The organism is Streptomyces paludis, from assembly GCF_003344965.1.
Taxonomy (GTDB): domain Bacteria; phylum Actinomycetota; class Actinomycetes; order Streptomycetales; family Streptomycetaceae; genus Streptomyces; species Streptomyces paludis.
On record NZ_CP031194.1, the window covers coordinates 1,201,907 to 1,313,878 of the forward strand.

Annotated in this window: 109 protein-coding genes, 2 pseudogenes and 2 riboswitches (2 of these 113 only partly in view); of the genes and pseudogenes, 44 read left to right on the forward strand and 67 right to left on the reverse strand. The window is 71.9% G+C overall.

Annotated elements, in window-relative coordinates:
* From DVK44_RS05200 to DVK44_RS05235, 8 genes are all read right to left on the reverse strand, one after another.
* A protein-coding gene (locus DVK44_RS05200; protein ID WP_228446997.1) for a DUF6286 domain-containing protein crosses the window boundary here: on the reverse strand, positions 1–218 show its start. It extends 448 nt beyond the left edge of the window; 218 of the gene's 666 nt are visible here — the first part of the coding sequence; it begins with the start codon at positions 216–218; its stop codon lies off the left edge, out of view.
* Entirely contained in the window at positions 215–562 is a 348-nt protein-coding gene (locus DVK44_RS05205; protein ID WP_114658548.1) for an Asp23/Gls24 family envelope stress response protein, read from the reverse strand. Before DVK44_RS05205 ends, DVK44_RS05200 begins: the two co-directional genes overlap by 4 nt.
* 6 nt (positions 563–568) lie before the next feature.
* Positions 569–760, reverse strand: coding sequence for a hypothetical protein (locus tag DVK44_RS05210; protein ID WP_114658549.1), 192 nt, complete (start codon positions 758–760; stop codon positions 569–571).
* Between the two features lie 43 nt (positions 761–803).
* Positions 804–1,277 (reverse strand): Asp23/Gls24 family envelope stress response protein, encoded by a 474-nt coding sequence (locus tag DVK44_RS05215; protein ID WP_114664915.1) that lies wholly within the window; start codon positions 1,275–1,277, stop codon positions 804–806.
* Positions 1,278–1,661: 384 nt separating this feature from the next.
* The gene (locus DVK44_RS05220; RefSeq protein WP_114658550.1) at positions 1,662–2,087 is read right to left on the reverse strand and encodes a ribonuclease domain-containing protein; all 426 of its coding nucleotides are present in this window, start codon (positions 2,085–2,087) and stop codon (positions 1,662–1,664) included.
* Between the two features lie 372 nt (positions 2,088–2,459).
* Entirely contained in the window at positions 2,460–3,245 is a 786-nt protein-coding gene (locus tag DVK44_RS05225; RefSeq protein ID WP_114658551.1) for an enoyl-CoA hydratase/isomerase family protein, read from the reverse strand.
* A gap of 134 nt (positions 3,246–3,379) precedes the next feature.
* Complete coding sequence (locus tag DVK44_RS05230; protein ID WP_007263382.1) at positions 3,380–3,601, reverse strand: helix-turn-helix domain-containing protein; 222 nt, start codon at positions 3,599–3,601, stop codon at positions 3,380–3,382.
* 376 nt (positions 3,602–3,977) lie between these two features.
* The gene (locus tag DVK44_RS05235) at positions 3,978–5,576 is read right to left on the reverse strand and encodes an ABC-F family ATP-binding cassette domain-containing protein (RefSeq protein WP_114658552.1); all 1,599 of its coding nucleotides are present in this window, start codon (positions 5,574–5,576) and stop codon (positions 3,978–3,980) included.
* Between the two features lie 240 nt (positions 5,577–5,816).
* Between DVK44_RS05235 and ypfJ the strand changes: the two genes are divergently transcribed.
* Positions 5,817–6,710 carry a KPN_02809 family neutral zinc metallopeptidase gene (ypfJ, locus tag DVK44_RS05240; protein ID WP_114658553.1) on the forward strand — a complete coding sequence of 298 codons (894 nt, stop codon included), beginning with the start codon at positions 5,817–5,819 and terminating at the stop codon, positions 6,708–6,710.
* 43 nt (positions 6,711–6,753) lie between these two features.
* Here ypfJ and DVK44_RS05245 read toward each other — a convergent pair whose 3' ends face one another.
* Positions 6,754–8,073, reverse strand: a complete 1,320-nt coding sequence (locus tag DVK44_RS05245; protein ID WP_114658554.1) for a hypothetical protein — start codon at positions 8,071–8,073, stop codon at positions 6,754–6,756.
* A 412-nt stretch (positions 8,074–8,485) separates the two neighbouring features.
* Positions 8,486–9,619, reverse strand: coding sequence for an alpha/beta hydrolase (locus DVK44_RS05250; protein WP_114658555.1), 1,134 nt, complete (start codon positions 9,617–9,619; stop codon positions 8,486–8,488).
* A 333-nt stretch (positions 9,620–9,952) separates the two neighbouring features.
* On the opposite strand from DVK44_RS05250, the gene DVK44_RS05255 reads away from it, so the two are divergent.
* The 7 genes from DVK44_RS05255 (at position 9,953) to DVK44_RS05285 (ending at position 18,483) form a co-directional block, all read left to right on the forward strand.
* Positions 9,953–11,197, forward strand: a complete 1,245-nt coding sequence (locus DVK44_RS05255) for an inorganic phosphate transporter (RefSeq protein ID WP_114658556.1) — start codon at positions 9,953–9,955, stop codon at positions 11,195–11,197.
* Complete coding sequence (locus DVK44_RS05260; RefSeq protein WP_114658557.1) at positions 11,194–11,433, forward strand: hypothetical protein; 240 nt, start codon at positions 11,194–11,196, stop codon at positions 11,431–11,433. Before DVK44_RS05255 ends, DVK44_RS05260 begins: the two co-directional genes overlap by 4 nt.
* A gap of 65 nt (positions 11,434–11,498) precedes the next feature.
* A riboswitch (cobalamin riboswitch) is annotated at positions 11,499–11,651 on the forward strand.
* A gap of 36 nt (positions 11,652–11,687) precedes the next feature.
* Positions 11,688–12,776: a cobalamin biosynthesis protein gene (locus DVK44_RS05265; RefSeq protein WP_114658558.1), complete on the forward strand. Its 1,089-nt coding sequence runs from the start codon at positions 11,688–11,690 to the stop codon at positions 12,774–12,776.
* Positions 12,773–14,305 (forward strand): cobyric acid synthase, encoded by a 1,533-nt coding sequence (locus DVK44_RS05270; protein WP_114658559.1) that lies wholly within the window; start codon positions 12,773–12,775, stop codon positions 14,303–14,305. The genes DVK44_RS05265 and DVK44_RS05270 overlap by 4 nt, the downstream gene beginning before the upstream one ends.
* A 28-nt stretch (positions 14,306–14,333) precedes the next feature.
* Positions 14,334–16,490 (forward strand): putative cobaltochelatase, encoded by a 2,157-nt coding sequence (locus DVK44_RS05275; RefSeq protein WP_114658560.1) that lies wholly within the window; start codon positions 14,334–14,336, stop codon positions 16,488–16,490.
* Positions 16,490–17,089, forward strand: a complete 600-nt coding sequence (gene cobO, locus DVK44_RS05280) for a cob(I)yrinic acid a,c-diamide adenosyltransferase (protein WP_114658561.1) — start codon at positions 16,490–16,492, stop codon at positions 17,087–17,089. The genes DVK44_RS05275 and cobO overlap by 1 nt, the downstream gene beginning before the upstream one ends.
* Entirely contained in the window at positions 17,083–18,483 is a 1,401-nt protein-coding gene (locus DVK44_RS05285) for a cobyrinate a,c-diamide synthase (protein WP_114658562.1), read from the forward strand. Before cobO ends, DVK44_RS05285 begins: the two co-directional genes overlap by 7 nt.
* Before the next feature lie 82 nt (positions 18,484–18,565).
* Here DVK44_RS05285 and DVK44_RS05290 read toward each other — a convergent pair whose 3' ends face one another.
* Positions 18,566–19,342, reverse strand: a complete 777-nt coding sequence (locus DVK44_RS05290; protein ID WP_114658563.1) for a ZIP family metal transporter — start codon at positions 19,340–19,342, stop codon at positions 18,566–18,568.
* Here DVK44_RS05290 and DVK44_RS37845 point away from each other — a divergent pair.
* From DVK44_RS37845 to cobC, 3 genes are read left to right on the forward strand one after another with little or no spacing between them, the layout of a single operon-like run.
* Positions 19,259–19,996 (forward strand): cobalamin biosynthesis protein, encoded by a 738-nt coding sequence (locus tag DVK44_RS37845; protein WP_114658564.1) that lies wholly within the window; start codon positions 19,259–19,261, stop codon positions 19,994–19,996. The two genes, DVK44_RS05290 and DVK44_RS37845, sit on opposite strands and share 84 nt — an antisense overlap.
* Positions 19,962–20,195 (forward strand): hypothetical protein, encoded by a 234-nt coding sequence (locus DVK44_RS05300; protein WP_114658565.1) that lies wholly within the window; start codon positions 19,962–19,964, stop codon positions 20,193–20,195. The genes DVK44_RS37845 and DVK44_RS05300 overlap by 35 nt, the downstream gene beginning before the upstream one ends.
* Complete coding sequence (gene cobC, locus DVK44_RS05305) at positions 20,179–21,240, forward strand: Rv2231c family pyridoxal phosphate-dependent protein CobC (protein ID WP_114658566.1); 1,062 nt, start codon at positions 20,179–20,181, stop codon at positions 21,238–21,240. Before DVK44_RS05300 ends, cobC begins: the two co-directional genes overlap by 17 nt.
* 88 nt (positions 21,241–21,328) lie before the next feature.
* Here cobC and DVK44_RS05310 read toward each other — a convergent pair whose 3' ends face one another.
* Positions 21,329–22,477 carry an SCO1860 family LAETG-anchored protein gene (locus DVK44_RS05310; protein WP_228446998.1) on the reverse strand — a complete coding sequence of 383 codons (1,149 nt, stop codon included), beginning with the start codon at positions 22,475–22,477 and terminating at the stop codon, positions 21,329–21,331.
* Between the two features lie 194 nt (positions 22,478–22,671).
* Positions 22,672–23,127 carry an NUDIX hydrolase gene (locus DVK44_RS05315; RefSeq protein ID WP_228446999.1) on the reverse strand — a complete coding sequence of 152 codons (456 nt, stop codon included), beginning with the start codon at positions 23,125–23,127 and terminating at the stop codon, positions 22,672–22,674.
* 190 nt (positions 23,128–23,317) lie between these two features.
* Here DVK44_RS05315 and hemC point away from each other — a divergent pair, with 190 nt between their 5' ends.
* The gene (gene hemC, locus DVK44_RS05320) at positions 23,318–24,250 is read left to right on the forward strand and encodes a hydroxymethylbilane synthase (RefSeq protein WP_114658567.1); all 933 of its coding nucleotides are present in this window, start codon (positions 23,318–23,320) and stop codon (positions 24,248–24,250) included.
* On the opposite strand, the gene DVK44_RS05325 is transcribed toward hemC, so the two are convergent.
* Together DVK44_RS05325 and DVK44_RS05330 are read right to left on the reverse strand one after the other, a co-directional pair.
* Complete coding sequence (locus DVK44_RS05325) at positions 24,237–24,932, reverse strand: hypothetical protein (protein WP_114658568.1); 696 nt, start codon at positions 24,930–24,932, stop codon at positions 24,237–24,239. The genes hemC and DVK44_RS05325 overlap by 14 nt on opposite strands.
* A 40-nt stretch (positions 24,933–24,972) precedes the next feature.
* Positions 24,973–26,070, reverse strand: a complete 1,098-nt coding sequence (locus DVK44_RS05330) for an amidohydrolase family protein (protein ID WP_114664919.1) — start codon at positions 26,068–26,070, stop codon at positions 24,973–24,975.
* Between the two features lie 103 nt (positions 26,071–26,173).
* Between DVK44_RS05330 and DVK44_RS05335 the strand changes: the two genes are divergently transcribed.
* Complete coding sequence (locus DVK44_RS05335; RefSeq protein WP_114658569.1) at positions 26,174–27,310, forward strand: pyridoxal-phosphate-dependent aminotransferase family protein; 1,137 nt, start codon at positions 26,174–26,176, stop codon at positions 27,308–27,310.
* Between the two features lie 56 nt (positions 27,311–27,366).
* On the opposite strand, the gene DVK44_RS05340 is transcribed toward DVK44_RS05335, so the two are convergent.
* Entirely contained in the window at positions 27,367–28,431 is a 1,065-nt protein-coding gene (locus DVK44_RS05340) for an alkene reductase (protein ID WP_114658570.1), read from the reverse strand.
* A 99-nt stretch (positions 28,432–28,530) separates the two neighbouring features.
* On the opposite strand from DVK44_RS05340, the gene DVK44_RS05345 reads away from it, so the two are divergent.
* Positions 28,531–29,046 carry a MarR family winged helix-turn-helix transcriptional regulator gene (locus tag DVK44_RS05345; RefSeq protein ID WP_114658571.1) on the forward strand — a complete coding sequence of 172 codons (516 nt, stop codon included), beginning with the start codon at positions 28,531–28,533 and terminating at the stop codon, positions 29,044–29,046.
* A gap of 10 nt (positions 29,047–29,056) precedes the next feature.
* On the opposite strand, the gene DVK44_RS05350 is transcribed toward DVK44_RS05345, so the two are convergent.
* The 8 genes from DVK44_RS05350 to DVK44_RS05385 form a co-directional block, all read right to left on the reverse strand.
* Positions 29,057–30,112 carry an aminotransferase class V-fold PLP-dependent enzyme gene (locus DVK44_RS05350; protein ID WP_114658572.1) on the reverse strand — a complete coding sequence of 352 codons (1,056 nt, stop codon included), beginning with the start codon at positions 30,110–30,112 and terminating at the stop codon, positions 29,057–29,059.
* A gap of 69 nt (positions 30,113–30,181) precedes the next feature.
* Positions 30,182–30,976 carry a DsbA family oxidoreductase gene (locus tag DVK44_RS05355; RefSeq protein ID WP_114658573.1) on the reverse strand — a complete coding sequence of 265 codons (795 nt, stop codon included), beginning with the start codon at positions 30,974–30,976 and terminating at the stop codon, positions 30,182–30,184.
* Between the two features lie 118 nt (positions 30,977–31,094).
* Positions 31,095–31,319 carry a hypothetical protein gene (locus tag DVK44_RS05360; protein WP_114658574.1) on the reverse strand — a complete coding sequence of 75 codons (225 nt, stop codon included), beginning with the start codon at positions 31,317–31,319 and terminating at the stop codon, positions 31,095–31,097.
* A 157-nt stretch (positions 31,320–31,476) separates the two neighbouring features.
* Positions 31,477–32,526, reverse strand: coding sequence for a FecCD family ABC transporter permease (locus DVK44_RS05365; protein WP_228447000.1), 1,050 nt, complete (start codon positions 32,524–32,526; stop codon positions 31,477–31,479).
* Between the two features lie 68 nt (positions 32,527–32,594).
* Positions 32,595–33,635, reverse strand: a complete 1,041-nt coding sequence (locus DVK44_RS05370) for a FecCD family ABC transporter permease (RefSeq protein ID WP_114658576.1) — start codon at positions 33,633–33,635, stop codon at positions 32,595–32,597.
* A 28-nt stretch (positions 33,636–33,663) separates the two neighbouring features.
* On the reverse strand, positions 33,664–34,719 hold the full coding sequence (locus DVK44_RS05375) for an iron-siderophore ABC transporter substrate-binding protein (protein WP_114658577.1): 1,056 nt from the start codon (positions 34,717–34,719) through the stop codon (positions 33,664–33,666).
* A gap of 211 nt (positions 34,720–34,930) precedes the next feature.
* Entirely contained in the window at positions 34,931–35,503 is a 573-nt protein-coding gene (locus tag DVK44_RS05380; protein ID WP_114664920.1) for a GNAT family N-acetyltransferase, read from the reverse strand.
* Positions 35,504–35,590: 87 nt separating this feature from the next.
* Entirely contained in the window at positions 35,591–37,123 is a 1,533-nt protein-coding gene (locus DVK44_RS05385; RefSeq protein ID WP_228447001.1) for an aldehyde dehydrogenase (NADP(+)), read from the reverse strand.
* A 193-nt stretch (positions 37,124–37,316) separates the two neighbouring features.
* Here DVK44_RS05385 and DVK44_RS05390 point away from each other — a divergent pair, with 193 nt between their 5' ends.
* The 8 genes from DVK44_RS05390 to DVK44_RS05425 all read left to right on the forward strand — a co-directional run bounded on the left by DVK44_RS05390 (position 37,317) and on the right by DVK44_RS05425 (position 48,402).
* Entirely contained in the window at positions 37,317–38,087 is a 771-nt protein-coding gene (locus tag DVK44_RS05390; protein ID WP_114658579.1) for an IclR family transcriptional regulator, read from the forward strand.
* A gap of 130 nt (positions 38,088–38,217) precedes the next feature.
* Positions 38,218–39,666: a penicillin-binding transpeptidase domain-containing protein gene (locus DVK44_RS05395; protein ID WP_114658580.1), complete on the forward strand. Its 1,449-nt coding sequence runs from the start codon at positions 38,218–38,220 to the stop codon at positions 39,664–39,666.
* A gap of 109 nt (positions 39,667–39,775) precedes the next feature.
* Positions 39,776–39,897: riboswitch (SAM riboswitch) on the forward strand.
* Between the two features lie 169 nt (positions 39,898–40,066).
* Entirely contained in the window at positions 40,067–41,212 is a 1,146-nt protein-coding gene (locus DVK44_RS05400) for an ABC transporter substrate-binding protein (RefSeq protein ID WP_114658581.1), read from the forward strand.
* 40 nt (positions 41,213–41,252) lie between these two features.
* The gene (locus DVK44_RS05405) at positions 41,253–42,416 is read left to right on the forward strand and encodes an ABC transporter ATP-binding protein (RefSeq protein ID WP_114658582.1); all 1,164 of its coding nucleotides are present in this window, start codon (positions 41,253–41,255) and stop codon (positions 42,414–42,416) included.
* On the forward strand, positions 42,413–43,327 hold the full coding sequence (locus DVK44_RS05410; RefSeq protein ID WP_114658583.1) for an ABC transporter permease: 915 nt from the start codon (positions 42,413–42,415) through the stop codon (positions 43,325–43,327). The genes DVK44_RS05405 and DVK44_RS05410 overlap by 4 nt, the downstream gene beginning before the upstream one ends.
* Complete coding sequence (locus DVK44_RS05415) at positions 43,320–44,216, forward strand: ABC transporter permease (RefSeq protein WP_114658584.1); 897 nt, start codon at positions 43,320–43,322, stop codon at positions 44,214–44,216. Before DVK44_RS05410 ends, DVK44_RS05415 begins: the two co-directional genes overlap by 8 nt.
* A gap of 2 nt (positions 44,217–44,218) precedes the next feature.
* A complete protein-coding gene (locus DVK44_RS05420) occupies positions 44,219–46,318 on the forward strand; it encodes a hydantoinase/oxoprolinase family protein (RefSeq protein WP_114658585.1) in 2,100 nt (699 codons plus the stop codon).
* A gap of 62 nt (positions 46,319–46,380) precedes the next feature.
* Positions 46,381–48,402 carry a hydantoinase B/oxoprolinase family protein gene (locus tag DVK44_RS05425; RefSeq protein WP_114658586.1) on the forward strand — a complete coding sequence of 674 codons (2,022 nt, stop codon included), beginning with the start codon at positions 46,381–46,383 and terminating at the stop codon, positions 48,400–48,402.
* A 160-nt stretch (positions 48,403–48,562) separates the two neighbouring features.
* On the opposite strand, the gene DVK44_RS05430 is transcribed toward DVK44_RS05425, so the two are convergent.
* Together DVK44_RS05430 and DVK44_RS05435 are read right to left on the reverse strand one after the other, a co-directional pair.
* Complete coding sequence (locus DVK44_RS05430; RefSeq protein ID WP_114658587.1) at positions 48,563–50,191, reverse strand: amidase; 1,629 nt, start codon at positions 50,189–50,191, stop codon at positions 48,563–48,565.
* On the reverse strand, positions 50,188–50,490 hold the full coding sequence (locus tag DVK44_RS05435; RefSeq protein ID WP_114658588.1) for a hypothetical protein: 303 nt from the start codon (positions 50,488–50,490) through the stop codon (positions 50,188–50,190). The genes DVK44_RS05430 and DVK44_RS05435 overlap by 4 nt, the downstream gene beginning before the upstream one ends.
* 178 nt (positions 50,491–50,668) lie before the next feature.
* Here DVK44_RS05435 and DVK44_RS05440 point away from each other — a divergent pair, with 178 nt between their 5' ends.
* Together DVK44_RS05440 and DVK44_RS05445 are read left to right on the forward strand one after the other, a co-directional pair.
* Positions 50,669–51,964: an MFS transporter gene (locus DVK44_RS05440; RefSeq protein WP_228447002.1), complete on the forward strand. Its 1,296-nt coding sequence runs from the start codon at positions 50,669–50,671 to the stop codon at positions 51,962–51,964.
* A complete protein-coding gene (locus DVK44_RS05445; RefSeq protein ID WP_114658590.1) occupies positions 51,961–52,362 on the forward strand; it encodes a (2Fe-2S) ferredoxin domain-containing protein in 402 nt (133 codons plus the stop codon). The genes DVK44_RS05440 and DVK44_RS05445 overlap by 4 nt, the downstream gene beginning before the upstream one ends.
* 18 nt (positions 52,363–52,380) lie before the next feature.
* Here DVK44_RS05445 and DVK44_RS05450 read toward each other — a convergent pair whose 3' ends face one another.
* Positions 52,381–53,634 carry a hypothetical protein gene (locus tag DVK44_RS05450; RefSeq protein ID WP_114658591.1) on the reverse strand — a complete coding sequence of 418 codons (1,254 nt, stop codon included), beginning with the start codon at positions 53,632–53,634 and terminating at the stop codon, positions 52,381–52,383.
* A 216-nt stretch (positions 53,635–53,850) separates the two neighbouring features.
* Between DVK44_RS05450 and DVK44_RS05455 the strand changes: the two genes are divergently transcribed.
* Both DVK44_RS05455 and DVK44_RS05460 read left to right on the forward strand, forming a co-directional pair.
* Positions 53,851–54,702, forward strand: a complete 852-nt coding sequence (locus DVK44_RS05455) for an NAD-dependent epimerase/dehydratase family protein (protein ID WP_114658592.1) — start codon at positions 53,851–53,853, stop codon at positions 54,700–54,702.
* Positions 54,703–54,805: 103 nt separating this feature from the next.
* The gene (locus DVK44_RS05460; protein WP_114658593.1) at positions 54,806–55,984 is read left to right on the forward strand and encodes a TerD family protein; all 1,179 of its coding nucleotides are present in this window, start codon (positions 54,806–54,808) and stop codon (positions 55,982–55,984) included.
* A gap of 147 nt (positions 55,985–56,131) precedes the next feature.
* Here the strand turns inward: DVK44_RS05460 and DVK44_RS05465 are convergent, their stop codons facing one another.
* From DVK44_RS05465 to DVK44_RS05480, 4 genes are all read right to left on the reverse strand, one after another.
* On the reverse strand, positions 56,132–56,359 hold the full coding sequence (locus DVK44_RS05465; RefSeq protein WP_114658594.1) for a hypothetical protein: 228 nt from the start codon (positions 56,357–56,359) through the stop codon (positions 56,132–56,134).
* A 245-nt stretch (positions 56,360–56,604) separates the two neighbouring features.
* On the reverse strand, positions 56,605–58,128 hold the full coding sequence (locus DVK44_RS05470) for a hypothetical protein (RefSeq protein ID WP_114658595.1): 1,524 nt from the start codon (positions 58,126–58,128) through the stop codon (positions 56,605–56,607).
* Between the two features lie 197 nt (positions 58,129–58,325).
* Positions 58,326–59,045: an antibiotic biosynthesis monooxygenase gene (locus DVK44_RS05475; RefSeq protein ID WP_114658596.1), complete on the reverse strand. Its 720-nt coding sequence runs from the start codon at positions 59,043–59,045 to the stop codon at positions 58,326–58,328.
* A gap of 129 nt (positions 59,046–59,174) precedes the next feature.
* Positions 59,175–59,762, reverse strand: a complete 588-nt coding sequence (locus tag DVK44_RS05480; protein WP_114658597.1) for an SMI1/KNR4 family protein — start codon at positions 59,760–59,762, stop codon at positions 59,175–59,177.
* A gap of 299 nt (positions 59,763–60,061) precedes the next feature.
* Between DVK44_RS05480 and dapA the strand changes: the two genes are divergently transcribed.
* On the forward strand, positions 60,062–60,994 hold the full coding sequence (dapA, locus tag DVK44_RS05485) for a 4-hydroxy-tetrahydrodipicolinate synthase (protein WP_114658598.1): 933 nt from the start codon (positions 60,062–60,064) through the stop codon (positions 60,992–60,994).
* A gap of 44 nt (positions 60,995–61,038) precedes the next feature.
* Here the strand turns inward: dapA and dapD are convergent, their stop codons facing one another.
* The 4 genes from dapD to DVK44_RS05505 form a co-directional block, all read right to left on the reverse strand.
* Positions 61,039–62,037 (reverse strand): 2,3,4,5-tetrahydropyridine-2,6-dicarboxylate N-succinyltransferase, encoded by a 999-nt coding sequence (gene dapD / locus DVK44_RS05490; protein ID WP_114658599.1) that lies wholly within the window; start codon positions 62,035–62,037, stop codon positions 61,039–61,041.
* 126 nt (positions 62,038–62,163) lie between these two features.
* Complete coding sequence (locus DVK44_RS05495) at positions 62,164–62,412, reverse strand: hypothetical protein (protein ID WP_228447003.1); 249 nt, start codon at positions 62,410–62,412, stop codon at positions 62,164–62,166.
* Between the two features lie 4 nt (positions 62,413–62,416).
* On the reverse strand, positions 62,417–62,962 hold the full coding sequence (locus tag DVK44_RS05500; RefSeq protein WP_114658601.1) for a TetR/AcrR family transcriptional regulator: 546 nt from the start codon (positions 62,960–62,962) through the stop codon (positions 62,417–62,419).
* Positions 62,963–63,044: 82 nt separating this feature from the next.
* Positions 63,045–63,365, reverse strand: coding sequence for a DMT family transporter (locus tag DVK44_RS05505; RefSeq protein ID WP_114664921.1), 321 nt, complete (start codon positions 63,363–63,365; stop codon positions 63,045–63,047).
* A gap of 111 nt (positions 63,366–63,476) precedes the next feature.
* Between DVK44_RS05505 and DVK44_RS05510 the strand changes: the two genes are divergently transcribed.
* Complete coding sequence (locus tag DVK44_RS05510; RefSeq protein WP_162793665.1) at positions 63,477–64,694, forward strand: hypothetical protein; 1,218 nt, start codon at positions 63,477–63,479, stop codon at positions 64,692–64,694.
* Positions 64,695–64,696: 2 nt separating this feature from the next.
* On the opposite strand, the pseudogene DVK44_RS37850 reads toward DVK44_RS05510, so the two are convergent.
* Positions 64,697–65,331 (reverse strand): annotated as a pseudogene (locus DVK44_RS37850) (helix-turn-helix domain-containing protein); the annotation flags it as partial.
* Positions 65,332–65,426: 95 nt separating this feature from the next.
* On the opposite strand from DVK44_RS37850, the pseudogene DVK44_RS37855 reads away from it, so the two are divergent.
* From DVK44_RS37855 to DVK44_RS36255, 3 genes and pseudogenes are all read left to right on the forward strand, one after another.
* A pseudogene (locus DVK44_RS37855) lies at positions 65,427–66,141 on the forward strand (zinc-binding dehydrogenase); the annotation flags it as partial.
* Between the two features lie 23 nt (positions 66,142–66,164).
* On the forward strand, positions 66,165–66,347 hold the full coding sequence (locus DVK44_RS36670) for a hypothetical protein (RefSeq protein ID WP_181957405.1): 183 nt from the start codon (positions 66,165–66,167) through the stop codon (positions 66,345–66,347).
* Complete coding sequence (locus DVK44_RS36255) at positions 66,344–66,517, forward strand: hypothetical protein (protein ID WP_162793667.1); 174 nt, start codon at positions 66,344–66,346, stop codon at positions 66,515–66,517. The genes DVK44_RS36670 and DVK44_RS36255 overlap by 4 nt, the downstream gene beginning before the upstream one ends.
* 63 nt (positions 66,518–66,580) lie before the next feature.
* Here the strand turns inward: DVK44_RS36255 and DVK44_RS05525 are convergent, their stop codons facing one another.
* Positions 66,581–67,462, reverse strand: coding sequence for an NAD(P)-dependent oxidoreductase (locus DVK44_RS05525; protein ID WP_114658603.1), 882 nt, complete (start codon positions 67,460–67,462; stop codon positions 66,581–66,583).
* Between the two features lie 105 nt (positions 67,463–67,567).
* Between DVK44_RS05525 and DVK44_RS05530 the strand changes: the two genes are divergently transcribed.
* On the forward strand, positions 67,568–67,960 hold the full coding sequence (locus tag DVK44_RS05530; protein WP_114658604.1) for a winged helix-turn-helix transcriptional regulator: 393 nt from the start codon (positions 67,568–67,570) through the stop codon (positions 67,958–67,960).
* Between the two features lie 8 nt (positions 67,961–67,968).
* Here the strand turns inward: DVK44_RS05530 and DVK44_RS05535 are convergent, their stop codons facing one another.
* On the reverse strand, positions 67,969–68,826 hold the full coding sequence (locus tag DVK44_RS05535; protein ID WP_114658605.1) for a helix-turn-helix transcriptional regulator: 858 nt from the start codon (positions 68,824–68,826) through the stop codon (positions 67,969–67,971).
* A gap of 188 nt (positions 68,827–69,014) precedes the next feature.
* Between DVK44_RS05535 and DVK44_RS05540 the strand changes: the two genes are divergently transcribed.
* Positions 69,015–69,752, forward strand: a complete 738-nt coding sequence (locus tag DVK44_RS05540; RefSeq protein WP_114658606.1) for an SDR family oxidoreductase — start codon at positions 69,015–69,017, stop codon at positions 69,750–69,752.
* Entirely contained in the window at positions 69,749–70,231 is a 483-nt protein-coding gene (locus DVK44_RS05545; RefSeq protein ID WP_228447005.1) for a nuclear transport factor 2 family protein, read from the forward strand. The genes DVK44_RS05540 and DVK44_RS05545 overlap by 4 nt, the downstream gene beginning before the upstream one ends.
* Positions 70,232–70,306: 75 nt before the next feature.
* Here DVK44_RS05545 and DVK44_RS05550 read toward each other — a convergent pair whose 3' ends face one another.
* From DVK44_RS05550 to DVK44_RS05590, 9 genes are all read right to left on the reverse strand, one after another.
* Complete coding sequence (locus DVK44_RS05550; RefSeq protein ID WP_162793669.1) at positions 70,307–71,251, reverse strand: hypothetical protein; 945 nt, start codon at positions 71,249–71,251, stop codon at positions 70,307–70,309.
* Positions 71,252–71,450: 199 nt separating this feature from the next.
* Complete coding sequence (locus tag DVK44_RS05555; RefSeq protein WP_114658608.1) at positions 71,451–71,789, reverse strand: metal-sulfur cluster assembly factor; 339 nt, start codon at positions 71,787–71,789, stop codon at positions 71,451–71,453.
* Positions 71,786–72,289, reverse strand: a complete 504-nt coding sequence (sufU, locus tag DVK44_RS05560) for a Fe-S cluster assembly sulfur transfer protein SufU (RefSeq protein WP_114658609.1) — start codon at positions 72,287–72,289, stop codon at positions 71,786–71,788. Before sufU ends, DVK44_RS05555 begins: the two co-directional genes overlap by 4 nt.
* 20 nt (positions 72,290–72,309) lie before the next feature.
* On the reverse strand, positions 72,310–73,581 hold the full coding sequence (locus DVK44_RS05565; protein WP_114658610.1) for a cysteine desulfurase: 1,272 nt from the start codon (positions 73,579–73,581) through the stop codon (positions 72,310–72,312).
* Entirely contained in the window at positions 73,578–74,342 is a 765-nt protein-coding gene (gene sufC / locus DVK44_RS05570) for a Fe-S cluster assembly ATPase SufC (protein ID WP_114658611.1), read from the reverse strand. Before sufC ends, DVK44_RS05565 begins: the two co-directional genes overlap by 4 nt.
* Positions 74,343–74,347: 5 nt before the next feature.
* Positions 74,348–74,665, reverse strand: coding sequence for a bifunctional 3-phenylpropionate/cinnamic acid dioxygenase ferredoxin subunit (locus tag DVK44_RS05575; RefSeq protein ID WP_114658612.1), 318 nt, complete (start codon positions 74,663–74,665; stop codon positions 74,348–74,350).
* Positions 74,665–75,843: a Fe-S cluster assembly protein SufD gene (gene sufD, locus DVK44_RS05580; protein WP_114658613.1), complete on the reverse strand. Its 1,179-nt coding sequence runs from the start codon at positions 75,841–75,843 to the stop codon at positions 74,665–74,667. Before sufD ends, DVK44_RS05575 begins: the two co-directional genes overlap by 1 nt.
* A 116-nt stretch (positions 75,844–75,959) precedes the next feature.
* Positions 75,960–77,381, reverse strand: a complete 1,422-nt coding sequence (gene sufB / locus DVK44_RS05585) for a Fe-S cluster assembly protein SufB (protein ID WP_114658614.1) — start codon at positions 77,379–77,381, stop codon at positions 75,960–75,962.
* Positions 77,378–78,148 (reverse strand): helix-turn-helix transcriptional regulator, encoded by a 771-nt coding sequence (locus tag DVK44_RS05590; RefSeq protein ID WP_114658615.1) that lies wholly within the window; start codon positions 78,146–78,148, stop codon positions 77,378–77,380. Before DVK44_RS05590 ends, sufB begins: the two co-directional genes overlap by 4 nt.
* Positions 78,149–78,359: 211 nt before the next feature.
* Here DVK44_RS05590 and DVK44_RS05595 point away from each other — a divergent pair, with 211 nt between their 5' ends.
* The 3 genes from DVK44_RS05595 (at position 78,360) to DVK44_RS05605 (ending at position 81,146) form a co-directional block, all read left to right on the forward strand.
* Entirely contained in the window at positions 78,360–79,310 is a 951-nt protein-coding gene (locus DVK44_RS05595) for an ABC transporter ATP-binding protein (RefSeq protein ID WP_114658616.1), read from the forward strand.
* A gap of 65 nt (positions 79,311–79,375) precedes the next feature.
* The gene (locus tag DVK44_RS05600; protein ID WP_162794252.1) at positions 79,376–80,092 is read left to right on the forward strand and encodes an ABC transporter permease; all 717 of its coding nucleotides are present in this window, start codon (positions 79,376–79,378) and stop codon (positions 80,090–80,092) included.
* 58 nt (positions 80,093–80,150) lie between these two features.
* The gene (locus DVK44_RS05605) at positions 80,151–81,146 is read left to right on the forward strand and encodes a COX15/CtaA family protein (protein ID WP_181957608.1); all 996 of its coding nucleotides are present in this window, start codon (positions 80,151–80,153) and stop codon (positions 81,144–81,146) included.
* 35 nt (positions 81,147–81,181) lie between these two features.
* Here the strand turns inward: DVK44_RS05605 and DVK44_RS05610 are convergent, their stop codons facing one another.
* From DVK44_RS05610 to DVK44_RS05620, 3 genes are all read right to left on the reverse strand, one after another.
* A complete protein-coding gene (locus DVK44_RS05610) occupies positions 81,182–82,336 on the reverse strand; it encodes an amidohydrolase (RefSeq protein WP_114658619.1) in 1,155 nt (384 codons plus the stop codon).
* 105 nt (positions 82,337–82,441) lie between these two features.
* Positions 82,442–82,849, reverse strand: a complete 408-nt coding sequence (locus DVK44_RS05615) for a hypothetical protein (protein ID WP_228447006.1) — start codon at positions 82,847–82,849, stop codon at positions 82,442–82,444.
* Between the two features lie 96 nt (positions 82,850–82,945).
* Positions 82,946–83,899 carry a heme o synthase gene (locus tag DVK44_RS05620; protein ID WP_162793671.1) on the reverse strand — a complete coding sequence of 318 codons (954 nt, stop codon included), beginning with the start codon at positions 83,897–83,899 and terminating at the stop codon, positions 82,946–82,948.
* A 317-nt stretch (positions 83,900–84,216) separates the two neighbouring features.
* Between DVK44_RS05620 and tkt the strand changes: the two genes are divergently transcribed.
* From tkt to pgl, 5 genes are read left to right on the forward strand one after another with little or no spacing between them, the layout of a single operon-like run.
* Positions 84,217–86,292: a transketolase gene (gene tkt, locus DVK44_RS05625; protein WP_114658621.1), complete on the forward strand. Its 2,076-nt coding sequence runs from the start codon at positions 84,217–84,219 to the stop codon at positions 86,290–86,292.
* Positions 86,293–86,326: 34 nt separating this feature from the next.
* On the forward strand, positions 86,327–87,445 hold the full coding sequence (tal, locus tag DVK44_RS05630; RefSeq protein WP_114658622.1) for a transaldolase: 1,119 nt from the start codon (positions 86,327–86,329) through the stop codon (positions 87,443–87,445).
* 4 nt (positions 87,446–87,449) lie between these two features.
* Positions 87,450–88,982 (forward strand): glucose-6-phosphate dehydrogenase, encoded by a 1,533-nt coding sequence (gene zwf, locus DVK44_RS05635; protein WP_114658623.1) that lies wholly within the window; start codon positions 87,450–87,452, stop codon positions 88,980–88,982.
* The gene (gene opcA / locus DVK44_RS05640) at positions 88,979–90,025 is read left to right on the forward strand and encodes a glucose-6-phosphate dehydrogenase assembly protein OpcA (RefSeq protein WP_114658624.1); all 1,047 of its coding nucleotides are present in this window, start codon (positions 88,979–88,981) and stop codon (positions 90,023–90,025) included. Before zwf ends, opcA begins: the two co-directional genes overlap by 4 nt.
* Positions 90,022–90,804: a 6-phosphogluconolactonase gene (pgl, locus tag DVK44_RS05645; protein WP_114658625.1), complete on the forward strand. Its 783-nt coding sequence runs from the start codon at positions 90,022–90,024 to the stop codon at positions 90,802–90,804. Before opcA ends, pgl begins: the two co-directional genes overlap by 4 nt.
* 72 nt (positions 90,805–90,876) lie before the next feature.
* Here pgl and DVK44_RS05650 read toward each other — a convergent pair whose 3' ends face one another.
* The 16 genes from DVK44_RS05650 to uvrA all read right to left on the reverse strand — a co-directional run bounded on the left by DVK44_RS05650 (position 90,877) and on the right by uvrA (position 110,003).
* Positions 90,877–91,719 carry a poly-gamma-glutamate hydrolase family protein gene (locus DVK44_RS05650; protein ID WP_114658626.1) on the reverse strand — a complete coding sequence of 281 codons (843 nt, stop codon included), beginning with the start codon at positions 91,717–91,719 and terminating at the stop codon, positions 90,877–90,879.
* Entirely contained in the window at positions 91,716–93,386 is a 1,671-nt protein-coding gene (locus DVK44_RS05655; protein ID WP_114658627.1) for a PH domain-containing protein, read from the reverse strand. The genes DVK44_RS05650 and DVK44_RS05655 overlap by 4 nt, the downstream gene beginning before the upstream one ends.
* On the reverse strand, positions 93,383–93,823 hold the full coding sequence (locus DVK44_RS05660) for a PH domain-containing protein (RefSeq protein WP_228447571.1): 441 nt from the start codon (positions 93,821–93,823) through the stop codon (positions 93,383–93,385). Before DVK44_RS05660 ends, DVK44_RS05655 begins: the two co-directional genes overlap by 4 nt.
* Positions 93,824–93,988: 165 nt before the next feature.
* On the reverse strand, positions 93,989–95,641 hold the full coding sequence (gene pgi, locus DVK44_RS05665; protein WP_114658628.1) for a glucose-6-phosphate isomerase: 1,653 nt from the start codon (positions 95,639–95,641) through the stop codon (positions 93,989–93,991).
* A 57-nt stretch (positions 95,642–95,698) separates the two neighbouring features.
* Positions 95,699–96,910 carry an MFS transporter gene (locus tag DVK44_RS05670; protein WP_114658629.1) on the reverse strand — a complete coding sequence of 404 codons (1,212 nt, stop codon included), beginning with the start codon at positions 96,908–96,910 and terminating at the stop codon, positions 95,699–95,701.
* A 144-nt stretch (positions 96,911–97,054) separates the two neighbouring features.
* The gene (locus DVK44_RS05675) at positions 97,055–97,390 is read right to left on the reverse strand and encodes an RNA polymerase-binding protein RbpA (RefSeq protein WP_114622478.1); all 336 of its coding nucleotides are present in this window, start codon (positions 97,388–97,390) and stop codon (positions 97,055–97,057) included.
* 174 nt (positions 97,391–97,564) lie between these two features.
* Positions 97,565–97,795 carry a preprotein translocase subunit SecG gene (secG, locus tag DVK44_RS05680; protein WP_181957609.1) on the reverse strand — a complete coding sequence of 77 codons (231 nt, stop codon included), beginning with the start codon at positions 97,793–97,795 and terminating at the stop codon, positions 97,565–97,567.
* Between the two features lie 133 nt (positions 97,796–97,928).
* Positions 97,929–98,723 (reverse strand): triose-phosphate isomerase, encoded by a 795-nt coding sequence (tpiA, locus tag DVK44_RS05685; protein WP_114658631.1) that lies wholly within the window; start codon positions 98,721–98,723, stop codon positions 97,929–97,931.
* 7 nt (positions 98,724–98,730) lie between these two features.
* Complete coding sequence (locus tag DVK44_RS05690) at positions 98,731–99,942, reverse strand: phosphoglycerate kinase (RefSeq protein ID WP_114658632.1); 1,212 nt, start codon at positions 99,940–99,942, stop codon at positions 98,731–98,733.
* 125 nt (positions 99,943–100,067) lie between these two features.
* Complete coding sequence (gene gap, locus DVK44_RS05695) at positions 100,068–101,072, reverse strand: type I glyceraldehyde-3-phosphate dehydrogenase (RefSeq protein WP_114658633.1); 1,005 nt, start codon at positions 101,070–101,072, stop codon at positions 100,068–100,070.
* 228 nt (positions 101,073–101,300) lie between these two features.
* Entirely contained in the window at positions 101,301–102,290 is a 990-nt protein-coding gene (whiA, locus tag DVK44_RS05700; RefSeq protein WP_030353658.1) for a DNA-binding protein WhiA, read from the reverse strand.
* On the reverse strand, positions 102,281–103,321 hold the full coding sequence (locus DVK44_RS05705) for a gluconeogenesis factor YvcK family protein (RefSeq protein WP_114658634.1): 1,041 nt from the start codon (positions 103,319–103,321) through the stop codon (positions 102,281–102,283). The genes whiA and DVK44_RS05705 overlap by 10 nt, the downstream gene beginning before the upstream one ends.
* A complete protein-coding gene (gene rapZ, locus DVK44_RS05710; protein ID WP_114658635.1) occupies positions 103,318–104,256 on the reverse strand; it encodes an RNase adapter RapZ in 939 nt (312 codons plus the stop codon). Before rapZ ends, DVK44_RS05705 begins: the two co-directional genes overlap by 4 nt.
* The gene (gene uvrC / locus DVK44_RS05715) at positions 104,249–106,282 is read right to left on the reverse strand and encodes an excinuclease ABC subunit UvrC (protein WP_114658636.1); all 2,034 of its coding nucleotides are present in this window, start codon (positions 106,280–106,282) and stop codon (positions 104,249–104,251) included. Before uvrC ends, rapZ begins: the two co-directional genes overlap by 8 nt.
* Before the next feature lie 105 nt (positions 106,283–106,387).
* Positions 106,388–106,840: a Rieske (2Fe-2S) protein gene (locus DVK44_RS05720; RefSeq protein WP_114658637.1), complete on the reverse strand. Its 453-nt coding sequence runs from the start codon at positions 106,838–106,840 to the stop codon at positions 106,388–106,390.
* 217 nt (positions 106,841–107,057) lie between these two features.
* Positions 107,058–110,003, reverse strand: coding sequence for an excinuclease ABC subunit UvrA (gene uvrA / locus DVK44_RS05725; protein WP_114664925.1), 2,946 nt, complete (start codon positions 110,001–110,003; stop codon positions 107,058–107,060).
* Between the two features lie 222 nt (positions 110,004–110,225).
* On the opposite strand from uvrA, the gene DVK44_RS05730 reads away from it, so the two are divergent.
* Together DVK44_RS05730 and DVK44_RS05735 are read left to right on the forward strand one after the other, a co-directional pair.
* Positions 110,226–110,912, forward strand: a complete 687-nt coding sequence (locus DVK44_RS05730; RefSeq protein WP_114658638.1) for a maleylpyruvate isomerase family mycothiol-dependent enzyme — start codon at positions 110,226–110,228, stop codon at positions 110,910–110,912.
* A 9-nt stretch (positions 110,913–110,921) separates the two neighbouring features.
* Entirely contained in the window at positions 110,922–111,575 is a 654-nt protein-coding gene (locus DVK44_RS05735) for an MBL fold metallo-hydrolase (protein WP_114658639.1), read from the forward strand.
* Between the two features lie 66 nt (positions 111,576–111,641).
* Here the strand turns inward: DVK44_RS05735 and DVK44_RS05740 are convergent, their stop codons facing one another.
* A protein-coding gene (locus tag DVK44_RS05740) for a TerC family protein (RefSeq protein WP_114658640.1) crosses the window boundary here: on the reverse strand, positions 111,642–111,972 show its 3' portion. It continues 668 nt past the right edge of the window; only the last 331 of its 999 coding nucleotides appear in the window; its start codon lies off the right edge, out of view — the gene reads right to left on this strand; its stop codon occupies positions 111,642–111,644.

A 111,972-nucleotide genomic window follows, 5' to 3' on the forward strand; every position in this document is an offset into this window, starting at 1 on the left:
GCGATGTCGTACAGCAGCAGCCCCGAGGCGCCCAGCACGATCAGCGAGACCACGGTGGCGGGGATCCGGCGGGCGGACCAGAAGCGGGTGGCGCGGGCGGCCGGGCCGTCGTCGTAGTCCGCGAGGGTCGGTACGGGCTCCCGCTCCGGAGCCTCCGCCGGATCCAGCGCGGCGGTGCCGCCCGCGCGCTCCCGCCCCTCGGGCACGGGTCCGCTCACCGGAGCCTCCCCCGCTCGGCGGTCCGCGACTGCGCGGAGTGCAGCCGTTCGACCCGTACGACCACCTCGGGCACTTCCATGTCCGCCAACGTCCTCACCCGGTGCACCACTTGACGGCGGACCGCACCGCACTGCGCTCCGATGTCCGACGGATAGTCCAGCTCGACGCCGACCTGTACGCGGGCGGTGCCGTGGTGCACCGTCACCGTCGCATGCGGCGGACGGCCGCCCTCCGGCACCCCGTCGAGCGCCTCCCGCGCGGCGCGCGCGGCGATCTTCGCGACGACCCGGTCGGCGATCGTCGTCGCCCCCCGGTCGGCCGCCGGCACCCCGTCACCGGCCATCCGCCGTCACCGCCGCCGGTCGTCGCGGTCGCGCGTACGGAAGAGATCGCCCGGCTCCAGATCGCCGTCCACGAACCTGCCCACCACGAACCCGACCACGCCCAGCGCGGCCACCAGCACAAAGGCTCCGAAGCCACCGAAGTATCCGGCGAAACCGAGCGCCATCCCGGCCAACAGGCCGACCACCGCCATACTCATGCTGTGCTCCTCTTCGGCTGAACGGCACGGTCACGCAAGGCCGTTACTGAAGCCGGGAATCCGGCTCGTCGTCATCATCCTCGTCGGGCAGCTTGACGTCACTGACCGCGATGTTGACCTCCACCACTTCGAGGCCCGTCATGCGCTCGACCGACGCGACGACGTTCTCCCGTACGGCGGCGGCGACTTCGGTGATCGAGACGCCGTAGTCGACCACGATCTCCAGATCGAGCGCCGTCTGCACCTCGCCGACCTCGGCCTTGACGCCCCGGCTCACGGACTTGCCGCTGCCGCCGCCGGGGACACGGTCGCGTACCGCGCCGAAGGTACGGGAGATCCCGCTGCCCATGGCGTGTACGCCGAGCACATCGCGGGCCGCGAGGCCGGCGATCTTCTCCACCACGCCGTCCGCGATGGTGGTACGGCCACGCGTGGCCGGGTCGCCGCCACCGCGCTTGGTGACGGGGCTGGCTCCGCCGGGGGGCGCGGACTGGTTACGGGCTGCGGTGTCGGTCATCGCCATTCATCCCTTTCCGGGGCGGTGGGGGACTCCGCTGCCCACATTAGGTGCGCTTGCCCCATCCCGCGCCGTGGATACGGCAGGGTGGAGGAATGACGACCCCTGACGACACCGACGGCTGGACCGCTCTCGTACGGCGTCGGCTCGCCCTGGGCCGGCTGCTCCCCCTGGGCGACGCGGCGGACGGCGCGTGGCTGGCGGAGTCCGCGGCGACGGCCGCGCTGCGGGCGGCCGTGACGGTACCGGGCGCGACGCTCGGCCCCCTCCGCGTCGCCCCGGCCGGGTCGACGCCGCCCTCCGCCTCCCGGCCAAGGGGCCGTGGACTGGGCGTCGGTTTGGGCTGGGCCCGGTTGTGCCCGTGCCGGGGGCCGGGGTGGACGGTCAGGAGCAGCCCTCGGAGATCTCCTGGAAGTTGTCGTAGTGGTCGTACGTGTACCAGACCGCGTGGGTGGCCGGGTCGCGGACGAGGCGTTCGGCGTCGCGTCGCTGGCCACGCGGGCGCGGGTTGACGTCGTACTCCCGGTACTCGTCGGCGCGGGGGAGGTCGCCACTGCGATTGCCGTAGACGTTGCTGCCGCGGATGACGAGGGAGGTGTTCACGACCGCGTAGTCGGTGGGACGAGCCGCCTTGGGCCAGTCCAGCTCCTTCCAGATGGCACAAGCCTCCTTCACCTGGCTGGGGAAGTACTCCACGGGAAGCGGGGGCTCGATGACATCGGCGACGGCCGAGGGCGTCAGGGAGATGCTCAGGGCCGACAGAAAGAGGGCGGCGACGGCCGCGCGGCGTACACCGCGGAAAGTAGTCATTCCCGGCCAACGCCGACACGGACCGTCGGACACGCGCATACGGCCACCATCACCCGGCCGGGTGCTGCCGTCCACCGGGCGGAGGGGGCCGGGGTCGCAGGAGGTGACGTCCCCGGATGTAGAGCGTGATTTGTGCCGCTGAACGCGCATGCAGTCGGCCGATATGCCGCACGCGGCGTTCGGGGGTCCGGGGGTGTCCCCCGGGAAAGCACAGCATGCATCCGGGGATGCGCCTCCGGAGTGCCCCGGCCCCCGGCACCAGACGTGCCGGCCGCACCCCGTACCGCCAAAGCCCCACGGCCCCCTAGCCGGGAGGCGACCCCGCCCCGGCCCCCGGCACCGGGACAACCGGCCCAGCACAGACGCACCGGCCTAGCCGGGAGGCAAAAGGTCTCGCAGACGCCTCCCCTGCGCCGCCCGTTCCGCCGCCCGCTGCTCCGCGAGCGTTCGGGACGTCGCGCCCTGGAGGAGCGCCTTCGTTTCGATGAGGGCGTCGCGCGGCGCCGCCAGGAGCGCTGTGGTCAGGTCGCGTACGGCCGCGTCGAGGTCGGCCGGCGGTACGGCGAGGTTGGCGAGGCCCGTGCGTTCGGCCTCGTCGGCCTGGACGTAGCGGCCCGTCGCGCAGATCTCCAGCGCGCGGGCGTAGCCGACGAGCCCCACGAGGGGGTGGGTGCCGGTGAGGTCGGGGACGAGGCCGAGGCTGGTCTCGCGCATGGCGAACTGGACGTCGGACGCGACGATCCGGAGGTCGCAGGCGAGGGCCAGCTGGAAGCCGGCCCCGATGGCGTGCCCCTGGACCGCCGCGATCGACACCAGGTCGGGGCTCCGCAGCCAGATGAAGCCGTCCTGGTAGGCGGAGATGGTCGCGTCGAGGTCTTCGTCGGACCCCTGTGCGAGGTCCTGGAAGGAGGGCTCCCCGTCGAATCCCTCGGGGGTGAACGCCCGCCGGTCGAGCCCCGCGGAGAAGGATTTTCCTTCCGCGCGCAGCACCACGACCCGCACGCTGCCCGGCAGTGACCGGCCGGCTTGCGTCAACGCCCGCCACAGAGCGGGAGACTGGGCGTTGCGCTTCGCCGGGTTGGTCAGTGTCACCGTGGCAACCGCGTCCTCGACGGTGAGCCGTACGCCGTCCTTGTCGAGCACTGGTTCGAGCGTCATGGGGTGCCTCCGGTTCGGGCAGTCGGCCTCAGGATGCTAAGTGACTGCACAGTAACCACCTGGGCGATCGACGGATCGACCGGGTGGTCACCCGAACCGGTGGCCTCCGGAGGAGAGAGAACCGCGTGCGGCTGTCAGGCCGCCGCGGCCTTCTTGCCTCGCGTAGCCCCGCCGCGTCCTCGCAGCGTGACCCCGGACTCGCTGAGCATGCGGTGGACGAATCCGTAGGAGCGGCCGGTTTCCTCGGCCAGTGCCCGGATGCTCGCACCGCTGTCGTACTTCTTCTTCAGGTCTGCCGCGAGCTTGTCGCGCGCGGCGCCGGTTACCCGGCTGCCCTTCTTCAGAGTCTCGGCCACCCGTGCCTCCTCATGGGAAGTGCGCTCTGGACTTCTCATGATCACCCCTCGCGGCCGTCCTGGCCACCCATTCGGCAAGGTCAGTACGGAGAGCTTGCGCCGGCTACCGCGTTCGAACACGAGCGGAGCCGCGCATTCCAGACGTGACGAGAGACACATCCGTCCGGCGCGTCGGACGAAGGGCCAGGTCAGCCGGGGTACGGGGAGGAAAAGGCCCGATGATGGGGCGACCCGCCCGATCGGTCGGGCACCACACCGGTGGTACGAGACGTACTCACTCAGATGAAGGATCACTGCTGAGCCGAATGATCCATACGGGGTGGATCAGGCGCGGCTCAGGCAGGGATCTGCGTGGATCGGGCGTGATCGCCGTGGGTCAGGCGAGGGCGACGAGATCCGCGTAGTCCGCGCCCCACAGGTCCTCGACCCCGTCCGGCAGCAGGATGATCCGCTCCGGCTCCAGCGCGTGGACGGCGCCCTCGTCGTGCGTGACGAGGATGACCGCGCCCTTGTACGTGCGCAGCGCGCCGAGGATCTCCTCGCGGCTGGCCGGGTCGAGGTTGTTGGTGGGCTCGTCGAGCAGGAGCACATTGGCGGAGGAGACGACCAGGGTGGCCAGCGCCAGCCGGGTCTTCTCGCCGCCGGAGAGCACCCCGGCCGGCTTGTCGACGTCGTCGCCGGAGAAGAGGAAGGAGCCGAGGGTCTTCCGTACGTCGACGAGATCGAGGTCGGGGGCCGAGGAGCGCATGTTCTCCAGGACGGAGCGCTCCGGGTCGAGGGTCTCGTGCTCCTGGGCGTAGTAGCCGAGCTTGAGTCCGTGGCCGGGGGTCACCTGGCCGGTGTCCGGCTTCTCCACGCCGGCGAGCAGCCGCAGGAGGGTGGTCTTGCCGGCGCCGTTGAGGCCGAGGATGACGACGCGGGAGCCCTTGTCGATGGCGAGGTCGACATCGGTGAAGATCTCCAGCGAGCCGTACGACTTGGAGAGGCCCTCGGCCGTGAGGGGGGTCCGGCCGCAGGGGGCGGGCTCGGGGAAGCGCAGCTTGGCGACCTTGTCGGACTGGCGTACCTGCTCCAGTCCGGAGAGCAGCCGCTCGGCGCGGCGGGCCATGTTCTGCGCGGCGACGGTCTTGGTGGCCTTGGCGCGCATCTTGTCGGCCTGGGAGTTGAGCGACGCGGCCTTCTTCTCGGCGTTGGCGCGCTCGCGCTTGCGGCGCTTCTCGTCGGACTCGCGCTGCTGCTGGTAGAGCTTCCAGCCCATGTTGTAGACGTCGATCTGGGAGCGGTTGGCGTCGAGGTAGAAGACCTTGTTGACGACGGTCTCGACCAGGTCGACATCGTGGGAGATCACGATGAAGCCGCCGCGGTACGTCTTGAGGTAGTCGCGCAGCCAGACGATCGAGTCCGCGTCGAGGTGGTTGGTGGGCTCGTCGAGGAGCAGGGTGTCGGCGTCGGAGAAGAGGATGCGGGCCAGCTCGACCCGGCGGCGCTGACCGCCGGAGAGGGTGTGCAGGGGCTGTCCGAGCACCCGGTCGGGCAGGCCGAGCGCGGCGGCGATGGTGGCGGCCTCGGCCTCGGCGGCGTATCCGCCCTTGGTGAGGAACTCCGTCTCCAGGCGCTCGTACTTCTTCATCGCCTTCTCGCGGGTGGCGCCCTGTCCGTTCGCCATCCGGTCCTCGTTCTCGCGCATCTTGCGCAGGACGGAGTCCAGGTCGCGGGCGGAGAGGATGCGGTCGCGGGCGAGGACGTCGAGGTCGCCGGTGCGCGGGTCCTGCGGCAGATAGCCGACCTCGCCGGAGCGGGTGATGGTGCCGCCGGCCGGCTGGCCCTCGCCGGCGAGGCACTTGGTGAGGGTGGTCTTGCCGGCTCCGTTGCGGCCGACCAGACCGATGCGGTCGCCACGGGCGATACGGAACGAGGCGGACTCGATGAGGACGCGGGCTCCGGCGCGCAGCTCGACGCCGGTTGCGGTGATCACGGAAAGACTCCAGGGCGGTATGGACGGCGGAAGAGGGCGGGCGGAGGGATTCTTCGACGCCGGCTAATGCACAAGGAGAAATGCCATGGGGGGCAGTCTACCGGGCGCCGCAACCGCTTTACCCGGGCGGTACGGAGGCGCCGGGTGCGCGGGCGGTATACGGGGCGGCGGCGCGTGCGCCGGTATTCTGCGCGCGCCGACGGACCGCTGTGGCCGTCGGGGAGCGGAGAGTGGTGGCACATGCGGTTCGATGACGACGCCGAGCTGGACACGTCGGAGGTCCAGGACGAGCGCGGCGGCGGGATCCCCGGCGGGGCGACCGCCGTCGGGGGCGGCATCGTGGGGATCATCGTGCTGCTCGTCGGCCTCTACTTCGGGGTCAGTCCGGAGAAGCTCGGGCTGTCGTCGGGCGGTGACTCTTCCCCCTCGTCCGGTGCCACCGGCCCCAGTGGGGTCGAGGAGAACTGCAAGACCGGCAAGGACGCCAACGAGCGGGAGGACTGCCGGATCCTCGCGGTGGTCAACAGCGTCCAGACGTACTGGCGGGCGGAGTACGCGCGGACCGGTGAGCGCTACACGGACGCGGACACGAAGTTCTTCACCGGCCGGGTGAACACCGCGTGCGGCGCGGCCACCTCGGCGGTCGGGCCGTTCTACTGCCCGGCGGACAAGATGGCGTATCTGGACCTCGGCTTCTTCGAGGAGCTGAAGACGAAGTTCGGGGCGAGCGGCGGGCCGTTCGCGCAGGCGTATGTGGTGGCGCACGAGTACGGGCACCATGTGCAGAACCTGAAGGGGACGCTGGCGCGGGCGCACGACGGCAAGCAGGGCCCGGACAGCAACGCGGTGAAGGTGGAGCTCCAGGCGGACTGCTACGCGGGCGTCTGGGCCCGGCACGCGACGACCACGCCGTCCGAGCGGACGGGACGCCCGCTGCTGACCAGCCTCACCGACGAGGACATCCAGGACGGGCTGGACGCGGCGGCGGCCGTGGGCGACGACCGGATCCAGGAGAAGTTCCAGGGCAAGGTCACCCCGGAGTCGTGGACGCACGGCTCGGCCGCGCAGCGCCAGCAGTGGTTCCACACCGGCTACGACTCGGGCGACGTGGCGCGCTGCGACACGTTCCGCTGACGCGGGCGGCGGCTCCGGCTCGGGTCCGGGGCCGCCGCGGGTGTCAGGAGCCGCCGGTGTGGACCTGGAAGGCCGCCCGGCGGACGGCCTTGGCGAGCGCCGGGTCCGGATGGGCGGCGGCCAGGGCGACCAGGACCTGGACCGTACGGGGGTGGCCGATGGCCCTGACCTCGTCGATCAGGGCGGGCACATTGCCCTGCACGGCCGATTCCAGATGGCGTACGAGCAGATCGCTCTCGCCGTGGTCGGCGACGGCCGCGGCGGTGTCCACCCAGAGCCAGGTCGACTCCTCGCGGGTCAGCACCTCGGAGGCGTCGTCGGGGTCGGCGCCCTCGTACTCGGCCAGCCAGAGCAGGGCGTACGGGCGCAGGGACGGTTCGGCCGCGGCCGACCGCACCTCGCCCTCGGCGGGCGCGCCGACGACGCGGAGCGCCTCGAAGGCGAGGCCGCGCAGCAGCGCGTCCTCGCCGCGGGCGACCGCGAGCAGTTCGGTGACGGCGCTGCCGACGGTACGGGCGGCGAGCCAGGCCCGGTACTCGGCGCGGGCCGGTCCCGGGGTGAGGCGGGCGCAGCCGCGCAGCATGTGCTGGGCGGACTGTTCGATGTTGCCCGCCGGGCTCTGGGCGGCGACGCAGATCTGTTCCAGCTTGACCCAGACCGCCCAGTTGCCGAGCGGGGTGAGGGTGGCCTGCCCCTCCCCCAGGGTCAGCGCGCCGACGGCGGCCAGGCCCTCCAGGGCCCAGTCGAGCAGCGGGGGCAGCAGGGCCTCGTCCACGGGTTCGGGGACGGGCGGTACGGCGAGCGGCTCGGGGCGCTCGGGGTGCGGCCCGTAGGGGACCTCGCAGCGCTCGCCGTGGAGTTCGGCCACGCGCTGCTGGAGCAGGTCGAGCAGGGCCGGTACGAGCACGGGCCCGGCGGAGAGCTGGAGCAGCGAGAGCACCTGGGGGACGGCCTCGACGACCTCGGCGACGGTGGCCGCCGCGACGTCCTCGGGCGCCGGGTGGACCAGCGACCAGGCGTCGAAGAGGGCGACCCAGCCGCGCTGGACGGCGCTGTCGTCCCGGTCCCACGCCTGGAGGCGCCAGCCGGGGCGTACGGCGTCGCCGTGCAGCTCGACGAGTCCGGCCAGTCTGGCCCGGTCCCAGCCCGCGCCGACCTGCCCGGGGGTCAGCTCCAGCGCGGCGGCGGCCCGGTCGCGGGCGGGGCCGGTGAGCGGGCCCGCTCCGGGGTCCCGGTCGGCGGCGGCCCAGCGGGCGACCCGTACGGCGTCGGCGAGCACCGCCCTCGCCTGGCGGGCCAGCTCCGCCGGGGGTGGAGTGCCCTCGGGCGGCCGGGGTGCCGGCCGGTTGCGCCCGTCGGTCACGGCCCGTCGGGCCGTGGTCAACGGCCGCGCGCGGACAAGTCGGAGTCTGGAGTTGCGCGCCAATTGCTCATCAGGCTTTCGGGACGTCACGGGGGCAGTCTTCCCGGTGACCGCCCGAAAGCCCAAACGGAACCCGTCGCGGCACTTCCGGTCCGGCGCGCGGGGCGCTTTCGGCGGGGGACACAGGGGTACGGAAGGGGAGGAAGGGGTCCCCGCGCCCTGCCCGCGACGGCCGCCAGCAGGGCTTTCGCGCCGGCCGGTCGTCGCCGGGGGCGCATAAGCGGATACAGCGGGAGATACGCCGGAGCCGCACCGGGGGATACATCGCGAGGTACATCGAGGGGCGCGGAAGGGGCGGCGGGAGGGGTGCGCGGGTGGGGGCGCCGGGAGCCGGTCCGGGGCGCCCCGGGGGCTACATCAGGGGCGTGAGGAAGCGGCGGAGCGTCTCCTCGTAACCCACCGGATCCGCGTTCCACATCGCGCCGTGCGGAGCGTGCGCCACGGTGTGCAGGGTGATCAGGTCCGGCCGGTGCGCGGCCAGCTCCCGGGACGGCTCCCAGGGGGCGAGGGTGTCGTCCGGGCCGTGGATGATCAGTGTCGGTACGTGCAGATTGCGCGGGTCGGCGGCTTCGAGCAGCCGGTCGCCGTGGATCCCGGTCCGGCCCTGGGCCGCTCTGACCGCGAGGGGCAGCAGCGGTCCCGGCACCCGGCGGGCGGCGGCCAGGGCCCGCAGGGTGGCCTCCCAGTCGAGCACGGGCGAGTCGAGCACCAGCCCGGAGATCCGCTCGCTGAGCGCCGAGTTGCCGGCGGCGTGCAGGGCCATGGACGCGCCGGTGGACCAGCCGTACAGCACGACGCGCTCGGCGCCGTACCGCACGGCGTACCGGATCGCGGCGTCGAGGTCGCGCCACTCGGAGTCGCCGAGGCGGCCGAGGCCGTCCGGCGGGCGGGGGGCGCCGGGGTCGCCCCGGTAGCCGAGGTCGAGCACCGGGAACTGCTGTCCGGCCAGGAACTCCATGACGTTCAGGGGGTGTTCGCGGGTGGCGCCCAGGCCGTGCGCGGTGATCACCCAGGTGTCGCGCGCGCCGGGGACGAACCAGGCGGGCAGCGCGCCCAGCTCACCGGGGACGGACACGTCGCGGAAGGGGAGCCCGAGCGCGGTGCCGGGGTCGCCGCGGTGGATCCGCGGGGTGAGACGGACGCGGGTGCCGGGCCGCAGGGCGCCCCGCTCGACGCGCTCCAGCCGGCGGACCACGGTGTCGGCGGGGTGGTCGACGCCCTCCAGGACCGGTCCGACGACGGCGTGCACCCCGGGGCCCTCGATCCCGTACGTGCCGGGGCGCAGGGCCGCGAGGCAGCGGGTCAGGGTGATCTGGCCGGCGGCGGTGGCGTGGACGGTGAGCCGGGGGTCGCCGGGCAGCGGCCGGCCGGGCGGCACCTTGAGCGCCGCGTCGCTGGCGTACCGGCCGGCGGCGACCGTGGCCGCGCCGACGCCGACCGCGGTGGAGACGGCGGCCGCTGCGGCGGCGGCCGTCACCTTGGTCATTCTGCTCGCTTTAGTCGCTTTTGCCGGGCGCACGCTCCCAGTGTCACGGCCGCCGTCCGGACGGGCCACCGGGCGGGGCCGTCCGGGACGCGCCGCCCGCCGTTCCGGTGGGTCGCGCGGAGGTCGTCCGGCGCGTCTGCCGGGGAGCCGGCCGGTCGTACCGCGATACTGCCAAGCGCCCGGAACGGGCCCACGGCCCCGCCGTGTTGGCCTCCGGGGCACCCCCTCGGTGGGAGTCACCGTGAATACCCACTCAGTTCACCTTCCGTTCACCCTGACTCCTTACGTTCACCGAGGCCACCGATGTCGAACGATTGCCTGGGTAACGGGTCGATGGAACACCTCACGCTGCTGCTCGCGATCGTGATCGTGACAGCCCTTGTGTTCGATTTCACTAATGGTTTCCACGACACCGCCAACGCGATGGCCACCACCATCTCGACCGGTGCGATGAAGCCCAAGGCCGCGGTCGCCATGTCCGCGGTCCTGAATCTCGTCGGCGCGTTCCTGTCGGTGGAGGTCGCCAAGACGATCTCCGGCGGCCTGATCAACGAGCAGGGCATCAGAACAGAAGTGATCTTCGCGGCGCTGGTCGGCGCCATTCTGTGGAATCTCTTCACCTGGCTGCTCGGTCTCCCCTCCAGCTCGTCGCACGCGCTCTTCGGCGGGCTGATCGGCGCGACCCTGATGTCGGTGGGCACCTCCGGTGTCAACGGCGGGGTCGTCATCACGAAGATCCTGATCCCGGCGCTCGCCGCGCCGGTCGTCGCGGGCCTGGCGGCGATGCTGGCCACGAAGCTGACGTACCGCATCGGCCGGAACAGCGACGAGAAGTCCACCGCGAAGGGCTACCGGGCGGGCCAGATCGCCTCCGCCGGTCTGGTCTCGCTCGCGCACGGCACCAACGACGCGCAGAAGACCATGGGTGTCATCACCCTGGCGCTGGTGACCGGCGGGGTCCTCGCCCCCGGCGCCAACCCGCCGGTGTGGGTCATCGTCTCGGCGGGTGTGGCGATCGCGCTCGGTACGTACCTCGGCGGCTGGCGCATCATCCGCACCATGGGCACCGGCCTCACCGACCTCCAGCCGCAGCAGGGCTTCGCCGCGCAGACCAGCGCCGCGACGGTCATCCTGGCCTCCTCGCACCTGGGCTTCTCGCTCTCCACCACCCAGTCCTGCTCCGGCGCCGTGATGGGCGCCGGGCTCGGCCGCAAGGGCGGGGTGGTCCGCTGGTCCACCGCGAGCCGGATGTTCATCGCCTGGGGGCTGACGCTGCCGGCCGCAGGTCTGGTCGCCGCGGGCGCCGAGTTCCTGACCGGGCAGGGCGACTGGGGTGTCGCGCTCGTCGCGGTGCTGCTGGTGACGATCTCCGGCGGGATCTACCTCGCCTCGCGGCGCCGCCCGGTCGACCACACCAACGTCAACGCCACCGAGGGCGCCACCGAGCCGGCCGAGCCGGCGACGGAGACCGCCCCCGCCACCGTCCTCACGGACGTGTCCGGCCTCTCGGCCACCATCCCCGCCCCCGTCCCCACCGGCACCACCACCGAGCCGGCACGCAAGGAAGTCATCGCATGAACATCGACTGGGCAGCGCTCGGCTCCGTCTTCGGCGTCAGCCTTGTGGCGACCGTCGCCCTCGTGGGCCTGTTCACCCTCGGCATCGTCGGTCTCGCCCAGCGGGAGACGGGCGGCGAGAGCGGTACGGGAGGTACCGGCGGCCCGGCGGTCTCGGTCCGTTCGGCGGGCGCGTACCTCTGCTTCGCGCTCTGCGTGGCGGCCGTGGCGTACGGGATCTATCTGATCGTGGCCTGACGGTCGCCGGGCGTCCGAGTGGGCCTCGGCACACTGTCCCCGCGCAGGTCAAGGCAGAGTTGACGGGCCCTGAACGGCGTGGTGGACTGCCGGGGCCATACACGGCGGCAGAAGAGGAAGCCGGTGCGAATCCGGCGCGGTCCCGCCACTGTCACCGGGGAGCCCGTCCACGACGGGCGCTCCCGGGAGCCAGGAACTCCTGCCGCCGCGTCACGTCGAGCCGGGGCGCGGACCCTGAGTGAGGACATTTCGCCATGCCTGGCTGCGGTTCCGCCGCCGTGCGCGGACCGAGTGCCGTACGGGCGCCCGCCGGCGCTCCCCTCGGACGCGCTCTCCCCGGACGCGCTCCCCTCGGACGCGCTCCCCTTGGGCGTACCGCCCTCTCCCCCGTCGCCCTCGGCCTCGCCGCCGGATTCCTCGCCGACCGGCTCTTCGGTGATCCGCGCCGGGGCCATCCCGTCGCCGCGTTCGGCCGGGCGGCCGGGGCCGTGGAGCGCGTGCTGTGGCGCGACGACCGGGGCCGGGGCGCGCTGCACACCGCCGTCTGCGCCGGTGGCGCCGCCGGGCTGGCCGCGCTGGCGGCCCGTACCGTACGCGGCCTTCCCGCCGCGGCGACCGTGCTCGCCGCCGCCGCGACCTGGACCGTGATCGGCGGCACCTCGCTGGGCCGGGAGGCGCGGACCATCGGCGGCGCGCTCGCGGCCGGGGACACCGAGGCGGCCCGGGAGCGGCTGCCGCATCTGTGCGGGCGCGATCCGCAGGCGCTGGACGACCAGCAGATCGCGCGCGCCGTCGTGGAGTCCGTCGCCGAGAACACCTCCGACGCGGTGGTCGGCGCGCTGGTGTGGGGGGCGGTCGCCGGGGTGCCGGGGCTGGTCGCGTTCCGGGCGGTGAACACGCTGGACGCGATGGTCGGCCACCGGTCGCCCCGCTACCTGCGGTTCGGCTGGGCCGCCGCCCGCCTCGACGATGTCGCGGGCTGGCCGGGCGCCCGGCTGACGGCCGCGCTGGCGATCGCCGCGGGCGGCGACCCCCGGGGCGCCGTACGGGCCGTACGGGCGGACGCCGCGAAGCACCCGAGCCCCAACGCGGGCCCGGTCGAGGCGTCGTTCGCCGGCGCGCTGGGCGTACGCCTGGGCGGGACGCTGGCGTACGGCGGCCGGGTCGAGCACCGGCCGGTGCTCAACGGCGGCGGGCGGCCGGTGGAGGTCGCGGACATCGAGCGGGCGGTCCGGCTCTCGCACCGGGTGAACGTGCTCGCGCTCGCGGCGGGCGTGGCCGGGCGCGCCGCGTACGGGCTGCTGAGGTCACGGGGACGGGCGAAGGGACGGGGGCGCCGATGACCGGCGGCGGACTGCTGGTGGCCGGGACCACCTCGGACGCGGGCAAGAGCGTGGTCACGGCGGGGATCTGCCGGTGGCTGGTGCGCCAGGGTGTGAAGGTCGCGCCGTTCAAGGGGCAGAACATGTCCCTGAACTCGTTCGTGACGCGCGAGGGCGCCGAGATCGGCCGTGCGCAGGCGATGCAGGCGCAGGCGTGCCGGGTGGAGCCGACCGCGCTGATGAATCCCGTCCTGCTCAAGCCGGGCAGCGACCGCAGCAGCCAGGTGGTGCTGATGGGGCGGCCGGTGGGCGAGCTGAGCGCCACGGAGTACGTGGGCGGGCGGCGCGAGGCGCTGCTCGGGACCGTACTGGAGTGTCTGGCCGAGCTGCGTGCCACGTACGACGCGGTGATCTGCGAGGGCGCGGGCTCCCCGGCGGAGATCAATCTGCGCCGCACCGACCTGGTGAACATGGGGATCGCGCGGGCCGCCCGGCTGCCGGTGATGGTGGTCGGGGACATCGACCGGGGCGGGGTCTTCGCGTCGTTCTTCGGTACGACGGCGCTGCTGTCCCCGGCGGACCAGGAGCTGGTCGCGGGCTATCTCGTGAACAAGTTCCGGGGTGATGTGTCGCTGCTGGAGCCCGGGCTGGAGATGCTGCGCGGGCTGACCGGGCGGGCGACGCTCGGGGTGCTGCCCTTCCGGCACGGGCTGGGCATCGACGAGGAGGACGGGCTGCGCGTCTCGATGCGTGGTGCCGTACGCGAGTCGGTGGTGGCGCCCCCGCACGGGGACGATGTGCTGCGGGTCGCGGTCTGCGCCGTACCGCTGATGTCGAACTTCACGGATGTGGACGCGCTGGCGGCCGAACCCGGGGTCGTGGTGCGGTTCGTGGACCGGCCCGAAGAGCTGGCCGACGCCGATCTGGTGGTCGTGCCGGGCACCCGCGGTACGGTCCGCGCGCTGGCGTGGCTGCGGGAGCGCGGGCTCGCCGACGCGCTCGCCCGGCGCGCCGCCGAGGGCCGTCCCGTGCTGGGCATCTGCGGCGGCTACCAGCTGCTGGGCGAGCGGATCGACGACGAGGTGGAGTCCCGGGCGGGCACGGTGGCGGGGCTCGGGCTGCTGCCCGTACGGGTCCGCTTCGCGCCGGAGAAGACGCTGGCCAGGCCGGTCGGGGTGGCACTCGGCGAGAGCGTCGAGGGGTACGAGATCCACCACGGTGTGGCGGAGGTGTACGGCGGCGAGCCCTTTGTCGTGGACGCGGCGGGCGGGGCGCTGGACGGCTGCCGGGTGGGGTCCGTCCAGGGCACGCACTGGCACGGGGCGCTGGAGAGCGACGCGTTCCGGCGGGCGTTCCTGACGGAGGTGGCGCGGGCGGCCGGCCGGCGTTTCGTCCCGGCGCCCGGTACGAGCTTCGGCGCGCTGCGCGAGGAGCAGCTTGATCTGCTCGGCGATCTGATCGAGGAGCACGCGGACACGGACGCGCTGCTGCGGCTGATCGAGGAGGGGGCGCCCGCGGGACTGCCCTTCATTCCCCCGGGGGCCCCGTGACCACCATCTTCGAAGGAGCGAGCAGCATATGAGCACCCCTTTTCCGTTCACCGCCGTCGTGGGGATGGCCGATCTGCGCCTCGCCCTGCTGCTGAACGCGGTCAGCCCGGCGGTCGGCGGCGTTCTTGTCCGGGGTGAGAAGGGCACGGCGAAGTCCACGGCCGTACGGGCCCTCTCGGCGCTGCTGCCGGAGCTGGCGGTCGTGCCGGGCTGCCGGTTCAGCTGCGATCCGGCGGCGCCCGACCCGGGGTGCCCGGACGGGCCGCACGAGCCGGGCGCGGGCGCGGCGCGGCCGGCGCGGGTGGTCGAGCTGCCGGTGGGCGCCTCCGAGGACCGGCTGGTGGGCGCGCTGGACATCGAGCGGGCGCTGTCGGAGGGCGTGAAGGCGTTCGAGCCGGGGCTGCTCGCGGACGCGCACCGCGGGGTGCTCTACGTCGACGAGGTCAATCTTCTGCACGACCATCTGATCGATGTGCTGCTGGACGCCGCCGCGATGGGCGCCTCGTACGTGGAGCGCGAGGGCGTCTCCGTACGGCACGCGGCGCGCTTCCTGCTCGTCGGGACGATGAACCCCGAGGAGGGCGAGCTGCGTCCGCAGCTGCTGGACCGCTTCGGGCTGACCGTGGAGGTCAAGGCGTCGCGCGAGCCGGAGCTGCGGGTGGAGGTGGTCCGGCGGCGGATCGCGTACGAGGACGATCCGGCGGGCTTCGCCGCGCGCTGGGCCGGTGAGGAGAGCGGGCTGCGGGAGCGGATCGCCGCCGCGCGGGCGCTGCTGCCCGAGGTGCGGCTCGGGGACACGGCGCTGCTCCAGATCGCCGCGACCTGCGCCGCGTTCGAGGTGGACGGGATGCGCGCGGACATCGTGATGGCGCGGACGGCGACGGCGCTGGCCGCGTGGGCGGGGCGGACGGACGTGCTGGCCGAGGACGTACGGCAGGCGGCGCTGCTGGCGCTGCCGCACCGGCGGCGGCGCAATCCGTTCGACGCGCCGGGGATCGACGAGGACAAGCTCGACGACACGCTGGAGGAGTTCAAGGGCGACGGGGACGGCGACGGCGACGACGACCCCGGTCCGGAGGGTGGTCCGGACGGGGGCGGCGGGGGCGGGATTCCGCCGCAGCAGGGGCCCGAGGGCTCCGACACGCCGCGGGAGCCGGCGTCCGGGCAGGACGACACGCCGGCCTCTGACGCGCCGGCCGGCCCTGAGCCCGAGGCGCCGTCCCAGCCCGAGCCCCGGCCCGCCGGCGCGGGCGCCGGGGAGCAGTCCGCCGTACGGGCCGCCGAGCCGTTCCGCACCAAGGCGCTGAGCGTGCCCGGCCTGGGCGACGGTGCGGCCGGGCGCCGCTCCCGGGCCCGTACCGAACACGGCAGGACGACCGGATCCCGGCGGCCCAGGACCGCGCTGACCTCGCTGCATCTGACGGCGACCGTACGGGCGGCGGCGCCGCACCAGCGGGCGCGCGGGCGCAGCGGCCCGGGGCTGGTGGTGCGCAAGGACGATCTGCGGCAGGCGACACGGGAGGGGCGCGAGGGGAACCTGGTGCTCTTCGTGGTCGACGCGTCCGGGTCGATGGCGGCCAGGCGGCGGATGAGCGCGGTGAAGGGCGCGGTGCTCTCGCTGCTGCTCGACGCGTACCAGCGGCGGGACAAGGTCGGGCTGATCACGTTCCGGGGGAAGGACGCCGAGGTGGCGCTGCCGCCGACGTCGTCGGTGGACGCGGCGGCGGTACGGCTGGAGTCGCTGCCCACGGGCGGGCGCACACCGCTCGCGGCCGGGCTGCTCAAGGCGCATGACGTGCTGCGGGTGGAGCGGCTGCGGGACCCGGCGCGCCGGGCGCTGCTGGTGGTGGTGACGGACGGCCGGGCGACGGGCGGGCGTGGCGCGGGCGGTGCGGCCGGTGGTCTGGATCCGGTGGCGCTGGCGGCGCGCGCGGCGCGGCTGCACGCGGCGGAGGGGACGGCCTCGGTGGTCGTGGACTGCGAGTCGGGGCCGGTCCGGCTGGGGCTCGCGGGTGCGCTGGCCACCTCGCTGGCGGGTACCGCGATCACCCTGGACGAGCTGCGCGCGGACAGTATCGCGGGGCTGGTCAGGGACGTACAGCAGCAGGACCGGGCCGGCCGGCGGGACCGGGCCGGCGCACAGGACCAAGTCCGCCAAGGACAAGCAGCCAGGAGGGCCGCGTAATGCCGCAGGGACAGCCGGAGAACGTACCGGACGACGGCCTGACGACCCGTCAGCGACGCAACCGCCCGCTGGTGCTCGTCCATACGGGCACGGGCAAGGGCAAGTCGACCGCCGCCTTCGGGCTCGCGCTGCGCGCGTGGACGCAGGGGTGGCCGATCGGGGTCTTCCAGTTCGTGAAGTCGGCGAAGTGGAAGGTCGGCGAGGAGCAGGCGCTGAAGACGCTGGGCGCGAGCGGCGAGGGCGGCAGCGTGGCCTGGCACAAGATGGGCGAGGGCTGGTCCTGGGTGCAGCGCGACTCCCAGCTCTCCAACGAGGAGGCGGCGCGCGAGGGCTGGGAGCAGGTCAAGCGGGATCTGGCGGCCGAGACGCACAAGCTGTACGTGCTGGACGAGTTCGCGTATCCGCTGCACTGGGGCTGGGTGGACACCGCCGAGGTGATCGAGGTGCTGCGGACCAGGCCCGGCACCCAGCATGTGGTGATCACCGGCCGCAACGCGCCGCCCGAGCTGATGGACTTCGCGGATCTCGTCACGGAGATGACGAAGGTCAAGCACCCGATGGACGCGGGGCAGAAGGGGCAGAGGGGCATCGAGTGGTGAACGTCCCCCGGCTGGTCATCGCCGCGCCCGCCTCGGGCAGCGGCAAGACCACGGTCGCGACGGGCCTGATGGCGGCCTTCTCGGAACGCGGCCTGGCCGTGTCCCCGCACAAGGTCGGGCCCGACTACATCGACCCGGGCTACCACGCGCTGGCGGTGTCGGCGGGCAGCGGCGGTACGGCCACGCGGCCGGGCCGGAACCTCGACGCGTACATGTGCGGCACCGGCCTGGTCGGGCCGCTGTTCGCGCATGGCGCGGCGGGGGCCGATCTGGCGGTCGTCGAGGGCGTGATGGGGCTGTACGACGGCGCCTCGGGCCAGGGCGAGCTGGCGTCGACGGCGCAGGTGTCGAAGCTGCTGCGGGCGCCGGTGGTGCTGGTGGTGGACGCGTCGTCGCAGTCGCGTTCGGTGGCGGCGCTGGTGCACGGCTTCGCGTCGTGGGATCCGGAGGTGCGGATCGGCGGGGTGATCCTCAACAAGGTCGCCACCGACCGGCACGAGCGGCTGCTGCGGGACGCGCTGGACGAGTCGGGCGTACCGGTCATGGGGGTGCTGCGCCGGACCGACCAGGTCGCCGCGCCCTCGCGCCATCTGGGGCTGGTGCCGGTCGCGGAGCGGCGGGCGGACGCGCTGACGGCGATGCGGGAGCTGGCCGGGCGGGTGCGGGCGGGGTGTGACCTGGAGGCGCTGCTGGCGCTGGCGCGGAGCGCGCCGCCGCTGGACGCGGCGGCGTGGGAACCGGCGCTGGAGTCTGCCGTGGACGCGGTGTCCGGGGCGCGGCCGGTGATCGCGGTGGCCGCCGGATCGGCGTTCACCTTCTCGTACGCGGAGCACACGGAGCTGCTGACGGCGGCGGGCGCCGAGGTCGTACCGTTCGATCCGCTGCGGGACGAGTCGCTGCCCGCGGGCACCCGGGGGCTGGTGATCGGCGGCGGGTTCCCCGAGGTGTACGCGCCGGAGCTGTCGGCCAACGAGCCGCTGCGCAAGGCGGTCGCGGAGCTGGCGCACTCCGGCGCGCCGGTGGCCGCCGAGTGCGCCGGGCTGCTGTATCTGGCGCGCTCCCTGGACGGGAAGCCGATGTGCGGGGTGCTGGACGCGGACGCGCGGATGTCGGGCCGGCTGACGCTGGGCTACCGGGAGGCGGTGGCGGTCGGCGACAGCGCGCTGGCGGCGGCCGGGACCCGCGTACGCGGGCACGAGTTCCACCGGACGGTGCTGGAGCCGGGCGCCGGGGCGGCTCCCGCCTGGGGTCTGGTGCACCCGGAACGCCGGCTGGAGGGGTTTGTCCGGCGGGGGGTGCACGCCAGCTATCTGCACACGCACTGGGCGGCGGCGCCGGAGATGGCGCGACGGCTGGTCGAGCGGTGCGCGACGGCAGTTACGGCGGAGGTATGAGGGGCGGCGCGAGGGGCGGCGTACGGGGCGGCGCGAACCGGGGCGTACGGGGCGTACGGATGTGAGGCCGCGCGCCCGTTCTTCAGCCCGCGATGCCGACCACCAGCCAGACGAAGCCGACGCCCAGGACCGTGCAGCACACCGTGGAGCGCGCCGGATGGTCGTGGTGGGCCTCGGGCAGGATCTCGGCGGCGGCGAGATAGAGCAGCGCGCCGCCGAAGAAGCCGAGGTAGCTGCCGAGCGCCTCGGCGGGGAGCGTGAAGAGCAGGGTGGAGGCGGCGCCGACGACCGGCGCGATCGCGTCCGCGACGAGCATCGTGGCCGCCCGGCGCCGGCCGTTCCCGTACAGGCTGGTCAGGGTGTACGTGTTGAACCCGTCGGCGAAGTCGTGGGCGATGACGGCGAGGGCGACGGCGGTGCCCATGCCACCGCCGACCTGGAACGCGGCGCCGAGCGCGATGCCGTCCATGAGGCTGTGGCCGACCATGGCCGAGGCGGCGGTGAGCCCGACCTCGGGGACGCGCTCGCGGGGGCGCTCGTGGGGACCCGGGGCGGCCTGGCCGGTCCTGACGGCCTCGGCGCCGTGCGGTCCGCCGGTGTCCTGACGGACGGCCAGCAGCCGTTCGACCATATGGGCGACGAGGAAGCCGCCGACGAAGAGCAGCAGGGCCTGCGGCACCCCGAGGATCTCGTGGCCGGCCGCGTGCATCGCCTCGGGCAGCAGATCGAGCCCGACCACGCCGAGCATCAGCCCCCCGGCCAGTCCCAGCACGAGATGGCGGCGGTCGGTGACCCGCTGCGCGGTCCAGCCGCCGAACAGCGTCATGAGGAACGCGCCGAGCGCGACGAAGACCGCCATGGGCCCCTGCATAGCCGATCGGACCGGTCCCGCGCATGTCAGGAGCGGGCGTACGGGAGGGCGTACGCGGGGGCGTGCGAGCGGGCGTACGAGCCGGCCGGAGAGCCGGAGCCGCCGGCGCTGGTCGTCGGGATCGGCGCGAGCAGCGGCGCGTCCGCCGATGACGTGCTCGCGCTGATCGCGCGCACGCTGCGGGACGCGGGCCTGCCGCCGGAGTCGGTCGTCGAACTGGCGACGGTCGAGACCGCGGCCGGGCGGCCCGCGATCGTCACGGCGGCGGCCCGGCTCGGGGTGCCCGTACGGGCGTACGCGGCCGGGCTGCTTGCCCGGGTCGCCGTACCGAACCCGTCGGCGGCACCGGCCAGGGCGGTGGGAACGCCGTCCGTCGCGGAGGCCGCGGCGCTGGCCTGCGGCGGGACCCTGCTCGTACCGAAACGGAAGTCGGCTCCGGACGGGCGGCGGGCGGGGGTTACCTGTGCGGTGGCGAGTAGATGCCACACACGATGGGGGTCAAGCGGAGTGGAACGGGACGGGGAGGACATGATGTCGGTAGTGACCGCAGAGCACGGCAGGCACGGCAGACGCCCCGGGACACCGGTGGCACGAGGGGAGGAGCCCGGTGACCCGTACCGTCCGGACCATCAAGAACGCTGAGCGCGCTCAGCACGCTCGGAAGACCGAGCACAGCCGTACGCGCCGGAGACCGGCCGCCACCCCGGCCGCCACCCGGGCCGTCGAGTGGGCCACCGCCCCGGCCGTCGACTCGGCCCACGCCCCCGTTGCCCCGGCCGACGCCCCGGCCCGCGCGATAGTCCGCGCCTACCTCCGTGACGGCCATGTCTACGCGCGCTGATAGCCACGACCTGCGCCATCACGGCGACGCCGAGATGCGGGACGCGGGCGCCGGGCTGATCGACCTCGCGGTCAACGTCCGTACGGGGACTCCCCCGGCCTGGCTGCGCGAGCGCATCGCCGAGTCGCTGACCGGGCTCGCCGCCTATCCCGACGGGCGGGCCGCCCGCGCGGCGGTCGCGGCACGGCACGGGCTGCCGGTGGAGCGGGTGCTGCTGACGGCGGGGGCGGCGGAGGCGTTCGTACTGCTCGCGCGCGCCCTGCCGGCCCGGCGGCCGGTGATCGTCCATCCGCAGTTCACCGAGCCGGAGGCGGCCCTGCGGGACGCCGGGCGCGAGGTCCGGCGGGTGCTGCTGCACGCGCGGGACGGCTTCCGGCTCGATCCCGGGGCGGTGCCCGACGACGCGGATCTGGTCGTCCTGGGCAATCCGACCAACCCGACGTCGGTGCTGCATCCGGCCGAGACCCTCGCGAAGCTCGCCCGGCCCGGGCGGACACTGGTGGTGGACGAGGCGTTCATGGACGCGGTGCCCGGTGAGCCGGAGTCCCTGGCGGGGCGGACGGATGTGCCGGGGCTGGTCGTGCTGCGCAGCCTGACGAAGACCTGGGGTCTGGCGGGGCTGCGGATCGGTTACGTACTGGCCGAGCCGACGACGGTGGCGGTGCTGGAGCGGGCGCAGCCGCTGTGGCCCGTGTCGACACCGGCGCTGGCGGCGGCGGAGGCGTGTGTGACGCCCGAGGCGCTCGCGGAGGCGGAGCGGGCGGCCTGCCGGATGAGGGTGGAGCGGGCGCATCTGCTGGCGGGGCTGGCGGAGTTCGAGGAGGTGCGGACGGTGGAGGCGGCCGAGGGGCCGTTCGTGCTCCTACGGATGGAGCGCGCGGAGGCGGTCCGGGCGCGGCTGCGCACGCTGGGCTTCGCCGCCCGCCGGGGTGACACGTTTCCGGGTCTTGGGCCGCAGTGGCTGCGGATCGCGGTCCGGGACCGGGCCACGACAAATCGTTTCCTCCAGGCACTGGACCAGGCGCTGACGGCGGCGGGTACGTAGCCGGTACGCAGGGGGCGGCACTCCGGCGCACTTGGTGTGCGTACCGGAGCGCCGCCCCTGATCAGCTCCTGGGGACTACGTGGCTACGTCAGCGCTTGGCGGCGCGGTTCTTCCGGGCCACGAGCATGGCGCCGCCGCCCAGGGCGAGCAGCGCCGCCGCGCCGCCCGCGAGGTAGGGCGTGGTGGAACTGCCGCCGGTCGAGGCGAGGTTGGCCTCCACCGGCTCCCCGGCGGACTGCGCCTTCAGACCGCCGTCGGCGGCCGACTCCTGGCCGGTGCCGTTGCCGGAGCCCTTGTCGGCCGCCTGCTCGGCCGCCGGCTTGTCCGTGTCCGGGGTGTCGTCCCCGGCCGCGGGCTTGTCGCCGGTGGCGGGCTTGGTGCCCTCCTCCGGGTCGGCGGCGGGCTGCTCGGCCGGCTTCCCGGGGTCGGGCTTCTGCTCCTCCGGCTTTTCGTCGGGCTTGTCGCCCGGCTTGTCGTCGGGCTTCTCGGCCGGCTTGTCCGGCGCGGTGGCGGGCGCGTCCGGCGACTCGCAGGTGGCCCCGGCGAGTGTGACGGTGCCCTCGACCTCGGCGACGTTCAGCTTGAGCGGGTTGACCGACACCTTCAGTTCGAGCGCCGCCGCCGCGGCCGTACGGGACGTGGTGTGCGTCTTCGACAGCGCGAGCGAGACCTCACCGACGGCGGGCACCTCGACGCGCGTGGTCCCGGCCGCGGAGAGCGTGATCCTCTTGCCGAGGACGGTCACGGGACCGAGCAGATTCGACTCGGCGGTCGGCTCCTTGCCCGCCTCGCAGACCGCCTTGGAGGTGACCTCCTGAATCTCGATCAGCGAGAGCAGCGGCAGCCCGGGGACGTGGACCTTGGCGTGCGCGATATTGCTGTAGCCCTCGGCCCGGTGCTTGTCGGCCGTCGCCTTCGCGGTGGCGACGTCGGCCCGCAGCAGGGTGAAGGGCCTGCCCCTGTCGACCCCGTCGAGCTGGGCGGTCAGCGCCGTCTTCTCCGCGGTCGCGGGCGCCTGGACCTCGTTGAGCGCGACCTTGAGCGGCAGGTTGACGGACTTGTTGAGCAGGGACACATCGAGCCCGACGCTGAGCACGACCGCACTCGCCTTTCCCTCGTGCCCGCCCTCGGTGGCCTGCGCCGGCGCGGCGAGAAGCACCGGCCCCGCCGTCAGCGTGGCGGCGGCCACGACGGCGGCGCAACGGCGCGCGGGCAGGCGGAAGGTATTGCTGTTCAAAATGGTGGAACCCCCACAAGAGACATGGCGTCGCTGCTGTCCGCGGGGACACGCGGGCAGTGACGACTGAGACACCAGTCATCTTTACGCACTTAGAGTGAACGAGCGAGCACCTGAAGTGAGTTCACTCTAAAGTGGGGTTTTCGGGTCCAAATTCGATTCTTGTGGGACACACGTTCCCCAGCCCACCGACCTCAGCCCGCACCGACCCGCTGGGCCAACAACAGCGCCAGGGGACCCCCCTGAAGCAGAAAACGCCCCCGGACACCCGCCTCGACCGCATCAGCCACCGGCCACCACATCAACGTGAAGTCCCCTTCACCCGGCCCGAGTTGCTGGGGCCCGCGCGTAAGCCCCTCAGCCAGGAAAAGATGGATACGGGCCGTGGACTTCAGAGTGATGGCGTACGAACCGAGGGAGCGCCAGTCATGGGCAGTAACACCGGCCTCCTCACGAAGCTCCCGCCGCGCACACTCCTCCGCCGTCTCCCCACCTTCCCGACGTCCCCCGGGCAGGAACACGTACTCCCCACCGTGGCGCGGAAATTCAGCGCTCAGGACGGCGACCGTACCGTCCACGTCCCGGGCCACGACAACGGAGGCATCACGCATGGCCCCTCGCTCGGATGCGTCACTCATGGCATCACTCATGGCCCGGGAGCGTAGCCGCCCACTCCGAAAATCAAACGGCAAACGACGCGGCTCCCGAGAGGCCCGGGCTCCGATACGCAGCAGAGTCATCAAGAAGCTCTCCTTTAGTGACAATCTGTCGGAAACTGCATGATTCCTGCGCAAGTACGATGGCTCGCCAACGATCCGTACAAGGCGAGGAGTTGACCAAATGGACGGCGTGGTGCGAATCGGCTCCCGAGCCAGCAAGCTGGCCCGAACGCAGGTCACGGAGTGGCTCACGCCGATCGTTGAGCGTTTTCCGGGCGTCCGGTTCAAGCGGGAGATCATCCTCGAAGACGGCGACCAGGACCGCGTGACGCCGACTCTTGCCGAGGTGGCGAAGACAGCCGGCGGGTCGGCCTTCTCCACGAACCAGGAGGCGGCACTCGTCACGGGGCGAGTCGATGTGATCGTCCATTCGCTCAAGGACTTGCCCACCTCTGTGCACGAGGGCACCTTCCTGCTGACGACGCCCGGCCCGCGCGAGGATGTGCGGGACGTGCTCTGCGGATCGACGCTGGCTGACCTCCCGCGGGGTGCTCGTGTCGGGACAGGCGCCCCGCGGCGAGTCGCTCAACTCCTCTTCCTGCGTCCGGATCTGGACGTGGTGCCGGTCCGCGGAAACGTCCCCGGGCGGCTCGCACGAGCGACCAAGGGCCCCCTTGACGCGGTGGTCCTCGCGGCGGCGGGCTTGAACCGGCTCGAATTGACCCCGGACGTGCACGAGGCACTCGACACGGCGGTCTTCCCTCCGTCTCCCGGACAAGGCGCGCTCGGCATTCAAGTCCGCGTCGGCTCCCGGGCCGCCGAACTCCTGGCGCAGACCGGCGATCTTCATGTCGACGCGTGCGTACGTGCCGAGCGAGCCCTCCTGGCCGAGCTTCACGGAGGCTGCTCAGTTCCGGTCGGAGCCTGGGGCCGGATCGGGCCGGACGGACTCCTGCACCTCTCCGCCGCAGTCACCTCCCTGGACGGCGCGGAGCAGGTCACGGCAGCCGGAGAGGGACCGGCGGACGACCCCGTGAAGCTCGGCACCCTCATCGCCTCCGAACTCCTCGCGCAGGGTGCGGCGGACATCCTGGCAGCGATCACGAAGTCCTGAGCGCGCGGGCGATCTCCAGGGCGCCGTAGGTGACAACCCGCGCGGCGCCCGCTCGCTTCAGGACCGTGTACGCCTCGACCAGTCCCTTCACATCCCGCTCACCATCCTCGCGGCGGTTGGTCAGACGCAGGTACTCACCGGACACGGAGAAGGGCACAAGAGGGACGGGCACCTTGTTCTTCAGGTGGACAAGGGTGTCCACGGTGTGAAGCGCGGGCTCCGTGAGGATCATGTCCGCTCCCTCGTCCACCATCTCGCGTGCGACGTGAACGGCGAACTCCGGCTGCTTCGGGTCGATCTGGAACGCCCGCGCGCCGGACTGAGGTGTGGCCCTCATAGTGGCGCGATATCCCTCGTAGAGGGACGACGCGAAGATGAGGTGGGGCATGATCGCCACCCGTTTGTGACCGGCCGCGTCAAGGGCCGCGCGGACGGCGTGGACAGATCCCGGGATCATCGAGGCGGGGCCGACGATGTCCGCGCCGGCCTCGGCCTGTGTCACTGCTTGGACTCCGAGGATTTCGGTGGTCTTGTCGGTGTTCATGCCGCGCTTGTCCCCGAGCCAGCACTCGCCGGAGTCGTTGTGACTGCACACACACGTCTCCGTCATCACGAGGACACTGGGGGCGGCCTTCTTCGCGGTGTACGTGCCGCGTGGCGCGGCACGGGAACCGCGTGGCACACCTTCGACGCCTTCCCCGCCACATGCGAGGAGCCGTACGTCAGCCGACCACTCGGCCGTTCAGTACGATTCGGCGTGGCGCGGCCAGTACCCGTACGTCCGCCCGGGGGTCCTCGTCGTAGACGACGAGGTCGGCGGGGGCGCCCTCGTCCAGGGAGGGGCGGCCCAGCCAGGTGCGGGCGTGCCAGGTGGTGGCGGACAGGGCGGACAGGGGTGGGATGCCGGCTCGTGTCAGTTCTTGGACCTCGGCCGCCACCAGGCCGTGGGGGAGGCTGCCGCCCGCGTCCGTGCCGACGAAGATGGGGACGCCGGCGTCGTGGGCCGCGCGGACCGTGTCGTAGCGGCGTTCGTACAAGCGGTTCATATGGGCGGACCAGCGGGGGAACTTGGCCGCGCCGCCCGCCGCCAGCGCGGGGAAGGTGGCGATGTTGACGAGTGTGGGGACGATGGCGACGCCGCGTTCCGCGAACAGCGGGATGGTGTCCTCGGTGAGTCCCGTGGCGTGCTCGATACAGTCGATGCCCGCCTCGACCAGGTCGCGCAGCGCGTCCTCCGCGAAGCAGTGCGCGGTGACGCGCGCGCCCAGGCGGTGGGCCTCCGCGATCGCCGCCGTCACCTCCGCGCGCGGCCAGCAGGCGGTCAGATCGCCGGCGTCGCGGTCGATCCAGTCCCCCACGAGCTTGACCCAGCCGTCGCCGCGGCGTGCTTCGCGGGCCACGTACGCGACGAGGTCGGCGGGCTCGATCTCGTGTGCGTAGTTACGGATGTAGCGGCGGGTACGGGCGATATGGCGGCCCGCCCGGATGATCTTCGGCAGATCCTCGCGCGCGTCCGTCCAGCGGGTGTCGGCCGGTGAGCCCGCGTCCCTGAGCAGCAGCGCGCCCGCGTCCCGGTCGGTCAGCGTCTGCTTCTCGCTGGTCGCGGCGTCGACCGCGCCATGGCCGTCTAGCCCGACATGGCAGTGCGCGTCCACCAGTCCGGGCAGCGCCCAGCCCCGTACCGTACGGGCCTCACGCGCACCGGTGCCGGCGGGCCGGGTGTAGGTGATCCGGCCGCCCACCACCCACAGTTCGTCCCTGACCTCCTCGGGGCCGGCCAGCACCCGTCCCGTGACCCGCAGCACCTCGTGATCGCTCATGGCCAGCACTGTACGAGGCCGTGAGTACGCTCTACCGCGAGGGATTCCCCCTTCCCTCCCCCACGTCCCCACTCCCCGACACCGCCCCGAAGAGAGCACCGCCGTGACCCACCCCCTGCTGGACCTGCCCCCGCTGACCGCCGAGCGCTTCGCCGCGATCGAGCGCCGTGTCGGCTCGCTCCTCGCCACCGCGCACGATGTCGTGATCGCCCAGGGCGAGGCCCTGCTGCCGCTCGAAGGGTGTGTACGCGGTGGCGCGCGGCCGGGTTCGGCCGCGCTGAACGTGGTCACGGGCCCCTACGGGCAGACCTTCGGCAACTGGCTGCGGGACTGCGGCGCCGACGTGGTCGACCTGGAGGTGCCGTTCGACACGGCCGTCACCGCCGAGCAGGTGGAGCGCGCCCTCGCCGCGCGCCCGGAGATCGACTTCGTCTCGCTGGTGCACGCCGAGGCCGCGACCGGCAACACCAACCCGGTCGCGGAGATCGGTGAGGCCGTACGGGCCCACGGCGCGCTGTTCATGCTGGACGCCGTCGCCTCGGTCGCCGCCGAGCCGCTGCTGCCGGACGTCTGGGGCGTCGATCTGTGCGTCATCGGCGCTCAGAAGGCGATGGGCGGCCCGGCGGGCGTCTCGGCGGTGTCGGTGAGCCCGCGCGCCTGGGAGCGGCTCGCCGCCAACCCGCGCGCGCCCCGGCGCTCGTACCTCTCGCTGCTCGACTGGAAGGAGCGCTGGATCGACACCGGCCGCAGGGCCCTGCCGCACGCCCCCGCCCAGTTGGAGATGCTCGCGCTCGAAGCGTGTCTGGAGCGGATCGAGGCGGCCGGTCTCGACACCGTGATCGCCCGGCACACCACGGCCGCCGCGGCCACCCGCGCGGGCGCGCTGGCGCTCGGGGGCGGCCTCGCGCCGTACGTCCACAACGCCGCGGAGGCCGCCCCGGTCGCCACGACGCTGCGTACCCCGGCCGGGGTCGACGCCTCGGAGCTGGTGGCGAAGGCGCTGGCGGCCGGCCCCGGGCTCCCGCTGATCGCGGGCGGCGGCGCGCTGGCGGCCGGGATGGTCCGCGTCAACCACTACGGCGCCGACGCGACCCCCGAGGCGGTACGGGATTCGCTGACCGCGCTGGGCACGGCACTCGCCTCCGCGCTGGGCGGCTCCGCGCTGGGCGGCTCGGGCGCCCCGGTGGACGTGGCGGGCGCGGTGCGCGCGGCCGACAGCGTATGGGAAGCGCGCGGCTGAAACGGCAGGCGCGGCCCGGTCAACAGTGACCGGGCCGCGCCCCTGCGGTCGAGGGCTCAGCCCTCCAGGAACGGGTAGTCCGTGTACCCCTTGTCGTCGCCGCCGAAGAACGTCGACGGGTCGACGTCGTTGTACGGGCCGCCCGCCTTGAGCCGGGCCGGCAGGTCCGGGTTGCTGAGGAAGAGCACGCCGTACGAGATCACGTCGGCCGTGCCGTCCTCGATCAGCTTCAGCTCGGCGGCGCTCGTCGGGCCCTCGGTCTTGACGTTGAGGATGAACGTCCCCGGGAACAGCTTGCGCACGGTCTCGGTGAACTCGCGGTTGATCTCGATCAGATGCAGGAACGCGAGGTCGAGCGTCGCCAGCTCACGTACGAGCGCCGTGTACGTGGGCTCGAAGTCCGGCTCTTCGAGGCCGAGGCTGCCGTTCGACGGCGAGAGCCGGATACCGGTCCTGGCGGCGCCGATCTCGGCGACGACCGCGCGGGCGACCTCCACCGCGAAGCGGATCCGGTTCTCGGCCGAGCCGCCCCACTCGTCGGTGCGCACATTGGAGTTGGGCGCCAGGAACTGGTGGATCAGATAGCCGTTGGCGCCGTGCAGCTCGACGCCGTCGAAGCCCGCCTCGATGGCGTTGCGGGCCGCCGAGACGAAGTCCGCGACGGTCGCCGTGATCTCCTCGGAGGTCAGCTCCTTCGGCGTCACGTAGTCCTTGGGACCGCTGTGCAGATAGACCTGGCCCGGCGCGGCGACGGCCGAGGGTGCGACGGGGACGAGACCGTCCGGCAGCAGGTCCGGGTGGCCGATCCGGCCGCCGTGCATGAGCTGCGCGACGATCTTCCCGCCCTTGGCGTGCACGGCGTCGGTGACCTTGCGCCACGCGTCGATCTGCTCCTGGCTGTGCAGCCCGGGCGTGTCCGGGTAGCCCTGGCCGATCACCGACGGCTGGATCCCCTCGGTGATCAGCAGCCCGCCGGAGGCCCGCTGGGCGTAGTACTCCGCCGTCGAGTCGGTGGGCGAGTTCCCGGGGCCGAACGCGCGGCTGCGGGTCATCGGGGCGAGGGCTATCCGGTTGCTGAGCGGCGTGCCCGCGAGATCGAGCGGATCGAAGGCGGTCGTCATGGGGGCGCTCCTGTTACGTGGCGGCTTATGTGGTCGGCCAAATAAATAACCAGGGTCACTGTAACGCATTAATTGGCCGACCAAGCTAAACTCTTTCCCATGAACCCGGACCCCGCCTGTACGGACGAGCTGCCCACCACCGCGCGCGGTGGCCCCGTCAGCCACACGCTGTCCCGGGTCGCCAGGCTGCACCGCATCGCCGCGGCCAAGCTGCTGCGGGACACCGGCCTCTACCCGGGCCAGGAGTTCCTGATGATGCACCTGTGGGACCGCTCCCCGGTCCGCCAGTCCGAGCTGATCAGGTCGATGGACCTCGACCCGTCGACCGTCACCAAGATGCTCCAGCGGCTCGACAGCGCGGGGTACGTACAGCGCCGCCCCGACCCGAGCGACGGCCGCGCGGTGCTGGTCGAGGCCACCGACAGCAGCTGCCCGCTGGGCGCGGAGGTACGCAGCGCCTGGACGGAGCTGGAGAACCACACGCTGGCCGGCCTGGACGCCACCGAACGCGCGGAGCTGGCCCGGCTGCTCGCCAAGGTCGAGAAGAACCTCTGCACGGAAACGGCGGAGTGCCCGGACAGCCCGGACCGCCAAGGCAGCCCGGACCGCGCCTGAGCGACGCGGCTCAGCCCGCCAGTACGTCCAGCGCGCGGTCCACGTCGGCGGTGGTGTTGTACAGGTGGAAGGAGGCCCGGACGTTGCCCGCGCGCAGCGAGATGTACACCTCCGCCCGCCGCAGATCGTCCGCGCGGTGCTCCAGGCCGGGTACGGAGACGATGGCGGAGGGGCCCGAGACCGGGACCGGTTCGAGGCCCAGGGAGGTCAGACCGGCGCGGAAGCGGGCCGCGAGAGTGGTGGCGCGGGTGTGGAGCGGGTCGATGCCCAGCTCCTCCACCAGCGCGAGCGACTGCTCGGCGCCGTGGTACGCGAGGAAGGACGGCGCCTCGTCGTAGCGGCGCGCGGTGCTGGTCAGCGGGGAGACCGCGCCGTAGTTGCTGCCCCAGAGGTCCTCGCCGGTGAGCCAGCCCGCGTGGATCGGGCGCAGCGACTCCTGGGCGTCCTCGGTCACCGTCAGGAACGACGCGCCGCGCGGACAGAGCAGGTACTTGAACGCGCCGGTGACGGTGTAGTCGTACGCCCCGGCGTCCAGCGGGAGCCAGCCGGCGGACTGGCTGGCGTCCAGCAGCGTACGGGCGCCGTGCGCCTCGGCCGCCGCCCGTACGCCCGTGAGGTCCGCGAGCCGGCCGTCGGCCGACTGTACGGCGGAGAAGGCCACCAGCGCGGTGTCCGGCCGCACCTCGTCGGCCAGCTTCTCCAGCGGTACGTACCGGAGCCGGAGATCGCCGCGGACCGCGAAGGGTGTGACGACCGAGCTGAACTCCCCCTCCGGCAGGAGCACTTCGGCGCCCGGCTCCAGCGAGGCGGCGATCAGCCCGACATGTACGGAGACACAGCCGCCCAGCGCGACCCGCTCGGCGGGCACCCCGGCCAGCCGGGCGAAGGAGGCGCGCACGGCGGCCAGGGACTCTAAGCTGCCCGCGCCCTCCCCCTGCCGCCCGGTCGCGTTCGACTCGGCCAGCCGCTGGACGGCGGTGATGGCCCGGCGGGGCAGCAGCCCGCAGCTGGAGGTGTTCAGATACGTCGCGTCGGGCGCGAACTCGGCGCCTCCCAGGGGTTCCATGGCTCCACCTTGGAACCCCCGGTCCGCGCGGTCAATCACGCATCGCCGGCGGCCGCCCATAGGCGATGTCTACGAAGGGGCCCCGGCCTGCGCGGACGCCGGGTCCGACGCCGGGCCGGACTTCGAGGCCGGCACCGCGCACGCGCCGTCGGTGTCGCACACCTCGCCGCCTGCCTCGCCGCTCACCTCGCCGGAACCGGCGCCGGCGCCGACCATCGTGACCGTCGTACGGCTCCCCCACGCCTGCTCCAGCGCCTGGGTGAAGACCTCGGCCGGCTGGCCGCCCGAGACCCCGATGCGCCGGTCGAACACGAAGAACGGCACTCCGTTCGCGCCCAGTTCGGCGGCCTCGCGCTCGTCGTCCCGTACCGCGTCGGCGTAGGCGTCGGGGTCCGCGAGGACCTCCCGTACCTCCGTCTCCGCGAGCCCGGCCTCGACGGCGAGCCGGACCAGGGTCCCGTCGTCGTAGACGGACCGCTCCTCCGCGAAGTTGGCGCGGTAGGCGAGATCGAGCAGCTCGTTCTGGCGGCCCCGGGCCCTGGCCAGGTGCAGCAGCCGGTGGATGTCGAAGGTGGAGCCGTGGTCGCGGCCCTCGCTCCGGTAGCCGAGCCCCTCGGACCGCGCCTGCGTGGCGACGTGCTCCTCCATGGCCCGCACCTCGTCGGCGCCGCGCCCGTACTTGGCGGCCAGCATGTCCGTCACCTGTACGGTGTCGCCCTTGGCCCGCCCCGGGTCCAGCTCGAAGGACCGGTGCACCACCTCGACACCGTCCCGGTGCGCGAAGCCGGCGAGTCCCTTCTCGAACCGGGCCTTGCCGATGTAGCACCAGGGACAGGCGATGTCGCTCCAGATCTCGACGCGCATGTGTCTGCTTCTCTCCAGGGTCGCGAGACGGTACGGAGGCACCCTCCGCACGTACGCCAACGCGATCGCCCGCCGGGGCATTCCCGGGGCGTTCCCGGAGCACAACTCCACACAGGCCCTAACGCACCTGGTGGATGTACAGCGCGCCGCACGCGTGGCAGAGCGGTGTCCCCGCCTCCGTGCCCCACGCGTCGGCCGACTGGGTGACCGCGTCCGGGCTCAGGTCGCGCCCGCAGAGCGCCGTCTCCTCGCCGGCGCGCACCATGTGCCACACCTCGAACCGCGCGTCGGGGTCCCGGGGCGTGGTCCCGTCCGCGTATTCGGCGCGCATCTCGTAGTGCATGGTGAGCCTCCCGTGAGCATCGGCTGAGCATCGGCGCGACGTCCCGGGGTGCCCCGGCCCGTCCGGCGACGCATGATTTCCGCGCCGCCGGGCCGCTCAAACAGCGGGGCGCTCAAACAGCGGGCCGCTCAAACAGGGCGGGGAGGGCCGTCTGCCGTCACAGCACCCCCTTGCGCCACTCCCGCATCAGCAGAAAGCCGAGATACGCGCCCCCGATGGCCATTGTGTAGATGCCGACGGGCAGGTTCTCGAAGAGGGGCAGCTGCTGGGCGCAGAGGTCGGCGGTGACCAGAAGGAGGGCGCCGAACAGGGCGGAGAGGGTGAGGTGGGGGCCGGAGGAGCGGGTGAGGCGTTTGGCGATCTGCGGGGCGGTCAGGGCGATGAAGGCGATCGGTCCGGCCACGCTGACGGCGCCCGCGGAGAGCACGATGGAGAGCAGGACGGCGAGGCTCTTCGTCGTCCGGGGTTCGGCGCCCAGCCCGGCCGCGATCTCGTCGCCCATCTCCCCGAGGGAGAGCCGGCGGGCGATGAGGGCGGTGAGCGGGACGGTGACCAGCAGGACGAGCCAGATGGTGGTGGCGTGGTCCCAGGAGCGGGCCGCCAGGCTGCCGTTGACGTACGCGGTGAGCACCGCCGCCTTGTCGCGCTCGACGGCGTAGACGACGTACTGGATGACCGCCGTGGCGATGGCGGCCACCCCGATCCCGGCGACGACCAGCCGTCCGGGGTTGCGGAAGCCGCTGCCCGTCGACACGTACACCAGCGCCATGGCGAGCGCGGCGCCGGCGAGGGCGCCCGCCCACACCGGGACCGTGCCGGGCAGCAGCAGGGCGACGATCGCCGCCCCCGCGCCCGCCCCGGCGCCCAGTCCGATCACGTCCGGGCTGCCCAGAGGGTTGCGGGTGACCGACTGGAAGAGCGCGCCCGACAGCCCGAGGGCCGCGCCGGTGCCGATCCCGACGACCAGCCGCGGTCCGCGCAGCCGCTCCAGCACGAAGGCGTTCTTGCCGGTGGCCCCGCCGGTGAGGGCGCCGGGGAGGTCGGCCAGGGAGATACCGAGCCGGCCGAGCGAGAGCGTGGCGACGGCGGCGACGGCCGTCAGGAGGACGGTGCAGAGCGCCACCACGACCGAGACCCGCCGGACGGGCAGGGCGACGGCGCCGCCGAGGGTGAGGTAGCCGCGCGGGCCGCCCGAGCCGCGCGGCACGACCGGCTTCGTACCCCCCGAAGTACCCCCCGATGCACCCGGCTTCGTACCCGCCGCAGAACCCGCCGTCATCCGTTCCCCCTCATCCTGCGTACGGCGAAGAGCAGCGCCGGCGCTCCGACGAACGCCGTCACCACCCCGACCATCAGCTCCTGCGGGCGCAGCACCACCCGGCCGACGACATCCGCCGCCAGCAGCAGCGTCGGGCCCACGAGCGCGGAGAACACGATCTGGACCCGGAAGTCGATACCGACCAGGGCCCGCACGATATGCGGGACGGCCAGCCCGACGAAGGCGATGGGCCCGACGGCCGCCGTCGCCGCCGCGCTCAGCAGCGTCGCCGCGATCAGCCCGCCGCCGCGCAGCAGGGCCGGGTTGGCGCCCAGCGAGGTGGCGGAGTCGTCGCCGAGGGCGAGCGTGTTGAGCCCCGGCCCGAGCAGCAGCGCGAGGACGAGACCGGTGGCCGCGAAGGGCAGGACGGCGGTGAACACGTCGAAGTCCCGGCCGCCGAGCGCGCCGACGACCCAGTACCGGTAGCTGTCGAAGACCTTCGGCCGGCTCAGGGTGACCGCCTGGATGAAGGCCATCAGGACGGCGGAGAGGACCGCTCCGGCGAGGACAAGCCGTACGAGACTCGTGCTCGCGCCCGCCGAGCCGATGGCGTGCACCAGCACCCCGGCGAGCAGCGCGCCCGGCAGCGCCCACCACATGGTGTCCGTACGGCCCGACGCGCCGAAGAAGGCCGTGGCGGCCACGACGCTCGCCGCCGCGCCCGCGTTGATGCCGAGCAGCCCCGGATCCGCGAGGGGGTTACGGGTGACGCCCTGCATCAGCGTCCCGGCGACGGCGAGGCAGACCCCGGCGAGCAGCCCGAGCGCGGTCCTCGGGTAGCGGCTCTCGATGACGGTGGTGACATACGGGTCGGCCGTGCCGGCGACGGCGTCCAGGACATCGCCGAACGAGGTGGTCCTGGAGCCGAACATGACGCTCGCCAGTACGGCGAGCGCCAGCAGGGCCACCGCGGCGAGCAGGCTGTACGCCAGCCGGGCGGGCCCCACACGTGTGGTGGCGCGGGGTCCGCCGGGCCGGGCCGGTGCGGTGATGGTCATCCGGTTCTGCTACGCCTCACTCGTCGGGTTACTTGTCGAGGGTGGCGACGGCCTTGTCGATCATCGGCAGGTAGCGGTCGATGACCCACGGGACGGTCAGCGGGTTGATGATCGAGGACGCGGTGACGAAGGAGTTGTCCGTACCGGCGACGACGGAACCGCGCTTGATGGCCGGGATCGCCGCGTACAGCTTCTGTCCCTCGACCTCCTTCTTGCTCTTGGCGTCGCTGTAGAACGTGAAGATCAGGTCGCTGTCCTTGAGCTTCTCGCCGTTCTCCAGACCGATGATGGCGGAGGCGGTGCCCTCGGTCTCCTTGAACGTCTTCACCACCGGGTCGGGTGTGAGGCCGAGGGAGCTGACCATCGAGACGCGCTGCTCCTCCGGCAGGAACACCCCGAGCGTGCCCGGTCCCGTCGTGTAGATGTACGAGAACGAGACGTCCTTGTACTGCGGCCGGGTGGCGGCGGCGTCGGCGAGCTGCTTCTCGATCTTCGTCGTCAGCGTCTTGGCCTCGTCGGGCGCGCCGAGCGCCTTGGCGATGATCTCGATCTGCTCGTCCCAGTCCGTGCTCCACGCCAGCTTCGGGTAGGCGACCGTGGGCGCGATGTCGGCGAGGATGTCGTACTGCTCCTGCGTGATGCCCGACCAGGGGGCGAGGATGACATCGGGCTCCAGCTCGGTGATGGCCTCGAAGTCGATGTCCTCGCCGCCCGCGAACTGGGTGGGCAGCTTCTCGCCGTTCTTCTCCACCGCCTCGTGGATCCAGGGCAGATAGCCGGTCTTGTCGCTGCCCCACTCGTAGCTCTCGATGCCCACGGGCGTGTGCCCGAGCGCGATGGCGGTCTCTGTGGAGCCCTGGCCCAGCGTGACGACGCGCTCCGGCTGCTCGGTGATCTTCGCCGTGCCGAGCGCGCTCTTGATGGAGACCGGGAACGCGCCTGCCTCCGTCTTCGTCGACTTCGAGCCGGTGGACTCCGTCTCGTCCGAGCCGGACGAGCAGCCGCCGAGCACCAGGGCCAGGGCGGCGGCGGTGGCCGGTACGGCGAGGGTCTGACGGCGCGCGCGCTTGAACCAGGTTGGCATGGGGGGGGGTCCTTCACGTGTTCGTTGACAGCCGGCCGAGAACGGATCGGCGGATTCCAGCGCGGATCGCAAAATCTTAGGTAAGCCTAAGCTAAGTGGGATTTTGCTTTCAACTGTCCCCCGCGAAAGATCCATCACGATCCGGCTGTCACGAGCGGCGCATCACGATCCGGCTGTCACGAGCGCCCCGTCAGCTCAAGCGACCGTCAGTTCAAGCGACCGTCAGCCGCAGCACCAGATGCGTGTCATGGCGCGGGGTGTCCGGGTCCGGGTACCAGCCGTGGCGCTCGTAGAAGGAACGGGCGCGCAGATTCGGCTCGAAGACCTCCAGCCGGGCGGACTTGACCCCGGTCTCCCGCCAGGCCGCGACGCACGCGGTGTGCAGGGCGGTGCCGATGCCGTGGCGCCAGTGGGCGGGGGAGACATGGAGCTGAGTGAGCGTCATCACCGTATCGATCAGGCCGTACGCGGCGACGCCGGCGAGCGCGCCCCCGTACTCGGCGCAGAGCACCGCCGCGCCCCGCTCCCGCTGCTGCCCCTGCTCCCGCGCCTGTTCCTGCCGGGTGAGGGCGCCCGCCCAGCCCTCGCGGGTACGCGCCCGCTCCGCCGGGCCGTCGAAGTCGTCCTCCGGGAGATGGCCCCGGTAGTACGTGGCGCGGGCCTCGGCGTGGAGTACGGCGATGGCGTCCAGGTCGGCGGGGGCCGCGAGCCGGGTTGCGGTGTGGGTGGCGGTGTGGGTGGCGATGTGGGTGCCGTCGTGGGTCTCGTTGTAGTGCGTGTCCATACGGGCGAGGACGCCAAACGGCCGGGCCCCGGTTGCCGGGCGCGTCAGCGCAACCAGCAACCGGGGCCCGGCCGTTCGCGTCGCAGGTCAGTTCTCCTGGCGGCCGTTGAAGCGGCGCGGGAGGCCCTGGGGATTGTCGTCGCGCAGCTCCGGGGGGAGCAGGGCGGCGGGCGTGGACTGGTACGAGACCGGGCGCAGCCAGCGTTCGATCGCCGTCGCGCCGACCGAGGTGGAGGTGGAGGTCGTCGCCGGGTACGGGCCTCCGTGGTGCTGCGCGGGGGCCACGGCGACGCCGGTCGGCCAGCCGTTGACGAGGATACGGCCGGCGAGCGGGGTCAGGGCGGCGAGCAGTTCGGCGCCGCCGGGCGCGGTGCCGGCGCCCTCCGCCTCGGCGAGGTGGAGGGTGGCGGTGAGGTTGCCGGGGAGCCGGGAGAGCACGGCGGTGATCTCGTCCGCCGAGGAGTAGCGCGCGACGACCGTGACCGGCCCGAAGCACTCCTCCAGCAGCAGATCGTGCGGGCCCTCGGCGGCCAGCGACGCGGCGGGCACCGTGACATAGCCCGCGCTGACGGTGTGTTCACCGCCCGCGCCGGGGGTGACCGGGGACTCGACGTCCGGCAGCGCGACGCGCTCGGCGACGCCCGCGACGAAGGCGTCCCGCATCCGGTGGTCGAGCAGCACGCCGGGGGCGGTGTCGCTGACGGCGGCCGTCAGGGACTTCAGCAGCCGGTCGCCGGTCTCACCGGCGGGGGCGAGGACGAAGCCGGGCTTGGTGCAGAACTGCCCGACCCCCAGCGTCATCGAGCCGGCCAGCCCCGCGCCGATCTCCTCGGCGCGCTCGGCGGCGGCGGCCTCGGTGATGACGACCGGGTTGAGGGAGCCCAGCTCGCCGTGGAAGGGGATGGGCGTGGGCCGGGCGGCAGCCGCGTCGAAGAGGGCGCGTCCGCCCCGTACCGAACCGGTGAAGCCGGCCGCGGTCACCAGCGGGTGGCCGACGAGGGCGACGCCCGCGTCGAAGCCGTGCACGAGTGTGATCACGTTCTCGGGCAGCCCGACCTCGGCGGCGGCCCTGCGCAGCACGGAGGCGCACAGTTCCGAGGTGGCCGGGTGGTCGGGGTGCGCCTTGACGACGACCGGGCAGCCGGCCGCGAGCGCGCTCGCGGTGTCACCGCCGGGGACGGAGAAGGCGAGCGGGAAGTTGCTCGCGGCGTAGACGGCGACAACACCGAGCGGCACCTTGTAGCGGCGCAGGTCGGGCCAGGGCGGGGTCTGTCCGGCGTCGGCGTGGTCGATATAGACGTCGAGGAACGCGCCCTCGTCGACGACCGTCGCGAACGCCCTCAACTGGGCTGTCGTACGGGCGAGTTCGCCGGTGAGCCGGACGGGGCCGAGCGCGGTCTCGGCGTCGGCCGCCTCGATGACGTGCGGACCCGCCTCGTCCAGCAGCTCGGCCGCCCGGCGCAGCAGCGCGGCGCGCGTGGCGCGGTCGGCGAGCGCGGCGACGGCGGCGTGGGCGCCCCGTACCGCGAGATCCACTTCCTCGGTCGTGGCCTCCTGCGCGACCTCCTCACGAGGCTTTCCCGTTCGGGGGTCGACACTCCAGACTGGTGCTGCTGCCACCGCGGCTTCCTTCCCGACTGCGCGTACTGCGGACCACTGCGAGACCACTGCCATCCACCGGCGCGATTGCCGCGCCTCAGTTTTTGTTCGGTATTCTGAACAAGGTTCCTGATAGTGAATGTTTCAGGGACTCTATTTCCGCGTGTTCCGCCCGGTCAAGAGCGGTCCGAGCGGTGAGAGGAAGTGAGTGACGATGGCGGCTGCGGAGAGCGGCGGGGCCCAGGTCAAGTCCGCGGTGCGGACGGTGGAGCTGCTGGAGTACTTCGCGGGGAGCCCCGGGATGCACTCGCTGGCCACGGTCCAGGAGGCGGTCGGCTACCCCAAGTCCAGCCTCTACATGCTGCTGCGGACGCTGGTCGAGCTGGGCTGGGTCGAGACGGACGCGACGGGCACCCGCTACGGCATCGGCGTACGGGCGCTGCTGGTCGGCACCTCGTACATCGACGGGGACGAGGTGGTCGCCGCGGCCCGGCCCACCCTGGACCGGCTCTCGGACGACACCAGCGAGACCATCCACCTCGCGCGCCTCGACGGCACCAATGTCGTCTATCTCGCGACCCGCCAGTCACAGCACTATCTGCGCCCCTTCACCCGGGTCGGCCGTCGGCTGCCCGCGCACTCCACCTCCCTCGGCAAGGCGCTGCTCGCGTCGCACACCGACGACCAGGTGCGGGCGCTGCTGCCGGAGACCCTGCCCGCGCTGACCGAGCACACCCTCACGGACCGCGAGAAGCTCATCGCGGAGCTGGCGGTGATCCGGGAGCAGGGCTTCGCCGTGGACCGCGAGGAGAACACCCTCGGGCTGCGCTGCTTCGGTGTCGCGATCCCGTACCGCACCCCGGCGCGCGACGCGATCAGCTGCTCGGTGCCGGTGGCCCGGCTGACCCCGGGGCATGAACAGATGATCAAGGACGCGCTCTTCGACGCCCGCGACCGGCTCACCCTCGCGACCCGCCGCCTCTGAAAGCGGCACCGGCACGACACCGCGCGACAGTCGATTCCTTTCGCCCCTTATAGCGACCTTTATGAAGACTTCCTGAGAAGCCCGGCCCCACGGAACCCCGCCCTCCGCCCGCTCGTCCCTCGCTTATGAGATGAACAAGACGATCAGGCACACGGCGGTCATCTGTCTGCTCATGGTCCTCGCGCTGATGCTGCGGGCGACCTGGGTGCAGGCGTACGAGGCGAAGGCGCTCGCGGACAGCCCGTACAACCGGCGGACCGCCATCGCCCAGTACGCGCAGCCGCAGGGCGACATCATCGTGGCCGGCTCGCCGGTCACCGGTTCCCGGCGTACGGACAGCGGCGATCTCGCCTACGCGCGGACATACACCGACGGCGCGCTGTACGCGCCCGTCACCGGCTACAGCTCGCAGGCGTACGGCTCCACCCAGCTGGAGGGCATCTTCGCGGACGTCCTCGACGGGACGGACAGCGCGCTCAAGAACCCGGTCGACGCGCTCACCGGCAAGCAGACCACGCCCGGCGACGTCCTCACCACGATCGACCCGGCGGTCCAGAAGGCGGGCTACGCGGCGCTCGGCGACAAGAAGGGCGCGGCCGTCGCGATCGACCCGAAGACCGGCCGAATCCTCGCGGTGGTCTCCACCCCGTCGTACGACCCGACGGAGATCAGCGGGACGACCGACGGCGCCGCCTGGAAGAAGCTGACCACCAGCACGGACCAGCCGATGCTCAACCGCGCGCTGCGCCAGCCGCTGCCGCCCGGTTCGACGTTCAAGCTGGTCGTCGCGGCGGCGGCGCTGGAGAACGGGCTGTACTCCTCGGTCGACGAGGCGACGGACAGCCCGGACCCGTACACCCTGCCGAACACCCGGACCGTGCTGGAGAACGAGAGCGCCTCGGCGCCGTGCGAGAACGCCACGATCCGCACCGCCCTGCGGTACTCCTGCAACACCGTCTTCGCGAGGATGGCGGTGGAGCTGGGACAGACGAAGCTCCGGGCCATGGCGGAGAAGTTCGGCTTCGACAACACCACCCAGGACGTGCCCGTACGCGCCGCCGCGAGCGTCTACCCCACCGGGATGGACGAGGCGCAGACAGCGCTGTCGGGAATCGGCCAGTTCGATGTGACGGCCACCCCGCTCCAGATGGCGATGGTCTCGGCGGCGCTCGCCAACGACGGACTGATGGCGGCGCCGCACATGGTGTCCAAGGTGGTCGACAGCAGCGGCGGTACGGTGCGGTCGTACGAGGACAGCGACACCACCCGCGTCGTCTCCTCGTCCACGGCCGAGCAGCTGCGCAGCGCGATGGTGACGGTCGTGGAGGAGGGGACGGGGACGAACGCCAAGGTCAGCGGCGCCGAGGTGGGCGGCAAGACCGGCACCGCCCAGCACGGCGTGGACAACGACGGGACGCCGTACGCCTGGTTCACCTCGTACGCGAAGGACGCGTCGAGCGGCAAGGAGGTGGCGGTCGCGGTCGTCGTCGAGGACTCGGGCGCGGCGCGCTCGGAGGTCAGCGGCAACGGTCTGGCGGCGCCGGTCGCGCAGAAGATGATGGCGGCGGCCCTGGGATAGCGATCCGAAGAGATCCGTAGCGCCGAGCCGCGTCGCGCGGTGACCTGGACCACTCCCGTTGTGATCCAGGTCATCTTTGGTTTGGCTTAAATGAATGTTACTTTTTCGACGTCACGAGTCTCAGCGACAAGCCCCGGCTTGCTGAGCGGCAACCCTCCTTCTGCGGTGGGGTGCCCCGGGTGATGACACGGCTCCACGCGCACACCGATGTGCCGGGAGCAAGCGCGGACCTGTCGGTCAGGTCCTGGACCTGACGGGAGTACGGAATGACCTCGCGATTCGCCGCGCGCCACCTGCCTCGTGTCTCCCGGTCCGGCCCCCGGCACCGGCACCATGCCCGGCGCCGGCCACACGCGCGCCACTCGCCGTATTCACTCACCGCACTGAGGAGTTCTCTCTCATGAGATCTTTCCTGCCCCGCCCCGCCCGCGCCCGCCGGCGCGGCTATCTGCTGGCGCTCGCCTCGGCCGGCACCGTCACCGCGCTCACCCTGACCGGCTGTGGCGGCGTCGACACGGGTGGCGGCTCGGGCTCCTCCGGCAGCGGCTCGGGCGACGGCAAGGGCGAGTCGATCACCGTCACCGCCTTCGCCGGCGCGTGGGGCGAGCTGTTCAAGTCGTCCTTCGTGGAGCCGTTCGAGAAGGACACCGGCATCAAGGTGAACCTGGTGTACGGCGCCGACTCGGACTGGGTCACCAAGCTGCGCGCGGCCGGCGGCAAGAACGCGCCGTTCGACGTGCTCGCCCTCACCCCCGGCTCGCTGCACCAGGCCGTCGGCGGCGATCTCCTGGAGCCGCTGAAGACCGCCGACCTCAGCCACTGGAAGCAGCTCGACCCGGTGCTGACCGAGCGGTCCACGATCGACGGCGCGTCGTACGGCGTGCCGCTGACGACCGGTTCCAACGGGCTGCTCTACCGCACGGACAAGATCAAGCAGGCGCCCAAGGACTGGACCGACATCTTCGACAAGAAGTACTGCGGTCATGTCGCGCTGCCCCCGCTGACCTACAACGCCGGGCTGGAGTTCTTCTCCGCCCTGGTGTCCCAGGGCGGCGGCAAGCTCTCCAACCCCGCCGACGTCGACAAGGGCTTCAAGAAGCTCGCCGAGCTGAAGGGCTGCGTCTCGGCGTACCCGGCGGACGCCGGCAGCGTCGCCACCGTCCTCCAGAACGGCGACGCCTGGATCGTCCCGTTCTGGGACGGCCGCGCCTTCGCCATGGAGAAGGAGGGCCAGCCGATCGGCTTCACGTACCCCTCCTCGGGCGCGGTCGGCGCGCTGACCTCGTACTACGTCCCCAAGGGCTCGAAGCACACGGCCGCCGCGTACAAGTTCCTGAACTACCTGAGCGCGGCGGAGTACCAGAAGCCGTTCGCCCAGGGCACGTTCTACGGCGCGGGCAACGACAGCATCGACTACGACGCCGACTTCAAGGCCAAGGTGAAGTACGGCGAGGACGTCTACAAGAAGTTCACCTGGGTCGACTACAAGACCGCCACCCCCAAGCTCAACGAGTGGCAGCAGCGCTGGAACCAGATCTTCAAGTAGATCGGCAGACACCGGCGGAAGACAGACCCGAGGACCTGATGTGACCAGCTCACCGCAGCACCCCCACGCACCGCACCCCCCGCTCGACGCTCCTCACATCGAGATCGACGGTCTCGCCTCCGGGTACGAGGGACAGCGGGTGCTCGACGTCGACCGGCTCTCCATCCGGCGCGGCGAGTTCCTGTCCGTCCTCGGCCCCAGCGGCTGCGGCAAGACGACCCTGCTGAACAGCCTGGCCGGGTTCGTCCGCCCCACCGAGGGCCGGATCACGATCGACGGGGTGGACCTGACCGATGTCCCGACCCACCGCCGGGGCCTCGGTCTGGTCTTCCAGAACTACGCGCTGTTTCCGCACATGACCGTCGCGGACAATGTCGCGTACGGGCTGAAGGTGCGCCGGGTGGAGCGTGCCGAGCGGACCGAGCGGGTCACCGAGGCGCTGCGCCTCGTCGGTCTGGAGCAGTACGCGGCCCGCCGGCCCAAGCAGCTCTCGGGCGGCCAGCAGCAGCGCGTGGCGGTGGCGCGCGCGCTGGCCACCCGGCCGGCCGTGCTGCTGCTCGACGAGCCGCTGTCGAACCTGGACGCGAAGCTGCGCCGCGAGATGCGGGTGGAGCTGCGGGAACTCCAGCAGCGCCTCGGCATCACGATGGTCTTCGTCACACACGACCAGGAGGAGGCCATGTCGCTGTCCGACCGGATCGCCGTGATGAACGGCGGCCGTCTCGAACAGCTCGGCACGCCGACCGAGATCTACCGGACCCCGGCGACACGCTTCGTCGCCGAGTTCATCGGCGCGGCCAACATCCTGGACGGTACGGGCGCGGGCGCGGCGGACGGGACGACGACGCTCGCGGTGGGCGCGGCCCGGCTGGACTCGGGTCTGGCGGGCGTACGGGACGGGGAGGCGGTCACCGTCGCCGTACGGCCCGAGCGCGTCGCGGTGCTCCCGGCGGGCGGGGACGGGGACGGCGAGTCCGGTAACGGCGAGGCGGCCTTCCCCGGGGAGAGCGTCCGGCGCGGCTCCGGGATCGTCGGCTACCGGGCGTTCACCGGTGAGGCGTGGCAGACCCAGATCGTCGTCGCCGAGGGCGTCGCGATCAACGCCCGTACGGCCGAGGAGCCGCCGGAGGTCGGTGCGTCGGTGGTCTTCGGCTGGGCCGCGTCGGACGTCATCGTGCTGGAGCGAGCCGAGAAGGTCATATGAGCGCGCCGTCCACTTCGCCGGCCCTTTCGCCGGCCACTTCGCCGGCCCTCAAGAAGCCGCGCCGGCTGCGCGGGCTGCTGCCCGTCACCCCGGTCGTGGTCTTCCTGGCGGCCCTGTTCGTGGTCCCGCTGGTGCGGGTGTTCGCGCTCAGCCTGCATCCGGTCGACGCCAACGGCTATCCGCTGGACGGCTATTCGTTCGTCCAGTACCGCCGGGTCTTCACCGAGTCATTCTTCTCCGAGGCGCTCTGGCACAGCCTGCTCACCGCGCTGCTGGTCACCGTACTGAGCGTGCTGCTCGGCTTCCCCGCCGCGTACGCGCTCTCCCGGGCCCGCAAGGGCGTGGTGCGCACGCTGCTGTTCGTGGCGGTCGTCTCACCGCTGCTGACCAGCGTGGTCGTGCGCAGCTACGGCTGGGTCGTGCTGTTCTCCGCCAACGGCGTGGTGAACCGGACGCTGGTGTGGCTCGGTTTCCTGGACCAGCCCGCGCATCTGCTGACCAGCTATCTCGTGGTGGTCGTCTCGGTCGTGCATGTCATGCTGCCGTTCGCGATCCTGCCGCTGACCACGGCCCTCGGCGGGATCGACGACAATCTCCGGCGCGCCTCGCGGAGCCTGGGCGCGGGTCCGGTCCGTACCTTCTGGAAGGTCACGGTCCCGCTCAGCCTGCCCGGCATCGCCGTCGGCGCCACCGTGGTCTTCCCGCTGGCCATGGGCATCTACATCACCCCGCTGCTGGTCGGCGGCGCGAACCAGCCGCTCGCCGGGCTGCGCGTCTACTCGCAGATCACCGCCGTCTTCGACTATCCGGTGGCGGCGGCGCTGAGCCTGGTCCTGCTGCTGCTCACCCTGCTGGGCGTCTCCGTGCTCGGCACCGGGTTCCGCTTCTGGGAGAAGAGGCTTCATGGCTGACACGTCGAAGGTCTCGCCCGACGCCCGTACGGCGCCCGACACACGCACCTCACCCACCTCACCTGCCACACCCGTCGCGCCCGCCACACGTACCCCGCGTGCGCTGCGCCGGGCCGGGCGGATCGCCACCGGGCTGCCCGCCGCCGCCGTCTTCGTCTTCCTGCTGGCGCCGCTCGCAGTGCTGGCGCTCAGCTCGTTCAACGCGACCAGCTCGCTGAGCTTCCCGCCGAAGGGCCTGTCCCTGCGCTGGTACGGCGAAGTGCTGTCGTCCCCCGACTGGCAGGCGTCGTTCCGGCTCAGCGGGGTGCTGGTGCTGCTGGTCGTGCTGACCACGGTGACAATCGGCACGCTCGCCGCGTACGGGCTGGTCAGGGGGAACTTCCCGGGGCGCGGGGTGCTCTCCGGGCTGGCGCTGGCGCCGCTGATGGTGCCCGAGATCATCATCGCGCTGGGGCTGCTCTACTACTTCCAGGGCCTCGGCCTGGTCAACACCCTGAGCGGGCTCTGGCTGGCGCACTCGCTGGTGGCGCTGCCCTTCGTCATCCGTACGGTGATGGTCAGCGCGCAAGCGCTCGATCCGACCCTGGAGCGGGCGGCGGCCTCCCTCGGCGCCGGGCGGGCGCGTACGTTCCTGACCGTCACACTGCCGCTGCTGCGGCCCGGCATCCTCGCGGGCGCGGTCTTCGCGGCCGTCACCTCGCTCGGTGAGGTCGCGGTCTCCGCGCTGGTGTCCGGATCCAACACCACCACCGTGCCGGTACGGATCTTCTCCGCCGTGCAGTTCCAGCTCGATCCGTCCGTGGCCGCCGTCTCCACGCTGCTGATGCTGGCCAGTGTGGTCGTGCTGGTGGCCGTCGACCGGTTCACCAACTTCTCCGAGGTGCTCTGACCATGCCCGCTGCCCCTACCTCCGCGCAGGCCGTCGCCGGTGCCCGGATCGGGATCGACGTGGGCGGTACGTTCACGGACTTCGTCCTCGCGCTGCCCGGCGATCCGCGCGGTCTGCTGCACCACAAGGAGCCCAGCACCCCCGGCGATCCGGCGCGCGCGGTCGCCGACGGGATCGCCGCCGTGCTCGGCCGGGCGGGGCTGCGCGCCGGGGACCTCGCCTCGATCACACACGGCACCACGATCGGGCTGAACGCGATCATCCAGCGCCGGGGCGCCCGGATCGCGCTGGTCGTCACCGAGGGGTACCGGGACATCCTGGAGATCGGCCGCAGCCGGATGCCGTCCTCCTTCGATCTGCACGCCTCGAAGGAGGAGCCGCTGGTCCCGCGCGACCGGATCGTCGAGATCCCCGCGCGGCTCGGCCCCGACGGGCGTCCGGTCCGTACCCCCACCGACGCCGAACTGGCGCGGGTGGCGGAGCAGTTGGCGGCCACGGGCGCCGAGGCCGCCGCCGTACTCGTGCTGCACGGACACACCGACCCGGAGTTCGAGGCGGAGGTGACCCGGCGGCTCGGCGCGCTGCTGCCGGAGCTGCCGCTGACGTCGTCGGCGGCGATCTGGCCGGAGGTACGGGAGTTCGAGCGGGCGCTCGTCACCTGTCTGAACGTGTACATCCAGCCGCTGATGCGCCAGTACTTCGACCGGCTCGAAGCGCTGCTGGACGGGCTCGGGGTGACCGCGCCCGTCTATATCGCCGCCTCCAACGGGGGCTCGCTGAGCCTGCGTTCGGCCGCCGACCGGCCCATCGAGACCGTACTGTCGGGCCCGGCGGCGGGTGTCACGGCCGCGACCCGGCTGGGCCGGGCCGCCGGGATATCCCGGCTCGTCACCTTCGACATGGGCGGCACGAGCAGCGATATCGCGGTGGCCGTCGACGGCGAGCCGGAGTTCGCCACCCACACCACGATCGGCGGGCTGCCGCTGATCCTGCCCGTGGTCGCGGTGAGCGCCATCGGCGCGGGCGGCGGCTCGGTCGTACGGGCGGACGAGCACGGTGTGCTGAAGGTCGGCCCGGAGAGCGCGGGCGCCGCGCCCGGCCCCGTCGCGTACGGCCGGGGCGGCACCCGCCCCACCGTCACGGACTGCTATCTGCACACCGGCGTCATCGACCCGGCGACCTTCCTCGGCGGCCGGATGACGCTCGACGCGCCCGCCGCCGCGCGGGCGCTGGGCGAGGTGGCCGAGGGACTCGGCTTCGGGAATGACCGTACGGGCGCGGGCGCGGACGCCGCCGCTGACGGCGCGCTGCGCGTCGCGACCGCCGGAATGGCCGTCGAACTCCAGAAGACGCTGGCCGGACGGGGCCTGGACCCGGCCGAGTTCACCCTCGTACCGTTCGGCGGCGCGGGCCCCACCCACGCGGCCGTGCTCGCCGAGGAAGTCGGCATCCGCGAGATCGTCGTCCCGCCGACCGCCGCGACGTTCTGCGCGCTCGGCGCGGTCGGCGCCGATCTGCGCCGGGACTTCGCGCGCAGCCTCCGCCGCGAGCTGGACGCCACGACGGTCGGCGCGCTGCGCGACATCCTCGCCGGTCTGGAGGCGCGGGCACGCGCCTGGCTCGCCGAGCAGGGGCCCGCGAGCGGCGCGCCCGTACTGACGCTCGCCGCCGACATGAGCTACGCGGGACAGGCGTACGAACTGCGCGTACCGCTGCCGGCATCGTCCGGGACCCTTGAACTCGCCGCGCTGCGCGAGGCGTTCCACCAGGAGCACGAGCGGCTGTACGGCTTCCGCGACGCCGGCGCGGCCGTCCGCCTGGGCACCGCGCGGCTGGCCATCAGCTCGGCCGGGCCGGAGATCGTACCCGCGGCCGTGCCGGTCACCGGGGACCCGGCGCCGCCCGTACCGGCCGGCCGGCGGGACGTCCTGCTGGCCGGGCGCCGGGTCGCCGCCGACGTACACCGGCGGGAGGAGCTGCGCCCCGGCCAGACGCTGGCCGGGCCGGCCGTCGTCGAGCAGGACGACACGACGGTGCTGGTGCCGCCGGGCTGGTCGGCGGGGGTGGACCCGCTGGGCAACCTGCGGCTCACCCACGCCTGAGCGCCCGATCCCCCGGCCCCGCCCTCAACCGCCTTCTGACAACGGCAAGGACACACCCGCCCATGAAGCTCGACCCGGTCACCCTGGAGATCATCGGCAACAAGCTCGGCGCCCTGACCGAGGAGATGTGCCTCACCCTCCAGCGCACCAGCCGCTCCCTGTACGTCAAGGAGACCGCCGACTTCTGCTGCGCGCTCGCCGGGCCCGACGGCCGGTTCACCGCGTACCCGCGCGGCATCGGGGTGTCCGGGTTCGTCGGGCTCGATGTGCGCACGGCCGTCGAGCAGGCCGGGCCGCTGGAGCCGGGTGACGTGATTATCACCAACGACCCGTACTCCTCGGGCGGGCTCGCCACGCATCTGCCGGACATCCAGCTCATCGAGCCGTACTTCCACGAGGGCGAGATCGCCGGCTACGGCTGGGCGTTCATCCACTGCTCGGACATCGGCGGGCGGGTGCCCAGCAGCCTCGCGCCGACGAACCACGAGATCTACCAGGAGGGTCTGCGTATCCCGCCGGTCAAGCTGGTGCGGGCCGGTGAGCCCAGCCGCGATGTCGCCGCGCTGCTCGCCGCCAACAGCCGTACCCCGGAGGCCAACGACGGCGATCTGCGCGCCATGCTCGCGGCGCTGCGCACCGGCCGGGAGCGGCTGGCGCGGGTGATCGCGCAGCACGGCGCGGCCGATGTGGCCGCCGCGCACACCGACCTCGTGGACTACACGGCGGACAAGGCGCGGGCGGCGCTCGCCGGGCTGCGGGACGGCACGTACCGCTTCACGGACTATCTGGACGACGACGCCGTCTCGCCCGTACCGGTGCGGATCTCCGTCTCCGTCACGCTGGACCGGGGCGCGCTGCATCTGGACTTCACGGGTACGGACCCGCAGGTGGACGCCGCGTTCAACATCGCCAGCCACGGCCGGGCACACGCCTGGATCACCACCCGGGTGCTCGCGCTGATCTGCACCCTCGACCCGGCGATCCCGCTGAACGGCGGGCTGATCAGGCCGGTGACGGTCACCGCCCCGGAGGGCTCGGTCGTCAACGCCCGCCCGCCGGCCGCCGTGGGCATCCGGCACGCCACCGCGTCGCGCGTCAACGACGCGCTGGGCGGCGCGCTGGGGCTGGCGGCGCCCGAGGTGATGCCGGCGGCGAGCAGCGGTCTCGTGGTGCCGGTCGTGGTCGCGGAGAACGCGCCGGGCGGCGGCCAGAACGTCCAGGTGCTGGAGCCCATGGTCGGCGGTACGGGCGCGCGCGAGGGCGCGGACGGCGTGGACGGACGCGACAGCGGGATCTCGAACCTGGCGAACAACCCGGTGGAGACCGTCGAGACGGAGATCGGCGCGGAGATCGTCCGGTACGCGCTGCGCCCCGACTCGGGCGGTCCGGGACGCTGGCGCGGCGGCTGCGGTCTGGAACTCGTCTTCCGGATCCTCGGCGACGACTGCCGGCTGCTCGCGCGCGGTCTGGAGCGGATGCGCTTCCGCCCGTGGGGCTCGGCGGGCGGCGGCCCCGGCGTACCGGCCGAACTCGTCGTGAACGAGGGCCGCGACGACGAGCGCCGTTACGGGAAGATCGACATGGTGGGGCTGCGCAAGGGCGACACGGTCACCCTGCGTACCTCGGGCGCGGGCGGCTACGGCGACCCGTGGACCCGGGACGCGGAGGCGGTCCTCGGCGACGTCCGGCGCGGCCTGGTCACGGAGACGGCCGCCGCCCGCGACTACGGCGTCGTGATCACCACCGCCCCCGAAGGCCACCTGACACTCGACGCCCCGGCCACCGCCACCCTGCGCCGGACTCCCCCGGCCGAACCGCCGCACGGCGCGGGCCCGGAGCGCGCGGCCTGGGACGCGATCCACTCGACGGAGGCGGCGGACCGCCTGATCGCGGCCCTCTTCGAACTGCCGCCCTCGGCCCGCTACGCCCGCCGGGCGTCGATCCACACGGCGGTCCTGGCGGAACTCCCGCAGGGCTTCCCGGCGGTGCCGGGCTCGGGGGCGCAGGTGGAGGCGGCCCGCGCGGTACTGAAGACACTGACGGAACAGCTGGAATCGGAAACGGAAACCGAAACGGCCGCCTGAACGCGACGGGACGGCGCCGGGGGCACGAACGCCGGGGAACGTGCTCGCGAGCCGCGCGTGAACGGTCCGCAGGCGCGGGGCCGCAGGCCGGTGCGCGGCCGGCTGCTCAGCTCAGCAGCCGGCCGCGCCCGCCCGCGCTCACGCGCACGCGGCGTTGTCGTCAGGCGCTGCTCGCCGCCGCCTGTTCCGCCGTGAGCCGCGGCCGGCCGGCGGCGGTCGCGGACGCCGCGCTCCGGCCGTTCGCCGTCGCCGCAGTACGGGCCGGGTTCGCCGGGCGGCGGGTGTGCCAGTCGGTCACCGCCTGGTACGCCGCCGCGACCTCCAGCAGCCGGTCCTCCTCGTACGGCTGGCCGCCGAGGATGACGCCGGCCGGGACGGCGCCCGCCGTGAAGCCCACCGGGAACGCGATCTCGGGCAGGCCCAGGATGTCGAACGGCACGGGCCCGGTCTGGAGCAGTACGTCACAGCGCGCCATGACCCCGTCCAGCACCTCCCGCAGCAGATGGTTCTTGGCGCGCTGCGCGGTGATCCACTCGTCGCCGGAGAGCATCAGCCCCTGGAGCCAGCTGAGCAGCGAGACCCCGAACTTGGCCGGGTCCTCCCGCAGCCAGTGCCGGAACGGCTCGGTCCGCTCGGCCAGCCGGGCGTCGTTGAACGAACCGGTCAGCAGCGACCAGTCATCCGGATAGGTGACATTGACCAGCGTGACCCCGGGAATGGCGCTCAACCGGTCCAGGAACGCCTTGCGGACCTCGGTCGCGGTGTTGAGGAAGTCCGCGGGCACGCCGATCCTGGTGGCCCGCCGCAGCCGTACCTTGCCTTTCGAGACGACCGGGGTGGCCGCCCGTACGAGATCGGGCAGTCGCGGCAGCCCCTGCGTACGCGGGTCGTGCGGATCGGGCCCGGCGAGTACGGCGAGCATCAGCGCCGCGTCCATCGCGTCGCGCGCCAGCGGTCCCGGGTGGTCGCGGGTGTACGAGAGCGGGATCACGCCGTACGCGGAGACCCGGCCCATGGTGGGCTTGAGCCCGGTCAGGTTCTGCCGGTTGGCCGGCAGGACGATCGAGCCGCCGGTCTGGGTGCCGATCGACGACGCGGCCAGCCGCCCGGCGACGGCCGTGGCGGGCCCGGTGGACGAACCGCCGGGATCGGTGGCGGGGTTGTCCGGGGTCCAGGCGTTGACGGTGGTGACCGTACCGTTCGGCGTTGTCGCGCGAGTGGTGGCCAGCGGCCCCATCTGCCCCTTGCCGAGGACGATCCCGCCGGCGGCGGTCAGCCGGGCGACGGCGGTGGCGTCGTAGTCCGGGACGAAGTCCTCGAAGATGTAGGAGTTGCAGCGCGTCGGGACGCCGCGCGTGAAGTAGTTGTCCTTGATGCAGAGCGGGATGCCACGGAGGACCCCGCGCCGGCCGCCGAGCCGGTCGGCGGCGCGCGCGGCGGCGAGCGCCGACTTGCCGGTCACCTCGGAGTACGCCTGATAGGTGGAGTCGTAGGTCGCGATCCGGTCGAGATACGCCTCGACCAGCGTGGTCGCCTTCAGCTTGCGCCGCCCCATCAGGACGGCGGCCTCGGCGAGCGTCGCCTCGGTCGGATCGCGGCGGGCCGCGTCCCGTACGTCGATGTCGGGGAGGTGCGGCGGTGTGGGCGGAGGCGTACGGGAGGCGACCGGCGCGGCGGCGGCGGGCGGCGCGAGCGCGATCCCGCTGACGGCGGCGGCCGACGCGGCGGCCGAACCGGCCAGAAAGACACGCCGGTTGAGGGCTCTTCTGTTACCGCCGGAGTCACTCACTTGCCGTCCGCCTTTCCGGTCCACGCCTCGGTGATCGACGGATAGAGCAGCGGCGGCGCCGCCTGCTGCGCGTATACGGCGGCGGGCGCGCCGCTCACGGGCGGCGTCCACCCGGCGATGGCGACGGGCCCTGCGGTGACGAACGACCGCAGCGAGCGCAGCGCCTGATCCCGCGTCGGCACTCCGGTCGCGGGATCCGGCGTCTCGGGCAGCATCGCGAGGTCGACGCCCGCGAGCGCGAGTCTGGTCCTTATGTAGGCGTCCAACTGCTCCTGGGTGGGCGGTTGAGGCTGGCTCAAGGAAACCTCCGGGAAGGGCCGTGCACATGCGGGGGGTGCCAGATGACTTCATCAGCCATCTATGACCGTCACATTGAGCACATGCTTCCCATACGTAACGGACGCCCCAGCGACGGAACACGGAAATAGGGCGATCGCCCGATGCCGCTCCCCGGACCTCAGGCGCCACGCTGCCCCGGTGACGAACGAGGGCGGAGTCCTGCGGGACCGGAACGCGGCGCTGTATCTGTCCGGCGTGGTCGTGTCCGGTTTCGGTACGTCAGCGATGTGGCTGGCGGCCGGAGTCTGGGTCAAGTCACTGACCGGATCGGACAGCCTGGCCGCGCTCACGGTCTTCGCGATGTGGGCGCCGGTGCTGGCGGGCCCCGTTCTGGGCGCGGTAGCCGACCGAATGCGCCGACGCCCCCTGCTGATCGGCTGCAACCTGGCGATGACCGTACCGCTCTGCGCACTGCTGGCCGTCGACACGGCGGACCGCGTCTGGATCCTGTTCTGCGTGCTGTTCCTGTACGGGGTGAGCGGCGTAATCCAGGACGCGGCGGAGACCGCGCTGGTCGCCACGGTGGTCGACCGGCGACTGCTGGGCGCCTTCAACGGACTGCGCCTCACCGCCAACGAGGCCATGAAACTACTCGCCCCCCTGGCAGGCGCAGCCCTCTACGCCCACTTCGGCGGCCCAACGGTAGCGCTGCTGGACGCCGCGACCTTCACCCTGGCCGCCGGGCTCTTCGCACTGATGCGGGTACGGGAGGAACACCCGACGAAGCGCCGGGGCGGGGGTCCGGGTACGGGTCCAGGCCCGGGCGCAGACCACGGCGCAGACCACGGCTCCGGTCCCGGCCCCGACCCCCGCACCGCCGCGTCCATGCGTCTCCTGTGGCGGACGCCCACGGTGCGTCCGCTGCTTCTCGCCGCGTCCGTCACCATGCTGTTCGCCGGGCTCAACGGTGCCGCGATCTACGCGGTCGTGGACCGGGGGCTCGGTCACTCCCCCACGTACGTGGGGGTGTTGTACGCGGTGCAGGGCGCCGGTCCCGTGCTGGCGGGGCTGTTGGCCGGGCCGCTGTTGCGCCGGGTGCCGGAGCGGGTGTTCGCCGGTGCTGGGATCGGCGTGTTCGCGCTGTCCGTCGGGGCGCGGGCGGTGCCGTACGACGCGGTGGTGCTGGCGAGCGCCGTCGGGGTGGGGCTCGGGCTGCCGTGTGTGCTGGTCGCCGCGCTGACGGCGGTCCAGCGCGAGATCCCGGACGCGCTCCTCGGGCGCGCGTCCGCCACCGCCAACACCCTGGTCTACGCGCCGAACGCGGTCGCCCTCGCCCTCGGCGCCGCGCTCATCGCCGCCGTGGAACCGGCCGTACTTCTGCCGGTGACGGGCGCGGCCGGTCTGCTGACGGCATACGTGCTGGTCCGAACGGTACGGCCCGGCGGCGGACCGGCTGAGGGCGGGCCGGCGGCACCGCGTAGCCTGCCATCATGAGCCGACGCTCCCTGCCCCCTCGTACACCGGGAGCCACCCGGCCCACCGTCACGGTCTGCCGGGGCTGCTGCTGCGGCACCCCGAAGGTCCCGGGCGTCGATCACGCCGCCCAGCTCGCCGAGTTGCGCCGGTCGCTCGCGGAGGACGCCCGGGTCCGCCCGGTGCCCTGCCTGGACGCCTGCGAACACGCCAATGTCATCGTCGTCCAGCCGTCCGCCGCCGGCCGCGCGGCCGGTGGCCGGCCCGTCTGGCTGGGCCTGGTCAACGACCCCGACGCCTCGGCCGACATCGCGGAGTGGATCCGGGCGGGCGGCCCCGGCCTCGCAGACCCGCCCGGCATCCTCGATCTGTACGCCTTCCGCCCGTCCCGCCGCGCCCGCGAGGAACTCGACGGCTGACACCCCACCTGAACCGTGCTAGCCGGCCGACTTCGCCAGCGCGTCCCTGACGTCCGCCAGGTCCGCGTCCGACGCCAGTCCCGCGTGGTAGAGCCGCAGTTCGGTCGCGCCGAGCGCCCGCGCGCGTACGGCGTCCTCCGCGAGTCCGGCCGGGTCGCCGCCCATGCCCCGGACGATGTTGAAGTTGGCGGCCAGGACGGTGGATCCGCTCCGGTGGTCCGCGAAGGGGCCGAGCATCGCCCCGGCCGCGCCTCCCGTGCAGGGCAGCACGACCCCGTCCGCGACGCCCAGGATGTGCGCGGGGTCCACACCGGAGTTGGCCCCGGTGCGGTACGGCGCGGGGTCGGCGTGCAGCAGCACCTGAAAGCCGCGCCCGGAGCCCCCGGCCACCGCATCCACGCCCGCGCCCGCCCGGGCCGCCGCCCCCGCCCGTACCGCCTCGGCCCGTACCGCCCTGACCGCCGCCTCCTGGAGCGTACGGGCGACCCCGCCGCGCCAGTCGAGGGTGACGGCCGCGAGGTCCGCGCCGAGGAGCCCCTCGATGCCCTGAAGTCCCGACTCGCCGGCCCCGCCGGCCCCGGCGGCCCAACCGGGCGCCAGCGCACCGCGCACGGCGGCGGCCAGCTCGTCCGGGTCGGCGCCGAGGCCCCCGTAACCCGCCCGGCAGTCGGTGCAGAAGCAGAGCGACAGCAGATACCGCGCCGCGTCCCCGAGCGCGACACCCGCCGTCTTGTCATGGGCGTGCAGATGCTCGAAGCCGTACCAGCCGCAGGACTCCAGCTCGACGCCGCGCGTCCCGGTCCCGGGCCGTACGGCGGCCTCGGCGGCGAGTTCGGTCAGATACGCGGCGACGGCGGGCCGGGCGATACAGGGCGCCCAGGGGTAACGGTCGCCGTAGGCGTTGACGACGGAGGTGTCGGGACGCTCGGCGCCAAGGCGGGAGCTGTGCGCGAGGACGACCCAGCTGTGCACGTCGAGCCCGGCGGCGGTCAGCGCCTCGGCGGCCTCGCCGTACGCGTCCCCGGACGCCCAGTCCCCGGCCGCGTACGGCCGTACGTCGTGGTCCGCCCAGCGCGCCGGGTCCGGCGGGTAGAGGACGGCGGCGTGTTCGGCGGTGACGACGCGGTGGCGCGGATGGCGCGGGGTCAGCGCGCGCGTGGAGTGGTAGGCGGCGGCGAGGGTGACCTGCTGGACGCCGAGATCCGCGATCCTGGCGGCGGCGCCCGGGTCACCGATGACGTCCCAGGGGTAGACGAACGTGGAGGTCTTCACGGGCGCTCCCCGGCCCTGCGCACCACAATCATGCACAGATCTGATTGGTATCCATATTCCTGAACAATCCTGAACACCGCCACGCTAGGGCAGCTTTTCGAACGAGGTCAAGGGGCGACCACCCTTGACGGTACCCGCCGCCCTCCATACCTTGTCCAAGCATGTGAATGCCAGCTGCTCACATGCGCCGCGCCGGAGCCGCCGAGGAGATTCGCCATGCCCGCCCCCGCACCCCGCACCGTCCTGCTCACCGGCGCCGCCGGCGGTCTCGGCACCCTGATGCGGGGGCTGCTGCCCGCGTACGGCTACGAACTGCGGCTCCTCGACATGGTCCCCGTCGAGGGCGAACCCGGCGCCCTCACCGTCGATCTGGCGGACAAGGAGGCGCTGCGCGAGGCCGTGCGCGGGGTCGACGCCGTGATCCATCTCGCCGGTATCTCCCTGGAGGCGTCCTTCGAGAAGATCCTGCGCGCGAACATCGAGGGCACGTACAACCTGTACGAGGCCGCGCGCGCCGAGGGCGTCCGGCGCGTCGTCTTCGCCTCCAGCAACCACGCCGTCGGCTTCACCCCGCGCCCCCAGGGCGACAGCGAGGACGCCGGCGACGGCGACCGCCGGGCCGGCGGCGCGCTGATCCCGGTGGAGGTGCCGCACCGGCCGGACACGTTCTACGGGCTCTCCAAGTGCTTCGGCGAGGATCTGTCCCAGTTCTACTGGGACAAGTTCGGCCTGGAGACCGTCTCCGTACGGATCGGTTCCTGCTTCCCCGAGCCCACCTCGGTCCGCATGCTCTCCCTCTGGATGAGCCCCGCCGACTGCGCCCGTCTCTTCCACGCCGCGCTCACCGCCGACGGCGTCGGCCACACCGTCGTGTACGGCTCCTCCGCCAACACCCGGCTGTGGTGGGACCTGACGAGCGCGCGGGCGCTGGGTTACGAACCGAGGGACGACTCCGAGCCGTACGCGGAGAAGCTCATCGCCGAACAGGGCGAGCTGGACCCGGCGAACCCGGACCACGCCCATCTGGGCGGCGCCTTCGTCACCGACCCGCCGAGGTGGCCGCATTGAACACGGCACTGACACGGCGGGTACGGCCGCGGGGGACCGGCATCGCCGGAAACGGTAAGGGAACGGCAAAGCCGGGTCGTTCGTTACAGGCGGCATGACAGCAATGACCCCCGGCGCGAACATCCCCCTCTCCACCGCCCATGTGGCGGTGGACGTCGCCGCCCCCGTGCGGCTCGACGTATCGGGCCTGCTGCTCACCGGTGACGGCAAGGTGCGCTCGGACGACGACTTCATTTTCTACAACCAGCCCGCCGGCCCCGGCGTGAGCTACCGCTCGGGAGGCGGCACGGCGCCCGACGCGATCGTCATCGACACCAGCGCCGTGCCCGCCGGTATCGAGAAGATCGTCGTGACCGCGAGCCCGGACGCCGCGGGCCAGAGCTTCCAGGGCATCGAGCCCACCGCCACCATCCGGGACGGGGCCACCGGCAGCGTCCTGGCGACCTTCACCCCGCCGCGGCTGGGCGCGGAGACAGCGCTGGTGATCGTGGAGGTCTACCTCCGCAACGGCGCGTGGAAGGCCCGCGCGGTCGGCCAGGGGTACGCGAACGGACTGGCCGGCATCGCCACCGACTTCGGCGTCTCCGTCGAGGAACCGGCCGCCCCCGCGCCCGCCCCCGTGGCGCCGCCCGCGCCCGTCGCCGCTCCCCCGGTCCCCGCGGCCCCGCCGGCGGCCCCCGCACCGGCCGCCGCGCCCGGGACGGGGAAGATCAACCTGGACAAGGGGCGGGTCAGCCTCCGGAAGAACCAGACGGTGTCCCTGGTCAAGGCGGGCCGCCCGCTGCTCACCCAGGTCAAGATGGGCCTCGGCTGGGAGCCGGCGTACGGAGGCGCCGATATCGACCTCGACGCCTCGGTGATCGCGTACGGACCGAACCGCAACCACCTGGACAGCTGCTACTTCGGCAAACTCTCCATTCTCAACGGGGCGATCAAGCACTCCGGTGACAATCTCACCGGCGACGGCGCGGGCGACGACGAGGTGATCGTGGTCGACCTCGGCCGGATCCCCGCCGAGGCGTCCGGGCTGGTCTTCACGGTCAACTCCTTCTCCGGCCAGAAGTTCACCGAGGTCGCCAAGGCGTACTGCCGGCTGGTCGACGCGGCCACCGACGAGGAGCTGGTGCGCTTCGACCTCACCGGCGCCGAGGCGCAGACCGGCGTGATGATGGCGAAGTTGATCCGGCAGTTCTCCGGGGAGTGGGAGATGACCGCGCTGGGCGACTTCGTGAAGTCCCGCACGGTACGCGGGATGGTGAAGCCGGCGGCACAGAGCCTCTGACCCGGGCCCCGTACGCGACTCCGGACACGGCTCCGGACACGTCGCGGCTCCGGACACGACGAAGCCCCTGGGCCACCGCGGATCCTGAAGGTCAGCGGTGGCCCAGGGGCCCGGCTCGGTACGTACCCGGCTCCGGGGTGGGTGGCCTCAGAGCTTGGTCAGTTTGGAGAAGGGGCTCAGGATCCTCCCCTGGCGCCCCGAGAAATCGATGAGCACGGCTTGTTCGCCCTCGACTCCGATGACTCTTCCCAACCCGAACTGGTCGTGGGAGACCCGGTCCCCCACGGCGAACTGCTCGGGCGGGGGTGAGGCCGGGGCCTGGCGGTTGAAGGGACTGGACGGCAGGTGGCGCCGGGATCCGGCTGACTTTGTCATTACTTTGAGTATGCGCCCAATGTGGGCCGCCGCGCCATGCCCGACAACCGACCGGCCCCCGGATCCCCTCTCCCGGAGGGGCGCACAAGCGGTTTTCACGCCTGTCCCACCGGCATCGCGGGCCCCGAACACACGCCCCCCGAGCGCCCCCCGAGCCCCTCCCGCACCCTGCCCGACGCCTTCCAGCGCCCAGCGGCCCGACGCCCGCCTCCCAGCGGCCCGGCGCCCGGCGACCGCCTCCCGGCTCAGCCTCCCGCGCGGGACCTCGCCTTGAACGCCGCCTTTCGCGCGTCCTTGGAGACCGTACGGTCCCGGTGCAGACGCCCCATGGCCTCCAGGACATCGCCCGTGGCCGGGTGGTCCACGCGCCAGGCCGCCTCGAAGAAGCCGCTGTGCTGTCCGACCAGCCCCTCCACCAGCTCCTGAAGCTCCTCGGGCTCGTCCTCCGCGTCCAGCTGCGCGGCGATGGTGTCGATCGCCAGCCAGAAGATCATCGACTCGGGCGGCGGCGGTACGTCCCCCCGGCCCAGCTCCGCGAGCCAGACCCGGGCCAGCCCGCCCAGCTCCGCGTCGTCCAGCACATCCCGTACGGCCGTCTCCGCCTCGGCGCCGACCAGCGACAGCGCCTGCTGGCAGTGGAGCCGGCGCAGCGGCGCGCCCCCGTCCGTACCCCGGGCGGCGGCCAGCAGATCACGCGCGGCGTCGGCGGGCGAGCGGCGGGCGAGCCACTGCTCGGTCTCGGCGCGGGCCGACAGCTCGGGGAAGCCCGCGACACCGTCGAGCAGCGCGTGCGCGTCCTTGTCCGCGAGGGCGCCGACCAGGGGCGCGTCAACACCGGCCTCCAGCATCCGCGCCCGGATCCCGTAGAGCCCGAGGGGCGTCAGCCGGACCATCCCGTAGCGGGTCACGTCCTCCTCGTCCACGGGCGAGGAGCCGTCGCCGCCCCCGGCGCCGATCCCGTCGGCCGCGTCGGGGTCCTCGCCGTCCTCGACCATCAGGGCCTCGTCGACGGGCAGATACGAGACGAGCCCGATCGGCTCCAGCAGCCGGAACTGGTCGTCCAGCCGCATCATGGCCTCCGACACCTGCTCCAGGACGTCGTCGGTGGGCTCGCCCATGTCGTCGGGGACGATCATCGACGCGGCGAGCACGGGCAGCGGGACGGGCCCGTCGGCGCCGCCGCCGTCGGTGACGGTCAGCAGATAGAGATTGCCGAGGACGCCTTCGAGGAACTCCGCCTCCTCCTCCGGGTCCCAGTCGAGGGACTCGAAGTCGATCTCGCCGTCGTCCCCGATGACACCGGCCAGATCGTCCAGCACCGGCGCGGTCGCGTCGGCGAACACGACGTCGAGGGCGTCCAGCCAGAGCGCGAGAATGTCCTGCGGGCCGCCGGAGGTGACCAGCGCGAGCTGCTCGCCGGGGGTGACGGTGCCGGTCGCGTCCTCGTCGGACCGGCCGTGCTCCTCGTCGGCCGGGTCTTCCACCGCCACCAGCCCGGTGTCGACCGCGACCCGCCACGCCTCGCTCGCGTACGCCTCGCCGTCGCCCTCGGACAGTTCGTCCGACTCCCCGCCGAGACCGAGGACTTCGGCCGCCGCGGGCAGCTGTTCGTCGACCAGGTCACCGCCGGCGCCGACCCGGGTCTGCGGCCCGGCCCAGCGGGCGAGGCGCACCGCCCGGGCGAGCAGCGGCGCGGCCAGCGCGTCCCGGGCCAGTTCGGCGTCCGAGGGCAGTCGCACCGGCGGCAGGGTGGGGTGGTCTCCGGGCATCTGGGGGGTCTCCTTGTGACATACGCGGACGACGCGGGGCGGGTCCCCAGCCTAGACGAGTAAGTCCGAAGTCCCGTCTGCCCGGCGGCGCCCAGCACGCACGCTCGCCGCGTTGCCGAAATGCCCTGGTAGCTCCGCTACGAGGGCACCCCGGCGCATCGTTTCGGGCAACCCGCCGGAACAACCGCCCGCGCACGCTACCCAGCGCTCAGACTGAGGGCAGGCGTGTACCGCGTCACCGTGCTGCCCCGTACGCCGGGGTACGCGCGGACCCGCGCCCACTCCGGGGTCGGTGAGCCGACCCCCTCCCCGGCCGCCGCGAGCGCGTCGATATGCGCCTGGGCGCTCTCCCACTCCGCGTAGTTGAGGACGCGCGTCCCGTCCGTACTGAGGTGGAAGTGGGCGGAGAGGCCGCCCGGGGGCAGCCGGGGATCGGTGTCGAGGGCCGCAAAGACGGCGTCGACCCACCCTTCGCGCCCGCCCGCTTCACGCAGGCCCGCCGCGTCGGGCTCGAACTCGATGTCCACGATCACCACACAGCCGGGCGCGCGCGTGTCACCGGCCGGACGCGTCCCGCTCCGGTACAGCTCGAAGCGGCTCAGGCCGACGCGCTCGATACCGGGCACCGCCGCGTCGATCTCCGCCACGCGCTCGTCCCGCGAGAGCGCGGTGAACCTCTCGTTCGCCGCCGTGTCGCTCCACTGCGCGTAGTGGAGCAGGGTGTCGCCGTCCTCCCCGACGGCCACGCTGTACGAGAGCAGCCCGGCGTCCGGCCAGGGGCGGGCGCGCCACACCCGGGAGATGGCCTCGACGCAGGCCCGCTGGCGCGCGGGCGTACCCACGCGCCAGGTACTCGCTGTGACGGCTCCGACGCCGGACCTGGCGGGATCGGGAGCCGCGGTGAGAGGAACGGACATGGTGACGGTGCCTCCTGAAGTGCGCGCACCCCCCTGGTGCGCGGGCACTCACCATGCTCGAAGATGAAGCGCGGTTGAGGTCAAGCCCGTCCCGTCACCCCCCCGCTCTCACCTCGCCTCACTTCAACCTCACACCACCATGTCGAACCACGACCGGCGCGCGGCGGCCCAGTGCGCCACCCAGCCGGCGAAGCCCTCCCCTTCCGTACGGTGTCCGAACGCCGCTCCGAACGGGGCCGCGCCCACATCGCTGATGTTCCAGATCCGTCCCCGGTCGGCGCCGGTGACGACCAGATGCCAGTACATCCCGCAGCCGTCCGTGCCCAGCACCACACTCCCGTGGTTGGAGACCTCGTCGATGAGTGGCTCTATCTCCTCGTACGGCCGGGTGTCGTCCTCCCACACCCATGTCTCGGTGAGCGGGAAGGGCTCCGCCAGCACACGCTGCGTCTGGGCGCACCCCCAGTCGGCGGGCAGCGCCGCCAGGGGTATCAGCCCGTCGACATCGGCCGGCCCCTCCGGGCAGCCGTCGCAGATCTCGGCGACCAGCGTGCGATAGGGCTCCGGCAGGACGATTCCGTGCTCGCGCTCGAAATCCCGCACGGCGTTCCAGCCCAGCGGCGGCAGACAGTGCTCGGGCGGGAAGGCCGCACGCAACGCGTCGAGTTCACTTCTGAAAGCTTCGCCGCGGTCGGCGAATCGGCTTTGGCTGTTCATGCTTCTCCATGCCCCCATGTCCTCTATTGGACCAGCACCCACTGACAGTCCGTCCGCACACGGGCGTCGCGGTCAGCGCTGAGCCGTACGATACGACCGCGTCCGTCCCCCGCGTACTCGTGCGCCCGCCAACCTCGCGCCCCGCGCCGCCGGACCGGGTCGAACCGCCCGAAGCCGACACGGAAACCTGTCCGGAAAGCGACGGCGTGCGGCAAGCCCTCAGGATTCAGCATTGCTACACACTCACCCGTAGCAGAACTAAGTAGACCTTCACAGAACAAGCGCCCGACACTGGCGCCATGAGCACTGCACCCAGCACCCTCCCCGGCCCTCCGCGCCCCTTCGGCCGCGCCCTCTGCGCGATGGTCACCCCCTTCACCCCCACCGGCGAACTCGACCCGGCAGGCGCGCGCGAACTGGCCGCCCGGCTCGTCGACGAAGGCTGCGACGGCCTCGTCCTCAACGGCACCACCGGCGAATCGCCCACCACCACCGACGCCGAGAAGACCGCGCTCGTCCGGGCCGTGTGCGCGGAGGTGGGCGACCGGGCGTATGTCGTCGCGGGGGTCGGCGGCCCCAGCACCCGGCACACCCTCGCGCTGGCGCGCGAGGCCGAACACGCCGGCGCGCACGGCCTGCTGGTGGTCACCCCGTACTACAGCCGCCCGCCGCAGGGGGACATCGAAGCCCACTTCCTGCGGGTCGCCGACGCCTCCGGCATTCCGCTGATGCTGTACGACATCCCGGCCCGCACCGGAAGCCGGATCGAGCCCGCGACCATGCTGCGGCTCGCCGCGCATCCGCGCGTCGTAGCCGTCAAGGACTGCGCGTACGACCCGCTGGGCAGCGCCGGGGTGATCGCCCGCACGTCACTCGCGTACTACTCCGGCAGCGAGGAGCTGAACCTCCCGCTGTACGCGGTCGGCGGCGCCGGATTCGTCAGTACGGTCGCGAACGCCGCGCCCCGCGCGCTGCGGGCCCCGATCGACGCGTACGACGCGGGCGCGACCGCCGAGGCGGCCCGGCTCAACGCGCGCGCACTCCCTCTCATCGAGCGGATGATGGCGGCCGGTCTGCCGGGCACGGTCACCACCAAGGCCCTGCTCGGCCGGCTCGGTCTGCCCGCGGGCCCGGTCCGCGAACCACTGCGGCCCGCCGGCCGGGAGACGGCCGACGGGCTGCTGAGGACGTACGAGGAACTGGTGACGATGCCGGCAGTGACGGCCGGCTGAATCGGCCGGGCGCCGGGCTCAAGCAACCAGGCGGGGCGACCGGGTCAGTTGTGGCTGTGGAGCATGTCGTTCAGACCGCCCCAGACCGCGTTGTTCGGGCGGGCCTCGACCGTGCCCGTCACCGAGTTGCGGCGGAAGAGGATGTTGCTCGCGCCGGACAGCTCGCGCGCCTTGACGATCTGCCCGTCGGGCAGCGTGACCCGGGTGCCCGCCGTGACATACAGCCCGGCCTCCACGACGCACTCGTCGCCCAGCGCGATCCCGACGCCCGCCTCGGCGCCGATCAGGCAGCGCTCACCGATGACGATGCGCTGCGTACCGCCGCCGGAGAGCGTGCCCATGGTGGAGGCGCCGCCGCCGATGTCGGAGCCGTCACCCACGACGACGCCCGCGGAGATCCGGCCCTCGACCATGGACGTGCCGAGCGTGCCCGCGTTGAAGTTGACGAAACCCTCGTGCATCACGGTCGTGCCCTCGGCGAGGTGCGCGCCGAGCCGCACCCGGTCCGCGTCCGCGATCCGGACGCCCTTGGGCGCCACGTAGTCCGTCATGCGCGGGAACTTGTCGACCGAGGTCACCTGGAGGTGCAGCCCCTCGGCGCGCGCGTTCAGCCGTACGGTCTCCAGCGTGTCCACCGCGACCGGCCCGAGCGAGGTCCAGGCGACGTTGGCGAGCAGCCCGAAGAGCCCCTCCAGGCTCTGGCCGTGCGGCTTCACCAGCCGGTGGCTGAGCAGATGCAGCCGCAGATACGCGTCATGGGCGTCGAGCGGCTTGTCGTCGAGCGAGGCGATGACCGTACGGACGGCGACGACCTCGACCCCGCGCCGCGCGTCGGGCCCGACGGCTTTCGCCGCGCCCGCCCCCAGCAGTTCCGCGGCGCGCTCGGCGCTCAGCCGCTCCGTGCCGGCCGGGCCGGGCTCGGCGGCGAGCGCCGGGGACGGGAACCAGGTGTCGAGGACGGTGCCGTCCTCGGTGAGGGTGGCGAGACCGGCGGCGACGGCGCCGGTGGCCCGGGGGGTACTGGGGGAAGACGAGTCGGTCATACGGCAAAACCTAACGGTCCGGGCGGCGCCGGGCCAACCGGTCTCAGGTATCGGTCGCCGACCGGCCCCACCCCTTACCGCCGCGTCCCACCCCTTACCGCCGCGCCCTGCCCCTTACCGCCGCGCTCAACTCAGCCGGTTCGCCTCGGAGCCGCCGACCGCGTGGTCGATGTCGTCCTCGGCGCGCGGCAGCGGCCGGTGCCCCTCCGAGTGGTGGTTGACCCAGCCGCACACCCCGCAGCTGTAGCGGCCGTCGAGCCCGGCGATGAGGGTGCCGCACTGCCGGCACTCGCCATGGGTGATCTCGGGGCCGGCGGGCGGGACCGACGGGACCGACGACACGGGCGGGACGGGCGGAGTTCCGGGGGCGCTCATCACGTCAACGTACCGCCGGAAGCAGCCGGGCGAACATCTCGCGGGCGTACCCGGCGTCGTACTCCATGTCCGTCAGCAGGACCTGGAGGCAGATCCCGTCCACCATCGCGACCAGCGCCCGCGCGGTGACCGGATCGGTGTACGGCGCGAGCAGGGCGCTGAGCGCGGCGCTCCACTCCGCCGCGACCGGCCGCAGCGCGGGCCGGCGCAGGGCCGCGAGGTACAGCTCGAACTCCAGCTCCACACCGGTACGGTCGCGGGCCAGCCACTCGCCCGTGACCCGGGCCAGCTCCCCCGCGATGTCGCACTCCGGACCGTCGAACGAGCCGCGCTCCAGGAACACCGCCGCGAACCCCTCGTTGGCCTGGCGCAACGTGGCGATCAGCAGCTCGTCCAGCGAGCCGAAGTGGTACGTGGTCGAGCCGAGCGGCACATCGGCCTCGGCGGCGACCGTGCGATGGCTCAGCCCGGCGATACCACCGCGCCCGACCACCCGGATCGCCGCGTCGATGATGCGCTGGCGCCGCTCGGGATCGTAACGACGGGTCACCGGCGGGCTCCTGTCGTCGCCGCACTCCCGCTGATCGCCGCACTCCTGCTCATCGCCGTACTCCTGTCATGTACCCCTGTCATCAGTGGGCTCCCCCGAGGTTGAGGACGACAACGCCCGCGACCACCAGGGCGATACCGGCCAGTTTGACCGGACTCGCCGACTCGTTCAGGAAGAGCATGCCGATGACGGCGATGACCGCCGTGCCCGCGCCGGCCCAGATCGCGTAGGCCGTACCGATGGAGAGCGTCTTGAGCGTCTGCGCCAGCAGACCGAACGCCACCAGATAGCCGGCCACGGTCAGCACCGAGGGCCAGAGCCGTGTGAATCCCTCGCTGTACTTCATGGCCGTCGTGCCGGCCACCTCCGCCGCGATCGCCGCGGCGAGCAGTCCGTATCCCATGTGTACGAGTGTACACATGACTATGTACGACCGTACACAACACGGATACCGCACGGCCCGATACGGTGTGCTGTTCTTATGAGCGGATAAACATGTACGGGGGTACGGCACATGACACAGAACGTGGGACCCGGTGGATACGGGCCCGGCGGATACGGACCGGGCGGATACGGCCCCGGAGGCGGCTACGGACCGGGCGGCGGATACGGCCCCGGCGGCCCGAACGACGGCCCGAACGGCGGCTGGAACGAAGGCTGGGACGGCGGCTGGACGCCACCCCCCGGACCGCCCAAGCCCGGTGTGATCCCGCTGGGTCCGCTGCGCGTCAGCGACATACTCAACGGCGCGTTCACCACCATCGGCCGCTACTGGAAGCAGTTGCTCGGCACGGCCCTGGCGGCGTACGGCGTGGCCGCGTTCCTGATGATCGCGGCCGGGTTCATCGCGTACGCCTCCGTCAGCGACCAGGCGCGAGCGGTCTTCAACATGCGCGGGGCGGACGAGCCGACATGGCCGGAGATCCGCCCGCTGCTGATCGCCTTCGCCTGCTTCTGGATCGTCTCGGTCGCGCTGGTGGTGCTCGCCAACGTCGTGATCCAGACGGCCTGCCCGGCGATCGTCCAGCAGGCGGTCCTGGGCCGTCCGATCACGATCGACGAGACCGCCCGCAGGGCCGCTTCACGGCTCGGCTCGGTCCTGGGCACCGTCCTGCTGACCGTCCTGATCGCCCTGCCGCCGATCATTCTGTTCCTCATCGGCTTCGCCGGCCTGCTGTTCCTGCCGAACCAGGTCGACGAATGGCCCTTCGAGGGGCCGAAGTGGCTCTTCCCGGTCGGCATGCTCGGCGCGCTCGCCCTGATGCCGCTCAGCGCCTGGCTCTGGACCCGCTTCAGCCTGGCCCCCTCGGTCGCGGTCATCGAGTCCAGCGGCCCGGTCGCCTCCATGCGCCGCTCCGCGCGGCTGGTGGACGGCGCGTGGTGGCGGATCTTCGGCATCTCCCTCCTCGGCTACGCCCTGGCGAGCGTCGCCGCGGCCATGATCCAGCAGGTCGTCAACGTGGTCGGGCTGCTCAGCGGCCAACTGACCCTCACCACCTCCGAGTCCAGATCCCCGGCCACGCAATTCCTGGCGTTCATGGGCATCTACATGGTCATCACCCTGGTCGCGGGCGTGATCAGCCAGATCATCACGGCGACCCTTCCGCAGCTCGTGGTCAATCTGCTCTACGTGGACCAGCGCATCCGGAACGAGAACCTGGCCCCGGTCCTGGCGGACGCGGCAGGCGTCACGCCCGCCATGGGCACCCCGGGCACCCCGCCGACGCACTGACGACCGGGGGCGCCCGGCATCGGGTAGGCGTCCCAGTCCAGGGTGGTCTCCCCGATCAGCGGATGGTTGAGACGCATCCGGCCGCGGGTCGTCCCCACCACATCGTGGCGGGCCCATGTGGCGGCGAACTCATCGCTGCGTACGGCGAGTTCACCGACCAGCTCCACCGCGCGCGGATGCCCCGGCCCGTCCGCGACCTGCGCCCGTAGCATCGCGGTCAGCTCGACGACGGTGGCGGCCCGGTCCGGACAGGCCCGGTCCGCCTCCGGGTGCAGCAGCAGCGCCAGCAGATTCCGCCCGTCCAGCGGCTGCTGGGTGAACTCGCCGAGCAGGACACCGGCGAGCGGATTCCAGGCCAGCACGTCCAGGAAGCGCCCGACGACCAAGGCGAGCGTGGTCATGGTCCGCAGCAGCCGCAGCGTGGTGGGCAGCTGCGGTGAAACCGAGGGCGCGCGCGAGCGTCCAGGACCTGGTCCGAGGGCTGTACATCGCGCCCCTGCTCCATGCGCTGGTAGTAGTCCGCGCTCACCCCCGCCAGCAGGGCCAGCTCCTCCCGCCGCAGCCCGGCGACACGCCGCCGGGGCCCGGGCTCCAGCCCGACATCCTCGGGACGGAGCCACGTCCGGCGGGCCCGCAGGTGGGTCTGCCGGTCCCAGGAAAAGGGGAACGCCCGAGATCGCGGACGCGAGCATGGACCCACAACAACCACCCCCCTCCCTAAGGAACCTCGCGATGAAGGCAGCCCGAATCATGCGGGTGGAGGACGTCGAGCGCCCTGTTCCCGGCGCGGGGGAGGTGCTGGTGGCGGTCGAGGCGTCCAGTGTGAACGGACACGACGTGATCGTGCGCGCCGGGGAGCTGAAGATCGTGTCGGGCAGGCGCCTTCCGCTGGGGGTCGGGCTGGACTTCGCGGGCGTAGTAGTGGAGACGGGCGCCGAGGCCGGAGGGCTAAGCACCGGGAATCCAAGCCCCGGAGGTCCGACGCCCTGGAACCCGAAGCCCGGGGACCGGGTCTGGGGCACGGTGCACCCCCGCGAGCGGCGAACGCGTCCTCGTCCGGGGCTCGGCGGGCGGAGTCGGCACCGCCGCCGTACAACTGGCCCACGCGATGGGCGGCCATGTGACGGCCTTGGCCCGCGACCGCCACGCCGAGACACTCACCGCCCTGGGCGCCGACCGGGTCCTGGACTACGGCTCCACCACCTCGGACGGGATCGACCCGTTCGACGTCATCGTCGACACGGTCGGCACGGAACTGCACTGCTACCGCAGCCGGCTGGCCAAGGGCGGCCGGCTGGTCACCGTCGGCCTCTCCGCCCCCGCCCTGGCCGCGATCACGACATCCACCGTGTACGGCCCCCGCCGCATCCGCGCCTTCAGCGCCAACCCCGACACCACCACCCTGCGCGACCTGGCCACCCACAGCCCGGGGCACGTCTGCGCGGGTTCCTGTTCAGGAAAAAGGGCCTGTTGCGCCTGTACATGGACAGCGCGGACGACATCTCCGGCGTGATCGCCGCCGACGTACGGCCAGGCGGTGCGCTGACCGCCCTCTTGGCCGCGCTGCCCTCACTGCTCGGCGAGGAGTGGCGGGCCTCGGAAGCGGTGGACGACCCGCACTGCCGGTACCTGGTGGATCTCACCGACTGGTGACCCAGGCACGGACAGCGCGCGCACGCGTCCGTACGGGGATGGCGTTCGAGGACCACGCGGAGGTGATCAGCGTCGAGGGGGACCGCCGTATGCGCGCCGTGTCCCCGGACCGCGCGCTGCGCGCGTACCGCGTGGGCGCCCAGGTGACGCCGCAGCTCATGTGGCTGTAACCGGGGTCCGGGGCGGGCCCCAGCCCCGGACCAGCCCCCGCCCCGGACCGGCCCCCGCCAGCGCTACCGCGCCAGCAGGTCGATGACTCCCGTCGTGTCCTCCGCGCCGTGGCCGTCCGCGAGGCGGCGCTCCAGCAGGGCCACGTACGGGGTCAACAGCTCGGTGCTGACGCCCTGTTCCTCGGCGGTGCGCAGCAGCGTCGGCGCTCCCGCGACCTGCATGGCGAGGTTGGAGACGACGTCCTTCGCGTAGTCGCCGCTCTGGATCTGGTCGGCGGTCCTGTGTACGGACGCGGACATGGCCGCGAGCCAGCCCGCGAGCAGCGGAGCGAAGTCCTTCGGCGGGATGTCCTCGTCGCGGATCAGCGCGAACGCGTGGGCGACGCCCGCGAGCATGCCGTTCATCGCGCTCAGCAGCGCGACATCGTGGAGCGCGGCGAAGCCGGGGTCCGGGCCGACGTAGGTGGTGGCGGCCGGTACGGACAGCACATCGCGGTGGGCGTCGAAGACGGCGCGGTCGCCGCTGTAGAAGACGTAACCGCCCGCCTCCGGCACGCCGATCATCGGCGGGACCGCCATGATCCCGCCGTCCAGGAAGCGGGCGCCGCGCTCCCGCGCCCACGCGGCGCGGGCACGGGCCTGGCCGGGGGTGCTGGTGGTGAGGTTGACGAGGTCCTTGCCGGCCGGATCGACACCGGCCAGGGCCTCGTCGACCGAGTCGTCGTCGAGCAGGCACAGCACCACCGGCCCGCTCGCCGCCACGGCCTCGGCCGGGTCGGCGGCGACCATGGCGCCCTCGGCGGCCAGGGGTTCGCAACGGGCGGCGGTACGGTTCCAGACGGTCAGCGGATGTCCGGCGGTGAGCCAGGTGCGGGCGAGCGCGGTGCCCATGGCGCCGAGCCCGAGAAGGGTGAGCGGAATCTTTCCAACGGTGTTGTCAGTCATGGTGATTAGGCTGTTCGCAGCGCACGGAACGATCAAGTACGCACTTGGTTGTGGGTGGTTACCCCGAGGTGAGCGAGCAGGTAGCGGGTGGGAGGAACGGGGAGCATGGCGACCGTACGGAGACCGGGCGCGTACGTCTGCGGGATCGATGCCGCGATGGATGTGATCGGCGGCAAGTGGAAGGTGCTCATCCTCTGGGCGCTGAACGACCGGACGGTCTGCCGCTTCGGTGAGCTGCGCCGCCTGGTGCCGGGAATCACCGAGAAGGTGCTCGCCTCCCATCTGCGGGAGCTGGAGGGCGACGGCATCGTTTGCCGTACGGAGTACGACGAGGTGCCGCCGCGTGTCGAGTACGCGCTGACGCCGCTGGGCGTCTCGCTCAACGACGCGCTGGGCCCGCTCGGCGCGTGGGGCCGCCGGAATGTCCTGGGCGCCGACGCGCATGACACCCCGGGCAGTGCCCGCGCCGCCCACGGCGACGGCGTGCCTTCGGCCTGAACGGCCGGCTACCGCCCCGAGCCCCGCTGCCGGTGCCCGTCCTCCCCGCGCCGCGTCGCGTGGAGCGTGCCGAGCAGGGTGAGGGCGAGGGAGCTGGGGCTGCCCGGTTCCGCGTGGTAGATCACGACCTGCTGGCCGGTGGCTCCGCGTACGTCGAAGGTCTGGTACGTGAGGGAGAGCGGCCCCACCTCGGGATGGACGAGTTCCTTGGCGTCGTGGGTCTTGCCGCGGACGCTGTGCGCGGACCAGAGCGCGGCGAATTCGTCGCTCGCCGCGCTGAGCGCGCTCACCAGGTCGTTCAGGCGCGGATAGTCCGGTACGAGGCCGGTGGCCCGGCGCAGTTCCGCGACGACCGCCTCGGCGACGCGGTGCCACTGCGGGTAGAAGGTACGGCCCGCCGGGTCGAGGAAGGTCATACGGGCGAGGTTGTCCGCCGCCCCGAACGGGGTGAAGAGCGCGTCGGCCAGGCTGTTGGCGGCCAGGAGGTCGAGCGCCGGGTTGAGGACGAAGGCCGGGGTGTTCGGGTAGCCGTCGAGCAGTTGCCGCAGCATCGGGCCTACGGTCTCGCGCGGCTGTGGCCGGTGGCCGTCCGGGAGGGTGCCCGCGAGCCGGTGCAGGTGTTCGCGCGCCTCGCGGTCCAGGCGCAGGGCGTGGCCGATCGCGTCGAGGATCTGGGGCGAGGGACCGCGCTCCCGGCCCTGTTCCAGCCGGGTGTAGTAGTCGGTGTTCATGCCGGCCAGTACGGCGACCTCCTCCCGCCGGAGCCCGGCGACCCGGCGGCGGCCGTAGGAGGCGAGCCCCACATCGCCGGGGCGCAGCCGGGCACGGTGGGCGCGGAGGAAGTCGCCGAGAGCGTTGCTGGTCACCCCGTCAGGCTAGAACGGCCGCCCGCCGCGTACCTGGGTGCGCCGTACCCAGCCACGGCGCGGCCCGGCACAGCCTGTCCCGGCACAGCCCGTCCCGGCACAGCCCGTCCTGGTTGGGGCGTCCGCCGCCGCCCAGACTCCGGGGAACGACAACACCTCGTTCTCTTCCCCCCACCAGGAGGAACAACATGACGCGGCACACCACGAAAGCCGTGGCCATCACCGGCGCGAGCAGCGGCATCGGTGAGGCGACGGCGCGCCGGCTCGCGGCGGACGGGCACCGGGTCCTGCTCGGCGCGCGCCGTACCGACCGGCTGGAGCGGCTGGTCGAGGAGATCACCAAGGAGGGCGGTACCGCCTCCTTCCAGCGGCTGGACGTCACCGACGCGGCGGACACCCGCGCGTTTGTCGACGCGGCGGTTCGCGCGTACGGCCGGCTCGACGCCCTCGTGAACAACGCGGGCCTGATGCCCCTCTCCCCGCTGGCCGCGCTCAGGACCGAGGAGTGGGACCGCATGATCGACGTGAACGTACGCGGGGTGCTGCACGGCATCGCCGCCGCGCTGCCCGTGATGCGCGCCCAGGGCGGCGGGCACCTCGTGAACATCGCCTCTGTCGGCGCGTACGAGGTCTCGCCCACCGCCGCCGTCTACTGCGCCACCAAGTTCGCCGTCCGCGCGATCTCCGAGGGGCTGCGCCAGGAGTCCGCCGGGGACATCCGGGTCACCCTCGTCTCGCCGGGCGTGACCGAGTCCGAACTCGCCGACGCCATCGCGGATCCGGAGGCCAGGGAGGAGATGAAGACCTACCGCTCGGTGGCACTGCCCGCCTCGGCCATCGCGGACGCCATCGCGTACGCGCTCTCCCAGCCGCCACAGGTCGACGTGAACGAGATCGTCGTACGCCCCACCGCGAGCGCCCAGTGAGCCGCCCGGAGGAAGAAACCGCCGACCCCGCCGGCCTGGCCCGCAGAGTACGCGCCCTGGAGGACGGCGAAGCACTGCGCGCCCTCATGATCCGGGGCTGGCGGGCGCTCGACCGCAAGGACTGGGAGACCTGGATCGCCTGCTGGACCGAGGACGCGGTCCTGGAGTTCGGGCCGTGGGACAGGATCCGCGGAAGGGAGGCGATCCGGGCGACGGTGGCGAAGGCGGAGGCGCCCTACCCGAGCATGCAGCACCACATCCTCAACATGCACTTCGACATCGACGGCGACCTGGCGACCGGCATCGGCTACATGTGGTTCGTCGCCGTCACCACACCCGGCGGAACCTCCACCCCGTACGCCATGGGCGGCCCGTACGACTGGAACTTCCACCGCACCCCGAACGGCTGGCGCCTGGCCCGCCAACGACTCGGCGTCCTGTGGACCAGCGGCGAGGACCCCCTGAAGACCTTCGAATGAGACTTCCGGCCCTCTTTCACCGGTCCTGACGCCGACGCCGAGCGTCGGCGTCAGGACCACTTCCCTGAGATCGGGTCACTTCTTCTCAAGGGTGCGCAGGGTCTCCACATACATATTGGTGGCGCTCTTCCGGCACTCGACCGCGAGATTCTCCAGCAGCGCCGGTTCCACCGTGCGGTATCGCGCCCAGGTATTGACGTATTCCACGGCTTGCGCACGGAATGTCACGGAGAAGTGTTTCACCTCGCCGACGTGCAGTTTTCCCGCCCAGGTCCCCGTCACATGCCCTACGGGGTCGGTCTTGTAGGGCGGTATGCCGGAGGAGGAAGCCTGTGCCGAGAGGGCCTCGATCACCTGGTTCTCCCAGCGGGTTCGCTTCTCCTTCGACAGCCCGGCCGTGGTGTCGGCCGCGATTCCGTCGAGGGAGCCGAGCGTCCTGGCATTCCCGCACGCCGCCAGATTTATCTTCAGATCATCCGCTCGGGCGGGAATCGCAACCAGCTTCCCCGCCGCATGGCGCCCCTCGGCGATCCTGATGACCGCATAGGCGGCGGGGTCCTGGGAGATCGCCCGGATGACGCGCACAAGGGTGTCGTTCGGCACCGTCACGCGCACCCCCGAATCGTCCTCCCACGGCTCACCGTCCGACAGATGCTTCTCGTAATCGAAATCGAGCCGCCTGAGGATCTCGTGCGTGTCGGGCGTGTAGTCCGCCAGAATCTCGGCCAGTGGCATCCGCAGAGCGCTGTCCAGAGCGAGGCCGTCGCTCTTCAAGGTGTCACCGGTAGCCGAGATGATGTCCCGCATGGCCCGAGCCTGTTCGACGGAGTGTGCCCCCTCCCCGCTCCCGGTCGCGGAGTCCTTGAGCTTCTCCCCGAGGGCCGCGCAGTCGAGGTCGTCACGGTAGGCGGAGCCCAGCACCGTCCGGATCCTGCCGTCCTCGCGCAGGACCGAGCACGCACTGCCGCCGTCGTCACGCGTCCAGGCCCATGTCCCCACCCCCACCACGACAAGCGCCACGGCGCCGGCCGACAACAGAGCGGTGCGGGTACGGCGGGAGGGGGAAGCAGCCATGGGATCGATCCTTCTTCGCCAACACGGGTGATCGTTGTCTCACCTGCCATATCGGGCGGACTCACCCACTCAACGCGAGACCCCCACGGGTCCGGGAAAGGACCGTGGGGGTCTCGCGGCACATCCGGGGACGGGCGCCGTCACCTCAGACGTTGAAGCCCAGCGCGCGCAGCTGCTCGCGGCCGTCGTCGGTGATCTTGTCCGGGCCCCACGGGGGCATCCAGACCCAGTTGATCTTCAGCTCGCTGACCAGTCCGTCCGTCGCGGACTTCGCCTGGTCCTCGATCACATCGGTCAGCGGACAGGCCGCCGACGTCAGGGTCATGTCCAGTGTCGCGATATTGGAATCGTCGATGTGGATGCCGTAGATCAGGCCCAGGTTGACGACGTCGATGCCCAGCTCGGGGTCGACCACGTCGTACAGCGCCTCGCGGACCTCGTCCTCGGAGGCGGGCTTCATCGTCACGGTGTCGTTCTCGCTCATGCCGTCTCCTTCAAAGAGTCATCGCCCGAACCGGCGCCCGAACCCGTGTCCGGGGACCCGTCGCCCAGGGCCTGGGCCGTGGCGTCCTTCCAGGCCATCCAGGCGAGCAGGGCGCACTTCACGCGGGCGGGGTACTTCGAGACGCCGGCGAACGCGACCGCGTCCTCCAGCACCTCCTCCATCGCGTCGTCCGGCTCGATCCTGCCGCGGGACTGCATCAGCTCCAGGAAGGTGCCCTGGATCTTCCGCGCCTCGGCCAGCTCCCTGCCGACCAGCAGGTCGTTCAGTACGGAGGCGCTGGCCTGGCTGATGGAGCAGCCCTGGCCCTCGTACGAGACATCCGCGACGCGCGAGCCCTCGTACCGCACACGCAGGGTGATCTCGTCACCGCACGTCGGGTTCACGTGGTGCACCTCGGCGTCGCCGTCCCGCAGACCGCGCCCGTGAGGGTGCTTGTAGTGGTCCAGGATGACGTCCTGGTACATCGAATCCAACTTCACGAGTTCAGCCCCTCAAACCCTCATCCGAAGAAATTACGGACGTGCTCCAGCCCCTCGACCAGGGCATCGACCTCGGCCGGAGTGGAGTACAGATAGAAAGACGCTCGCGTGGTCGCGGGAATTCCGTACCGCAGGCAGACCGGACGGGCGCAGTGGTGGCCGACCCGGACCGCGATGCCCTGCTCGTCGAGGACCTGGCCCACGTCGTGCGGGTGGATGTCGCCGAGGGTGAAGGAGATCGTCGCGCCCCGGTCCTCGGCCGTCGTCGGGCCGATGATCCGCAGGTCGGGTACGTCCAGCAGGCGCCGGACCGCGTACTCGGTGATCGCGTGCTCATGCTCGGCGATCTTGTCCATGCCGATCGCGGACAGGTAGTCCACGGCCGCGCCGAGGCCGACGGCCTGGGCGATCGGGGGCGTACCGGCCTCGAACTTGTGCGGCGCCGGGGCGTAGGTGGACGAGTGCATCGACACGGTCTCGATCATCTCGCCGCCGCCCAGGAACGGCGGGAGGTCCTCCAGCAGCTCCTGGCGGCCCCACAGGACACCGATACCGGTCGGGCCGACCATCTTGTGGCCGGTGAAGGCCACGAAGTCCGCCTGGAGCGCCTGGACGTCGAGCACCTGGTGCGGCGCCGCCTGCGAGGCGTCGACGCAGACCAGCGCGCCGACCTCCTGCGCGCGGCGGACGATCGCCTCGACCGGGTTCTGGGTGCCGAGGATGTTGGAGACCAGCACAAAGGAGACGATCTTCGTCTTCTCGGTGATGATCTCGTTGATGTTCGACAGGTCGAGCCGGCCGTCGTCGGTGATGCCGAACCACTTCAGCTTCGCGCCGGTGCGCTGCGCGAGCAGCTGCCACGGCACGATGTTGGAGTGGTGCTCCATCTCCGTGATGACGATCTCGGTCTCGTGGTCGACCCGGTAGGGCTCGTCGGCCCAGCCGAGCATGTTGGCCACGAGGTTGAGCGACTCGGACGCGTTCTTGGTGAATATGACCTCGTCGCGGCTCGGCGCGTTGATGAACGCGGCGACCTTGTCACGGGCGCCCTCGTACAGCGCCGTGGCCTCCTCGGCGATGGTGTACACCCCGCGGTGGACATTCGCGTTGTGCTGCTCGTAGTACTCGTTGAGCGCGTCGAGCACCTGGCGCGGCTTCTGCGAGGTCGCCGCGGAGTCCAGGTACACGAGCTTCTTGCCGTGGATCACCCGGTCGAGGATCGGGAAGTCCTTGCGGATCGCCTCGTCCAGGAGACGGCCCGACGTGGGGAGAAGGCCCGGCAGTTGTGTCACGCGGGGACGCCACCCTTCGCGTATGCCTCGTAGCCCTCGTTCTCCAGCTTGTCGGCCAGCTCCGCGCCGCCGGACTCGGCGATACGGCCCTGGGCGAAGACATGCACGAAGTCGGGCTTGATGTAGCGGAGGATCCGGGTGTAGTGCGTGATCAGCAGGGTGCCGACCTCGCCGGTCTCGCGGACGCGGTTGACGCCCTCGGAGACGACCCGCAGCGCGTCCACGTCGAGACCGGAGTCGGTCTCGTCGAGGATGGCGATCCTGGGCTTGAGCAGTTCGAGCTGGAGAATCTCGTGGCGCTTCTTCTCACCGCCGGAGAAGCCCTCGTTGAGGCTCCGCTCGGCGAAGGCGGGGTCCATCTGGAGGCGCTCCATGGCCTCCCGGACCTCCTTGACCCACGTACGCAGCTTGGGGGCCTCGCCGCGGACGGCGGTGGCCGAGGTGCGCAGGAAGTTGGAGACGGAGACGCCGGGGACCTCGACGGGGTACTGCATGGCCAGGAAGAGACCGGCGCGGGCGCGCTCGTCGACGGTCATCTCCAGGACGTCCTCACCGTCGAGGGTGACGGTGCCGCCGGTGATGGTGTATTTCGGGTGACCGGCGAGGGAGTACGCGAGGGTCGACTTGCCCGAGCCGTTGGGGCCCATGATGGCGTGCGTCTCGCCCTGCTTCACGGTGAGGTCGACACCGCGCAGGATCTCCTTCGTGGCGTTGTCGGCCTCGACGGTGACGTGCAGGTCGTGGATTTCAAGGGTAGCCATGTGCCTCAGGACTCCTGGGTGACGGAGACGAGCACATCGTCCCCTTCGATCTTTACGGGGTATACGGGAACGGGGCGCGTCGCGGGAAGGCCGGACGGCTTGCCGGTACGGAGGTCGAAGCTGGAGCCGTGCAGCCAGCACTCGATCATGCAGTCCTCGACCTCGCCCTCCGAGAGGGACACGTTCGCGTGCGAGCAGATGTCGTTGATCGCGAACACCTCGCCCTCGGTGCGGACGACGGAGACGGGCGTGCCGTCGAGTTCCACCCGCTTGGGGGTGTCCTCGGTCAGCTCGCTCAGCCCACAGGCACGGACGAAGGTCATCAGACTGCCGCCTCCAGCTCCGACTCGATCTTGGCCATGAGGCGCTCCTCGACGTCCGGCAGTCCGATCTTCTGGACCAGCTCGGCGAAGAAGCCGCGGACGACGAGGCGGCGTGCCTCGGACTCCGGGATGCCGCGCGCCATCAGGTAGAAGAGCTGTTCGTCGTCGAACCGGCCGGTCGCGGAGGCGTGTCCGGCGCCGGCGATCTCGCCGGTCTCGATCTCCAGGTTCGGTACGGAGTCGACGCGCGCGCCGTCCGTGAGGACGAGGTTGCGGTTCATCTCGTAGGTGTCGGTGCCCTCGGCCGAGGCGCGGATGAGCACGTCACCGATCCAGACCGCGTGGGCGTCGACGCCCTGGAGCGCGCCCTTGTAGGCGGCGTCGGACTTGCAGTGCGGGGCGTTGTGGTCGACGAAGAGCCGGTGTTCCTGGTGCTGGCCCTTGTCGGTGAAGTAGAGGCCGAACAGCTCGGCCTCGCCGCCGGGCGCCGCGTACTGCACGCGCGGCTGGATCCGTACGAGGTCGCCGCCGAAGGTGACGACGATCGACTTGAACGAGGCGTCGCGGCCGACCAGCGCGTTGTGCTGGGCGACGTGGACGGCCTTGTCGTCCCAGTCCTGTACGGAGACGACGGTCAGCTTGGCGCCGTCACCGATGAGGTAGTCGACGTTGGCCGCGACGACCGCGTCGCCGGTGTGGTCGATGACCACGACGGCCTCGGCGAAGGCTCCGAGTTCGATGATCTGCTGGCCGTAGGCGACACCGCCCTCGCCGTGCACGGCGATCCTGATCGGCTCGGCGACCACCGTCTCCTTGGGTACGGAGATGACGGACGCCTTCTCGAACGAGGAGTACGCCTGGGCGGCGACCCGGTCGACCGGCGTACCGGCCCGGCCGACGCGCGCGTCCTCGCGGCCGACGGTCTCGACGACGACGCCCTCGGGCGCGGTCACCTCGACCGTGACGCCGTCGGCCGCGACGGCCGTGCCGTCGTGCAGCCCGCGCAGCCGCTCCAGCGGGGTGAACCGCCACTCCTCCTCGCGGCCGTGCGGGACGGGGAAGTCCGCGACGTCGAAGGACGGGGGCGCGCTCATGCGCGTGGCGACGGTCGACTCGGCGGCCACCGCGATCGAACCGGCGGTGGTGGAACCCGCCGGAATGTTCTGAGCCTCAGCCATGGCTGTCGTCGTGCTCTCTCTCTGCCTCTGCGTAGGAAATACGGGCGCGGCCGGGGGGAGTTCCGGCGGCCGCCGGTGGGGCTGGGGCGGCCGGCCCGGGGGCCGGCCGTCCGGGGTCAGCCGACGGAGCCCTCCATCTGAAGCTCGATCAGCCGGTTCAGCTCCAGGGCGTACTCCATGGGCAGCTCCTTCGCGATCGGCTCGACGAAGCCGCGCACGATCATCGCCATGGCCTCGAACTCGGTCATGCCGCGGCTCATCAGGTAGAAGAGCTGGTCCTCGGAGACCTTGGAGACCGTCGCCTCGTGGCCCATGGAGACGTCGTCCTCGCGGACGTCGACGTACGGGTAGGTGTCGGAGCGCGAGATGGTGTCGACCAGCAGCGCGTCGCAGAGCACATTGGACTTGGAGCCCTCGGCGCCCTCGCCGATCTCGATCAGACCGCGGTACGAGGTACGGCCGCCACCGCGCGCCACCGACTTGGAGACGATGTTGGACGAGGTGTTCGGGGCCATGTGGACCATCTTGGCGCCGGCGTCCTGGTGCTGGCCCTCGCCCGCGAAGGCGATGGACAGGGTCTCGCCCTTGGCGTGCTCGCCCATCAGGTAGATCGCCGGGTACTTCATGGTGACCTTGGAGCCGATGTTGCCGTCGACCCACTCCATCGTCGCGCCCTCGTAGGCCACGGCGCGCTTGGTCACCAGGTTGTAGACGTTGTTCGACCAGTTCTGGATGGTCGTGTAGCGGCAGCGGCCGCCCTTCTTGACGATGATCTCGACGACGGCGCTGTGCAGCGAGTCCGAGGAGTAGATCGGGGCGGTACAGCCCTCGACGTAGTGGACGTAGGCGTCCTCGTCGACGATGATCAGCGTCCGCTCGAACTGGCCCATGTTCTCCGTGTTGATACGGAAGTACGCCTGGAGCGGGATGTCGACGTGCACGCCCTTCGGCACGTAGATGAACGAGCCGCCGGACCACACGGAGGTGTTCAGGGAGGCGAACTTGTTGTCGCCGACCGGGATCACCGTGCCGAAGTACTCCTGGAACAGCTCGGGGTGCTCCTTGAGCGCGGTGTCGGTGTCGAGGAAGATGACACCCTTCTCCTCCAGGTCCTCGCGGATCTGGTGGTAGACCACCTCGGACTCGTACTGCGCGGCGACACCGGCGACCAGGCGCTGCTTCTCCGCCTCCGGGATGCCGAGCTTGTCGTACGTGTTCTTGATGTCCTCCGGCAGCTCCTCCCACGAAGCGGCCTGCTTCTCGGTGGAGCGCACGAAGTACTTGATGTTGTCGAAGTGGATCCCCGACAGGTCGGAGCCCCAGCTCGGCATGGGCTTCTTGTCGAACAGCCGCAGGCCCTTGAGCCGCAGCTTCAGCATCCACTCCGGCTCGTTCTTCTTCGCCGAGATGTCGCGGACGACAGCCTCGGACAGGCCGCGCTTGGCCGCGGCACCGGCGGCGTCGGAGTCGGCCCAGCCGAATTCGTACGTGCCCAGGCCATCGAGCTCAGGGTGGGCAGTCTCCGTGGGGAGCGTCATGCGGGGTTCCTCCCGGCTGTGCTTTCAGAAGCGTGATGGGTGGTCTGTGGGGGCGGTGCGGCGGGCTGTGCGGTCGCCCCGGGGATGAAGGTCGTGCAGACGCCGTCGCCATGGGCGATGGTGGCCAGCCGCTGCACATGGGTCCCGAGCAACTGGGAGAAGAATTCCGTCTCCGCCTCGCACAGCTGGGGGAACTGCGCGGCTACGTGCGCGACCGGGCAGTGGTGCTGGCAGAGCTGTTCACCCTGCTGGTTCGGCGCGCTACGAGCCGTAGCAGCGTACCCGTCCGCGGTCAGTGCCGCGGCGAGGGCCTCGGTCAGCCGGCCGCCGTCGGTCCCGGCCGTCTCGACCGCCGCGCGGTACGCGGCGCCCTGGTCGGCGATCCGGGCCCGGGCGAAGGCGGCGACGGCGGCCTCGCCGCGCTCCCCGCCGCCGGCCGCGGTAGCAATCCAGCGCAGCGCGTCGGCGGCGAGCTGGTCGTAGGACTGGTCGAAGGCGTCCCGGCCGCAGTCGGTCAGCGCGAACGCCTTGGCGGGCCGGCCGCGCCCGCGCGAGCCGTGGACGCGCTGGTCGCGCGGCTCCACCATGGCATCGGCGGCCAGGGCGTCGAGGTGGCGGCGGACGGCCGCCGGGGTGAGCCCGAGGCGCCCGGCCAGCTCGGTCACGGTGGACGGGCCGTGGTCCAGGATGGAGCGCGCGACCCGGTTGCGAGTGGAGTGCTCGCCGGTCGCGAGTTCCTCCGGAGGAGCCTCGCCAACGTATTTCACAACGCCATTGTTGCGTAATTCCTCCGGCGGTGACAACCGCCGTCCCACCTGGGCGACGGTGCCCTTCGTCACTAAGGGTTACCTAAGAAATAGGGCGGAAGCGGGCCCTCCCCCAGGTCCCCCGGGCCTTTCCCGCCCCGCCGGGCCGGGGCCGCACGCCTTTCTCACCCCGCCGGGCCCGGGCCCGGCGGGAGCTGCCTAGACTCCGGGCATGCAAACGGTCTCCCCGGGTGGCACCCCGCCCGACAGTCTCGTAGAGGTACGGGGGCTGGTGAAGCGGTACGGGGCCAAAACCGCGGTCGACGGCCTCGATCTGGTGGTACGCGCCGGTACGGTCACCGCCGTCCTCGGCCCCAACGGCGCCGGCAAGACCACCACCGTCGAAATCTGCGAGGGCTACCGCCGTCCCGACGCCGGGACCGTACGGGTCCTCGGTCTCGACCCGGTGGCCGACGCCGCCCGGCTCCGCCCGCGTATCGGCGTGATGCTCCAGTCCGGGGGCGTGTACTCCGGCGCGCGCGCCGACGAGATGCTCCGCCACATGGCCCGGCTGCACGCCCACCCGCTCGACGTGGACGCGCTGATCGAGCGGCTCGGTCTCGGCAGCTGCGGCCGTACGGCCTACCGCCGGCTCTCCGGCGGCCAGCAGCAGCGGCTCGCGCTGGCGCTGGCCGTGGTCGGCCGCCCCGAGCTGGTCTTCCTCGACGAGCCGACCGCCGGACTCGACCCGCAGGCCCGCCGCTCCACCTGGGAGCTGGTACGCGAGCTGCGCGCCGACGGCGTCGGCACCGTACTCACCACGCACTTCATGGACGAGGCCGAGTCCCTCGCCGACGATGTCGTGATCATCGACGCGGGCCGGGTGATCGCCCAGGGCAGCCCCGAGGAGCTGTGCCGGGGCGGCGCCGAGAACACCCTGCGCTTCACCGGCCGCGCCGGTCTCGACCTCGGCTCGCTGCTGAAGGCGCTGCCCGACGGCACCGCCGCCGCCGAGCTGACACCGGGGCTGTACCGGATCAGCGGCGGGATCGACCCGCAGCTGCTGGCCACCGTCGCGTCCTGGTGCGCGCAGCACGGGGTGATGGCGGACGGGATCTCCGTCGAGCGCCGCACGCTGGAGGACGTCTTCCTCGAACTGACCGGCAAGGAGCTGCGTTCGTGAGCACAGGGACCCACACCGGCGCCGGTACGTACGCCCCGGCGCCCGGGGCGGCCCCGCTGCTCCGCATGATCGCGGCCCAGACCGCGTTCGAGACGAAGCTGCTGCTGCGCAACGGCGAGCAGCTGCTGCTGACGGTGATCATCCCGTCCCTGCTGCTGGTGCTCTTCTCGACCGTGGACATCGTCGACACCGGCGCGGGCGAGGCCGTCGACTTCCTCGCGCCCGGCATCCTCGCGCTGGCGGTCATGTCGACGGCGTTCACCGGCCAGGCCATCGCCACCGGCTTCGAGCGGCGGTACGGGGTGCTCAAGCGGCTCGCGGTGTCGCCGCTGCCGCGCTGGGCGCTGATGACCGCGAAGTCGTTCTCCGTGCTGGTCACCGAGGTGCTCCAGATCGTGCTGCTGGCGGTGATCGCGCTGGCGCTGGGCTGGTCGCCGCACGGCAACCCCGTCGCCGTACTCCTGCTGCTCGTGCTCGGCACCGCCGCGTTCTCCGGGATCGGTCTGCTGATGGCGGGCACGCTCCGGGCGGAGGCGACCCTGGCCGCCGCGAACCTGGTCTTCCTGCTGCTCCTGATGGGCGGCGGGGTGGTCGTACCGCTGGACAAGTTCCCGGACGCGGCGGCCTCGGTGCTCGGCTGGCTGCCGATCTCGGCGCTCTCGCAAGGGCTGCGGGACGTCCTCCAGCACGGCGCGGCGATGCCGTGGCGCGAGCTGGGGATCCTGGTCCTGTGGGCGGTGCCCGGACTCGCCGCGGCCGGCCGGTTCTTCCGCTGGGAGTGAGGCCGCCGGGGACCGCGGCGACGTGCCGTAACGCCGGATACGTACCCCTCGTGAAATCCTGCACAAGCTCCGTCCTACGATAGAGGCCGTGTTGACACCCCTCGCGTATATCGCCCAGCGCTGGACGCCGTCACCCCGTATCGTCCGGCGCGCCGCGCTCAGCGCCGTCGTGATGAGCGTGCTGATCGTCGTGACCGGCGGCGCGGTGCGGCTGACCGGTTCCGGCCTCGGCTGCGACACCTGGCCCAAGTGCACGGACGACAGCCTGATCGCCACCCCGGAGCAGGGGCTGCACGGCGCGATCGAGTTCGGCAACCGGATGCTGACGTACGTGCTGTGCGCGGCGGTGGGCTGGGCGATCATCGCGGCGCGTTCCGCGAAGCCCCGGCGCCCCGGACTGACCCAGCTGGCCTGGTCACAGTTCTGGCTGGTGATGGCCAACGGCATCATCGGCGGGATCACCGTGCTGACGGAGCTGAACCCGTGGACCGTGGCGGGGCACTTCCTCCTCGCCACCGCCCTGCTCACCGTCACCACCCTCACCTGGCTGCGCACCCACGAGGGCGACGGCGCCCCCCGCCCGCGCGTGCCGCGCCCGGTGCGCAAGCTGTCCTGGGCGCTGATCGTCTCCTCGGTGGTGCTGATCGCGGCCGGGACGACGGTGACGGGGTCGGGCCGGCACGCGGGCGACAGCAGCGAGGTGCCGCGGATGCCGTTCGACTATGTGACCGTCGCGCATGTGCACGCGGTGTTCGCCTGGGTCGTCTGCGCGCTGGCGGTGGCGATGTGGCTGGTGCTGCGGGTGGTGGACGCGCCGGCCGACACCCGGGCGCGCGCCCGCGATCTGGTGCTGGTGCTGCTCGCGCAGGGCGTCATCGGTTATGTGCAGTACTTCACGGACACCCCGGAAGTCCTGGTCGGCAGCCACATGTTGGGCTCCTGCCTGGTGTGGATCGCGGTGCTGCGAGTGGCGATGAGCACCCGCGAGCGCCCGCACACGACGGCCACGATCCCCGCGCAGCCGGACCCCACGCTCTCGGCCTCGACCGTCTGAGTCCGGAGTTCCGCAGGACTTCTTCCGCCCGCCGGTCAGCCGCCGGCGGGCGGAAGTCCGTACACCCGGCGGGCGTTGCCCCCGGCGATCAGCCCGGCCACGCGCGTGGCGTCCGCCGCCGCCCAGGCGCCCTCGGCGACCCAGCCGCCCAGCACCCGGTCCACCGCCTCGGTGAACGCCCGGACCGCGACCACTTGGAGTTCGGGCAGCCCGCGCGCGCCGCTGGAGAACAGCAGCTTCCCGAACGGGGCGCTCTCCAGGCTCTCCGCCAGTACGGCCGCGGCCCTCGGCCCGGTCCGTGCGAGGGCGGGCCCGAGGTCGGCGTACACATGCGGGAAGACGCTCGCCAGCCGCGCGGCCTGCCGGTGGTACGGATAGGGGTCGAGCAGGACGAGATCGGTGCCGAGCCCGGCCGTGGCCGCCGCGAAACCGGTGAGCGCCGTGGGATCGGCGCCGCCCGGGAGCAGTTGCAGCGGGCGTCCGGTGGCGATCGCCGTCCAGAGCAGGTGGCGCAGCAGTAAGGGGTCGGTGAGCGCTCCCCCGGCCCGGCGCCCGGCCAGCCAGCGGGCGGCGGCGCCCCGGACGGCACCGGGCGCGGGCGGCTCCGGCAATTCCGACTCGCATGCCCCGCCTCCCGTACCACTGCTGCCGCCCGTACCGCTCGCGCAGCTGAAGGCCACGGCCGTGGCCGCCTCGGTGTGTACGGTCTCGGCCAGGCCCGCGAGGAAGGAGCCCGCCCCGCCCGAGACATCGGCGACGCGCTCCGCGAGCCGTTCGAGCCGGACGATCCGACGGGCCCCGGCGGCGCCCAGCGACGCCATCTCCTCGGGCCCGGACCGCTCGTCCGTGCCCTCGTCCGCGGCCGAGTCCACCAGATAGGTGGTGATCCCGGTGGCGCGCAGCAGCCGCCGGGCGGTCTCCAGCGCGCCGAGTTCCCGGCGGCGCGCCAGATAGCGGGCGGGCGGGCAGTGCGGTGCGAGGCCGAGCAGTGGTGGGCACCAGCGCCGTACGGCGAAGCCCAGTTGGGTGTCGAAGAGGGTGGTGCCGGCGGCGGCGCGGCCGGCCGCCGGCGCGCCGAGCCGGGTCTCGAAGGTGCCGAGGCCCAGCTCCGTACGGAGCACTCCGTGGCAGTGCTGGTCCACGAGGGACACCGGGGACGCCGGGGACACCAGGGACGCTGTTTCGATCATCGGGATTCCCGTTCATGGACCTTGGACCATCGACCGCCGCTCGCCGGGCGGCCTTCTCCTGAGTCCTAACGGGGTGAACACCGGTCGGGTGGCGGTGCCGGCGCCTCAGGCGCTCTGGCGGCCACCGATCTGGAGTCCGGCCATCCGGTTCCACTCGTACGGTCCGGTGCGCACCTTGGCGGCGAACTCACCGTCGAAGGACTCGTGGAGCGTAAGGCCCGCCAGCTCGGCCGCGCCACGCGCGATGTCGTGGGTGGGGGCGACGAGATCGCCCCACGCGCCGTCCTCGCCGACGAGCACGATACGGGTGCCGGCCTGCCCGAGGTGAGCGAGCTGCCCCTCGGCGCCGCCGTGCGCGCGGGCGAAGACGCCGATCCGCTTGGCGATCCTCGCCGTCCGGCGCCGGTCGCGGGCCTCGCGCCGGGCGCGGGCCCGGTCCTCGCCGTCCCGGGGACGGCCGCCGTCGCCCTCGGAGTCGTTCCGGTCCTCGTCCACCTGCTGGGTCTCTGCCATGACAGGGATGCTACCGACGGGTAGTCCGACATGGCGACGGGCGGGGTACGTGGTGTCAGCCACGCGCCCCGCCCGTCGTCGGGAGGTCGACCCGGTCTACCGCAGGAAGGGGTCCACGGCCACGGCCACGAAGAGCAGCGACACATAGGTGATGGACCAGTGGAACAGGCGCATCTCCTTGAGCTTGGCGCCCTCCAGGCCGGCCTTCGCGCGGGCCTGGAGACCGTGCGCCTCCCACAGCCAGGCGCCGCCGGCCAGCAGCGCCACGGCCGTGTAGAACCAGCCCGTGTACCCCAGCGGGGTGAGCAGCAGCGAGACCGCGACCATCACCCAGCTGTAGAGGACGATCTGCTTGGCCACCGCGCGGTTTCCGGCGACAACAGGGAGCATCGGCACGCCCACGCGCGCGTAGTCGTCCTTCACCTTCATGGAGAGCGGCCAGTAGTGCGGCGGCGTCCAGAAGAACATCACCAGGAAGAGGATGACGGCGGCCCAGGACATCGAGTCGGTGACGGACGACCAGCCGATCAGTACGGGCATGCAGCCCGCGATCCCGCCCCAGACGATGTTCTGCGAGGTGCGCCGCTTGAGGATCATCGTGTAGACGACGACATAGAAGAGCAGCGCGCCGAGCGCGAGCCAGGCGGAGAACCAGTTGACCAGGTAGCCGAGCCAGAGGGTCGAGCCCACGGCGAGCGTGATGCCGAAGACCAGCGCCTCGCGCGGCGAGACCATTCCGGTCACCAGCGGACGCTGGGACGTACGGTCCATCAGGGCGTCGATGTCACGGTCGATGTACATGTTCAGCGCGTTGGCGCCGCCGGCGGAGAGATAGCCGCCGATACAGGTGGTGAGCACCAGCCACAGATCCGGCACACCCTGCTCGGCCAGGAACATCACCGGCACGGTGGTGATGAGCAGTAGTTCGATGATCCGCGGCTTGGTCAGTGCCACGAACGCTTTGACGCGGGCCCCGAACGGCCGATGGCCACCCGAGCTCGGAGTCAGGACGACCCCTGCGGGTCGGGACTCGACGGCCGTCACGCACACCCCTGACAGAGAAATTCCAGCAAGCCACCGGCGTTAAGTCCCGGTAAAGACCTGCGCGTACCACGCCACTGTAGACGTTGCCCCCATGCCGATCGCCGCCGGGGTCGGGTCGCCGGGACTCGTGTTGAACGCCGTCCCGACACGGCCCGTACACCCTGCCGAGAGCCTGCCGAGAGGCGAAGTCCCCGCACGCGCCGCACCCTGGAAACGCACTCGGAAAGATGTCACACGCTGCGGGTAGGCTCGACAACGAACAGCGAACCGGTGCGCCCTCAGACACCGGAATTCGAACATGTGGAGAGGAGCCCTGACTCAGGGTGAGCACCAAGCCGACCACAACAGACCTCGAGTGGACCGATGTGGACCGCCGGGCCGTTGACACCGCCCGCGTCCTGGCCATGGACTCCGTACAGAAGGTCGGCAACGGCCATCCGGGTACGGCCATGAGCCTGGCTCCCGCCGCGTATCTGCTCTTCCAGAAGCTCATGCGGCACGACCCGGCCGACGCCCAGTGGACCGGCCGTGACCGGTTCGTCCTCTCGGCGGGCCACTCGTCGCTGACGCTCTACACCCAGCTCTACCTGGCCGGATACGGCCTGGAGCTGAGCGACCTGGAGTCCTTCCGCACCTGGGGTTCGAAGACCCCGGGCCACCCGGAGTACGGACACACGGTCGGCGTCGAGACCACGACCGGCCCGCTCGGCCAGGGCGTCGCCAACGCGGTGGGCATGGCGATGGCCGCCCGCTACGAGCGCGGCCTGTACGACCCGGACGCCGCGCCCGGCACATCGCCGTTCGACCACACCATCTATGTGATCGCCGGTGACGGCTGCCTCCAGGAGGGCATCTCCGCGGAGGCGTCCTCGCTGGCCGGCCACCAGAAGCTCGGCAATCTCGTCGTGCTCTGGGACGACAACCACATCTCCATCGAGGGCGACACGGAGACCGCGGTCTCCGAGGACACCCTCAAGCGGTACGAGGCGTACGGATGGCACGTCCAGCGCGTCGCGCAGTCGCCCGACGGCGACCTCGACCCGGCGGGACTCTACGAGGCGCTGGTGGCGGCCAAGGCCGTGACCGACCGCCCCTCGTTCATCGCGGCCCGCTCGATCATCGCGTGGCCCGCCCCGCACGCGCAGAACACCGAAGCGGCACACGGCTCGGCGCTCGGCGCCGAAGAGGTCGCCGCCACGAAGAAGGTGCTCGGCTTCGATCCCGAGAAGTCCTTCGAGGTCTCCGACGAGGTCATCACGCACACCCGTGAGGCCCTCGACCGCGGCCGTGAGGCGCGCGGCGAGTGGGAGAAGACGTTCGCCGCCTGGCGCACCGCCAACCCGGAGCGCGCGGCGACGTTCGACCGGGTCCGCGCGGGTGAACTGCCCGCCGGCTGGGAGGACAAGCTCCCGGCGTTCGAGACCGGCAAGGCCGTCGCGACGCGTGCCGCGTCCGGCAAGGTCCTCCAGGCGCTCGGCGAGATCATCCCGGAGCTGTGGGGCGGCTCGGCCGACCTGGCCGGCTCGAACAACACCACCATCGACAAGACGTCGTCGTTCCTCCCTGCGGGCAACCCCCTGCCGGAGGCCGACCCGTACGGCCGCACGGTGCACTACGGCATCCGCGAGCACGCCATGGGCTCGACGATGAACGGCATCTCGCTGCACGGCAACACCCGTATCTACGGCGGCACCTTCCTGGTGTTCTCGGACTACATGCGCCCGGCCGTCCGGCTGGCCGCGCTGATGCAGCTCCCGGTCACCTACGTGTGGACGCACGACTCGATCGGTCTCGGCGAGGACGGCCCGACCCACCAGCCGGTCGAGCACCTGGCCGCGCTGCGCGCCATCCCGGGCCTCAACATCGTCCGCCCGGCCGACGCCAACGAGACGGCGATCGCCTGGCGCGAGATCCTCAAGCGCCACGACAAGGGCGCCCCGCACGGTCTGGCGCTCACCCGCCAGGGCGTGCCGACGTACGAGGCCAACGACGAGGCCGCCAAGGGCGGTTACGTGCTGTTCGAGGCCGAGGGCGGCGCGCCGCAGGTCGTGCTGATCGGCACCGGCTCCGAGGTGCAGCTGGCCGTGGAGGCGCGTGAGCAGCTCCAGGCCGCGGGGGTGCCGACGCGGGTCGTGTCGATGCCGTCGGTCGAGTGGTTCGACGAGCAGGACCAGGCGTACAAGGACAGTGTGCTGCCGCCGTCCGTGAAGGCGCGGGTGGCGGTCGAGGCGGGCATCGGGCTGACCTGGCACCGCTTCGTGGGCGACGCCGGCCGCATCGTGTCGCTGGAGCACTTCGGTGCCTCGGCCGACGCGAAGGTCCTCTTCCGTGAGTTCGGCTTCACGGCCGACGCGGTCGCCACCGCCGCCCGGGAATCACTCGCCGCCGCCGCGCGCTGACGCTTATATACGACCAGTAGGAGATGCAAACCTCATGACAGACGCACTCAAGCGCCTCTCCGACGAAGGCGTCGCGATCTGGCTCGACGACCTGTCGCGCAAGCGGATCACGTCCGGCAATCTCGCCGAGCTGATCGACCAGTCGCACGTGGTGGGTGTCACCACCAACCCGTCGATCTTCCAGAAGGCGATCTCCGGCGGCGACGGGTACGAGGCCCAGCTCACCGACCTCGCCACCCGCAAGGTCACCGTCGAGGAAGCCGTCCGCATGATCACGACGGCGGACGTCCGCGACGCCGCGGACATCCTGCGCCCGGTCTTCGACGCGACGCAGGGCCAGGACGGCCGGGTCTCCATCGAGGTCGACCCACGTCTCGCCCACAACACCGCGGCGACCATCGCCGAGGCGCGCCAGCTCGCCTGGCTGGTGGACCGTCCCAACACCCTCATCAAGATCCCGGCCACCAAGGCCGGGCTGCCCGCGATCACCGAGACGATCGCCCGGGGCATCAGCGTCAACGTCACGCTGATCTTCTCCCTGGAGCGCTACCGCGAGGTCATGGCCGCCTACATCGCCGGCCTGGAGAAGGCGCAGGCCGCCGGTCTCGACCTCTCGACGATCCACTCGGTCGCGTCCTTCTTCGTCTCCCGTGTGGACACCGAGATCGACAAGCGGCTCGACGGGCTGGACAGCGCCGAGGCCAAGGCCCTCAAGGGCAAGGCCGCCCTCGCCAACGCCCGCCTCGCCTACGAGGCGTACGAAGAGGTCTTCGGCGGCGACAGCTGGGCCGTGCTGGACCGCGCGCAGGCCAACAAGCAGCGTCCGCTGTGGGCCTCGACCGGCGTCAAGGACCCCGCGTACAAGGACACCCTGTACGTGGACGACCTCGTCGCCCCCAACACGGTCAACACCATGCCCGAGGCCACCCTCGAAGCCACCGGTGACCACGGACAGATCACCGGCGACACCGTCCGGGGTACGTACGACCAGGCGCGCGCGGAGCTGGAAGCCGTCGCCAAGCTCGGCATCTCCTACGACGACGTCGTACAGCTGCTTGAGGACGAGGGCGTCGAGAAGTTCGAAGCTGCCTGGATTGACCTGCTCAAGTCGACCGAGGCGGAGCTGAAGCGCCTCGCCCCTTCGGAGGGCTGATCCCTTGACCTCAACCCACGGAGTGAACCCGCTCCGTGACGCCGCGGACCGACGGCTCCCGCGTATCGCGGGGCCGTCGGGCCTGGTCATCTTTGGCGTCACGGGCGATTTGTCCCGCAAAAAGCTGATGCCTGCCGTCTATGACCTCGCCAACCGTGGTCTGCTGCCGCCGGGCTTCTCCCTGATCGGCTTCGCGCGCCGCGAATGGCAGCACGAGGACTTCGCACAGGAGGTCCACGACGCGGTCAAGGAGCACGCGCGCACGCCGTTCCGCGAGGAGGTCTGGCAGCAGCTGGTCCAGGGGATGCGCTTCGTCCAGGGCGTCTTCGACGACGACGAGGCGTTCGAGAACCTGAAGGCGACCATCGCGGAGCTGGACAAGGTGCAGGGGACGGGCGGCAACTTCGCCTTCTACCTCTCCGTACCGCCGAAGTTCTTCCCGCAGGTCGTCCAGCAGCTCAAGAAGCACGGGCTGGCGGACCAGAAGGAGGGCTCCTGGCGGCGTGCCGTCATCGAGAAGCCCTTCGGGCACGACCTGGAGTCGGCGATCGAGCTGAACAAGGTCGTCCACGAGGTCTTCCCGTCCAACGAGGTCTTCCGGATCGACCACTACCTCGGCAAGGAGACCGTCCAGAACATTCTGGCGCTCCGCTTCGCCAACACCCTCTTCGAGCCGATCTGGAACCGGTCCTATGTCGACCATGTCCAGATCACCATGGCCGAGGACATCGGGATCGGCGGCCGGGCCGGCTACTACGACGGCATCGGCGCCGCCCGTGACGTCATCCAGAACCATCTGCTCCAGCTGCTCGCGCTGACCGCGATGGAGGAGCCCGCCTCCTTCGACGCGGACGCGCTGGCCGCCGAGAAGACCAAGGTGCTCGGCGCGGTGAAGCTGCCGCAGGACCTCGGCGCGGACACGGTGCGCGGACAGTACGCCGAGGGGTGGCAGGGCGGCGAGCAGGCCGTCGGCTACCTCCAGGAGGACGGGATCGACCCCCGGTCGAAGACCGACACGTACGCCGCCGTGAAGCTGGGGATCGACAACCGCCGCTGGGCGGGTGTGCCCTTCTATCTCCGGACCGGCAAGCGGCTCGGCCGCCGGGTCACCGAGATCGCGGTCGTCTTCCAGCGCGCCCCGCACTCGCCCTTCGACCACACGGCCACGGAGGAGCTGGGGCAGAACGCCCTGGTCATCCGGGTCCAGCCGGACGAGGGCGTGACCATGCGGTTCGGTTCGAAGGTGCCCGGCACCTCGATGGAGGTCCGGGACGTCTCGATGGACTTCGCCTACGGCGAGTCCTTCACGGAGTCGAGCCCCGAGGCGTACGAGCGGCTCATCCTCGATGTGCTGCTCGGCGACTCGAACCTCTTCCCGCGCGTGGAGGAGGTCGAGCTGTCCTGGAAGATCCTCGACCCGATCGAGCGGTACTGGGACACGCACGGCAAGCCCGCGCAGTACGAGTCCGGGACCTGGGGTCCGGTCGAGGCGGACGAAATGCTCGCACGAGACGGACGGAGCTGGCGTCGGCCATGAAGATCGACCTTACGGACACCACGTCCAGCAAGATCAACAAGGCCCTGGTGCAGGGGCGCCGCGCGATCGGCACCCCCGCCGTCGGGATGGTCCTCACCCTGGTTCTCGTCACCGACGAGGAGAACGCGTACGACGCCCTCAAGGCGGCCAACGACGCGTCCCGCGAGCACCCCTCGCGCAAGCTGGTCGTCGTCAAGCGGGTCTCCCGCTCGGCGCGCGACCGCGCCGTGGCCCGCCTCGACGCCGAGGTACGGGTCGGGGCGGACGCGGGCACGGGCGAGACGGTCATCCTGCGGCTGTACGGCGATGTGATGGACCACGCGCAGTCGGTGGTCCTGCCGCTGCTGCTGCCGGACGCGCCGGTCGTCGTGTGGTGGCCGGTCGACGCGCCGGTCAACCCGACGAAGGACTCGCTGGGCAAGCTGGCGCAGCGGCGGGTGACCGACACCTACGCCTCCGAGAACCCGGTGGAGGAGCTGACGGCGCGCGCCGACGCGTACACCCCGGGCGACACGGACCTGTCGTGGACCCGGATCACCCCGTGGCGCTCGATGGTCGCCGCCGCCCTGGACCAGGTGGACTGCGAGGTCACCTCGGTCGAGGTCGAGGGCGAGGAGCACAACCCGAGCTGTGAGCTGCTGGCCATGTGGCTGGCGAACCGGCTGCACGTCCCCGTGCGGCGCACGGTCTCGGGCGGCCCCGGGCTGACGGCCGTACGGATGGAGACGACCTGCGGGCCGATCAGTCTGGACCGGGCGGACGGCGCGCTGGCGACGCTGTCCATCCAGGGCCAGCCGGACCGCGCGGTCGCCCTGAAGCGGCGCGACACGGCCGAGCTGATCGCGGAGGAGCTGCGCCGGCTGGACCCGGACGACACCTACGCGTCGGCGCTGCGCTTCGGCGTGCACCGGCTGGGCGACCCGGGGAAGCCGGCGCTGCCGCCGCTGCCGACCCGGGAGGCGGGCTCCTCTGAGCACACCCCGGGCCCGGGCGCGACGGCCACTCCGGCGAGCATGCCGGTGAAGAAGGCGGCCACCAAGTGAACACCCCCCAGCTCGTCGTCCACCGCGACAAGGAGCTGATGGCCCAGGCCGCGGCGGCCCGGCTGATCACGAAGATCGTGGACGCCCAGGCCGCCCGCGGCACCGCCTCGGTGGTGCTGACGGGCGGCCGCAACGGCAACGGGCTGCTGGCGGCGCTGTCGGTGGCGCCCGCCCGGGACGCGGTGGACTGGTCCCGGCTGGATCTGTGGTGGGGGGACGAGCGCTTCCTGCCCGAGGGCGATCCGGAGCGCAACATCACCCAGGCGCGGGCGGCGCTGCTCGACTCGGTGCCGCTGGACCCCGCGCGGGTCCACGCGATGCCGGCGTCGGACGGCGCGTACGGCAGCGATGTGGACGCGGCGGCCGCCGCGTACGCCACGGAGCTGGCCGCCGCGTCCCGGCCCGAGGACCACGGTCCGGTGCCGACGTTCGACGTGCTGATGCTGGGTGTCGGGCCCGACACCCATGTCGCGTCGCTCTTCCCGGAGCTGCCCGCGGTCCGGGAGACGGAGCGCACGGTCGTCGCCGTGCATGGCGCGCCCAAGCCGCCGCCGGTCCGTATCTCGCTGACGCTGCCCGCGATCCGGGCGGCTCAGGAGGTGTGGCTGCTGGCCGCGGGCGAGGACAAGGCGAAGGCGGCGGAGATCGCGCTGTCCGGCGCGGGCGAGATCCAGGCCCCGGCGGCGGGGGCGTACGGCCGTGGCCGCACCCTGTGGCTGCTGGACGCGGCGGCGGCCTCGGCCCTGCCGCGCGGCCTCTATCCGCCCTCCTCGGCCTGACCGTACGATCGTACGACCGCATCGGCCCGCCCCCCGTTTCCCGGGGGGCGGGCCGATGCTTTTGCGGTGCGCTCAGAGAATGGCCTGGTCCGGCCGGGCCTCCAGGCGCGCGATCGCCGTGCGGGCGGCGGCCACGAACCGGTCGAAGACCTCGGTGGTGGAACCGGGCCGCCCGGCGCGGGTGTTGACGCCGAACATCGCCTGGCGCAGCTCGGTGGTGATCTCCAGCTGGCCGCCCTTGCCGAGGACCGTGCGGTTGGCGATGTTCAGGGGCTGGACCCCGGCCAGCGCGGGCACGGTCGAGCCGTCGACGGTCCGGAATCCGGCGCTGCCGAACGCCGCGCGCAGATAGTCCTTGAAGGCGGTGTGCAGACCGCCCACGACCACGGCCTCGGGCCGGGTACCGGCGACGCCGGCCTGGGCGGCCGTACAGCCGTGCAGGCTCAGTACGTTGAGGCTGCCGCCCGCCATCGAGAGGGCCACCCGATCGTCGCAGTTCACCGAGGTGACGTGCAGTTCGCCGTTGTTGCTCGACCGCAGGCCCTCGAACATCCAGTAGTCGTGGACCGGACCGCCCGCCGGACTGCGTTCGAAGGTGGCCGGGTGGTAGCCCGCGACGGCAAGGCACAGCTCCGAGGTGCCGGTCTCGATACCGCCGCCGTGCGGGGCCATGACGGTGGTGCGGGGGAACGGGTAGGCGGTGCTGATGCTGTTGTCGGACTGCTCGTGGCGTTTGTAGCGCCGGCCGAAGTCCGTTCCCTCCCGGCCCGCGAGCCGGGTGTAGAGGTCGGTGTTGGAGGTGTACAGGTCGTCGGCCGCGTGGGCGGGCGCGGCGCCCGCGCCGATCAGCACCGGGCCGCTCACGGCGGCGGTGGCGAGGGCGGTGAGGACCGTACGGCGGCTGGTGGAGGTCATGCGGTCGTCGTCTCCCTGCTCGGTGGGGTGCCCGGTGGGGTGGTGCCCGGTACAGCGCTGTGCTCGCGGACGAGGAAGGGCTCCAGCAGCCCCGGTACGGCCTCGGCCGCGAAGGCCAGTCCCTCGCCCGTCGCCGCGTCGTGGACGTGGTAGGCGCCCTCGCCCGCCGCGGTGGTCGCGGTGAGCGTCAGCAGTCCGGCGCGGCGCTGGAAGTACGACTGGGAGACCGTCCAGCCGATGACACCGCCGCGCTGGAGGGCGACCGTCGTACGGCGCAGGGTGCCGGAGCGCGCGACCAGATAGCCGCCGCCGATGCCGTGGCCCAGATTGCGGTACGCGTCGAGGGCGAGCGCGACGGCGAGCGCCGGCAGCACCACGGCGCAGACCAGCGCCGCGTACAGCAGCACGTCGGTGAAGAGCGCGCCGAGGACGGCGAGGACCACGACGGGGGCCAGCGCGGCGGCCAGCGCCCAGCGCAGCCGGCGGCCCCGGGCGGCGCGGGGGTGCGCGGTGAGGAGCGCCGCCCGCGTCGGGGACTGCGGCTCGCGCAGGACCCGCGCGGCCACGGACTCGGCGAGCGCGCGCGGGGCGGCGGGGAGCAGGGACTTCTGGTCGGCGTGCTCGTCCTCCTCGCCGCCCTGGGAGAGGCCGGTGGCGACGGCGTCGAGCCGGGCCGCGCCCGCGAGCCGTATCCCGAGCGGCTCGACCAGCTCCACACCGCGCAGCCGCCGCTCCTCGATGGAGACGGAGCGGGAGGTGAGCAGCCCGCGCCGGACCCGCAGGGTGCCGCCCGGCTCCCGCTCCAGCCGGTAGTTCCACCACATCTCGGTCCAGAGCCCGAGCGCGCCGATCACACCGGCGAGCGCGGCACCGGCCACGACGGTCGCGACGATCCAGCCGAACGGGGTGTCGTGGAAGCGGTCGTCGAGCCAGTGGAACACCTGCTTCTGCGCGCCGAACCAGTCGCTGATCTGGAACACGGCCCCGATGGCGGCTCCACCGAGCACCGGGGCGACGAACGACATCGGCGCGTACCGCGCCCAGGCCAGGTCGAGCGCCGCCAGTACGCCCTCGCGGTGCGCTCCCGGCGCCTCGGCGGGGGCGCGGCCGAGGAGTTCCGTACGGAGGCGCTCGCCCTCGGCCCTGGTGACGGGGTCGAGTTCCAGCGTGGCTTCCGCGCCGGCGTGCTCGCCCGTACCGATCCGGACCGTGACCAGGCCGAGGAGCCTCGGGAGGAGGCTGGCGGTCAGATCGACGCTGCGGATCCGCTCGCGGGCCAGCGAGCGCCGTTCGAGCACGAACAGGCCCGTGTGCAGTTCGGCCCGCTCGGGGCCGATGCGGTAGCGGGTACGGCGCCACCGGACATACTCCCCGGCCGTCGTGGCGAGGAGCAGGAGCACGGCACCGGCCAGCAGCCAGGCGAGCGCCTGGCGCGCCGGCATTCTCGCGGCCAGGGCAAGAAAGGCGGGCACCCCGCCGCCGACGACGACGCCCGCCATGACGAGGGCGTGCACCAGCAGAGCACGCGGCGCGAGCTGCCGCCACTCCTCCCCGGCAGCCCCGACAGCCCCAGCGAGCCCGGCGGTCCCGGCGGTCCCGGCGGTCCCGGCGGTGCCCGCCGGTTCGGCCGGTCCGTCGGTCCCCGCGTACTCCAGGGGCCCGCTCATGTGGCATCCCCCGGGGTGGCCTGGGTGATCACCGTCAGCCGCTCGGCCAGCTCCGCCGCCAGCTCGTGGTCGAGCCCGCGGATCTCCACGGCGCCCGCCGCCGAGGCGGTGGTGACGATCACCGTGGAGAGTCTGAAGAGCTGCTCCAGCGGACCGCGCACGGTGTCCACCGTCTGGATCCGGGACATCGGCGCGATCCGCCACACCTGCCGGAAGAAGCCGGTACGGACATAGACGGCCGCGTCCGTCACCTCCCAGCGGTGCACCCGGAACCACCACAGCGGTATCAGCAGCGTGCACAGCAGCCCCAGCACCGCCAGTACGGCGGCGCCGGCCAGCAGCCAGGTCCGCGCCGGGTCGATGAACGCCCCCAGCACGGCGAGGACGGCGACCGGCGCCACCGTGAGCAGCGCCCACTGCGTACGCCACCAGCCGATGGCGCGCGCGTCGAGCGTGTTGGCCGGCGGCCGGAGCCGGACCGTCCCCGCGCCCGGCCCCGGCCCGCGCCCCGGCCCCGTGCCCGTACCGGCGCCCCCGCCCGGCCCCGCGCCCGTCCCCGTCACGGTCTCCCCCGTCACCCTCTCCCCCTCCCGGTCATCGGCTCAGCGACCGCGCAGCGAGCGGTACGCGGCGACGAGCGCCGCGGTCGAGCCGTCCAGCTCCTCGCCCTTGTCCTCCCCGGTGAGCACGGGCTCGATCTTCTTGGCGAGGACCTTGCCCAGCTCGACGCCCCACTGGTCGAAGGAGTCGATGTTCCAGACGGCGCCCTGGACGAACACCTTGTGCTCGTACAGCGCGATCAGCTGGCCCAGGACCGACGGGGTGAGGTCCCCAGCGAGGATCGTGGTCGTCGGGTGGTTGCCGCGGAAGGTCTTGTGCGCCACCAGCTCCTCGGGCACCCCTTCCGCCCGTACCTCCTCGGGCGTCTTGCCGAAGGCCAGCGCCTGCGTCTGCGCGAAGAAGTTGGCCATCAGCAGGTCGTGCTGCGCGACCAGTCCGGGCAGCAGGTCGGCGGCCGGCCGGGCGAAGCCGATGAAGTCGGCCGGGATGACCTTCGTGCCCTGGTGGATCAGCTGGTAGTACGCGTGCTGGCCGTTCGTGCCGGGCGTGCCCCAGACGACCGGTCCGGTCTGCCACTCCACCGGGACGCCGTCCCGGTCGACCGACTTGCCGTTGGACTCCATGTCCAGCTGCTGGAGATACGCGGTGAACTTCGACAGGTAGTGGCTGTACGGCAGGACGGCGTGCGCCTGCGCGTCGAAGAACGCCCCGTACCAGACGCCGAGCAGACCCAGCAGCAGCGGCGCGTTCTCCTCCGGGGGCGCGGTACGGAAGTGCTCGTCGACGAGGTGGAAGCCGTCGAGCATCTCGCGGAACCGGTCGGGCCCGATCGCGATCATCAGGGAGAGCCCGATGGCCGAGTCGAACGAGTAACGCCCGCCGACCCAGTCCCAGAACTCGAACATGTTCGCCGTGTCGATACCGAAGTCGGCGACCTTCCCGGCGTTGGTGGAGAGCGCCACGAAGTGCTTGGCGACGGCGCTCTGGTCGGCGCGCAGGCCCGTCAGCAGCCAGTCCCGCGCGGAGGTGGCGTTCGTGATGGTCTCGATGGTGGTGAAGGTCTTGGACGCGATGATGAACAGCGTCTCGGCCGGGTCCAGGTCCCGCACGGCCTCGTGCAGGTCGGCGCCGTCCACGTTGGAGACGAAGCGGACCGTCAGCTCGCGGTCGGTGAAGGAGCGCAGCGCCTCGTAGGCCATCGCGGGCCCGAGGTCCGAGCCGCCGATACCGACGTTGACGATGTTCTTGATGGGGCGGCCGGTGTGCCCGGTCCACTCGCCGGACCTGATCCGGCCGGCGAAGGAGCCCATCTTGTCCAGTACGGCGTGCACCGCCGGTACGACGTTCTCGCCGTCCACCTCGATGACGGCGTCACGGGGCGCGCGCAGCGCGGTGTGCAGCACCGCCCGGTCCTCCGTGGTGTTGATCTTCTCGCCGCGGAACATGGCGTCGCGCAGCTCCGCGACCCCGGTGGCCGCGGCCAGCTCACGCAGCAGCGCCAGTGTCTCGTCCGTCACCAGGTGCTTGGAGTAGTCCAGGTGGAGATCGCCCACTTGGAGGGTGTAGCCGGTGCCGCGCGCCGGATCGGCGTCGAACAGCTCCCGCAGGCTCACCTCTCCGAGCTGGTCCCGGTGCTTGCCCAGCGCGCTCCACTCGGGCGTCCGGTTGAGCCTGGTGCGTCCCTCTGCGTTCATTCGGACATCAGCCCATTCATTGTCGTGCGTGTACGCGAACCCCGCTGTCCTCCCAACTTAATTGATCAGGGGGCTGAGCGATGCGATAGCCAGTACGAAGAACCCGGCGGTCAGGAGAGCCGGGGCGTTGAGTCCCCAGCCGGCCGCCGCGGCGCCGCCCAGCAGCGCGCCGAGCGGTGCTCCGGCCAGCGCGAGGGTGCGGAAGGCCGAGCTGATCCGGCCCAGCATCTCCCGGGGGCTGCGCTCCTGTGTCAGGGTCGCCTGCTGCACGTTCCACACCATGCCCATGGCGCCGAGGACCGCCAGGCAGCAGACCGCCACCCCGATCCGGCGCACCGATCCGAGGACGGCCAGAGAGCAGATCTGGACCGTGCCGGCGAGGAGCATCGCGCGCACCCGGCCGGTCCACTCGGCGAGCCGCTTCGCCAGCAGCCCGCCCACCACGCTGCCCACCCCGAAGGCGGTGAGCGTCAGGGCGTATCCGCTGTTCCCCGCGTCCAGCCAGCCCGTGACATGCAGCACCAGGGTCGCGATCAGCGCGCTCATCCCTATGTTGCACAGCGTCGTCGCCAGACACAGCCCGCGCAGCGTCCGGTCGCCCGCCAGGAAGCGCAGCCCTTCGGCGATCTCGCCGCGCAGGGTGGAGCCGGCCTTGCGCGGAGGCCGCTCCGGGGCCCCGGCCCGCAGCGAGAGGATCAGCAGCGCCGCCAGACCGTAGGTGACCGCGTTGACCGCGTGGGGCGCGGCCACGTCCACCAGGAGCAGCAGGGGCACCAGCGGGGCCGCGAGAAGGCTGCCCGCTATCTGCTGACCGGTCATCAGGCGGGCGTTGGCACTGCCGAGTTCGCGCCGCTCGACCAGTGACGGCAGCAGGGCCGTCGCCGCGTTGTCGAACAGTGTCTGAAGTGTCGTCAGGAAGAAAGCGAGCAGGAGCAGGAGCGCGATCGACGCCTGGCCGAAGCCCACGGCGAGCGCGAAGGCCCCCATCAGCGCGCCCCGGACCAGATCGACGCCCCACATCGCCCGCCGCTGGTCCACCCGGTCGGCGACCGCTCCGCCGAGCAGTCCGAACAGCAGCCACGGCAGATAGCCGCAGGCGGTCACGGAGGCGATCAGCAGGGGATCGTCCGTGAGCGAGGCAGCCAGCAGGGGCAGGGCCGCGGTCCGCAGCGCGTCTCCGAAGCGCGAGACGATCGCGGCCGACCAGAGCCGGCCGAACCCTCCGCGCCATGGCGGCGCCGCCGCTTCCACGGCATCGACAGCCGTCACCGTTCCCCCTTCGATCGACTGCTTCAGACCGTAAGGGGTGGCACTGACAACGGCGCTCGGGCACCGACAGCCCACAGAACGGGACAATGCCGGGCAAAAATGGTTCGGCCGGACACCTGTCTCGTGTCCGGCCGGAAAAAGTGGCTAGAACTCGCCACGCAGCTTGGCGAGGGCCTCGGCGAGGATCGCTTCGCCGTCCGCGTCGCTGCGCCGCTCCCGCACATACGCGAGATGCGTCTTGTACGGCTCGGTGCGCGGCGGGTCCGGCGGATTGTCCCGGTCCTGACCGGCCGGGAAGCCACAGCGCGGGCAGTCCCACGTCTCCGGAACCTGCGCGTCGCTGGCGAAGCTCGGCACCGTCTCATGCCCGTTCGAGCACCAGAAGGAAATGCGCAGGCGGGGCGCGGACTCGCCGCGCTCGGCCTCACCCATCGGCCCCGCGCCGACCCGGCTTCCCCGGATCGCGTTGCCACTTGCCACGGTCGTAACTCCCTGCGTGATGGTGCCGCAATGCGTCGGTAGGCAGCTCCGCTGCCGGGCTGACCACAGTCTACGTAAGGCCCAACGCGCGTCCAGTAAAGGGAGTTACTCCCTCAGCCGCCGGGCGCGGAACCTCATGATAGGCCGCGCCCGGGTGCCGTACCGTACGTATGCTCAGCTGTCCAGCTTCAGCAGCAGGCCAAGCACGACAATGCACGCGAACCACAGCAGACCGACAACAACGGTGATGCGGTCGAGGTTACGCTCGGCGACCGAGGAACCCCCGACGGACGACTGCATTCCGCCACCGAACATGTCGGAGAGGCCGCCGCCCTTCCCCTTGTGCATCAGCACCAGCAGCATCATCAGCAGGCTGAAGATGATGAGGGCGATCGAGAACCCCATGACCACGGCTGGACCAACTTCCTCGGACGGGCAGAACCGGCAGGACCGACCTGCCGGACAACGGATGGCGGGGGCCGAGGGGCAGTGCCTCCCGGCCCCCGCCAGGGTACGACGGATCCTTGCTACCGCATACTCACTGGTCGCGGAACCTGACGATCTTGACGAACTCGTCGGTGTCGAGCGCGGCACCGCCCACCAGCGCCCCGTCCACGTCCGGCTGCGCCATGATCGCGGCGACATTCCCGGACTTGACGGAGCCGCCGTACTGGATGCGGACCTTGTCGGCCAGCTCCTGCGAGTACAGCTCGGCGAGCCGCCCGCGGATGGCCGCGCAGACCTCCTGGGCGTCCTCGGGGGTGGCGACCTCGCCGGTGCCGATGGCCCACACCGGCTCGTACGCGATCACGACGGTCTCGGCCTGCTCGGCCGGGATGTCCTTCAGCCCGCCGTCGAGCTGGGCCAGGGTGTAGGAGACCTGGTCACCGGCCTTGCGGATGTCCAGACCCTCGCCGACGCAGAGGATCGGGGTCAGCCCGTGCTTGAACGCGGCCTTCACCTTGGCGTTGCAGATCTCGTCCGACTCGGCGTGGTACTGCCGCCGCTCGGAGTGCCCGACGGCCACGTACGCGCATTTCAGCTTGGCGAGCATCGGGCCGGAGATCTCCCCGGTGTACGCGCCGGAGTCGTGCGCCGAGATGTCCTGGGCGCCGTACTTGATCTTGAGTTTGTCGCCGTCGACCAGCGTCTGGACGGACCGCAGATCGGTGAAGGGCGCCAGGACGGCGACCTCCACGGCGTCGTAGTCCTTGTCGGTCAGCGCGAAGGCCAGCTTCTGGGTGTGCGCGATGGCCTCAAGGTGGTTGAGGTTCATCTTCCAGTTGCCCGCCATCAGCGGGATACGGCCGGTCGTTCCGTTCGAAGTGCTCATGAGCTGTTCAGTCCTCCAGTGCGGCGAGGCCGGGAAGCGTCTTGCCCTCGAGGTATTCGAGGCTGGCGCCGCCACCGGTCGAGATATGGCCGAATGCCTTCTCGTCGAAGCCCAGGATGCGGACGGCGGCGGCGGAGTCGCCACCGCCGACCACGGAGAAGCCCGGGGAGTCGACGAGGGCCTGGGCGACGGCCCGGGTGCCCTCGGCGTAGTCGGGGTGCTCGAAGACGCCCATCGGACCGTTCCAGAAGACGGTGGCCGCGTCGGCGAGCTTCGAGGCGTAGAGCCGGCCGGTCTCCGGGCCGATGTCCAGGCCCATCCGGCCGGCCGGGATGGCGTCGGCCGCCACCGTCTCGGGGTGGGTCGGCGCCTTGGCCTTCAGGTCGGGGAAGCCGTCCGCGACCACGACGTCGACGGGGAGCACGAACTCCACGCCGCGCTCCTTCGCCCGCTCCAGGTACTCGCGGACGGCGGGGATCTGGTCCTCCTGGACGAGCGAGGAGCCGATCTCGTGGCCCTGGGCCTTGAGGAAGGTGAAGACCATGCCGCCGCCGACCAGGATCCGGTCGGCGCGCTCCAGCAGGTGGTCGATGACCGCGAGCTTGTCGGAGACCTTGGCGCCGCCGAGGACGACCGCGTACGGCCGCTTCACCTCGTCGGTGAGCTTCTTGAGCACACCGACCTCGGTGGCGATCAGATATCCGGCGGCGTGCGGCAGCCGGGCCGGCAGGTCGAACACCGAGGCGTGCTTGCGGTGTACGGCGCCGAAGCCGTCGCCCACGTACACATCGGCCAGCGCGGCCAGTTGGCCGGCGAAGGCGCCGCGCTCGGCGTCGTCCTTCGCGGTCTCGCCCGCGTTGAAGCGGAGGTTCTCGATGACGGCGACCTGTCCGTCAGTGAGCGCCGCGACGGTGGCGGTGGCGGACTCGCCGACCGTGTCGGTCGCGAACGCCACGTCGGCGCCGAGGAGTTCACCGAGGCGCGCGGCGGCGGGCGCGAGGGAGAAGGCGGGGTCCGGGGCGCCCTTGGGGCGGCCCAGGTGCGAGGCGACGATCACACGGGCGCCGGCCTCGGCGAGCCGGGCGATCGTCGGCCGGACGGCGCGGATCCGGCCGTCGTCGGTGATGGTGGTGCCGTCCAGCGGCACATTGAGGTCGGCGCGGACGAATACGCGCTTGCCGGCGACCCCTTCTGCGAGAAGTTCGTCGATCGTCTTCATCTGCTGCTGCACTCCTTGGAATGTCTGGACAGGCCAACAGGGCTCGAACAGCGCCGCGTGTGCGCCGACCGAGCCCTGTCGCTCATATCGAGATGCCTGTCGGCCCTGAATTCAGAGGCCCTGAATCAGAGCCGGCCGCCGACGAAGACGGTCAGGTCGACCAGACGGTTGGAGTAGCCCCACTCGTTGTCGTACCAGCCGATGATCTTCACACTGTTGCCCTGGACCATGGTCAGGGAGGAGTCGAAGGTGCAGGAGGCCGGCCAGTTGACGATGTCCGAGGAGACGATCGGGTCCTCGGTGTAGTCGAGGTAGCCCTTCAGCTCGCCCTGGGACGCCTTCTGGAAGGCCGCGTTGACCTCTTCCTTGGTCACCGCGCGCTCCGTCTCGACGACCAGGTCGGTGACGGATCCGGTCGGGACCGGAACGCGCATCGCCATGCCGTTGAGCTTGCCCGCCAGCTCCGGGATGACCAGGCCGAGGGCCTTGGCCGCACCGGTGCTCGCCGGAATGATGTTCTCGGCGGCGGCGCGGGCGCGGCGCAGGTCCTTGTGCGGGAAGTCCTGGAGACGCTGGTCGCTGGTGTACGCGTGGACCGTGGTCATCAGGCCCGAGACGATGCCGAAGTTCTCCAGGAGAACCTTGGCCATCGGCGCCACACAGTTGGTGGTGCAGGAGGCGTTGGAGATGATGTGGTGGTTCGCCGGGTCGTACTTGTCCTCGTTGACACCGAGCACGATCGTGATGTCCTCGTCCGAGGCCGGAGCCGAGATGAGGACCTTCTTGGCGCCACCCGCGATGTGCTTCGCGGCGTCGGCCTTCTTGGTGAAGATGCCGGTCGACTCGATGACGATGTCGACGCCCAGCTCACCCCAGGGGATGTCGGCCGGGTCGCGCTCGGAGAGCACCTTGATGGTGTGACCGTCGACCGTGATCGTGTCGGCGGTGTGGGTCACCTCGGCCTTGAGGCGGCCCAGGATGGTGTCGTACTTCAGCAGATGCGCCGTGGTCGCAGTGTCACCCAGGTCGTTGACAGCCACGATCTCGATGTCTGCACCCTGCTCCAGCAGCGCGCGGAAGTAGTTACGACCGATGCGGCCAAAGCCGTTGATGCCTACGCGGATCGTCACGAACCGATCTCCTCGTTGGTACGCCGGGTTTCGACGCCGGCGAGTTGTATGGGATGTCCCCGACCGCTTATGACCCTACCTCTCCCCGGGCCGCGGGGTGACATCCCATGTCGCCCCGGGAGCCGGGCCCGGCCCGCACCCGCCATTACCGACGAGTACGGACAGACCCGGCGCCGCCCGGGTCAGCCCGCAGGGGCGTGTGCGCCGGTGTGTGCGCAGGCGTGCGCGTCAGCCCACGAGGCCATCGGCCAGATCCTCGCTGAGGTTGGATTCGGTGCCCGGGATCCCCAGGTCCTGCGCCCGCTTGTCGGCCATGGCCAGCAGCCGCCGGATCCGGCCGGCGACCGCGTCCTTGGTCAGCGGCGGGTCGGCCAGCGCGCCCAGCTCCTCCAGCGACGCCTGCTTGTGCTCCATGCGCAGCCGCCCGGCGGCGGCGAGATGCTCGGGCACCTCCTCGCCGAGGATCTCCAGCGCGCGCTGCACCCGGGCACCGGCGGCGACCGCCGCGCGGGCGGACCGGCGCAGGTTCGCGTCGTCGAAGTTGGCGAGGCGGTTGGCCGTGGCCCGGACCTCGCGGCGCATCCGCCGCTCCTCCCAGGCCAGCACCGACTCGTGCGCCCCGAGCCGGGTCAGCAGCGCGCCGATCGCGTCGCCGTCCCGGACGACCACACGGTCCACCCCGCGCACCTCGCGGGCCTTGGCGGCGATCTGGAGCCTGCGGGCCGCGCCGACCAGCGCGAGAGCGGCCTCGGGCCCGGGGCACGTCACCTCCAGCGAGGAGGAGCGGCCCGGCTCCGTCAGCGACCCGTGCGCCAGGAACGCGCCGCGCCAGGCGGCCTCCGCGTCACAGGTGGCGCCGGAGACGACCTGCGGGGGCAGCCCGCGGATCGGGCGCCCCCGGCCGTCCACCAGTCCGGTCTGCCGGGCCAGCTGATCACCGCCGGTGATCACCCGTACGACGTAACGGCTGCCGCGGCGCAGCCCGCCGGGGGCCATCACCACCAGCTCCGAGTTGTGCCCGAAGATCTCCAGGATGTCCTTGCGCAGCCGTCGCGCGGCGATGCTGGTGTCCAGCTCCGCCTCGATCACGATGCGGCCGCTCACCAGGTGCAGCCCGCCCGCGAACCGAAGGATCGCCGAGACCTCCGCCTTCCTGCAGCACGTCCGGGTGACGGGGAGGCGGGCGATCTCGTCCTTCACCGCTGGCGTCATCGCCATGGGCCGATCCTTCCATGCATCCGAAAAATACGGTCGTACGCGGCTGCCAACAGCTCGGGATCATGGACCGGCGAGCTGTCGGGCGCTGCCACCGGCGCCAGCTCGACCGCGGCACCGAACCGTTTCGCGGCATCGGAGAGAGACTCGCAGTCAGGCACGGCGGCCTCGTCGGCCAGCACCACGTCCAAGGCGAGTTTAGGGGCGTGTCGCCCCAAAACCTCCAAATGACGCTGCGGTGAGAAGCCATCGGTTTCGCCCGGTTGCGGGGCGAGGTTCAGCGAGAGGACCCGGCGGGCCTTCGTCGCGACGAGCGCGTCGAGCAGCTCGGGCACGAGCAGGTGCGGGATCACGGAGGAAAACCAGGACCCGGGGCCGAGCACCACCCAGTCGGCATCCAGGACGGCGGCGACCGCCTCGGGGACGGCCGGCGGATCGTTCGGCACGAGGTGGACGGACTGCACCTCGCCGCGGGTGAGGGCGACGGTCGCCTGGCCGCGTACGGTGTCGACCTCGTCCGGGCGCGCCGGATCGTGCCCCCGTACGAGCGCTTGCAGCTCCAGCGGTACGGCGGACATGGGCAGCACCCGGCCGTGGGCGCCCAGGAGCTTGCCAACCAGGTCGAGGGCCTGGACATGGTCACCGAGCTGCTCCCAGAGGGCGACGATCAGCAGATTGCCGACCGCGTGTTCGTGCAGCTCGCCCTTGGACTGGAAGCGGTGCTGGATCACCCGTGACCAGGTCTGGCCCCAGTCGTCGTCGCCGCAGAGCGCCGCCAGGGCCTTGCGGAGATCGCCGGGCGGCAGGACGCCCAGCTCGTCGCGGAGCCGGCCGCTGGAGCCGCCGTCGTCGGCGACGGTGACGACGGCCGTGAGATCGCCGGTGATCCGGCGGAGGGCGGCGAGGGAGGCCGACAGCCCCATGCCACCGCCGAGGGCGACGACCTTCGGCTGGGCGCCGCGCCCGCGCCCGCGCGCCGACAGCGTCGGTACGCCCCGGCGCAGCCGGCGCATACGGAAGGTCCGTCCGGTCACTCGCGCCCCAGGTCCCGGTGCACGACGACGGTCTCGACGCCCTCCGCGGCCAGCCGCGCGCCGAGCTTCTCGGACATCGCGACGGAGCGGTGCTTGCCGCCCGTGCAGCCGACGGCGACGGTCACATAGCGCTTGCCCTCGCGGCGGTAGCCGGCGGCGATCAGCTGGAGCAGCTCGGTGTAGCGGTCGAGGAACTCCTTGGCGCCCGGCTGGTTGAAGACATAGGTGGAGACCTCGTCGTTGAGCCCGGTGAAGGGGCGCAGCTCGGGGACCCAGTGCGGGTTGGGCAGGAAGCGGCAGTCCACGACGAGGTCGGCGTCGACGGGCAGGCCGTACTTGTAGCCGAAGGACATGACGGTGGCCCGCAGCTCCGGCTTCTCGTCGCCCGCGAACTGCGCGTCCATCTTGCTGCGCAGCTCGTGGACGTTGAGGTCGGAGGTGTCGATCACCAGGTCGGCGTCGCCGCGCAGCTCGCGCAGGAGGTCGCGCTCGGCCGCGATGCCGTCGACGATACGGCCGTCGCCCTGGAGGGGGTGCGGGCGGCGGACGGATTCGAAGCGGCGGACCAGGGCCTCGTCGGAGGACTCCAGGAAGACGATCCGCCGGGTGACCTCCTTGGCGTCGAGGTCGGCGAGGGATTCGCGGAGGTTGTCGAAGAAGCGCCGGCCGCGGACGTCGACGACGACCGCGATCCGGGCCACATTGCCCTGCGAGCGGGCGCCCAGCTCCACCATGGTGGGGATCAGCGCGGGCGGCAGGTTGTCGACGACGAACCAGCCGAGGTCCTCCAGACACTTGGCGGCGGTGCTGCGGCCGGCGCCCGACATGCCGGAGATGATCACCAGCTCGGGGATGGCCGCCTCGACGGCCTCACCGTTCTCCTTCGTGGTGCCCGTACTCACGTGCCCTGCTCCGTCCCGGTCGTGCTCAGTCATGCGTGGTGCCCCCGTTGTCTTCCATGATCTCTCCTGTTGCCGTGTTCACGGCGGGTGCGGCCGGGGCCGCGGCGGCGAGGGCGACGGCGACCGCCTCCGCGGTCTTGCGTCCCACACCGGGAACCTCGCAGATCTGGTCGATTGTCGCCTGCCGGAGCCGCTTCACCGAGCCGAAATGCTTGATGAGTGCCTGTTTCCGGGACTCGCCGAGGCCGGCGACCTCGTCCAGCGGGCCCGACCTGATGCGTTTGGCCCGTTTGGCCCGCTGATACGTGATGGCGAAGCGGTGTGCCTCGTCCCGTACCCGCTGGAGCAGATAGAGGCCCTCGCTGGAGCGCGGCAGCACCACCGGGTCGCTCTCGCCGGGCAGCCAGACCTCTTCGAGGCGCTTGGCGAGGCCGCAGACGGCGACGTCGTCGATGCCCAGTTCGTCGAGGGCGCGCTGGGCGGCGGCGACCTGGGGCTGTCCGCCGTCGACCACGACGAGCTGGGGCGGGTAGGCGAAGCGCTTGGGACGGCCGTCGTCCTCGGTGAGGGAGCCGGAAGATTCGGCGGATTCAGCGGATTCGGGGGATGCGGGGGATTCAGGGGATGCGCCGCTCTCCTCGGCCCACTCCCCCGTCCGCTCCTTCTCCTGGAGATAGCGGCGGAAGCGGCGCGTGATGACCTCGTGCATCGACCGGACGTCGTCCTGGCCCTCGAAGGTCTTGATCTGGAAGCGGCGGTACTCGCTCTTGCGGGCGAGGCCGTCCTCGAAGACCACCATGGACGCGACGACGTCGTCACCCTGGAGGTGCGAGATGTCGAAGCACTCGACGCGCAGCGGCACGCTGTCGAGGCCGAGGGCTCCGGAGATCTCCTCCAGGGCGCGGGAGCGGGTGGTGAGGTCGCTGGCGCGTTTGGTCTTGTGCAGGATCAGGGACTGCTGGGCGTTGCGCCCGACGGTCGCCATCAGGTCCTTCTTGTCGCCGCGTTGGGGGATACGCAGCGAGACCTGGGCGCCGCGGCGCGTGCTGAGCCACTCCGTGACGGCGCCGGCGTCCTCCGGGAGGGCGGGGACGAGCACTTCCTTGGGGACGGCGTCGCCGCGCTCCTCGCCGTAGAGCTGCTGGAGCGCGTGCTCCACGAGGCCGGCCGTGTCGACGGCCTCGACCTTGTCGGTGACCCAGCCGCGCTGGCCGCGGACCCGGCCGCCGCGGACGTGGAAGATCTGTACGGCGGCCTCCAGTTCGTCCTCGGCGACGGCGATCAGGTCGGCGTCGGTGGCGTCTGCGAGGACGACCGCGTTCTTCTCCATGGCGCGGCGCAGGGCCTCTATGTCGTCGCGCAGCCGGGCGGCCCGCTCGTACTCCATCTCCTCGGCGGCGTCCGTCATCCGCCGCTCCAGCCGGCGGATGTACGTACCGGTGCGGCCGGCCATGAAGTCGCAGAACTCGTCGGCCAGTTCGCGGTGCTCCTCGGGGGTGACCCGGCCGACGCAGGGCGCCGAGCACTTGTCGATGTAGCCGAGGAGGCAGGGGCGGCCGGTGCGCGCCGCGTTCTTGAACACCCCCGCGGAGCAGGTGCGTACGGGGAAGACACGGAGCATCAGGTCGACGGTCTCACGGATGGCCCAGGCGTGTCCGTACGGTCCGAAGTAGCGCACGCCCTTCTTCTTGGCGCCGCGCATGACCTGGACCCGGGGGAACTCCTCGTTGAGCGTGACGGCGAGGTACGGATAGCTCTTGTCGTCGCGGTACTTGACGTTGAACCGGGGGTCGTACTCCTTGATCCACGAGTACTCCAGCTGGAGCGCCTCGACCTCGGTGGAGACGACGGTCCACTCGACGGCGGCGGCCGTGGTGACCATGGTGCGGGTGCGCGGATGCAGTCCCGACAGGTCCTGGAAGTAGCTGGCGAGCCGCTGGCGCAGGCTTTTCGCCTTCCCGACGTAGATCACCCGGTGGTGTTCGTCGCGGAATTTGTAGACCCCCGGCGAGTCGGGGATCTGTCCCGGCTTGGGGCGGTAGCTGGAGGGGTCGGCCATGTACTCCACCCTACTGTCGGCCACTGACAGCGGGGTGGCCGGAGTGACCGGAGGTGACCGGCCTCCCGTACGGGGCGCGGGACGGGCCGTGCTCGCCCGCCGGTCTCAGCGCTTGAGGCCCTCGGCGGGGCCGGCGCCCGGTCCCGCGACGAGCCGTCCGCCGCGCGCCGAGACCGGCACCTCGGGCAGGGGCGCGGTGGCCGGACCGTGAATGGGCTCGCCGGTCGTGACGTCGAACTTGCTGCCGTGGCAGGTGCAGTCGCCCTCGGTGCCCTCCACCTTCGCCAGCAGACAGCCGCCGTGGGTGCACTGCGCGCTGAACGCCTTGTACGTACCGGCGGCCGGGCAGCTGACCACGAGCCGCTGCTTCCGGTAGAGGGTGGCGCCGCCGACCGGTACCGCGGAGGCGTCGCCGAGGTCGACGGGCTCGGTCGGGGTGGGGGCCTCGGCGTGCCCGAGCTTCGACTGGGTCGAGCAGGCGGCCACGCCGAGTCCGGCCGCACCGGCGAGCGCGGCCCCCTTGAGCAGGGTGCGACGGGGGGCTGACGGGCCGGACATGGTGGCTCCACGGGTCAGGGGTACGGGCGGGGGCGCGAGCGGGGTACGGGGCGGGGGCGCCGGCGGGGCGCGGGCATACCCGACGATACCGGCGCCCTTCCCGCGCCCGGCCGGGGGCCGCCCGTAGCGTGCGCGGACCCGTGCGGTACGGGGTCCGCGCACGGCCCGGGACGGTCCGCGGGGGCGGTGCTACGGCGCGCCGCCCCCGCGGCGGCCGTCAGGCGCGGCGGGTGCGGGCCGCGGTCTTCTTGGCCGGTGCCTTCTTCGCCGCGGTCCGCCGGGCCGCGGTCTTCTTCGCCGGTGCCGCGTCGCTGATGCGGTCGGGGTCGAGGATCTCGCGGAGGAACTTGCCGGTGTGGCTGGCCGGTTCCCCGGCGACCTGCTCCGGGGTGCCCTCGGCGATGACCAGGCCGCCGCCGCTGCCGCCCTCGGGGCCCATGTCGACCACCCAGTCCGCCGTCTTGATGACGTCCAGGTTGTGCTCGATGACGATCACCGAGTTGCCCTTGTCGACCAGCCCCGACAGGACCGTGATCAGCTTGCTGATGTCCTCGAAGTGCAGACCGGTGGTCGGCTCGTCCAGGACGTAGACCGTACGGCCGGTGGAGCGCTTCTGGAGTTCGCTCGACAGCTTCACGCGCTGCGCCTCGCCGCCCGAGAGGGTCGGCGCGGACTGGCCGAGCCGGACATAGCCGAGCCCGACCTCGTTGAGTGTGCGCAGATGGCGCGCGATCGTCGGCACGGCCTCGAAGAAGGCCAGCCCCTCCTCGATCGGCATGTCCAGGACCTCGGCGATGGACTTGCCCTTGTAGTGGACCTCCAGGGTCTCCCGGTTGTAGCGCGCGCCGTGGCACACCTCGCACGGGACATAGACGTCCGGCAGGAAGTTCATCTCGATCTTGATCGTGCCGTCGCCCGAGCAGTTCTCGCAGCGCCCGCCCTTGACGTTGAAGGAGAAGCGCCCCGGGAGATAGCCGCGGACCTTGGCCTCCATCGTCTCCGCGAAGAGCTTGCGGACATGGTCGAAGACCCCGGTGTACGTGGCCGGGTTGGACCGGGGGGTGCGGCCGATGGGCGACTGGTCGACGTGCACGACCTTGTCGACGAGGTCGTCGCCGTCGACCCGGGTGTGCCGGCCGGGGACGGACTTGGCGCCGTTCAGCTCGCGCGCCAGATGCGTGTAGAGGATGTCGTTGACCAGGGTGGACTTGCCGGATCCGGAGACTCCGGTGACCGCGGTGAACACCCCGAGCGGGAACGATACGTCGATGTCCCGCAGGTTGTTCTCCCGCGCGCCGTGCACGGTGAGCCGGCGGTCCGGGTCGACGGGCCTGCGGATGTCCGGGGTCGGGATGGACCGCTTGCCCGAGAGGTACTGGCCGGTCATCGACTCCTTGTTGGCGAGCAGCCCCTTCAGGGGGCCCGAGTGCACGACCTTGCCGCCGTGCTCCCCCGCGCCGGGGCCGATGTCGACCACCCAGTCGGCCACCTTGATGGTGTCCTCGTCGTGTTCGACGACGATCAGGGTGTTGCCCATGTCGCGGAGCCGGACCAGGGTCTCGATGAGCCGGTGGTTGTCGCGCTGGTGCAGGCCGATGGACGGCTCGTCCAGCACGTACAGCACGCCGACCAGTCCCGAGCCGATCTGGGTGGCGAGCCGGATGCGCTGGGCCTCGCCGCCGGAGAGGGTGCCCGCAGCGCGGTTCAGCGAGAGGTAGTCGAGGCCGACGTCGACCAGGAACCTGAGCCGCTCGTTGACCTCCTTGAGGACCCGCTCGGCGATCTTCTTGTCGCGCGCGTTCAGCGTGAGGCGGCCGAGGAAGTCGGCGCAGTCGCTGATCGACAGCGCGGAGACCTCGGCGATGGACTTGTCCATGACCGTGACCGCGAGCACGATCGGCTTGAGCCGGGTGCCCTCGCAGGCCGGGCAGGGCACCTCGCGCATATAGCCCTCGAAGCGCTCCCTGCTGGTGTCGCTCTCGGCCTCGGTGTGGCGGCGCTTGACGAAGGTGACCGCGCCCTCGAAGGCGGGGGTGGTGTAGGCGCGCTCGCGCCCGTACCTGTTCCGGTAGCGGACCTCGACCTGGGTCTTGTGGCCGTACAGCAGGGCCTTCTTGGCGCGCTGGGGCAGCCCGGCCCACGGGATGTCCGTACGGAAGCCGAGGGCCTGGGCGAGGCCGCCGATCAGCCGTCCGAAGTACTCCTTGGTGTGGCCGTGGGACCAGGGGTGGATCGCGCCCTCGTCGAGGGACTTGTCCTCGTCGGGGATGATCAGCTCCGGGTCGACCTCCATGCGCGTGCCGATGCCCGTGCAGTCGGTGCAGGCGCCGAAGGGCGAGTTGAAGGAGAAGGAGCGGGGCTCCAGCTCCTCGAAGGAGAGGTCGTCGTACGGGCAGTACAGATGCTCGGAGTACATCCGCTCGCGCTCGGGGTCGTCCTCGGGGAGGTCGACGAAGTCGAGCACGACCATGCCGCCGGAGAGCCCGAGGGCGGTCTCGACGGAGTCGGTGAGCCGGCGCTTGGCGCTGTCCTTGACCGTGAGGCGGTCGACGACCACCTCGATGGTGTGCTTCTCCTGCTTCTTGAGCGCGGGCGGCTCGGTGAGCTGGACGGTCTGTCCGTCGACCCTGGCCCGGCTGTACCCCTTGGTCTGGAGGTCCGCGAAGAGGTCGACGAACTCGCCCTTGCGCTCGCGCACCAGCGGCGAGAGGACCTGGAAGCGGCTGCCCTCGGGCAGCTCCAGCACCCGGTCCACGATGGCCTGCGGCGACTGCCGGGAGATCGGCCGGGAGCACTCGGGGCAGTGCGGCTTGCCGATCCGGGCGAAGAGCAGCCGGAGGTAGTCGTAGACCTCGGTGATGGTGCCGACCGTCGAGCGCGGGTTGCGGGAAGTGGACTTCTGGTCGATGGAGACGGCCGGGGAGAGTCCTTCGATGAAGTCGACGTCGGGCTTGTCCATCTGGCCGAGGAACTGCCGGGCGTACGAGGAGAGCGACTCCACGTACCGGCGCTGCCCCTCGGCGAAGATCGTGTCGAACGCGAGAGAGGACTTGCCCGACCCGGAGAGCCCGGTGAAGACGATGAGTGAGTCACGGGGGAGGTCGAGCGAGACGTTCTTGAGATTGTGCTCGCGCGCGCCACGGACGATGAGACGGTCGGCCACGCCGGTCCGCACCTTTCTGGAGAAGAGCAGGGGCGGAGCCCCCCGTCCGGACCGTGGGGGTCCGGATCTCGGGGGTCGCCGGGACGGAGGTCCGGTGGTGGAACGCCGGACGGGATTGCCTATATGCCAGGATGCCTCTTCCGAGCCTATAGCACGTACATTCGAATTATGGCGGCTCCCGGCCACCTTCACCCGATCGAGTGGCCGCGTTATCGTCGCGCCATGACCGATCATGTGCGGGACCTGGCATCTGTACGGAAAGCGACGGACCGGCTGCTCGACGCGGTCGCCGTACTGGACAACGCGGACGTCGCCGCGCCGTCACGGCTGCCGGGCTGGAGTCGCGGTCATGTGCTGGCGCATCTCGCCCGGAACGCGGACGCTCTGGTGAACGTGCTCGAAGGCCGGCCGATGTATCCGGACGCCACGACCCGCGACGCGGACATCGGGCGGGACGCGCCGAGGCCCCTCGCGGTCCAGCTCGCGGACGTACGGCGGAGCGCGGACCGCTTCCAGGAATCCGCCGCGCGCCCCGCCGACTGGAGCCGGGTGGTGGCGCTGCGCAACGGTGTCACGGACGCCGCCGCGCGCGTCCCCTTCCGCCGCTGGATCGAGATCGAGCTGCACCACATCGATCTGGGCATCGGCCGCGACCTCGAAGATCTCCCGGCGGAGTTCACCGGACGGGAGATCGACTTCCTGGCGGAGCGCTTCGCCGGGCACCCGGCGCTGCCGCCGCTGGCGCTCACCGCGCCGGACGGCCGGAACTGGCGCACCGGCGGGACGGCGGGAACGCCCATCGCCGTCTCCGGCCCGGCGGTCGAGCTGCTGGGGTGGCTGGCGGGACGGCGGGACGGGGCCGTGCTGGACCGTCCGGGCACCGCTCTCCCCGTACTGCCGCCGCTATAGGCTGACCGCATGACGTACAGCGGAGCGGTGAAGGTCGGCGGACCGGCGGATGTGCACGAGCTGTCCGCCCTGATCATCTCCAAGGCGGCCGTCGGGCCGATGGAGAACAACGCCTATCTGCTGCGCTGCCGGGCCACCGGCGAGCAGCTGCTGATCGACGCGGCCAATGACGCCGCGACCCTGCTGACCCTGATCGGTGACGACGGCATCGCGTCCGTCGTCACCACCCACCGCCACGGCGACCACTGGCAGGCGCTGGCCGAGGTCGTGGCGGCCACCGGCGCCCGCACCTACGCCGGGCGGTACGACGCCGAGGGCATCCCCGTGCCGACCGATGTGGCGGTCGAGGACGGCGACACGATCCGGGTCGGTGAGATCGCGCTGCGGGCCGTGCGGCTGGTGGGCCACACACCCGGCTCCATCGCGCTGGTCTACGACGACCCGTTCGGCCATCCGCATGTCTTCACCGGTGACTGCCTCTTCCCCGGCGGTCCGGGGCGCACCACGACCCCCGGCGAGTTCGCCAGTCTGATGGACGGGCTCGAAACGAAGATCTTCGCCGCCCTGCCGGACGAGGCGTGGATCTACCCCGGCCACGGCAATGACTCCACCCTCGGCGCCGAGCGCCCGCACCTGGCGGAGTGGCGGGCGCGCGGCTGGTGAGCGGCGCCGGCGCCCGGTCCCCCGGACCTGGGCGCCTCGCCCCTGACCGGATCGGCCCCGTACGGGTCAGACCTGCACGTTGTCCTTGCCCTGGCCGTCCGCGGCCTCGGCCGCGTCGCGCTCGGCCTGCTTCTTCGAGGCGATCAGGCTGGTGATGGTCGTGATGACCAGCACACCGCAGATGACGGACAGCGAGACCGGTATGGAGATGACGGGGACATGGACCCCGGTCTCGTGCAGCGCGTGCAGCACCAGCTTGACCCCGATGAAGCCGAGGATCACCGACAGGCCGTAGCTGAGGTGCACCAGCTTCCGCAGCAGCCCGCCGATGAGGAAGTAGAGCTGGCGCAGCCCCATCAGCGCGAAGGCGTTGGCGGTGAAGACGATGTACGGGTCC

Excerpts from the sequence above, each read along its gene's own strand:
- DVK44_RS05205 (WP_114658548.1), bottom strand. The coding sequence starts at position 562 with ATGGCCGGTGACGGGGTGCCGGCGGCCGACCGGGGGGCGACGACGATC.
- DVK44_RS05345 (WP_114658571.1), top strand. The coding sequence starts at position 28,531 with ATGAACCCGGACCCCGCCTGTACGGACGAGCTGCCCACCACCGCGCGC.
- DVK44_RS05460 (WP_114658593.1), top strand. The coding sequence starts at position 54,806 with ATGACCCCCGGCGCGAACATCCCCCTCTCCACCGCCCATGTGGCGGTG.
- DVK44_RS05510 (WP_162793665.1), top strand. The coding sequence starts at position 63,477 with ATGACACAGAACGTGGGACCCGGTGGATACGGGCCCGGCGGATACGGA.
- DVK44_RS05220 (WP_114658550.1), bottom strand. The coding sequence starts at position 2,087 with ATGACTACTTTCCGCGGTGTACGCCGCGCGGCCGTCGCCGCCCTCTTT.
- DVK44_RS05530 (WP_114658604.1), top strand. The coding sequence starts at position 67,568 with ATGGCGACCGTACGGAGACCGGGCGCGTACGTCTGCGGGATCGATGCC.
- DVK44_RS05380 (WP_114664920.1), bottom strand. The coding sequence starts at position 35,503 with ATGGACACGCACTACAACGAGACCCACGACGGCACCCACATCGCCACC.
- DVK44_RS05215 (WP_114664915.1), bottom strand. The coding sequence starts at position 1,277 with ATGACCGACACCGCAGCCCGTAACCAGTCCGCGCCCCCCGGCGGAGCC.
- DVK44_RS05270 (WP_114658559.1), top strand. The coding sequence starts at position 12,773 with ATGACCGGCGGCGGACTGCTGGTGGCCGGGACCACCTCGGACGCGGGC.
- DVK44_RS05410 (WP_114658583.1), top strand. The coding sequence starts at position 42,413 with ATGAGCGCGCCGTCCACTTCGCCGGCCCTTTCGCCGGCCACTTCGCCG.
- ypfJ (WP_114658553.1), top strand. The coding sequence starts at position 5,817 with ATGCGGTTCGATGACGACGCCGAGCTGGACACGTCGGAGGTCCAGGAC.
- sufD (WP_114658613.1), bottom strand. The coding sequence starts at position 75,843 with ATGGCTGAGGCTCAGAACATTCCGGCGGGTTCCACCACCGCCGGTTCG.
- DVK44_RS05610 (WP_114658619.1), bottom strand. The coding sequence starts at position 82,336 with ATGATCGAAACAGCGTCCCTGGTGTCCCCGGCGTCCCCGGTGTCCCTC.
- DVK44_RS05655 (WP_114658627.1), bottom strand. The coding sequence starts at position 93,386 with ATGAGCGGGCCCCTGGAGTACGCGGGGACCGACGGACCGGCCGAACCG.
- DVK44_RS05720 (WP_114658637.1), bottom strand. The coding sequence starts at position 106,840 with ATGTCCGGCCCGTCAGCCCCCCGTCGCACCCTGCTCAAGGGGGCCGCG.
- DVK44_RS05360 (WP_114658574.1), bottom strand. The coding sequence starts at position 31,319 with ATGCACTACGAGATGCGCGCCGAATACGCGGACGGGACCACGCCCCGG.
- DVK44_RS05275 (WP_114658560.1), top strand. The coding sequence starts at position 14,334 with ATGAGCACCCCTTTTCCGTTCACCGCCGTCGTGGGGATGGCCGATCTG.
- opcA (WP_114658624.1), top strand. The coding sequence starts at position 88,979 with ATGAAGATCGACCTTACGGACACCACGTCCAGCAAGATCAACAAGGCC.
- whiA (WP_030353658.1), bottom strand. The coding sequence starts at position 102,290 with ATGGCGATGACGCCAGCGGTGAAGGACGAGATCGCCCGCCTCCCCGTC.
- DVK44_RS05650 (WP_114658626.1), bottom strand. The coding sequence starts at position 91,719 with ATGACCTCCACCAGCCGCCGTACGGTCCTCACCGCCCTCGCCACCGCC.
- DVK44_RS05400 (WP_114658581.1), top strand. The coding sequence starts at position 40,067 with ATGAGATCTTTCCTGCCCCGCCCCGCCCGCGCCCGCCGGCGCGGCTAT.
- sufC (WP_114658611.1), bottom strand. The coding sequence starts at position 74,342 with ATGGCTACCCTTGAAATCCACGACCTGCACGTCACCGTCGAGGCCGAC.
- DVK44_RS05555 (WP_114658608.1), bottom strand. The coding sequence starts at position 71,789 with ATGAGCGAGAACGACACCGTGACGATGAAGCCCGCCTCCGAGGACGAG.
- DVK44_RS05370 (WP_114658576.1), bottom strand. The coding sequence starts at position 33,635 with ATGACCATCACCGCACCGGCCCGGCCCGGCGGACCCCGCGCCACCACA.
- DVK44_RS05210 (WP_114658549.1), bottom strand. The coding sequence starts at position 760 with ATGAGTATGGCGGTGGTCGGCCTGTTGGCCGGGATGGCGCTCGGTTTC.
- DVK44_RS05475 (WP_114658596.1), bottom strand. The coding sequence starts at position 59,045 with ATGTCCGTTCCTCTCACCGCGGCTCCCGATCCCGCCAGGTCCGGCGTC.
- DVK44_RS05465 (WP_114658594.1), bottom strand. The coding sequence starts at position 56,359 with ATGACAAAGTCAGCCGGATCCCGGCGCCACCTGCCGTCCAGTCCCTTC.
- hemC (WP_114658567.1), top strand. The coding sequence starts at position 23,318 with ATGGACGGCGTGGTGCGAATCGGCTCCCGAGCCAGCAAGCTGGCCCGA.
- DVK44_RS05540 (WP_114658606.1), top strand. The coding sequence starts at position 69,015 with ATGACGCGGCACACCACGAAAGCCGTGGCCATCACCGGCGCGAGCAGC.
- dapA (WP_114658598.1), top strand. The coding sequence starts at position 60,062 with ATGAGCACTGCACCCAGCACCCTCCCCGGCCCTCCGCGCCCCTTCGGC.
- DVK44_RS05575 (WP_114658612.1), bottom strand. The coding sequence starts at position 74,665 with ATGACCTTCGTCCGTGCCTGTGGGCTGAGCGAGCTGACCGAGGACACC.
- secG (WP_181957609.1), bottom strand. The coding sequence starts at position 97,795 with ATGGGGTTCTCGATCGCCCTCATCATCTTCAGCCTGCTGATGATGCTG.
- tal (WP_114658622.1), top strand. The coding sequence starts at position 86,327 with ATGACAGACGCACTCAAGCGCCTCTCCGACGAAGGCGTCGCGATCTGG.
- DVK44_RS05690 (WP_114658632.1), bottom strand. The coding sequence starts at position 99,942 with ATGAAGACGATCGACGAACTTCTCGCAGAAGGGGTCGCCGGCAAGCGC.
- DVK44_RS05225 (WP_114658551.1), bottom strand. The coding sequence starts at position 3,245 with ATGACGCTCGAACCAGTGCTCGACAAGGACGGCGTACGGCTCACCGTC.
- DVK44_RS37845 (WP_114658564.1), top strand. The coding sequence starts at position 19,259 with ATGGCGGCGGTCGGTGACCCGCTGCGCGGTCCAGCCGCCGAACAGCGT.
- cobC (WP_114658566.1), top strand. The coding sequence starts at position 20,179 with ATGTCTACGCGCGCTGATAGCCACGACCTGCGCCATCACGGCGACGCC.
- DVK44_RS05255 (WP_114658556.1), top strand. The coding sequence starts at position 9,953 with ATGGAACACCTCACGCTGCTGCTCGCGATCGTGATCGTGACAGCCCTT.
- DVK44_RS05340 (WP_114658570.1), bottom strand. The coding sequence starts at position 28,431 with ATGACGACCGCCTTCGATCCGCTCGATCTCGCGGGCACGCCGCTCAGC.
- DVK44_RS05480 (WP_114658597.1), bottom strand. The coding sequence starts at position 59,762 with ATGAACAGCCAAAGCCGATTCGCCGACCGCGGCGAAGCTTTCAGAAGT.
- DVK44_RS05315 (WP_228446999.1), bottom strand. The coding sequence starts at position 23,127 with ATGAGTGATGCCATGAGTGACGCATCCGAGCGAGGGGCCATGCGTGAT.
- DVK44_RS05735 (WP_114658639.1), top strand. The coding sequence starts at position 110,922 with ATGACGTACAGCGGAGCGGTGAAGGTCGGCGGACCGGCGGATGTGCAC.
- tpiA (WP_114658631.1), bottom strand. The coding sequence starts at position 98,723 with ATGAGCACTTCGAACGGAACGACCGGCCGTATCCCGCTGATGGCGGGC.
- DVK44_RS05425 (WP_114658586.1), top strand. The coding sequence starts at position 46,381 with ATGAAGCTCGACCCGGTCACCCTGGAGATCATCGGCAACAAGCTCGGC.
- cobO (WP_114658561.1), top strand. The coding sequence starts at position 16,490 with ATGCCGCAGGGACAGCCGGAGAACGTACCGGACGACGGCCTGACGACC.
- DVK44_RS05730 (WP_114658638.1), top strand. The coding sequence starts at position 110,226 with ATGACCGATCATGTGCGGGACCTGGCATCTGTACGGAAAGCGACGGAC.
- uvrC (WP_114658636.1), bottom strand. The coding sequence starts at position 106,282 with ATGGCCGACCCCTCCAGCTACCGCCCCAAGCCGGGACAGATCCCCGAC.
- DVK44_RS05250 (WP_114658555.1), bottom strand. The coding sequence starts at position 9,619 with ATGACCAAGGTGACGGCCGCCGCCGCAGCGGCCGCCGTCTCCACCGCG.
- DVK44_RS05455 (WP_114658592.1), top strand. The coding sequence starts at position 53,851 with ATGCCCGCCCCCGCACCCCGCACCGTCCTGCTCACCGGCGCCGCCGGC.
- dapD (WP_114658599.1), bottom strand. The coding sequence starts at position 62,037 with ATGACCGACTCGTCTTCCCCCAGTACCCCCCGGGCCACCGGCGCCGTC.
- DVK44_RS05265 (WP_114658558.1), top strand. The coding sequence starts at position 11,688 with ATGCCTGGCTGCGGTTCCGCCGCCGTGCGCGGACCGAGTGCCGTACGG.
- DVK44_RS05260 (WP_114658557.1), top strand. The coding sequence starts at position 11,194 with ATGAACATCGACTGGGCAGCGCTCGGCTCCGTCTTCGGCGTCAGCCTT.
- DVK44_RS05495 (WP_228447003.1), bottom strand. The coding sequence starts at position 62,412 with ATGAGCGCCCCCGGAACTCCGCCCGTCCCGCCCGTGTCGTCGGTCCCG.
- DVK44_RS05525 (WP_114658603.1), bottom strand. The coding sequence starts at position 67,462 with ATGACTGACAACACCGTTGGAAAGATTCCGCTCACCCTTCTCGGGCTC.
- DVK44_RS05375 (WP_114658577.1), bottom strand. The coding sequence starts at position 34,719 with ATGCCAACCTGGTTCAAGCGCGCGCGCCGTCAGACCCTCGCCGTACCG.
- DVK44_RS05330 (WP_114664919.1), bottom strand. The coding sequence starts at position 26,070 with ATGAGCGATCACGAGGTGCTGCGGGTCACGGGACGGGTGCTGGCCGGC.
- DVK44_RS05505 (WP_114664921.1), bottom strand. The coding sequence starts at position 63,365 with ATGGGATACGGACTGCTCGCCGCGGCGATCGCGGCGGAGGTGGCCGGC.
- DVK44_RS05415 (WP_114658584.1), top strand. The coding sequence starts at position 43,320 with ATGGCTGACACGTCGAAGGTCTCGCCCGACGCCCGTACGGCGCCCGAC.
- DVK44_RS05350 (WP_114658572.1), bottom strand. The coding sequence starts at position 30,112 with ATGGAACCCCTGGGAGGCGCCGAGTTCGCGCCCGACGCGACGTATCTG.
- DVK44_RS05390 (WP_114658579.1), top strand. The coding sequence starts at position 37,317 with ATGGCGGCTGCGGAGAGCGGCGGGGCCCAGGTCAAGTCCGCGGTGCGG.
- pgi (WP_114658628.1), bottom strand. The coding sequence starts at position 95,641 with ATGAACGCAGAGGGACGCACCAGGCTCAACCGGACGCCCGAGTGGAGC.
- DVK44_RS05595 (WP_114658616.1), top strand. The coding sequence starts at position 78,360 with ATGCAAACGGTCTCCCCGGGTGGCACCCCGCCCGACAGTCTCGTAGAG.
- DVK44_RS05355 (WP_114658573.1), bottom strand. The coding sequence starts at position 30,976 with ATGCGCGTCGAGATCTGGAGCGACATCGCCTGTCCCTGGTGCTACATC.
- DVK44_RS05470 (WP_114658595.1), bottom strand. The coding sequence starts at position 58,128 with ATGCCCGGAGACCACCCCACCCTGCCGCCGGTGCGACTGCCCTCGGAC.
- DVK44_RS05600 (WP_162794252.1), top strand. The coding sequence starts at position 79,376 with ATGATCGCGGCCCAGACCGCGTTCGAGACGAAGCTGCTGCTGCGCAAC.
- sufB (WP_114658614.1), bottom strand. The coding sequence starts at position 77,381 with ATGACGCTCCCCACGGAGACTGCCCACCCTGAGCTCGATGGCCTGGGC.
- DVK44_RS05290 (WP_114658563.1), bottom strand. The coding sequence starts at position 19,342 with ATGGCGGTCTTCGTCGCGCTCGGCGCGTTCCTCATGACGCTGTTCGGC.
- DVK44_RS05395 (WP_114658580.1), top strand. The coding sequence starts at position 38,218 with ATGAACAAGACGATCAGGCACACGGCGGTCATCTGTCTGCTCATGGTC.
- DVK44_RS05615 (WP_228447006.1), bottom strand. The coding sequence starts at position 82,849 with ATGGCAGAGACCCAGCAGGTGGACGAGGACCGGAACGACTCCGAGGGC.
- DVK44_RS05420 (WP_114658585.1), top strand. The coding sequence starts at position 44,219 with ATGCCCGCTGCCCCTACCTCCGCGCAGGCCGTCGCCGGTGCCCGGATC.
- DVK44_RS05445 (WP_114658590.1), top strand. The coding sequence starts at position 51,961 with ATGAGCCGACGCTCCCTGCCCCCTCGTACACCGGGAGCCACCCGGCCC.
- rapZ (WP_114658635.1), bottom strand. The coding sequence starts at position 104,256 with ATGACTGAGCACGACCGGGACGGAGCAGGGCACGTGAGTACGGGCACC.